The following is a 112,736-nucleotide window of genomic DNA, read 5'->3' as shown; positions in this document are numbered from 1 at the left end:
GGTCGAATCCAACAGTTGCGTTGATATAGGCCCGTAGCGCCGCGCGGCCCTCATCGGTCTCGCCCTGCAGCAGGGCCTGCACCGCCTCCTGAAACAGCGCCCGGCGAAAGGCGGGCTCGCGCTCCGCCCGCGCCCGCACCGTGTCGCGAAAATTCCGGGTCAGTGGCATGGGCGTCATCCTTCACTGCGCTTGCGTTTCTTGTAATCGCGCCAGCGGCGCAGCGCGGCCTCGATGTCGTTCTGCTGCCTCCGCTTGGTCCCCCCGCCAAGCAGAATGACCAGCACCTTGCCGTCCCATCCGAAGTAAACGCGATAGCCAGGTCCGCGATTGATCTTCAGTTCGGCAGCGCCTTCGCCGATCGGCTTGACGTTCGACGTATTGCCCTCGGCGAGCCGCTCGATCGCGACCGTCACGCTCGCCGCGGCCTGTGTGTCGAGATCGTCGAACCAGCGGCGGAAGGGGCTGCTTCCTTCCGAAACGTATTCCTCAATCCGTATCATTTGGTATCATATATGTTACTATAATGCAAGCCGACTCTGGCCGCGAGCAGCGTTGAAATCCTGCCACGGGTCCGGCCGCTCCAGCGTGCCGACCCCCGGATCGGAGCGAGTCTTGGCTTGTCCGAGGCAGCAACGGGTCAAGGTCTCATGCGGGCGTCTCGCCCGTGACACGTTTGGACAGCGTTGCTGCCTCAATATCCATCCCCTCTCTATTGCACCTGTTGCAATTCAAAAAAGCCTTCGCGCAAAGGGGAACCGGATGCGCTAGGTTGCATTTCTAGACGTACGGCACACTTGCGATGTCAAGTCGACCCTCACAACAACGAAGGACGCGACCATGCCAAGAGTGAAGCAAGCTTCGAAGCACGCGCGCACAACCAAAGCCGTCGCCGCAACGGCACTCGGTACAGCCGGACTGGGACTTTCGCTGGGCGGCAGCGCATCCGCGAACACGATGCCCACTGCTGATTTTCCGCCGTCTCACAACATCCCGCCCGATCAGCGCTTCGTTCTTGGCGAAGAGGAAATGGCCGACGTCAGTCTCGCCACGTTCTATCTCTCCGATAAGGAAATCGCTCGCAGCGACATGATGCAGCTCGCCGTCGTTGTTGTTCGCCGGGGTTGCGGTGGTTGCCGTGGCTGCCGCGCTTGCCGTGGCTGTGCTGTGCGTGGCTGCGGTGGTTGCGGTGGCTGCGGGGTCGGCGGCTGCTGCGCACGCTGGGGACGCTGCCGCATATGCTAGGTTCCGCGACCTAGCGGATGAACGATAAAACCTGACGAACTGCCGCGCGGGCATCTCCGCCCGCCGGTCGGCGGTTTTTTTCCGCGTCGCTGATCGGCAGTGTTTGGCAAATCCTGAAAAGGTCCCGCCGCTCCACCATCGGCCAACCCCGCTGTTTTTTTACGGCTGGGTCTTCTCCGTCTTGCGCGGGCAGCGATAGAGCTTCAGCACATTGGAGATGTTCTCGGAAATCTCGTTGCCGGTGCTGTCGCAGCAGATGATGATGTTGCGCATGGTAGTGCTCTCCAATGCTACCTTAGCGAGCATAGCAGAACTTTGGGGGTTGTTGGGCAAGTCTTGAGCTAGACTGTCTGTCAGTGCGCGGTGACGTGGAGGACTTGAGCCGTGCCGCGCTAGCTTGCTCGAAATTGTCGCTACATTCCGTGCCCGCCGTCTGTCCGACCGAGTGAACGAAGCTGCTACCTTCCTCGCAGCGGCTTTCCTACTTTCATCTGAAGATCGTGCAGATCTTCAAGTAGATCAGGCGGCAAGCCCCGGATGGCCGGTAGCAATATGGCGTGTACTACTGTCATCACACGTTCGGCTGCCGTCCTGAATCTCTTGAGTCGTTGAAACTCGGCCGGGTTTAGCGCTGCTACGCTGTCAAATCTCTTGATCCGTTCAAGAACTTCTGGATGAGTATCGAGAATGCCTTCCTCGGTCGAACCAAGAGCCTGTTCGGTCTCTCTAAGCGTTCTTAGGGCGAGCAATAGCACGATGCCTCCAGCCCCCGAAGACAGATACGGATTTTGGATCCAATGGCCAGACGCTTCTAGCGCAGTACCGATGCGCAGTGCGAATTGATCAGCTTCAAACTCTTCATTACTTGAATCCGCATCAAGGTCCTTCCCGTGCCGGTGATGATGATGGCCGTACTCATGGGCGACCACGAATATCTCCATCGCACAGGCGATGTCCTCGAAGGCTATGATTTCGTCGGGGGTCGACGGTTTGTACTGGGTGAGCACATGCGTTCCGGTCATCGCAAAGGAGAGGTAGATTCTGAGCCAATATTGAACGAGCCCCGGAGCGCGGCACAAGGTCGTGCATGCGCTTTTCAGATCGAACTCTTCGCCATCCCAACCAAAGGGGTCCGCGCGTACCGTTCGAAGAAATGCGCGAGCAATCAGGCCGCAAAACCGAAAAAGAAATGCACTTACTGTGACGATGCTCTCTTCTGTCATAATCACATTTATCTTAGCAGCCGTCGCCCAAGCGCGCGGCTCGACGCCGCGCGCTATTTTGGCGTGAGAGTTCAGTTTGAGATAATCCATCGCAGCTTCAACCTCGTTGCATAGCCTATCAAGATGCAACTCAACGGAGGGATTCACGCCAGGGCTCGTTACAGAAGCGGTGGCTTGCTGCATTCGACCCCGTTCTGTTACAAGTCGAATGGTATCTTCGCTCCATCCGGAGTCTCGAAGGCCCTTTGCCATTCGCGCTTCGTCTTCCGCGGAATCGTGCTCTGGATCCATCAAGGCGGCGCCTTCTTCGTTCGCCAGATTGGCAAATACTTGCTCCCAAAGTTGCTTGGCGGAATCGTTGTCCTTTTTCGATGTCATCTCTGTCGTTAAGCCTTAGGAGCCAAATCTGATAACGTAGTGGATCTTGAGCTAACTCGCAGTGTAGCTCGTGATGTTCGCTGCTTTTGGTTCTTCGTCCAGGACGAATGTTACGCTGTATCGTGCGCGCGTTATGCCTACGTACAGTTTTGAGGCGGATCCTGAAACGTAGGAAGAGTCCCCAGTGGAGAGCCACCTTTTCCCAAGTTGATGTGGAAAAATAAGAACGCGGTCAAATGATAGTCCCTTGGACTCGCCGAAGTTAAGCGCGTCGTATCCGGAACAGTCAGTCTTGACGTCGAGTCGCAAAACTTGAGGGCGATACTTTTTCATATATTCGTCAACTTCGCGGGAGTGGATGTAAAAAACTCCATCGTGCCCTGTATCCGACAGATTGTGAGAAATTGTCCTTGGGTCGTCCGGAAAAAGGTTGTCCGCAAAAGCGGCGATGCTTTGATTGCAGCGATAGGTGTCTAGTTCATTGGTGACTTCACAAAGTCCCGCCGTATTCCATTCTTGGAACTTCTTCTTGATCTTGGTGCCGACATATCCACGATTTCGCGCGGAATTGTTGGTTCGGAAAGTTGATTGCCGATGATCGCCGACTAAGGTCACTCGTATCTTTGAGCGGAGGATTAATTCTACTAAGTCAAGATCGTAGCCAGCGAGATCTTGAACCTCGTCGATGTAGATTCGATCGAAGCGCTGCTCTAATCGTCGTACTACGGCCCCTTGCGATGCGTTGTCGCATGCGCAGATGAACTGAGCGATTTTGTCGGAATATATGAGCTTGTCCGAATCAAAGTAGAAGCGTTCAGTGTTTGATTGTTTAGCAAAACGGTCCGATCGTTGTTGACTCCAATGAATTCCCTTAATGCGCCATTGTATTAATGCAGATTGATAAGGGCGCGCTAACTCTCGCAAGAGGAATGAGTACCAAGACCACACTTCGGTATGCGGTGGGATCGATCGATTAATAGTATAGAGTTTGCCTGCAATCTCCTGAACGTTATTCTGAGTGTAAGTCACAAGCGCGGATCGCTCGGCCGATCGTTCCAAGGCTCGCTGTACGATTCTTGTCGTCTTCCCCCCGCCGGCCGCGGCAATTATGACTTCGCTCATGAGCTAATATACGGCATTGGAAATGTAATCAGGTACTGTCCAACTAAGTTGAGTCTCAAAGAATTTTAGTGCGCATTCTGTTTTGTGGTCCGACATGTATTTTAGGAGTTCATCATCGGTATCAAAAGACTTTTCGAGAATGGCATTTACAAGTTCGCGACCGTTGCTCCGCAATAGTTGCGGCTCTAGCGTCGCAAAATCTTCGTCTCGGTCGTATTCTATGTCGATAGTGCGATGATTGAGGTAGTCTTTGTATTTACGTTCTAGCTTTTCGACGTCGCCGTCGTTGTCTGTGACGACGTCAACGTCGATGCTGAGAATGTCGGCGATCTCCAAGAAACGCTTAAAGGCGAGCGAGCTTACAGAGATCACGTCGATACCCATCTCTAGAGGCATTTTCCCGAAGCTCATCAAGTATGCTTTTTGCACAATTAGTTCATCGGATGGGCCCTCAACCAGAACAGCTCGTTTCGAAAGAATGAGTCTGAGAGTGTCGTAGCCCGGAAGCTTCATGAAATAATCGTATGTCTCTTTTTGAAGGGCCCGTAGTGTGGTCGCATTGCCTGCGCGAAACATCAAAACTGAATCGACGCCGAGTTTGTTAAGTACAAAGCTGCTATGGGTCGTGATGATGAGTTGCCGGTTGTTGAGGCGATCTGAGATGTGTTTAAGGAGCACGCTCAAATTGGAGAATGCCAGATGATTCTCTATTTCCTCGATCAGGAAGAGGTGCGACTCTGCCGACGTTTCCATCGCTAGCTTAATCTTGACGCTGTTTTGCTCGCCCTTCCCAACAAGGGTCATGGGGATGTCGTCTAGATGTGGGATTACATTGACTTCCCAACCGGCGCGCGACGATGTATCCAGCGAGATCGACAAGGATTTGTTGGAAACAACGTCTTTCTTCTTGTCGAGTGCCTTGTTGATCTCTCTGACCTTCTCCTCGGCAAGAAACTTATCCTTCAAAAGTCGATATGAAAGTGCCAAGTCGACTTGATCTTTTTTGCTAAGGCCGTCTTTGATCAAGTCGAGGACGTAGCGGCTGGCAGCCGCGTTATTTCTGATTGTGCTCGCATCGATAAAGCTAGGCTTTATCGGTATTGAGCGCGATGTGACCTCATTGTCTGCGAAGTCGCGCCATCGGACTACATAGTATTCTATCGGGATGGTTTTTATGAGCGTTGGGTCAGCAACGTAAACACCATATTCGCTCCGATACTCTTCGTTGAACTCAATCGAGAGCTTCACGCCTGGAGTATCCTCCTTTAGCGAGTTGTTTTGTCCCTTTAGTCTTGCGAGCGCGGAATCGTTTGCAAAATACAACTCAACTAGAATGCTAGGCGGCGGTGCTGGAGCCTTGCTGCTGAGGGATCTGACGTAATTCGAAACAGTGGCAGAGTTAAACAGATGAGGATGCAATTCCGCTTGGATATGCCGCCCGTTCAATTGGCCACTTAGCGCGAGATATATGGCCTCTAGAAAGGTTGATTTGCCGCATTCGTTGTCGCCAACAATAATATTCAGGTGCTTGTTCAGCAGAACAGTTGTTGCGGGCAAGCAGCGATAATTTCGAATCACGACCTTCGAGATATTCACGACGAATGCTCCCCAGCCTTCTGTCGATTCGGATTTGCGTGCAACTAATGGTAGCAGTTTCGCTCGAAGTTAACCAACAACAAGGCTTAAAACAAAAACGGCCGGGTCTTTCGACCCGGCCGCTCCAAACTCTGATCCGCCGATGTAGCTAAGTCTCAGCTCGCCTTCTTCACGAACACCGGCTTGCCGACCTTCTTCTCGATGGCGCGCTTCAGATCCAGCGCACGGGGGGAGAGCAGGTCGGCCTTGGCCTTGATCAGGTAGGCGTCGAGGCCGCCATTGTGGTCGACGCTCTTGAGCGCATTGGTCGAGACGCGCAGGCGCACGTTGCGGGCGAGCGCGTCCGAGATGAAGGTGACGTTGACCAGGTTCGGCAGGAAGCGCCGCTTGGTCTTGATGTTCGAGTGGCTCACCTTGTGGCCCACCTGGGGGCCCTTGGCCGTCAGTTCGCAGCGCCGGGACATCTGAAAATCCTCTTCCATCCCCGCCATAGGCAAGCGCATCTCGCGGCTGCGCGGGGGTCCAAAATCGCGTCCATTTCCAGGAACTGCGGTCGTATAGGGGGAGATGGCCATCCGGTCAAGGTTTTTGGGCGGCATGGCGCCCGTTCCGGCCTGCCCAAGCCCCTTGTTTTGACGCGTTTTCTTCACCCGAGCCGGAATCCGCCGGGGATCTGAGGCCAGGGCAGGCGGTGCTTGCCAAACGCTGACGTCCGAACCGCGGAATTGGGCCGGTTTCCAGCTACTTAAGGGATCATATAAAGGGCGTAATCCCCGCCGACACCTTGGCTTTCGTTAAGGGGCTAAGGCCTTGGCCTTCCGCAAAGCGGCGAAAGGCGATGCGAGGTCTGATGATTGCGTGGTTTTCGCTGATGCTGCGCGTTGTTTGCCGGATATTTCTGCCTAAATGAACATCCAATCGCGCCGATCCCGGGATAAGCCATTCGTGACTGCCAAACGCGCCGTTTCGCCGCTCGCAAGGCTCGGTTTCAGCCTGTGCGCCATCGCGTTCGCTGCACTGGCGCCGCAGGCGGCGTCCGCGCAGGGTCGGCTGGATGCGCAATATGAGGCGACACTGGCGGGCATCCCGGTCGGCAAGGGCGCCTGGACCATCGAAATCGGCGACGACACGTTTTCGGCCGCAGCCCAGGGCGGCACCGCCGGGCTGTTGAAAGCGTTTTCCGGCGGCACGGGTTCCGGCGCCAGCCAGGGCCGCGTCGTGGGCGGCGCGCTGGTCGCGAATGCCTATACCGCCACGACAACCACGCAGAAGAAGTCCGAAACCATCCGGCTCCTGCTGGCCAACGGCAATGTGAAGGAGTTTTCGATCGATCCGGCTCCGCCGGTCGATCCGGACCGGGTCGTCGTAACCGATGCGCACCGCAAGGGCGTGCTGGATCCCATGACGGGCTCGATGCTGCGCGTGGCCGGCAATGGCGAGGTGCTGTCGCCCGAATCCTGCCGTACCGGTGCGGGGATTTTTGACGGACGGATGCGCTACGACCTCAAGCTCGATTACAAGCGCATGGAAACGGTGAAGGCCGAGCGCGGCTATCACGGGCCGGCGCTGGTCTGCGCCGTCTACTTCACGCCGGTTGCGGGCTACATCCCCGATCGCCCCGTGATCAAATATCTCGCCACCGAACGCCGGATCGAGATCGCCTTCGTGCCGATCGCGGGAACCCGCGTTTTGGTTCCATTCCGCATGACGATACCGACGCCATTCGGGCTGGCGATGCTGGAGGCGACGTCGTTCGTGACGACTGCGATGCCGCCAAGGGTGGCGAAGACGAATTGAAGTTTCGGGCGGCGCTCCGCTGTCGTCCCTGCGAACGCAGGGACCCATACGCCGCGGCCCTGCAGATTGAGGGACTCGGAGTTGCCACATGCGCCAACCAATGAGCGCCTGCGGTTATGGGTCCCTGCGTTCGCAGGGACGACGAGATAGCGGAATCCGCCTTGACTCTTACCCACTTCTGATTCGACTCCGGCCTTTAAGGATTTCACCCCAAGACCGCCGCTTGTGGAGCACTCGCAAACTTGATCTAGTGTTGTTCGGAGCGCTTCAGCGCGAGATGTTGCGGTGAACGTATCGGGTTTGGCAGGAGTCAGCGATTCGGGCGCGTTTCGTTCCAGACTCGTTCCAGACCTTAAGCCGCGACCGCATCGCCGTCGCAAAGTGAAACAGATTCGGCCGATTTGACGCCGTGCGACCAGAAAGGCTTCGCTCCTCGCAAAGAAGGTACCCTCATGGTGAGGAGGCGCGATAGCGCCGTCTCGAACCATGAAGCTCCACTGGTGCCATTCATCCTTCGAGACGCCGCTAACGCGGCTCCTCAGGATGAGGTCTGGCACCTGCGATTCGAGCGACGGCATTTAAAAAAGAAACACCTGCAACACATGGCTTTCTCACCCTCCACGTTCGCGAACGATCGCGCGCCCGGCGCCGGCGTCACCGCCGTGCTCGGGCCGACCAACACCGGCAAGACCCATCTCGCCATCGAGCGGATGCTGGGGCATTCGTCGGGCGTGATCGGCCTGCCGCTGCGGCTGCTCGCGCGCGAGGTCTACAACAAGATCGCGGATCGCGCGGGCGCAGACAGCGTCGCGCTCGTCACGGGTGAAGAGAAGATCAAGCCGAAGAACCCGCGCTACTGGGTCTCGACCGTCGAGGCGATGCCGCGGGATCTCGACGTGAGTTTCCTGGCCGTCGACGAAATCCAGATCGCGGCCGATCTCGAGCGCGGGCATGTGTTCACCGACCGCATCCTGCATCGCCGCGGCCGCGACGAGACGCTGCTGCTGGGGGCTGCGACCATGCGTCCCATCATCGAGCGGCTCTTGCCCGGCGCGTCCATCATCACACGGCCTCGGCTGTCGCAGCTCGAATTCGCCGGCGACCGCAAGATCACGCGCCAGCCGCGCCGCACCGCGATCGTCGCGTTCTCGGCCGATGAAGTCTACGCCATCGCCGAACTGATCCGCCGCCAGCACGGCGGCGCTGCTGTTGTATTGGGCTCGCTCAGCCCGCGCACACGCAATGCGCAGGTCGCCATGTTCCAGAACGGCGACGTCGATTATCTCGTCGCCACCGATGCCGTCGGCATGGGGCTCAACCTCGACGTCGATCACGTGGCCTTTGCATCGGATCGCAAATACGACGGCTATCAGTTCCGCAGGCTCAATCCGTCCGAGTTCGCGCAGATCGCGGGCCGCGCGGGGCGCGCCACGCGCAACGGTACTTTCGGCACCACCGGGCGCTGTGCGCCGTTCGAGCCGGAACTGGTGAACGCGCTGCAGAACCACACCTTTGACAGCGTCAAAATGCTGCAGTGGCGCAATTCGAAGCTGGATTTTTCCTCGCTCGGCGCGCTGCAGGTGTCGCTGGCGCTGTCGCCGGGGCATGAGGCCTTGACCCGCGCGCCGATTGCCGAGGATCAGCGCGTGCTCGATCACGCCGCCCGCGACGGCGAGGTGAGGGACATGGCCCACGGCGCGGCAGCGGTGGAACGGCTGTGGGACGCCTGCCAGATCCCGGACTACCGGCGTCTCGCGCCCGCGGCCCACGCCGAGCTCGTGACCACGCTTTATGCATTCCTGATGAAGAAGGGCCGCATACCGGACGCATGGTTCGCCGCCCAGGTCGACCAGGCCGACCGCGTGACCGGCGATATCGACACGCTGTCGGGCCGGATCGCGCAAATCCGCACCTGGACCTTCGTCGCCAACCGCCCGGACTGGCTGTATGACCCCGATCACTGGCAGGGGATCGCCCGGGAGGTCGAAAATAAATTATCCGATGCGCTGCATGAACGCCTAACGGAGCGTTTCGTTGACCGGCGGACCAGTGTATTGATGCGCCGCCTGCGGGAGAACTCAGTTTTGAATACGGAAATTGGCAAGACCGGCGAAGTGATTGTGGAAGGCCACGCGATCGGCCGGCTCGATGGGTTTACCTTTGCACCCGATGCGGCGGAAGCCGGCTCGGATGCGAAAGCGTTGCAGGCGGCAGCGCAGCAGGTGCTCGCCAGCGAGATCGACGCGCGCGCCACCAAGCTTGCCGCAGCGCCCGACGACCAGTTCGTGCTGACGTCAGACGGCACCATTCGCTGGACCGGCGACGCCGTGGCAAAGCTCGTCGCGGCCGACGATGCGCTGCATCCGCGATTGCGCATCATTGCCGACGATCGCCTCTCCGGCGCGCCGCGCGAGGCCGTGCAGGCGCGGCTCGATCTATGGCTGAAGACGCATATCGAGAAGCTGCTGGGGCCGCTGTTCGGGCTCTCCAAGGCCGAGGACATCACCGGCATCGGGCGCGGCATCGCGTTCCAGCTGGTGGAAGCGCTCGGCGTGCTGGAGCGCGCAAAGATTTCCGCCGAGATGAAGGATCTCGACCAGGCCTCGCGCGCGACGCTGCGCAAATACGGTGTGCGGTTCGGCGCCTATCACATCTATTTCCCCGGGCTGCTGAAGCCCGCCGCGCGCGCGCTGGCTTCGCTGCTGTGGGCCGAGAAGCAGGACAATGTCGACATGTCCGCGCTGTCGGGCGCGCAGCATCTGGCGAGCTCGGGCCGCACATCGTTTCCGGTCGACAAGGCATTGCCCCGCGACGCCTATCGCCTGCTCGGTTACCGCCAGTGCGGCGAACGCGCGGTGCGCGTCGATATTCTGGAGCGGCTCGCGGATCTCATTCGTCCAGCGCTGGCGTGGCGCGAGTCTTCGCCCGGCGAAAAGCCGACCGGCGCATTCGACGGCCGCGGGTTTGTGGTGACGCAGGCGATGACCTCGCTCACTGGATCCGCCGGCGAAGACTTCGCATCGATCCTGCGCGCGCTCGGCTACCGCATGGACAAGCGCGCGCCGCTGCCGCCGAAGCCCGCGCCTGAGGTCGTTGTGGAGACGCCGTCCACTGAGACGCCGCCGGTGGAAGCCAGCGCCGAAGCAACGTCCGAGACGCCGGTGGAAGAAGTCGCCACCGACCTGCCGATGTCGGGCGATCCCGCGCCATCAGCATCGCTGCTGCCCAGCGTCACGCCGATACCCGTCGCAAGCGAAGAGCCTGCAGCTGTGGTCGAGGCCGCGGTCGTCGAGACCATGCCGGCGGAAGCCGCGATTCTGGACACGCCCCCGGAACAGCAGGTGTCGGAAGCGACGAGCGCCACGGAAGCTGCGGCTGAGCCCGCAACTGCGAGCGCAGCGCCTGTTGAATCCGAAGCGCCGGCGGAAGCCGCTGAGGCCAAATCCGCTGAAGCAGCGCCCGAAGCGAAATCCGAGACGCCGGCCGAGCCTGTACTCGTCGAGGTCTGGCGGCCCGGCGGTCGTTCCGAAGAACGCCGTCCGCATCACGACCGCAACCGCCAGCGCCATCACGCCCGCCCGGCCGAAGGCGCGGCAGCCGCAACTGGCGGCGAAGGTGCCGACGGCGCGCCACGCGAGCAGCGCCATCGCCGTGGCCGCCGTAATGACTTCCGCAAAGGCCGCGAGGGCGCACCGGCGGATGCTGTGGCTACTCCGGCGGCTGCTGCTGAGGGCGCACCGGCGGCTGAAGCGCGTCAGGGCCGTCCGCCCCGCGAGCGTTTTGAAGGCAAGGGCCGCGATAACGACAACCGCCGCGACAAGTTCGATCGCAACAAGGGCGACCGCAACAAGGGTGGTGGTGGTCGCGACAAGGGCGAGCGCGGCGGCCGCGATTTCGGCGGCCGCGACAAGGGCGGCCGCGACAAGCGCGACAGTGGCCCCTCGCACCGTCAGTGGGCGACCAGCGCGGCGCCGCGCGAGCGCGACCGTCCGGTCGATCCCAATTCGCCATTTGCAAAACTGGCGGCGCTGAAAGAACAGCTCGCCGCCAATCGCAAGGAATAACGAGCAGGTCGTTGGAGCGGCAGCGTCTCGACAAGTGGCTGTGGCACGCGCGGGTGGTGAAGGCCCGCACATCCGCTGCCGCGCTCGTCGAGGCCGGCCACGTCCGTATCAATGGCGTGCGCGAAAAGGCGCCGGGACACGCGGTGAAGGTCGGCGACGTCCTGACGATCGCGCTCGATCGCACCGTGCGCGTTCTCAAGGTGACCGGATTTTGCGAACGGCGCGGCGATGCTGCGGCGGCGCGCGTGCTCTACGATGATTTGCAGAATCGCAAAGAGTGATTAAGTGCACAGAGCAGGCGGCGAGGCCTGAAAACGGCGGTTTGAAGCACGCCGCTTCCCTTGCGGCAGCGCACCGCATGCGCTACGCAAACCCCGGAAAACTGATCCGTTTCGGAGCCTTGTTCGGAGCCCTGGATGACTTACGTCGTCACTGAAGCCTGCATCAAATGCAAATATACCGACTGCGTAGAGGTCTGCCCCGTCGACTGCTTCTACGAGGGCGAGAACATGCTGGTCATCCATCCCGACGAATGCATCGACTGCGGCGTCTGCGAACCTGAATGTCCCGCCGACGCCATCAAGCCGGATACCGAGCCCGGCCTGGAGAAGTGGCTCGAGGTCAACACCGAGTACGCCAAGAGCTGGCCCAACATCACCCAGAAGAAGGACATGCCGGCGGACGCGAAAGAATTCGAGGGTGTGGAAGGCAAGTTCGAGAAATATTTTTCCAAGGAACCCGGCAGCGGCGATTAGGCTGTGGATAAGTTAAGGGCTCGTTGAGCCTGTTTTCGGCCCCAAACTGAACCGAACCAGCTTGGGGGATTTAACCCTGTTAACGGACTTATGGCGGATACGGCCCCGTAAAGGCCCGGAACCCGGCGTAAATCATTGATTTTTGCGGAAAATGTGCTATATTGGGCACATTACAAGCCGATCCTGGCCATGCGTAGCTTGTGGCCCCGGTGGGTTCCCGTAAAACATCGAACAGGGGCGTGGCAGTTCCGCGCGCAGGCTGTGTCACAGAAAACGCGTAAAAAGAGTGCTTCCAAGACGACGAAAAAAGCCGCTCCGGCCAGCCGCAGCGCAACCAAAGGCCGTGCCAAGGCGACCGTAAAGGTCGCCAGGAAGGTTGCGGCCACAAAGTCCTCAAAGAACAAAAGAAGCGCAATGCCAGAAAAGACTGCCAAGACTGCCGCGAAAGCGACGGGTTCGAAGTCCCCTGCGTCGAAAGTTGCTGCCAAGGCTCCCGTGAAGACCCCTGTGAAGGCTGCGCCCCCGAAGGCTGCTGTTGTTGCGCCGAAGGCTCCCGCCAAGCCGGTCGCCGCGGCGCCGCGCGTCGAAGAGCCGAAGAAGGTCGTGACCCAGCGTCAGGGCTTCAAGGCGAACGAATTCGTGGTCTATCCCGCCCACGGCGTCGGCCAGATCCTGGCCATCGAGGAGCAGGAGATCGCGGGCGCCAAGCTCGAGCTGTTCGTGATCAATTTCATGAAGGACAAGATGACGCTCCGCGTGCCGACCGCCAAGGTCGCCAATGTCGGCATGCGCAAGCTGTCCGAGCCGGCGCTGGTCAAGAAAGCGCTGGAGACGCTCAAGGGCCGCGCGCGCGTCAAGCGCACCATGTGGTCGCGCCGGGCGCAGGAATACGAAGCCAAGATCAATTCGGGCGACATCGTCGCGATCGCCGAAGTGGTCCGCGACCTCTACCGTTCGGAATCGCAGCCCGAGCAGTCCTACAGCGAACGCCAGCTCTATGAAGCGGCGCTCGATCGCCTGTCGCGTGAAATCGCAGTCGTCCAGCATTCGACGGAGACCGAAGCGGTCAAGGAAATCGAGAGCCAGCTCGCCAAGAGCCCGCGCCGCGGCGCCAAGACCGAGGCGACCGGAGCTGACGGCGAAGCCGACGAGGCCGATGTCGAAGCCGATGGCGACGACGCTGCCGTGGCCGACGAAGCCGCCTGAAAGGATCCCAATTCCAGGGATTGAAACGAAAAGCCCGGTCGAGAGACCGGGCTTTTTGTTTGGGCTGCGCCAGTTTCCTGTTCCGGCGCCGCCTCCCTTCTCCCTGCACCAGACAACACGGTCGAACGCATTGCGGCGACAGGAGCGCCCACGGTTAACCGCCTGTTAACCATATCCGCTCAGCATCCGGCCTTACAAAGAGTCGCCAAAAGGCGGTCTTCATCGTTCATCCGGGGGCTTGCGGGGGCTCCAAGGAGTAACGCCATGTCGTTACCTGATGCACGACCCCAGGCAAATCTGCTCTCCGAGTTCGCCCTGGCTACGCTCAGCGCATTCGGTTTGGGCTTGCCGATTGCCATCACGATCATCTGGATCTGTTCCTGATCTCGGTGTGGCTTGACGCGGTCGGGCGGCGAAACAGCTCGCCTGCACACGCAATGATAGATTGTTGCCGCCTTACCTCAACCCGTCAGGTCGCCGTCCGCCCGGAATGTGGCCAAATTTTCGGCCATTTGTGACCAAATTTGAGGACGAGGCTTCTGTCCACATCTAATTGAACCGCAGGGGTGTTCAATGAAGACGCAAATTCTGCTGGTTTTTTTCGCCGCTTGTATCGCTGCCCTCATGCCGACTGGCGAGGCAAATGCGAAGGCCATGGAATGCAGTGTTGCTCGGCCATCGAGTGCGCAAGGCTATTGGTCCTGGCGCCTGATCGATGGACGAAAATGCTGGTACGCCGGCAAGACCCAGATCTCGAAATCACTGTTGCAGTGGCCCGCGAAGGCGTCGGTGCAAGCGAAGGCCGATCCGAAGCCCGTGCGGGTAACCGTCGTCCCGGTGACAGTCGTTCCGGTCGCCACGGAAAAGCGCAGCGATCCGCTCGACGCGCAAGCGCGGCTGCTTGAATACGCCAACAGTTTCGAGGCGCGGTGGCGCGCGCGGGCGATCACCGACTAGTGCCAAGTTAGGCCCGTTGGATTTGGGATCCTTCGGGCCAAGGCGCGACCGCACTTGTTGAGGAAATCCGGTGCGGGAAAATCCACGGTTGCAGGTACAGGGGAGGCAACACGTCTTGCCTTGCTGTGAACCTGCCAGGAGGCTCGCCAGAAGGTCCGCTATGCGCTACTCCCACACCGGTCCAGCTAGCGCACTGCTACCACGAAGAAAGCCCGCCTCGCCGCCTCGATCATACGACGAGGCTGGTCTCCCATGGATTGCTTTCGATCAGATCTCTATTTCAAGCGCGGTATTGGCGCGGACCCATTCCGCCTGACCCGCCTTAAGTCGTTTGGCTTGCCATTCCATGCTGATCGGATCGGCCGCGATAGCCGCCATAGTACGCCCATAAGCTTCAAAGCTATCGAACCGGGCCACAAATACGAGGTTGCCGACCTCTCCACTCACGACAGACCAGTAACTAACCTCGCCTCCATGCTTTCTCCAAAGGGCCGCGGCCTCCTTGGAAAGCTGCATGATTGTCTCAAGGTTGCTTCCAGGCTTTGGTTTGGAATCGTATTGGACCACAACTGCAGGCATGTGCTCCTCCTCCTTTGACGTGGTGAAAAACGAATGATCCGTCCAACGCCAACTTCCAGTCTCCGGCGGCCTGGCCTCGAATCCAGAATTGAAATGCGCGCCGCTATAATCTCAGCCGGCTTCCGGGCTTAAAAACAAATGCAGTTATGAATTGACGAACTTCGCTGCGCGCGCGGATGAGCCAATCCTATGTCTGCGCGCGCCCGCTGTGGAGCCAGAAATGTTTCGATAGCGCATGAACCTTCTGGATAGAGGCCAGACTAAGCGGATGCGGCAGAGAAAGCGTGCACTACAAACCGACGCGAACACGGTCGGAGTGCCGATCCATCTCAAGGCAATGCCGACAGTTTCGAGGCGCGGTGGCGCGCGCGGGCGATCACCGACTAGACTCGCTCACGAAGCCTCAGGAAAGTAAGCTGGCGGATGCGTGTGGCCGGCGGGCCTTGTCCGCGCCCTTCGATGGGGCCGTCGGAGACCATCCCAGATGGCGTTTTGAGGGCCTCGACGTGGAGGCCAGCCAGATTTTCGACCTCTTATGACCAGAATAAAAAGCGATGTTGCTTCCCGCGCTCAACCAACCGCAGGGGAAGTGACCGATGAAGATGCAGGTTCGGCCTGTCTTTTTCTTTGCTGTTTGCATTGCTGCGCTCGTACCGATTGGCATGCTGGCCGCGCAGGCCAAAGCGCCGATCAGGGTATGCAGTGCTTCGGCGGCAAAGGCGCAAGGGCATTGGTCCTGGCGCCTGATCGACGGACGAAAATGCTGGTACGCCGGCAAGACGATGATCTCGAAATCATTGCTGAAGTGGCCTGCAGCGGCGCCCGCGCAAGCCAAGGCCGCCGCGCCACCCGTCAACGTCGCCACGGAGAAACGTAGCGGCCCCATGAATGCACAGGCGCGGATGCTCGACGACGATAGTTTCGAGTCGCGGTGGCGTGCACGTGTGAGTAGCGAGTAGTTGAAGTCGGAGCGAGCTTGATGTTCGCTTCCCTTCTCCCATCGAAGCCGGATGTATCCGTCTTCGATCAATTTGATGCCCAACTCGGGTGAACCCGAGCTGGGTGGGAGAAGGTGCCTTCGCGATAGCGAAGATGGATGAGGGGGGTGCCTCGGCGGAGACAGACCCCTCACCCGTCTCGCATAAGCTTTCACTCATTCGATCCAACCTCTGCCACAAGGGGAGCGGGGAAGAAGAGCGGCTTCATTTACTGATTTCGATTTAGCCCGCCGCCTCAATCCACCACGATCTTCACGCGATCCCTTGGCTTGACCTGCGCGTGCTGGTCGAGGCCGTTGAGGATACGGAAGCGCTCGGCGGGGCGGTCGATGCCAGCCATGCGGTGGGCGAGCGAGTCCACGGTATCGCCGGGCTGCGCGGTGATGACTTTGATGCGCAAGGGACGTGCGGCCTGGATTTCTTCCAGCGTCAGGCGGCGGAACGAGTTGACGGTCTCGCGCGCATTGCGCTCGCTCTCGGTGTTGCGCTGCTTGGCGGCGAAGATGAAGCGGTAGACGTCGCTGCCGTAGCGCAGCGCAAAGACCTTGAACTGCCATTGATCGCCGTTCGCGGACGCCGAAGCTACCGGGAAGCCGTTGATCATGAGGTCTTCGGTCGAGCCCTTGTCGACGCCTTCCATCCAGCCGGAATTGAGATAATCGGCAAGCGACTGTTCGGCCGGCACGCGCACCACGTCGAAGCGCATCGCCTGCGTGCCGCCCTCACGCACGCCGATCACGGCCTGCGCGGTGTTGTCCAGCGTGAACGTATCGGGGGCCTGGAAGGTGAAGCCGAGTTTTGGATGCAGGAAGCGCCGGCCGCGCACGAAGCCTTCGCTGGGATCTTCGCCATAGACGATGTTGTCGATCGCGGCGAGATAGGTCTCGCGGTCGCGCTCGGCGCTCTGCGGCGAGGTGTATTGCCGGGCGCTGGCCTGCGCATTCTGCACGCGTTCGGGCGTCGCCGGGTGCGAAGACAGGAAATCCTGCGCGCGGGGATCGAGCGAGGTCTTGCCGGCCTTCATGGCCGCATTGCGCTCCATCGCGGCGAGGAAGCGCGCCGCGCCATAGGGGTCGAAATGGGCACGGGCCGCAATGCCGACGCCGATGCCGTCGGCTTCGAATTCCTGTGCGCGCGAGAAGCTCGCCATCGTCAGTTTGGTTTTCGCCAGCGCCAGCGCCGTCAGATCGGGGTCGTTGCTCATGTCGGTGACGACACGGGTCACGACCGCAGCCTGCCGCGCCTGGTCTTCCCGGATCGAGGCGTGCTTTGCGATGACATGCGCCATCTCGTGGCTCAGCACCGACGACAATTCGGAGGTGTCGCTGGCGAGCGCCACCAGGCCGCGCGTTACATAGAGCTGGCCGGTCGGCAGCGCGAAGGCGTTGACGGCGCCCGAATTGAGGATGGTCACCCGGTAGGCCTGCTCGGGACGGTCGGAAGCCGCCACCAGCCGGTCGACCGTCTTGCCGATCAGGGTCGCGAGTTTCGGATCGTCATAGGCGCCGCCATAAGAGGCGAGAATGCGCTCATGCTCGCGCTCGCTGGCCGGCGTCTGCGCGACGGTGCGGCTCGGCTTCGGCGTCGGGACGACCGGTGCTGCGGTCTCGAGTTTTCCCAAATTTCCACAGGCCGAAACCATCAGCGCGACGCACAGCAGCGCCGGCGCAGCCAGATGGCGGCAGCCCGTGTTTATTTCGCGCCGTTCTGCACGATGCGTCAAATCAGCCACTGAGACCCACGATCCGATCAGGATCGTCGATCTCATCCCTTTTTCGCGTCCAATCCAAATGAAAACCGGTGCCCAGTCTTCGAATCAAGCGCTATTTCCCGCCCAGCACCTCAATTTGCCCCACCCGGAACAGTTCGATCCGTGGTCCACCCCGCGACGAGACAACGCCGCGGACACGAATCCTTCGATTTTCGAGCGACTTAGGTCCAAGGCCGGCGCTCTCGAACGCCGGTATGATGCGCCTTGAAATAGTCGCAGCAAAGTCCCGTGTCCAGTTCCGCCCGAAATTCAGGTACGTGATTGCCCCCGCCTGCCGGACCGACAGAACTTTGCCCTCGATTACCGTAAACTGCCCAATCGCGGACAGAATATCGCCCGGACTTTCCGTGTTTTTTATGGCCGTGGCTTCAGCCCAAATGCCCAATTTGGCATCGCGCGCCGCGCCCTCGGCGGCGGCCAGCGCTGTAGCGCAATTTTTTTCGGATATATCGGCTGATACCAGCGCCTCGCCGCGGCGCAGCAGTTCGCTTTGCACCGAGTGTTCCGAGCCGGCCACGAACACAAAGACGCCTTGGCGGCCGTAGCGGTCCGGCGTGTCGTCGTCGCCGTGCAGCGTCACGTCGCGGCCGCCGGCGATGGCGGACAATGCGGCGCGGTTCCGCACCTTGTCGGTTCCAGCCTGCTCGATCCCAACGAGGCGGACTTCGCGGCCGTCATCGAGACGAAAGCTGCGCCCATCGATCACGGCGGCGACACGGCCTTCGCCCTGCGGCTCGAGCGCGCAATCGGCGGCGTCGGCCGGTCCGACGGATGCCAGCACGAGAAATGACACGGCGCATGCCGGGAGCGAAGCGCTGCCACGCAATGCCGGACGGGTCATAGCGCTGCTCTCTACCCCGCTTGTTCCTGTATGCTCGACCATCAACGGCATTGCTACCTGAGATTGCCACGCAGGGGAAGACAATGGAAGTCAACGGCATCGCGCATATTTTTCTCACCGCATCGAATTACGAACGGTCACGCGATTTTTATCGCAAGCTGTTGCCGTTTCTCGGACTGACGCCGGTGATCGACACCGAGACGGCCTACTACTGCGTCGGCGGCCGCACCGCAGTCGGCATCAGCGCGCCGTCCGCCGAGCATGAAGGCGCGACATTCGAGCAGAAGCGTGTCGGCTTGCATCATCTCTGCTTCCGCGCCCGCGAGCGCGCCGACGTCGACGAACTGCACGGTTTTCTCCAGACGCTCGGCGCCAAGGTGATCCGCGCGCCGCGCGAGGATCAGTGGGCGCCGGGATATTATTCGATCCTGTTCGAAGATCCCGATGGCATCCGGCTGGAGCTCAACCATGTGCCGGGGAAGGGGCTGTTGGCTTAGGTCACGCGCCACGGAGCGAAGCGATGCCCATGATGTCTCTGCAAAGTAATTGATGGGTATCGCTGCGCTCCACTCATCCTGCGCGCTGGTTGTGCAACGCTGCCTGATGCAAACCGCGCGTGCATCAAAATCCAGTTGTTGTCATCCCGTCATGCGCTGCTTGGTAGCGAGCACTGTAGCCGAACACCGCTTTCGCATGAAATAGAAAGCTAATTGCTGCATCCAGGCATGCCATCCCGGGGATATTGGGATAGGTTGTTGCCGTGGCTCAACATTCGGCCTGCTGTCAACCACACATCCGGTGGAGACGATGCAGCAGATTCCAGATTGGCTCGGGAAGCTTGGGCTTGGACAATACGCGCTGCGTTTTGCCGAGAACGGGATTGATCTTGGTGTCCTTCCCGAACTGACGGACCAGGACTTTGACAGGCTCGGTGTCCTGCTCGGCCATCGCCGCAAAATGCTGCGTGCGATCGCCGAACTCAATCAAGGCGAACTGCTCGCCGAGCCGGCGCTTCAGCATGATGCCGAGCGACGCCACCTCACCGTCATGTTCTGCGATCTGGTAGGCTCGACTGCGCTCTCGGCTCGCCTTGATCCCGAGGACATGTGGGAGGTGATCCGCGCCTATCGGGCCGCCTGCGCGAAAGTGATTGCCACTTACGACGGCAGTCTCGCGAGGTTTGTGGGCGACGGGATACTCGCTTATTTCGGCTATCCCCGCGCACACGAGGATGACGCGGAGCGCGCGGTGCGAGCGGGGCTCGACATCATCGCCGCAGTAGGACCGCTCGAAACGCGCGCGGAACGGGTCGAGGTGCGGATCGCGATCGCAACCGGGCTGGTGGTGGTTGGCGAGCTCATCAGCGGAGGCGCGTCAGAGCATCAGGCAATGGTCGGCGACGCACCGAACATCGCGGCCCGGCTCCAGAGCCTGGCGGAGCCGGGGGCGGTCGTCGTTGCTGCTTCGACGCGCGAGCTGCTTGGCGATCTATTCACTTTTCGCAACCTCGGCCTTCGCGAGGTCAAGGGCATCGCCGATCCCATCGCGGTCTGGGCGGTCGAAGGTGGAGCTGCATCGGAGAACCGCTTCGAGGCGGTGCGCACCGCCCGCTCGATGGGCTTTGTCGGCCGCAAGGCAGAGATCGAATTCGCGCTGTTGCGCCAGCAACTGGCGTGGCAGGGCCAGGGCCAAATGGTGCTGATTTCCGGTGAGGCCGGGATCGGCAAATCGCGCATCGTGGCAACGCTCTCCGAGAGCCTCGCGCTGGGGACGCACCGCCGGATACGGTATCAGTGCTCGCCCTACCACACCAACAGTGCGCTTCATCCCTTTGTCGCCCAGCTCGAGCGCGCTGCCGGCATCGGGTCACAAGATACATCCGAGCAAAAGCTCGACAAGCTTGAGGCAATGCTTGCGCTTGGAACGGACCAAGTGGCCAACGCGACGCCGCTCATTGCCGCGCTGCTTTCGATTCCCACTGGCGAGCGCTATCCGACGCTCGGCCTCAGTCCAGTGCAGCAGCGGCGACAGACATTTGCTGCCCTTCTCGACCAGCTTGAGGGTTTGGCACGGCAGCAACCTGTGTTGATTGTCTGCGAGGACATGCATTGGGCCGATGCCACGACGCTTGAGCTGTTCGATCTTACGGTCGACCGGATCAGAGGATTGCCGATACTCGTGCTCATGACCTTCCGGCCCGAGTTCGAGCCGCCCTGGGTGGGTCTCGCCAATGTCAGCCTGCTGCGGCTCGATCGGCTTGACCGTCAGGACACGCGCGCCCTGATCGAGCAGGTGACTGTCGGCCGAAAGCTGCCGGGCGAAATGATGACGCAGATCATCGACAAGACGGATGGCATCCCGCTGTTCGTGGAAGAACTGACCAAGATGGTGCTGGAGTCGGGGTTGCTGGTGGAAGATGTCGGGCGCTATCGTCTCGATAGTCCGCTGCCGCCGCTCGCCATTCCCGCGACGCTGCAGGACTCGCTGATGGCGCGGCTTGATCGGCTGGCTCCCGTCAAGGAGGTGGCGCAGATCGGCGCTGCCATCGGCCGCGACTTCTCATACGCGCTGCTGCAATCCGTGGCGGGACGCGATGCCCTTACGCTGAGCGCTGCGCTGGTGCAACTCGAAGAGGCCGAACTGCTGGTGCGCCACGGGGCGCCGCCGGATGCGACCTACAGCTTCAAGCACGCGCTCGTTCAGGAGGCGGCGTACGAGAGCCTGCTCAAGAGCCGGCGACAACTGCTGCATCAGCACATCGGCGACGTCCTGCGCGACAAGTTTCCGGTCATCGCCGAGACCGAGCCGGAAGTCCTGGCATTCCATTTCACTGAAGCGGGGTTGAACGGAACAGCACTGGAATGGTGGCGCAAGGCCGGCCAGCAGGCATTGAGGCGCTCGGCCTACACTGAAGCCATCGCACATCTCGGCAAGGCGGTTGCCATTGCGGACGCGTTGCCGGTCGGGTCGGGCCGAACCATGGACCGGCTGCAGCTTCAAATCGCCTATGGCCGCGCGCTCCGCGGCAGCCTTGGCCACAGCGCCCCCGAAACGGTGGCCGCATGGAAGCGCGCCCGACGATTCGCTGCTGACATCAACGATCCGGTCGAACTGGCGCCGATCCATTCGGGCCTGTTCAATGCCTGCCTGACCCACGGCGAGATCGCGCCGATGCGGGAGTTGACGGAGGCCATCATGGGCGTTGCCAGGCAGCGACCGGAATCGCCGGTCGCTGCAGTCGTGGCACACTGGACAACCGGAGTAACCTGCTGGTTCGGCGGTGAGTACCTGAGCGCGCGACGGCATCTCGAGCGCGCGCTTGCGATCTATGAGGCTGAGCCTGATCCGGCGACCTTCAAGGCGTCGGCGCTGGACCTGCCTTTCGTCATCATGCGGTTTCTTGCTCTGGTGCTTTGGCCGCTCGGCGGGATTGATCGATCGCGCCGGCTTGCCGCCGACGCGGCGCGTGCGACCGGAGATAAGCCGGCGCTCTCTCAAGCCAATGCGCTCGTTCACAAAGCGGTCTTCGATGGACTATGCGGGGGCAAGCTGCAGGAAACCGAGACGATACTGGCGCTCGGTCTCGCGCGCGAGCATACGATGCCGTTGTATGTCGCCGCCGGCAGCTACCTGAACGGCCTCGCAAGGTGGCGCGCCGGCGACCGGATGGGTGGCTTAACGGAAATGCAGCGGGGCTGGACACTACTGCACGAGAACGACTGCTACCTCTGCGAACCATTTTGGGGGATGCAGGTTGCCGCGGCGAACGCGGAGGCCGGGCAGTTTGAGGCTGGCCTGGAAATCTTGCGGGAGTTGATCTCCTCGACAGAACAATCCGGCCAGCACTGGCTCGATGCCGAACTCCACCGCAGCCGGGGTGAGCTTTTGCTGCGCCTTGGCCCACCGAACGTTTCCATGGCCGAAGACGCCTTTCGCGCGGCTCTGGTAATCGCCCGCACCCAGCAGGCGAAGACTTTTGAGCTGCGCAGTGCAATTGGACTTGCGCGCCTCTATTGTGCAGATGGGCGAGCCGAGGCAATTCCCGAGCTGCTCGCACCGGTTCTTGTTGATTTCGACACGGTGCGAGATCTGCCCGAAATCGAGGAAGCGGAAGCCTTGCTCAAGCAGGCGCAGGCCTTTGGCGATGGCTCCGTCGCGCCGGTGCGCAGGATGGGTTGAGCGACTCGTCCGCCGTAGCTCAACGAGCGAAGGCGGAAGCGATACCCATCCTACGCAGCGCGGTCGCGCCAGTCATTCCGTTCAACGGAAAACGCGGCCGTGTCGTCAACGCCTTGCCGCTATGGATGCCATGCGGCATGATCGCGCCGAGCAAAATTCGAAGCCGCAGGCAATGCGGCATCAGACGAGGGAGGGCCTTTCGTGAAGAGAGCAATCACAGGCATTTTCGCCGCTGCGCTGGCGATGTCGGCGAGTGCGGCATTGGCGCAGAGCAAGCCGCCGCTCAAGCTTGGCGGCATTCTCGACATGTCGAGCCTGTATGCCGATATCACCGGGCCGGGTTCAGAGACTGCCGCGAAAATGGCGGTCGAGGATTTTGGTGGCGAAGTGCTTGGCCGCAAGGTCGAGATCATCGCGGCCGATCACCAGAACAAGGCCGACCTTTCCGCCAACATCGCCCGCGACATGCTGGACAATCAGGGCGTGGAGATGCTTTTTGACGTCGCGGCGTCCGCCACCGCGCTCGCCGCCGGCGAGATTGCGAAGGCGCGCAACAAGATCGTGATATTCAACGGCCCCGGCTCGATCCGGCTCAGCAATGAGGCGTGCGGCCCTTATACGGTCCATTATGTGTTCGACACCTTTGGCCAGGCCAATGTGACTGGCCTGGCCGCCGTCAAGCAGGGCCTCGATAGCTGGTACTTCCTGACCGCCGACTACGCCTTCGGCCAGGATCTCGAAAAGGACACCAGCAATGTGGTGCTGAAGTCCGGTGGCAAGGTGCTGGGCAACGTGCGTCATCCGCTCAACACGTCGGATTTCTCCTCGTTCCTGCTGCAGGCGCAGGCTTCGAAGGCCAAGGTAATCGGGCTGGCAAACGCCGGCGGCGATACCGTCAACGCCATCAAGCAGGCGGCCGAGTTCGGATTGATGAAGGGCGGCCAGAAAGTCGCGCCGCTGCTCGCCTTCGTCACCGATATCGACAGCATCGGTCTGGAAACCGCGCAGGGCCTGCTGCTTTCGGAAGCCTTCTATTGGGACCTCAACGACGACACCCGCGCTTTCTCGAAGCGGTTCATGGAGCGCATCAAGCGGGTGCCTACTTCAGCGCAGGCCGGCGTCTATTCTTCCGTGACGCACTACCTGAAAGCCGTGAAGGCTGCCGGGACCACCGATTCCGCCGCCGTCATGAAGATCATGAAGGAAACCCCTGTAAACGACATGTTCGCGAAGAACGGCAAGATCCGCGAGGACGGCCGCATGGTGCATGACATGTATTTGTTCGAGGTGAAGAAGCCGTCGGAGTCCAAGGCGCGCTGGGATTACTACAAACTGCTGACGACGATCCCTGGCAACGAGGCGTTCCAGTCGCTGGAAGTCTCGCGCTGTCCGCTGGTGAAGAAGTAGAGCGTGCCTTCGTAGGGTGGGCAAAGCGCAACGTGCCCACCATTCCAGCGGCAAAGTTGGTGGGCACGGCGCAAGCGCGCCTTTGCCCGCCCTACGGTTCTTCTCGTATTGACGCATTCAACCAACAACAAATGAAAGCACGACACATGAGCGCAAACGAAATGGTTCTCCAGAAGCTCGACTCCGGCTTGCTCACCATCACCATGAACCGCCCCGACCGGCGCAACGCGCTCAATCCGGACATGACGCGCGGGCTGGTGGAAGCGGCGCGGCGGGCGGCGGAGGATCACGAGGTGCGCGCGGTGCTCCTGAAGGGCGCCGGCGGCACGTTCTGCGTCGGCGGTGACGTCAAATCGATGGCCGAGGGCAGGGCGCCGCTCGGCTTCGAGGCCAAGATGGCCAATCTGCGCCGCGGCATGGAAGTGTCGCGCATCCTGCACCAGATGCCGAAGCCCGTGGTGGCGCAGGTCGATGGAGCCGCTGCCGGCGCCGGACTTTCGATCGCGCTGTCCTGCGACCTGCGCGTCGCCAGCGCCTCCTGCAAGATCACCACCGCTTTTGCCAAGGTGGGATTATCGGGCGATTACGGCGGCACCTATTTCCTGACCCAGATGCTCGGAGCTGCGAAAGCGCGCGAACTTTATCTGACCTCGCCGGTGCTGAGCGCGACGGAAGCTTACAATCTCGGCATGGTGACAAAAGTGGTGCCGGACGCCGACATCGACGCCGAGGCGCACGATCTCGCGATGTCGCTGGCGCAGGGGCCGTCGGTGACGCTGGGCTACATCAAGCGCAATATCAACAACGCCGAGACGATGTCGCTGGAAGCCTGCTTCGACGCCGAAGCGATCCATCATTCGCGCTCGGGCGACACCGCCGACCACAAGGAAGCGGCAAAAGCCTTTGTCGAGAAGCGCAAGCCCGCGTTTCAGGGCCATTGAGATGGCTGAGTATCTGAGGCTGCGGCAGATCTGCCTGGTGGCGCCGCATCTCGCGCCAGTGATCTCGGATATTTCAGAAATCATGGGGCTCGATGTCTGTTACCGCGACGGAAATGTCGCCAAATACGGCCTGGAGAATGCGCTGCTGCCGGTGGATACGATCCTGCTGGAAGTGGTGGCGCCGTTCCAGCCGGGTACCGCGGCGGGGCGGTTCCTCGACAAGACCGGCGGCCGCGGCGGCTACATGGCGATCTTCTGCTGCGACGATCCCGACGCGCGCGGCAAGCATGCCAACGGGATCGGCGTGCGCACGGCCAACGTGATCACGCACGCGCCCTATCACGGCGTGCAACTGCACCCGCGCGATTGCCGCGCGGCGTTCATCGAGTTCAACCACACCGAAGGCAGCGACGATGTGCTGGGACCCTATCCGCCGGCGGGGCCGGACTGGCAGAGGGCGATCCGGAAGGACGTGACGCTGGCGCTGACGGGGGTCGAAATGCAAAGCCCGGACCCGCAAGGACTGGCCGAGCACTGGGGGAAGATCACTGGGGTTGCCGTCAGCAAGGGGGCGAGCGGCGAGCCTGAACTGAAACTGCCCAATGCCAGTTTTCGCTTCGTCAATGGCACGAGCGATCTGATGAGCGGACTGACGTTCAAGGTCGCCGATATCGCGACCGTGCGCGATGCGGCCAAGGCGAAGGGCTGCAAGATGTCGGGGGATGCGTTCGATCTTTGCGGGGTGACGTTTCGGCTGGTGGCGTGAGGCCGTAGGGTGGGCAAAGCGAAGCGTGCCCACCATGCATCTCAGAGTGCGAACGAGATGGTGGGCACGCTGCGCTTTGCCCACCCTACGAAGTGACGTTCGTCGCGCTTCTTACCGCCCCTTGAAATTCGCCACCCTCCGTTCCGCCGTCGCCTTGACGCCTTCCTTGAAATCCTCCGTCGCGCGGAGTTTGGTCTGCTCGGCGAGTTCGTGGTTGGTGGCGGCCATGACGCGGTCGGCGAGGCCGGCGCGCATGGTGGCACGGGTGGAGATCAGGCCGAGCGGCGAGCATTCGGCGATCTCTGCGGCGAGTTTCATGGCCTCAGTGCGCACCTGATCCTGCGGCACGCAGAGATTGGCGAGGCCCATCCTTGTCGCTTCCTCGCCGGTGACGCGGCGGCTGGTGTAGAAGATCAATTCCGCATTGTTCTTGCCGACCAGTTCAGGAAGCGTCGCCGTCAGGCCGAAGCCGGGATGAAAACCGAGCTTGGTGAAATTGGCGGCAAAGCGCGCCTCGGGGCAGGTGACGCGGAAGTCGGCGGAGACCGCAAGTCCTAGCCCACCCCCGATGGCGGCACCGTGGATGGCGGCGACGACCGGCTTCTTGTTGCGGAAGATGCGCACGGCCTGAACGTAGAGATGGTTGATCGGCAAATTGGCAGCCGGATCCTTTTGCGCGCTGGCCTCCTGCTCCTGCCGCTTCGGATCGGAGAAGTCGGCGCCGGCGCAGAACGCCTTGCCTTGCGCTGCGAGCACCGAGGCGCGGATTTCGATGTCGTTGTCGAACTCTTCCAGCGCGTCCGCGATCTGGTTGATCAACGAGACGTCGAAGAAGTTCAAGGGCGGTTTGCGGATTTCGATCAGGCCGACATGGCCGTGCTTCTCGACGCCGATATCAGTGTACTTGGTCATGAGGTTTCCTCTTTGAATTAGCGCAGACCAGGCCGCGCGCCTAGCGCAAGCCGAGCCCGCGGGCGATGATGCCGCGCAGTACTTCGGTGGTGCCGCCCTGGATCGTCAGCTTGGGCGCGGTCTTGATCGCGAATGACAGTTGATGTTCCAGCGTCTCGCGGTTGGTGGCGGTTTCCTCGACGAAGGCGGCGAGCTCGCGCACGCGGTGCGGCAGTTGCTGTTCCCACACCGTGCCGATGTCCTTCACGATGGAAGCTTCCACCACCGGCTCCTTGCCGGCCTGCAGCATGCCCGCGACCGAGACCGACATGCGCCGCATGGCGTGCACCTGCGCCACCAGCCGGCCGATGCCTTCGGCGCTGCGGGTATCCGGGTTGCTGCCGACGGCGCGGACCAGTTCGGTCAGCACATAATAGGTTTCGAGGAAGCGTTCGGGGCCGCTTCGCTCATACGCGAGCTCCGAGGTCGCCTGCTTCCAGGCGCCGTCGATTTCGCCGAGCACATGGTCGTCGGGAACGAAGAAGTCGGTGAACACAACCTCGTTGAATTCATATTGCCCGGTGATCTGGCCGATCGGGTTCACCTGGATGCCCGGCTGCTTCATCTTGACCAGAAATTGCGTCAGGCCGTGGCGGCGGTTCTCTTTGGTGGGCGGCGACGTCCGGAAGATCGCGATCATGTAGTCGGCGATATGGGCCGAGGAGGTCCAGATCTTGGTGCCGTTGATCAGATAGCCGCCGTCGGTCTTGGTCGCGCGGGTCTTTGCCGCGAACAGATCGGAACCGGAATTCGGCTCGCTCATGCCGATCGCAAAACACACCTCGCCGCGGCAGATGCGCGGCAGGATGTCCATCTTGATATTCTCAGGCGCGTATTTGAGCAGCACCGGGCCGCTCTGGCGGTCGGCGACGAAGAAGCGCCGCGTCGGTGCGTTGGCCACCCGCATTTCCTCGGTCACCACATAGCGCTCGAGGAACGAGCGCTCGTGGCCGCCATATTTCTTCGGCCAGGTCATGCCGAGCCAGCCGCGCGCGCCCACTTTGCGGGAAAATTCCGGCACGTCGGTGTCTTCGCGGTTCGGCTTGTGCGGATCGAAGGTGCCGGCGGCGATTTCTTCCGCAAGGAAGGCGCGCACTTCCTTGCGCAATTCTTCGCATTTCGGCGGAAGACGGATCGGATCGAAACGGAGGGCTGCGGTCATTGTGACTCTCTAATGCAGGCAGATCGGTGTTGATGTCAGCGCGAGGCCACCAACGGCCACAATTCATCGGCGCCGCGGTTGCATACGAGCTTGCCGAGCTCGACCGCCCAATAGCTTTCGGAACCGAAATCGTCGCGCCAGGCCAGCGCGCGCAGCGAATAGCGATGCAGGATGTGCTCGATGGTGAAGCCGATCGCGCCATGCACCTGGTGGGCAATGGCACCGCCTTTCTCTGCGGCTTCCGCGCAGCGGATCTTTGCCGCCACCGCTTCGAGGAACACTTCGTCGTTGAAGGTGGTGGCATTGGCGATGGCGTCGGCGGCCGAGGTGGCCGCGGCCAATGCCGCCGCCGACTCGCCGGCGAGCCGCGCCAGATTGTGCTGCACCGCCTGGAATTTCGAAATCTTCTTCTCGAACGCGACGCGCTCGTTGGAATAGCGCACGGAAATTTCCAGCATCGATTCCAGCGCGCCCGCGATCTGCAGACTGCGCGCGACGCCGCCCATCAGCATCAGCCGGGTCTGGTCGAAGCCTTTGGGCGCGGGCTTGATCGTGAGCGGCTGCACCTTGTCCAGCGTCACGGTGTCCGACTGGTCGCCGCCGAGCCCGAGCCCGGTCTCGATCCGGCACTTGCCGGCATCGACCAGCGCGATGGAGACGCTGCCCTTCGCATCGCTTGCGAGGACCGCGAAGTGCTTTGCCGCCTTGGCAAACGGCACGCCGCGCGCCTTGCCCGACAGGCTGCCATCGGCATTGACAGTGATCCGGTCCTTCGGACTCGCGGGCACCACCGTCATCTCGCCATCGGGCGAAGCGATCCTGGCTTGCGCCAGCAGCCAGCCTGCCAGCATGGTCTCCGCCAGCGGCACCGCGACCGCAAAGCGTCCGGCCGCGCTCAACACGCTGAAACCTTCGGCGAGAGAGGCGCCCGACCCGCCGCAATCTTCGTCCACCCAGGACAAAGGCAGGCCGGCTTCGGTCAGCGCCTGCCACAGCGGCGCTTTCCACGCGCCTTTATCATCGCGATTGATGGTTTGGGCGTCGGCGAGATCGGCGAAGATTTTCTCCGCGGTCTCGGCAACGATGTTGTCACTCTCCGCCACAGCGTTCCCCGAAATTGATTGGCACCGGCCCGGCGCGTGGTGCCAGGGCCTCGGGTGCGGTCTTTTCTTGCGCTTTATGATGAGCAAAAGCCATAGCTGTGACAAGCGCTGTCCGCAGGGCGGCATGAGGCGGTGGCATGAAGGTCATCAGGCAAAGAATAAATTCCGCATAGTGGAACGACCGCGGATTTGCACGCCATTGATCGCGGGATATGCTAGCGGTGAAGCCTGTCCACGGGCGGTTCGAAACCCAGCCAAAAGCAACAAGAGGAAATGCGGATGTCGAAGGATGGTTTGTGCGCGATAGTCACCGGTTCTGCCTCCGGCCTCGGGGCCGCCACCGCCACCATTCTGGCGAAGGGCGGCGCGCGCATCGTCGTCAACTATTCCAACAGCAAGGCGGAAGCTGAAGCCACCGCCGATCTCTGCCGCAGCGCCGGCGCCGAAGTCGTGGTGGTGCAGGGCGACGTATCGCGCGATGAGGACTGCAAGAAGATCGCGGCCGCCGCGGCGGCATGGGGCCGTCTCGACGTGCTGGTCAACAATGCCGGCACCACCAAGCATGTGGCACATCATGATCTCGACGGGCTTTCGGCTGAGGATTTTCAGCGCATCTACGCCGTCAACACGATCGGCCCGTTCCAGATGATCCGCGCCGCACGCGCGCAACTCGAGGCCGGCGCGAAAGCGTCCGGCCTGCCATCTGCGGTGGTCAACATATCGTCGGTCGCCGGCATTTCCGGCGGCGGCTCGTCGGTCGCCTATGCCGCGAGCAAGGGCGCGCTCAACACCATGACGCAGTCGCTGGCGCGCGCGCTGGCGCCCTTGATCCGCGTCAACACCGTGTGCCCCGGCTATATCGATACGCCCTGGTTCACCAAGGGTCGCGGCGAGGCCGGCGCCAAGGCGGTGCGCGACGCCGTGGTGGCGAAGGTGCCGCTGAAGGTCGCCTCAACCGCCGAAGACATCGCGCAATTGGTGTGCTTCCTCGCGTCGCCCGCGTCGAGCAACATGACCGGCGAGTTCGTCCGCATGGATGCGGGGATGCATCTGGTTTTGTGAGGCAAGGGTCTAAAGCGTGATTGCGAGATCGTATGGTGGGCAAAGCGTAGCGTGCCCACCATCGTCAGTCCGGAGAGAATGGTGGGCACGGCGCAAGCGCGCCTTTGCCCACCCTACGCGTTCTTACCTGTTGCCCGGATCGGATATCACCCGGCTGGCCACCAGCCGGTTCCAGATGAACAGCACCACCAGTGCGCCGATGGTGGCGGTGATGAAGCCGGCGCCCTGGTCGGGGCTGTAATGGCCAATAGCCTGGCCGATCCAGGTCGCCAGAAACGCGCCGGCGATGCCGAGCACCGTGGTCAGGATGAAACCGGCCGGATTGTTCGGTCCGGGCGAGAGCATCCGCGCGATGATGCCGGCGACGAAGCCGACGACGATGATCCAGATAATGCCGCTCATGGCTTTCCCTCTCCGATGCGTCGATGATGAAGCAGAGCGGCGCGGACTGCGCGCCGCTTAAACGGCTCAAATCCGGCCGGACAATTCGTTCTCGTCCGGCAATCGTCCGTCCGGCGTCAGATGATTGACGACGTCGGGCAAGAACTTGCTGAGGCCTTGCAGCAAATCGTTGCGCGAGAGGCCGCTTTGCGAGGCGAGGGACTCGATCTGGTCGGCGCCGAGCGCGCTAGAGAGATCGCCGGGCGAGACCTGCTTGTTGGGGCCGTTGCTGACCCAGGAGTCGGCCTGATCGCCAAGGCCGTTCTGTTGCAACTGCTTCATGAGGTCGCCGAGGCCGCCGCTCAGGATGCTGCCGGCCGCGCCGCCCGCGAGCAGACCGCCCAAACCGCCCTTGAGCATGTCGCTCATGCCGCCCGCGCCGCCGCCGGGCAGGCTGGCGGTCACATTGCCGGGCGCGGGAGCGGGCGTGGGGCGCGGCGCGGCGCCGGCCTGATTGCCGGTGAAATGCTTGATGCCTTTCCAGGCCAATAACGCCAGGATCGCCATCGTCATCGGTGACATACCACCGCCGCTATCGGATTGTGCGCTGGGGGTGCTCGGGCCGCGTGGGCCATTCTGCATGCCGTTGAGTACGTCGAGTAAACCCATGGTCGTCTCCTCCGCGTAGCCCCCCGCGTGAAACATAACGGTGGCGTATGACGGTTACAAGGAGCGGGCGGCCGGCGCCTGAAGTAGGCTGGGTCCGCGCGCTCTGCTAATTAAAGCCCGTTGCAACGCGGAAGGTGGCAAATGGTTTCGGGCCAAACGATCGGTATTGCAGGGGCGGGCAGCATTGGCTGCTTCGTCGGCGGCATGCTGGCGGCCGGCGGCCGCCGCGTTGCGCTGCTGGCGCGTCCGCGCGTGATCGCTGAAATCGAAGCCCATGGCTTGCGGCCGACCAGTTTTGAAGGTCTTGACCAAACCGTCCCGCGCGAGCGGTTCGCATTGTCGGAAAATCCTCACCTTTTTGAGAACGCCGGCATCGTGCTCGTTACGGTCAAGAGCGCGGATACCGCCGCCATGGCCGACATCATCGCCAGGCACGCACCATCGGATGCCGTGATCGTCAGCCTGCAGAACGGCGTCGGCAATGCCGCCGTCCTCCGCCACCGGCTACCGGGGCGGCGCGTGCTCGGCGGCATGGTGCCGTTCAACGTGATCGCGCTCGGCGAGGGGCGGTTTCATCGCGCGACCTCAGGCGACATCATCATCGAGCAGGACGAGGCGCGCACCGCAGAGAAACTGTCGGTGCCGGGCCTGAAGATGCTGCCGACCGACAACATCCACGGCGTGCAATGGGGCAAGCTTCTGCTCAATCTCAACAACGCGCTCAATGCGCTGGCCGATTTGCCGCTGCGCCGGCAGCTTGCGCAACGGCCATGGCGGCGGTTGTTCGCCGATCAGGTCGCCGAGGGACTGGCGGCGATCCGCGCCGATGGCATCAGGCCGATCTCGCCGACGCCGATCCCGTTCGGTTGGTTGCCACCGCTGCTGCGCTTGCCGGACCCGATCTTCGAAGCGTTGCTGGGGCGGACGATGAAGATCGATCCGGAGGCACGGTCGTCGATGTGGGAAGATCTGAAGCACGGCCGGCGCACCGAGATCGATTATCTGCAAGGCGTCATCACCGAAATCGCCGAGCGGCGCGGGCTGGAGGCGCCGCTGTCGCGCCGGATCGTTGAACTGATCCGGCAGGCCGAGCGTGACGCCAGGGGCTCGCCGGGCCTGACGCCGGAGCAGGTTCGCGCGGCGAATTGATTTGCCTTGAAATGGCGCCGGTCTGGTACGAGTTTCGTTCAGGTGAGCCGATGGGAGAAGCGATATGAAGCGAACGCGCCTCGCGACGTTAGCGATTGCCGTCCTGGCCGGCTGCGCGTCGCTCGCGCCTGCCCATGCCGTGCCGCCGACCGCGACGCCGTCGCCGGGCTATGACGCGCGGCTGCAGGAGCAGCGGGCGGCCCAGCGTGCGGTGGCAGCGCCGGTCGTCAAGCCGCGTCGCGTCAAGAAGCCGCGCGCGCATTGAGGCGACGCCGCCACGTGAGTACGCCTACCACGTCGTCCCTGCGAACGCAGGGACCCATACCGCGTGATCTATCGATGAAGCGTGGTGACTGACGCTCTCCGTCAGTCAACCAGGGCTGTGGGCTACCGAAGCGAAGCCGTCGTGCCGCGTGCCTCTCCACAACGGCCGCGGCGTATGGGTCCCTGCGTTCGCAGGGACGACACAAAATGTCTAGCCCTTCTTCTGCTTGGCCGCCTGCTGCTGTTGCTGCTGCTGTGGGTTGAGCAGCCTTTTGAGCTCGTTGACTTTCTCTGAAAGCCGCGGCCATTCACACGAGAATTGGTCCCTGGCGCATTGGGCAGCCTTGATGCGCGCCGCCTGTTTGATCGGACTTGCCACCGGCACCGGCACTTTTTCGGTTTCAGCCGGTGGAGGAGGGATCTGTTCGGTGCGCAGCGAGACCTGCTGCCATCCCAGCGTCGGCGGCGGCTCCGGCTGTTGCTGCTTGGCCGCCAGCGCCGCGGCGACGTTGCTGCGCCGCTCGCGCTCGAGGTAGGCGGTATATTGCTCGTCGATTCTCTTCTGTTCTTCCGGCGTCGGGTTGGGGCCTGCGATGTCGAAGGTCCGGTCCTGCATGAAGTCGTAATAGGTGTAGCCACCGCCGGGCTTGCGGCGGCCAGCGAATTTCGCGTTGCATTCGGCGAGCTTCGCCGTCTTTTCTTCCTTGGTCTTCGCTCTCTCGGCAACATCGGCGCAGGATTCGAAATCGACAGGCGCGCTGCGCCACCACTGCGCGTCGCAACGCACCGGGGCCAGCACGATGAGGCCTCCGATGGTGGCAATAGCAAATGAAGAAGCACGTGAGGCGATCACGGACGGGACACTCCAGTCGAATTCTCAGGAACAGTGATTGAGTCGATTGTCATCATTTTGGCAGCGCTGTCACGCCGAAATTGCACGATTTTCCCGCTGTCGTTGTGACTCTATCCGGTGGATGTGACCGATGGAACACAGTGCTATGTCGTTGAAAATTATTCAGTAAATTCAACGTCAAGGCGCGCGGCGTACGCGATGCTGTCAGGATCGGTCGTGCACCATCTGAAGGCGAACGGATAAGCACGCCACATTGTGGCAATAATCAGTCGGTTCCGCGCGCGCGGGCCAACGTGCGCGACGCCGTTTCATGGAACCTTGCGCGATAGAGCCTGGCAAATTCGCCCATGTGATGGAAGCCGTTGGCGCGGGCGCACGACGTCACGGTGATGGCGTCGGACCCCCTCACGAGCTGTGCGCGGGCCGACCAAAGCTGCTTGAGACGCAGATAGCGATGCAGGCTCATGCCGCGAACGCTCGCCACTGCCGTACCTAGGGTTCTGACCGACACGCCGCATTGTTCGGCGAGTTCGGCGCTGTAGATCGCCGAGGCGGCATGAAAGGCGACATAGTCGTCGATCCTGCGAACGAGTTGGCAATAGCTCCTGCTGGCAAGCCGGCCCGCCAATTCCGGTGCCCTGCTGCGGCGGAACATCTCGTCGATGGCGAGAAGCAGGTCTTCCTGAAAGGCAAGCGCCGAGCGCGGCTCCTGCAACAGATCGGGTCTGGCGGAAGCCGCCTGCAGAATCCCTGTCGTGACGGTTCTGACCGTCGCCAGAGTGTCGGCGTCCGGCGTGAACGGGCACAGTTCGTCCGGTGTATCGAACCATTCCCGGTCCTGCAGGCCGGCTCCAAGGGTGACGATCGCATGCAGCGATCCACGGGGTTCGACGAACTGCAAATCCAGATTGCCGCGCATGCCGATAAAAGCCGGACGGTTCACGGACATGCCGTTGACGGACACCTCGTAATTGTCCTCGATCTGGAAGATGACGACGCCATGCGCCGCGCGATAGCTGACATCGACAATGCGGGGAAACGAGGTGAGCACGGTGATCTGGCAGAAGGGCAGCTGCACCATCGCGCGCGCGGTATGGAAATTCGCGAGGTTTAAGGGGACGCTGCGCGCATCGGCGACAAACTCGACCGGGCGGAAGGCGTCGATGTCGGAAAATTGCGTGATCGAAAGCGCCGGTGAGGGCGACAGGTTCTGAAACAGCATCTCGATGTGACCGGCGGTGTGAATCGTCGAATCCAGTCTTTAACGTCGAATGGTCTGGTTAACTTCGTGTTAACAAGTGTGGCCGGTGGGAGGTGCGGTTGCAGGCCGCCTGCGTGAGCAAGGCCGCGCGTTCGATACCGAGAACGAACAAAAACTACCGAGGAATTCGAAGGACTTAGCTGGCGGCGAAGCGGTTGCTTCGGGTGCGGACAACGTGTTGCAAATCCATTATAGCTGCTCATGCGGAATGCTATTTGTTTTGCGGCAACGGAAAACTTCATGGTGTTGTGCCACGCGGTGACCCCGAACTACCGGTTTAGCGTGCAACTTAACTCGCCGCGCGCCGGCTGCCGACGTTGTGCCGGCGGGCGGAGTGGCAGAACAAGCGCAAGGGGAAACAGCCTGCATGAGCATTACCACGGCGATGACGAGCGTGCCGAAGCCCGCACCCGACCTGATCGAGGCATTCAGGGGCGCACCGACCTCTGTGATCAGCGACAACCTTGCCCGGCTGCCGGGCGCCGTAGGCCTGCGGCCGTTCCATCGCGGCAGCAAGCTGGTGGGTGTCGCGTTCACCGTACGCACGCGGCCGGGCGACAATCTTGCGATCCATCGGGCGCTCGAACTGGTCGGGCCGGGTGACGTGATCGTGGTCGATGGCGGCGGCGACGAGACGCGGGCGCTGGTTGGCGAGATCATGAAGACTATCGCCGAATATCGCGGCGCCGCCGGCTATGTGATCGACGGCGCCATCCGCGACGTCGCGGCTTTCGCTGCGTCCGACTTTCCCTGCTTTGCCCGCACGGCGATCCACCGCGGGCCCTACAAGAGCGGACCGGGCGAAATCAACGTGCCGGTTTCGATCGGCGGCACGGTGATCTCGCCGGGCGATATCGTGGTCGGCGACGAGGACGGCGTGGTGTCGTTTCCCGCCTCGATCGCAGCCACCGTGCTGGAGGCGGTCCGCGCCCAGATCGCGCGCGAGGAAGATACGATGACCGCGATACGCGAAGGCCGCTACCAGGGCAGCTACGGCAAATCCTGATCGATGCGCGAAGGCGCCAGGGGAAAACGTCAAGGAAAAACGTCAGGGAGAAACCATGAGTCAGAAGGACGAATTTCACAATCTCGACAATCCGCATGACGGGCTGCTTCGCGAACTTGCGTCCGGAGTCACGACACGAATTTTCTCCGGCGAGCACGCGATGCTGTCGGTGGTGACGCTGGCGCCACACGCGCAAGGCACCCTGCATCATCACCCCGAGGAACAATGGGGCGTGCTGCTCGATGGCTCGGCCATCCGGGTTCAGGGCGATGAGGAAATTCCGGTCAGGAAGGGCGATTTCTGGCGCACGCCGGGAAATGTGCCGCACACGATGCGGGCTGGACCGGAAGGGGCGCGCGTGCTTGACATCTTCAGTCCGCCGCGGCCCGAGTACAAAAAAGCCGGGTCCGGCTTCGGCACTTAGAAGAAGTCTGCGAACAAAAACAAAAAAGCGCAGTCACAATCGGGAGGAGACACTTGGTGAAGATTACCAGACGCAATCTGCTTGCGGCATCGGCCGCGTTCGCGGTCACGCCGGCGCTGGCGCAGCCGGCAAAGAACATGACGCTGGTGGTGCCGTTCCCGCCGGGAGGCTCCACCGACGCGCTGGCGCGGCTTTTGCAGTCCCACCTGCAGACGAAGCTCGGCCGGACCGTGCTGGTGGAAAACAAGTCGGGTGCTGCGGGCTCGCTCGGCGCCATACAGGTCGCCAAGAGCGCGCCTGACGGCGCGACGTACCTGGTGACCTTCGACTCGCACGCGGTCATCCCCTCGATTCTCGAAAAGCCGGGACTGGATGTCGAGAAAGACCTGGTGCCGGTGTTCCTGGTCGGCACCGCGCCTTACGTCGTCGCCGCGAATGCCGAGCGGCCGTACAAGAATTTTGCCGACGTGGTCGCGGCCTGCAAGGCAAATCCCGGCGCGGTGAAATATGCTTCCGTTGGCATCGGCACGCTCGGCCATCTCGCGATGACGGTGCTCGGCAAGAAGGCCGGTGTTGAGATCACGCATGTGCCCTACCGCGGCGGCGGTCCGGCGATGAACGACGTGCTCGGCGGGCATGTCGACATGATCGTCGGATCGGCGGCGCTGATCACGGCGCAACTCGGCACCAACATGCTGCGTCCCATCCTGCAAATGGGTCGCGAGCGGATGCACGTGCTCAAGGATACGCAGACCGCGATCGAGGCAGGCTATCCCGATTTCGAGACGCTGGCCTGGTGGGGCGTTTTCGCGCCCAAGGACACGCCGCCCGATGTCATCGCCAGCATGGCGAAATCGGTGAAGGAAATTTTGAGCGAGCCGGCGGTAGCGACGCAATTGCAGGAGACGCAGCAGATGACGCTGCTGCTCGCCGACGGCAAGGAGTTTTCGACGTTCTTCGCCAAGCAGGTCAGCATCTGGGGCCAGGTCGTGCGCGAGAACAACATCAAGGCATAGGGCCGCGAGACCCGTTCGGCGCTCGCAACCACGCGCCGGGGCTGAAATGATTTCCGATACCGCAAAGCCCGCCAAGGACGCGAAGTCCTTGGCGGCTTCTTCAGTTTATCGTGGCGTGGAAGGTGCCGCAGGCGCGGGCGCTGTCGGCGATGCCGGTGTCGCCGGACGTGTAGTCGAGCCTACCGTCGTGCCGGGAGCGGCGTTGTCGGCCACCCGGGGTCCGCTCCATGGCGCCCACATGAACAAAAGTGCAAAGACGATGACGGCAGCAATGGCCCCAACAGCTGCGCCGCTGATACCACTCCCGCGGCGATCCAGGTCCTCACGCATTGTTTTCTCCTCGATATATTGCCCAAAGGGCAAGCCGCCCGGACCTGGATGGTTCCTTTAGGCGCGGGTGTGAGGGAGGAGCCGAAAATGTTCGGCTGCGCTGTCGTGAATGAGGCTGCTCACCCAAAAGATGCACCGACGGAAAACGGCCTCAGTGCGGCGGGCGCCGAGGCCGTCATTCCAATCGCTTTCGATCACGGGGGGATGAGACCGGAAGCCATGAATTGACTCCACACCAAGCGAATGGTTCCTGTGCGCTTCAACAAGATCGAAATGGGTGGAGCCGGCCACAACGAAAAACGATGGACGCAGCATCCGCTGCGCCCGTCCGAACGCGTCGGCCCATTCGGTGAGATCACCAGTCGCCGGCATTCGGAGCCCGAATTGGGATGCTTCCGCGCCCCCCCGGGGCTCCGCGGAGGGCTGGCGATGCCGGCCTTGCTTTGCTATGAACGTCCAAGTACCCGCCTACCCAGCGGGTCCGCGGTCCCGTAGCTCAGCCGGATAGAGCGACGGTTTCCTAAACCGTAGGTCGCATGTTCGAGTCATGCCGGGATCGCCAGTCTTTCAATCCTCTACAGTCCAGCGAGTGCCGGCCCTAACCGGGCTCCGGATAGATTTGCAAAAACGCCATCGTTGTGTCGCGCGCCCGTCGCGCGATCTCGGCGGCGCTCGGGCGATCGGCCACCTGAAGCAGCAGGCCGGTCATCAGGTCGCCCCAGAGCAGGCCCAGAAACTTTTCGGTCATCGTGTCGGGATCGCCAACGAGAAGCCCGGCTGATTTGGCGTTGGCCATGATCGCTCGCAATGCATCGCGGGTCGGCTTGCGGGCGATCGTGTCAAGCGCTTGCGCCAACTTTGGGGCGTGCACGGTTTCGGATATGGCCAGCCGGAACACCGCGACGACGACCGGATCGGTCGTTTCCGTCAGAAGCCTTGTTCCAAAAGCCGTAAGCACTTCGGTCAGGATTTTTCTGTCGCGCAGTTCGGGGAGATCGGCCGGTGCTTTCAAGCGCTGGGCGCGTTCGGTGATGCAGGCGACGAGCATCGCTTCCTTGTTGCCGAACAGCGCGTAAAGCTCGCGTTTCGAAACGCGCGCGCGCGTCGCAATCTCCAGCGTGCTGGTCTGCGCATAGCCGCCCTCCATGAACGCCGAAAGGGCCGCGCCGAGGATCCGCTTCCGGGCCTCGGTCCCGCCGGTTTCTTCCTCGCGCGCTTTCATTCTTGGACTCATCGTCTGATTTTTCCACTTGACTTGGTACCAAGTAGTACCATATTTCGATTTATTCGGTACCGGATCGTACCAAGCTGAACTCCGATGTAAAGGATACTCGTCATGACGAAACCAATCCTCGTGACCTCAGCAGCCGGCGGCAACCAGGGCAGAACCGGCCGACATGTCTCCCAGCTGCTGCTTGAACGCGGCGCCCGCGTCCGCGCTTTCGTGCGCCAGAGCGACGAACGCGCCGATCGCCTGAAATCGCTCGGCGCCGAAATCTTTGTCGGCGACTTCCTCGACGTCCACTCCGTCGAACAGGCCGCCAAGGATGTCTCGGCGATTTACTTTGCCTATCCGGTCCAGGACGGACTGGCAGACGCCACGGCCGCGATGGCGTTTGCCGCGCGCAAGCATGGTGTTTCGCGGTTGGTCAATCTCGTGATGTATCAGTCATCGATCGACGCGCCGACGCCCCGCATGCGGCAGAACTATCTGTCGGAACAGGTGTTCGAGTGGGCGGGCGTCGGTCCGGTCCATCTTCGGGCCACCGTGTTTTACGAGAACGTGGCGCGTCTGGTCGGTGCGAGCCTGCCCGCGGGCGGCGCCATCCGCCTGCCGCTTGGCAATGAAAGCACCATTCTGCCGTTGATCTCGGCCGAAGACGTCGCGCGGATCGCTGTCGGGCTGCTCACGAGCCCCGGGCTGACCGCGGGCGCCGCCTATCCCGTCATCGGAAGTACCGTTTCCATCATGGAAATCGTGGGGGCTTTTGCGCGCGTCCTCGACAGGGACATCCACTACGAGGAGATCACCGACGAGCAGTGGCGGAGCGAGGTCCTCGCGCGTGGCTGGAATGCGCATGCGGTCGAACATCTGTCCTCGCTCTGGAAGTCGCTGCGGGCGGCCAGCCTTTCGGCGGAGGCCGCGCGCTTCGCCGTGACGGACACGATCGAAAAAATCGGCGGCGCCAAACCGAAGACGTTCGAACAGTTCGTTTGCGAGCAGCAGTCGGAACTGGCGGCGCAGCCGGCGGCTGCGCGGACGCAGGCCTAGCGGGGAGACGAGATCATGAACAGACGCCAGCTATTGGGCGCGGCATTGGCGCCGCTCGCATTGCGCGTTGCGCCGGACGCACTCTCATCAACGGCATTCGCGGCAGCTTCGGAACGAGATGGAACAATGAGCAAGACAACGCAACGCATCATCGAATGCAACGGGCTCCGCATCAACATCGCCGAGCAGGGCGAGGGGCCGCTGGTGCTGCTGGTGCACGGTTTTCCGGAATCCTGGTTCTCGTGGCGGCACCAGATCGACGCGCTTGCTGCCGCCGGCTTCCGTGTTGTCGCCCCCGACATGCGCGGCTACGGCAGAAGTGACGCGCCAGAGGCGATCGACCAATACACGATCCTGCATCTCGTCGGCGACATGGTCGGCATCCTTGATGCGCTGGGTGCGGCGACCGCCGTCATCGTCGGACATGATTGGGGCGCCAGCGTCGCCTGGCAGGCAGCGCTGATGCGGCCGGACCGCTTCAGGGCGGTGGCAGCGCTCAGCGTGCCATTCCGGCCGCGCGGCAAGGCGCCGCCGACAAGCCTGATGCCCCGCACCGAGAATGCGCAATTCTATCAGCTCTATTTCCAGGAGGAGGGGCCAGCGGAAGCGGAACTGGGGCGCGATCCGCGCGCGACCATTCGCAACATGCTGTTTGGGGCGTCCGGCGATGGCGTGGCCGCGGCCCGCGCGGCCGCAGCGGACGGCGGGCCCGCGCCAAACCTCGGCATGGTGCCGAAGGGCGGCGGATTCCTGCAGGGACCCGGCGCACCCAAAACCCTGCCGTCCTGGCTGGAAGAAAGCGACATCGACTTTTACGGCGAGGAGTTTCGGCGCAGCGGCTTCCGCGGCGCGCTCAACTACTACCGCAACCTCGATCGCAACTGGGAAATCACGGGCGCCACGGCAGGTCTGCAGGTGACGGTGCCGGCACTCTACATCGCGGGCGATCGCGATTTTGTAGTGTCCTTCCCCGGCACGGACCAGTTGCTCGCAAACCTGAAGGCCTTGGTTCCCGGCTTGCGCAAGATCCAGATGCTCTCCGGTTGCGGTCACTGGACCCAGCAGGAGCGGCCGAACGAAGTCAGCGCCGCGCTCGTCGAATTCATGCAAGCCCTGCCGAGCCGCTCATGACAACGCTGACATCCCACCCATTCGCGTCGCCGGGGCATCAAGCGGCGAAGGTCAAACAGATGGCGATGCTCGACGGCCCGGTGCTGCCAGCGCTCCTGAAACTCGCGTTGCCGACCGTCGTGGTGCTGGTCGTGCAAACGCTTGTCGGGGTGGCGGAGACCTATTTCGTCAGTTTCCTGGGGACGGAGCGCCGTTCTACGGAATATCGGGGCTCGGGATGCTGTTGTATTTCGCGGGTCAGGGGGCAGGCCGCGTGATGTGGCCTGTTCTTGGCGGAACGGTTCGACTGTTGATCGCGGCCGGCATCGGCTGGATCATTGTCGTCGATCTCAGCGGAGGGTTGCGGGAGCTCTTCATGGCAGGCGCCGCCGGCTCGATCGTTTCCGCTGTCATTGTCGCAGGCGCGCTTTGGCTCCGCGGTTGGGGCCCGGCTGGGCAGGTTTCGAAATAGTTTTCGGCATGCGGCGGCTACAATGGCCGCCGCGTCCAACGATGGATTACGCCGGCTTGCGGCGAAGCCGGCCTTTCATCTTGAGGCCGTCGCGCATGTTGAGGCCGAGCAGGGCGATATTCGTGGCGCCCGCAGCGAGTTCGAGAGCCTGCGCGATATGGAAGCCAGTATCGAACTCGCCAGCGCTCGCCTTGGATGCGAGGAACAACGCCGAGGGTATCAGGATCAACATGCCGTTGGCTGCAATCAGCGGCATGCGCCTGGTCTTCGTACCGATGATCCCGCCGCGGCGCTTCCCCGCCAGCGTAAAGCCCGAGCCGCCCGCCGCCATCAGCGCCGGGATAAGCACCAGAAAACCCCACGGGATCGTCGTCTTGACGATGGTGACCGTCGCCTCCGACGCAAACAGCTCTGCTGACGCTGTCGAGAGCCAGAAGGTCGCGATCGTAAGCAGCGCGAGCGCGCCGGCCAGTGGATGAATTGTTTTGATCATGGCTATGCGACGCAGACGCCTGAAACCGCGACCTTCTGGAACAGATGCGGGGAAGCGACCGCCGAGGATGGGTAGGCCGACATTTTCGCCCTGAATTCCGGATGCATGAACGCGCTACGGAAGTCGGCAGTGGACTCCCATACCGCGCAGTTCAGGTAAGTCGGGCTTTCCCCGATCGCGCGATGAAGCTGGGTCGAGATGAAGCCCGGCTGCCTTTTCATGAACTGCGCGTCGTCCTGCCAGGCCTGGAGGAAGATCTGCTCGTCGGCCTTGTCGAGCATGAAGACGTTCACCAGCACGACGGAGCTGGCCTCGATGGCGATCTGGCGTTCGATCGGAAATGCGGGGTCAAGTGGACGCATGGAGGGCATGACGACTTCCCTTCAATATGATCATATGGTGTCAATTGGGTATGATCGAGACATATCAAATTGACATCATAATGTCAATATAGTTTTGTGGTAACAAATGAAGCACGCCAAGCGAACCCGGGCCGGTGACGCCCTGACAGGCCTCATCCTCGACCTGTTCAGGCTGAACAACCTGCTTTTGACGGCAGGCGACCGGCTGGTCGCGGGGCTCGGGCTGACGAGCGCCCGCTGGCAGATCCTGGGCGCCATCGTCGCCGCCGAACGCTCGCAGCCGGTCGCATGGCTTGCCCGCGACCTCGGTGCCAACCGGCAGAACGTGCAGCGGATCGTCAATGATCTGGAAAAAGAAGGGCTGGTGTCATTCGAGACCAACCCGCATCACCGCCGGGCGCAGCTCGTGGTGCTGACCGATAAGGGAAGGCAGACCTACGACGCCGCCTTGCGCCTGCAGGGTCCCTGGGTCAACGGTCTTTCCGATGACGTCACGATCAAGGACATCGAAACGGCCCATGGCGTCATCCTGGCGCTGCGCCAGAAGCTGGATGGCAACGAAGCGGTGGAGGCGCGCGGCTAACCCGCCTCTCACGCTCCCTTGTCCAGCAGCACCTTGAACTCCGCCCGCGCGCGTTGCGCTTCGCGTTTGGCGGTCTCGGAGGCTTCGCCGAGGCCGAAATAGCCGTGGATGAGGCCGAGGCCGTCGTAATAGCTGGTCGGCACGCCGGCGGCGGCGAGCGCGTCGGCGTAGGCCTTGCCCTCGTCGCGGAGCGGATCGAACCAGGCGGTCGCGATGATCGCAGGCGCAAGGCCGGTGAGATTCTTGGCGCGGAGCGGCGAGACGCGCCAGTCGGTGCCGTGCGCGCTGTCTGCGAGGTAATGGCCGCAAAACCATTCCATGGTGGCGCGGGTGAGGAAATAGCCTTCCGCGTTCTCTGCGCGCGAGGGAAAGCGCGCGTTCTCCTTGGCGTCGGCGAAATTTCCGGCGACCTCGGTGACGGGATAGACCAGTAATTGCGCCGCCAGTGCTATGCCGGCGTCGCGGCAGGCGATCGCGGTGGTGGCCGCCAGATTTCCGCCGGCGCTGTCACCGGCTACCCCGACGCGCCGTTCGTCGCCGCCGAATTCGGCGATGCGGGCGATGATGTCCCTGGTGGCCGCAAAGGCATCCTCGAACGCGCCGGGAAACCGCACTTCGGGCGGGCGGCGATAATCGACCGAGACGACGACCGCGCCAGTCTCGATCGCAAGCCAGCGCGCCTGCCGGTCATGGGTGTCGAGATCGCCGGCGACCCAGCCGCCGCCGTGGAAGAACACCACCGTCGGCGACTTTTCGCTCGAGTTCCGATAGGCCCGCGCGCCGAGAAACCCGGCGGCGCCTTTCACTTTGATGTCCTCCGCGCTCATCACCGGCGGCGGCGGAACCGCCGCGCGCGAGGCCGCCAGCGCGCGCAGCGCATCGCGCGCGCTCTGCGGCGTCATCGTCGTGGTATCGCGCAGCGGCAGCAGCGGAATGATCTCTGCGACGACGGGATCGAGCGGTGTAACCATGCGCGGTGCCTCATTCCGGAACAGGACGGCAGCATAGGTAACGGGCGCGGCCGCCGCAATCGCGCCATTTTGCAGGGCAGGCCGGCCGATTTCCTTCGATTGATTATGAGTCCTGCAAGCAGATGCGCGGGGCCCCGTTGATAGAATCGTGCTCCGTTTACTTCTCGTTATCCGTAAACGGGCGTGCGCGGGGAACGGGCCGGCGTGCGGCTCATTACTCCTTATTCATTCCAGAGGGAGTGGAGCGATGGATCAATTCGCTGGAATCGATCGGGCCCTCGACGAAACGCTGGTGCAACTCGGTGGGATGGTGCTGAGGCTGTCCAGCCCGGAAGTGACGCGGACGCCCGAAGAGCTGCATGCGCTGGCGTGCTCGGTCAACCAATATTCGGTGTGTGCGGCACGCTCGGGCGATCCGCGCGTGCACCAGCTCAAGGTCGAACTGGAACAGACGATCAAGCCGCATCTGCGGCTGGTCGCCAGCCGGTAAAGCGCGCCGCCTGATCCATCTGCGACGCGAGGCGCGCCGGACAAAGCGGCGGCCGGGCCTTCCGGAGCGAAGACGCATTTCGCGCTTTTGCCCGGCCGTCGCGATGTGCGCGCATGACCTCAGAGTGTCTTGAGGTATTCGATCAGCGCCTTTCGATCGTCCACCGACAGGGCCGGCCCGATGACGCCCGGGATTTCCTTGTCCTTGCTGAAATCTTTCCTGAATTCGTGGCCCCGGTTCGAGTTGCCGCGAATGGAAGTCTTGAATTGGAAACCATTGGTGATCGGGTCGGTCTTGTAACCGAGCTTCACGGGGTCGTATTCGCGGTTGCCGAGATAGAATGTCGGCGGTCTTTTCTCGGGATCCCCAAGCAGATCCTCGATGGTCGGCACCGAACCGTTGTGCAGATAGGGCGGCGTCGCCCAGATGCCGTTCAGCGGACGGACCTTGTAGGCAAGCTCACCCCGCAGTTCGTTCGGCATATATCCGTCGATCCGCTTCCGCTCCGCGGGGCCAACGGGCGGTTTCTTCTGGTCGAAGACGTAGTCGACGGTTTTCTCTACCAGTTCGCCCAGTGCGAACGCGAAGCTGCTGCTCTTGATCCCGAGATTTTCGGGCACTGCGACCGTTCGGGCCAGCATGTCTGCCGCCTGCGCGGGATCGGTTCCGATATGCGAGATCGGAATATTTTCGACCTTGAGGATCGCTTCGCCGGCCTGGTTCTTGGTCCACCAGTCCTTGTTGTTGAAATCGTAGAACGCCTCGCTCGTGATCGGCGGCCGGTGACAGCCCTCGCAATGGGTCTTGTAGAGTTCGGCGCCCTTGTCGGCCAGCTTCTGGTCGATCGGCGGCAGAATGTCGTCCGGCCATTTCGGAGATTTCAGGCCTGAGAATTTGTCCTTCGCGTTCGGCGGCTTGTCGCCCTTGATCATCTGCTCCATGTCGTCGAGCGACTTCACATCGACGCTCGATTTGTACAGACCCTTTGACGGGTCGGTCAGATTGAGTTCCGACGATACGCCGAGCGATTCGCCGGCGTTGCGCACCATCGGCTGCATGATGGAGCCGTTATACTGCACCCAGTCGAACCATGGCGTGTTCCAGATCCGGGGGTAATGCACCGGCGCGGAGGAGCCGGCGTAGTTTTCCGGCTTCTTCAGGTCGATCGAAAACACCTGGTTGCCGATCCGGTTGAGCGCGTCGAGCCGTCCGTAACCTTCCTGGATGCTTTGGGAGGCGACGCGCTCTTCCAGGTTCTTGACCTGCTTGTACTGATTGAGAACCTGGTCGAGCTGGCTCTTCAGCGTTTCGCGGTCGTCGACGGTGGAGTCCGGCCCGAGAATGCGCTCGGCGAAGCGATCGAACCGGCCGGGCCAGTAGCGGGTCAGCGCAAGCGAGATGCCCATGCCCTGTTTCATTGCGAAGAGATCGGTGAGCGCCGGTCCGCCGTCGATGACGACGGCGGTGTCCTTGTAGGTGAAGCTGCCGGTGTGGCAGGCCGCGCAGGTCAGGCCGACAGCGGTCATCGCCTGCTTGGTTCGCGGGTTGCGCCAAACCGCGCCCGTCGAATCGAGCATCGGGGTGCCTTTCGCGAACCCGATCGGAAGCGTCTCCTTGCCGGGGATGATAGTGTCCGGGATGAAGCCATAGCGGTCGAGATAGGCAGTGTCGCTGAAGAGACCGACGTTGGTGAAGGGCAGCCACGAAATCGTCGGCTGCTCCAGCGCCATCAACCACTCATAGGGGAAGCCGAAGGTCCGGGTGCCCTGGTCGGCGTGATAGAACCAGCTCAGTTTGTTCTTGGCGATGCCCTGGTCGAGCCAAACGGTTTTCTTCGGCGTGGGACGCTCCACGAGCTTGACGTGAAGATCCTGCCAGAGCTTGGCGATATCGTCCTTGAATTCGCTGTAGGCGATGCCGACGATCACCAGCGCGATCACAATTGTCGCAATCCTCTTGCCACGCATGGCTGCCCCTTTTCAAAACCGCGTCGGTTGCGCGCAATAACCGTCTGTTATCAAAAAACGCCGGAAGGCGAATCATCCTCGGCGTGCGGTTGAGTATGATACCATCTTATAGTGGCGCTAAAAGACCTGTCGATAAATCCGATTTCCCGAACCAGGAAGTTTCCGGCCGGTTTGGCTTTCGTCAGGCTGTTTCCGGTATAGAGTCCCAATCGTGCAGTTGGATATCGGTCAGATCACATGAAGGCTGCCGAGGCGCAATCGATCCGAATCGAGACCGGCCCCGATGAAGCGGTCTCCGCCCTGCTGATCCAGCCGTCGCAAGCTCGCGCGTGTTACGTGTTCGCGCATGGAGCCGGTGCAGGCATGACCCATGCGTCGATGGAGACGGTTGCGGCCGGCCTCGCCGAGCGCGACATTGCGACGCTGCGCTATCAATTTCCCTATATGGAAAAAGGCAGCAAGCGGCCCGATGCGCCCAAGGTCGCTCACGCCGCGGTGCGAGCGGCGGCGGCGGAAGCCGGGCGACGCTGCCCCGCGGTGCCGCTGATCGCGGGCGGCCGATCGTTCGGCGGGCGAATGACGTCGCAGGCACAGGCGCTTTCACCTTTGGCCGGCGTTCGCGGGCTCGCGTTTCTCGGCTTTCCCCTGCATCCGGCCGGAAAGCCTTCCATCGATCGTGCGAAGCATCTCGCCGATGTCAAAATTCCGATGCTGTTTTTGCAGGGCACGCGCGATGCGTTGGCAGAACTGAGTCTGCTTGAGCCCGTCGCGAAAGGCCTGGGATCGCGCGCGACGTTGCAATTGCTGGATGGCGCCGATCATTCCTTTCATGTGCTGAAGAGTTCGGGGCGGAATGATCGCGAGGTAATGGCTGAGGCGCTGGATGCGTTTGCTGCGTGGGTGAAGGAGGTCGTCGGTTAAGTATTCCGACGTCGTCCCTGCCAACGCAGGGACCCATACGCCGCGGCGGTCATTGTGAATCGCTGTGGTAATCACCCTGCCCAAACAACTATCTCCTGTGGTTATGGGTCCCGGCTCGCGCTTCGCTTGGCCGGGACGACGGATGGAGTTGCGCGGCGCTCGATACCCACTACGATGCGGCCATGACAAGAATCCTGATCGTCAATCCGAACACGACCGCCTCGATGACCGAAACGATCGGCGCCGCTGCGCGCGCCGTCGCCGCGCCCGGCACTGAAATATCCGCCGTCACGTCGTCGATGGGGCCGGTCTCGATCGAGGGCTATTATGACGAGGCGTTCGCCGTGCCCGGCCTGATCCACGCACTAGTGAATGCGCCGGACGCCGATGCGGCAATCGTCGCCTGTTTCGACGATACCGGGCTCGACGCCGCCCGGACCGCTGCGCGCTTTCCGGTGGTTGGTATCTGCGAAGCCGCGCTGGTGACGGCGGGCCAGATCGCAAAACGCATCGCTGTCGTCACCACGCTGCCGCGATCGATCGTGCCGCTGGAGGAACTGGTGCGCCGCTATGGCTTTGCGGAGAGGGCGCAGGTCACCGCCTGCGACGTCGCGGTGCTCGATCTCGACAAGCCCGGCTCGGGTGCGGAGGCAAAACTGGAAGCCGAGATTTCTCGCGCGCTCGACAAAGGCGCGGAGGCGATTGTGCTGGGGTGTGCGGGCATGGCCGATCTCGCGGCCAAGTTGTCGCAAAAGTTCGGCGTGCCTGTCGTCGATGGCGTGGCGGCCGCGGTGAAGCAGGCCGAGGCGCTGGCCGGCCTGAAGCTCACGACGTCGCGGCGCGGTTCCTACGCGTCACCGGGCGTGAAGAAATACGTAGGCATGCTGGCGCCGTTCGCGCCAAAGACCTCAGATTAGGGTCTGAACTCATTTGTCCGGAAGTGTCTCGGTTTGAAATTGCCGTATGATGTGCAATCCTTTTTTCCTTGTCGGGAGGGAGAACCATGGATCGCACGCCGCCGCCAGTGTCGCTCGCCGCCGCGCTCGCTCTGCCACGAACACCAGGGAGATCGTCCGAAGTGTTCGTTGACGGTGATCTTGAGGTCAGATTCGCCGCTCGCCCCACCAACGGACCGCAGGTCCCGCATCAGCGCGATGAACTCTATTTCGTCGCCTCCGGAAGCGGCCATTATCGAGTCGAGGAAACGGTAACCGCAGTTGGTCCGGGCGACGTGCTGTTCTGTGCCGCGCATGTTGCCCATGGTTTCGAGAATATTTCGGAGGATTTTTCCGTGTGGGTCCTGTTTTACGGCCAGCAAAAGTAGCGGCACTCGATTTCAAGCTGATTCGTTACCATTACTGCTTCCGCCGCGCGTTTTCTTCATGCGAACCGGCATCCATTCGCTCGAAAACGTTACTGTTGGGGCGCGCCGTAGATCTTGTCGCGCAGCCGCCGCATGCCTGTCAGCCAGCGGTCGCGGCTGGAGGCCTTGCGTTGCATGTATTCGGCGACCTGCGGGTGCGACAAAATGAGAAAGCGTTCTTGCTCCATCGCTTCCATCACCATGCGCGCCACTTCCGGCGGCTGCAGCACGCCGTCGACCCTTGCCGCGCTGGGGCCCGGCGTCGTCATGCCTGTCTGCACCGACTGCGGGCAGAGCACGGAGACGCGGATGCCGCGGTCGCCATATTGAATGGCGAGATGCTCGGCGAGCGCGACCGCCGCATTTTTCGTCACGCCGTAAGGCATCGAGTTCAGCGACGCCAGCAGGCCTGCCGCGGAAGCGGTGTTGAGGAGATAGCCGGAGCCGCGCGCGAGCATGCCCGGCACCAGGGCGCGCGCCGCGAACACATGGCTCATGACATGGACGCGCCAACTCACGTCCCAATCGGCGTCGGAGGCGGTCTCCTGTCCCTTGCGCGACAGGCCGGCGTTGGAAAAGAACACGTCGACCGGTCCATACTTGTCTTCGGCAGCGGCGATCAGCGCCTTGATGTCTTCCTCCAGCCCGACGTCGGCCGTGATCGGCAATCCGTCGATGTCGCCGGCGACCTTCGCCAGTCTGTCGCGCGAGGTCTTGAGGTCGGCTATGACGACGCCGCGCGCCCCGGCCGCCGCATAGGCGCGCGCCACCGCTTCGCCGATGCCGCTCGCGGCTCCCGTGACGACGCAGACCTTGCCTTTGACGTGCATGTTCGGTTCCCGCCTGTTTCTTTTTCTTGAGCGTGTTCGAGAGTGATACGACCTCCGCCGCGCGGTCAATGCCGGTTTGCACCGGCGATCAATTTTTTGCAGGCACGGTGCGCGCCGCTGGTATCAGCTTCACCAGCGTGCGATGACGGCCGCACGGGACAAAGGATCGGGAGAATTGAAGGATGCTCGAAGTGCGGAATGAACAGGCCGTGACGGCACCGCTTGCAAACAAGCCGGAGTGGACGAGCGAGGCGGCATGGTCGCTCTACCGGATGCCGTTCAACGACCTGTTGTTCGAGGCGCAATCCATTCACCGCCGGCATTTCGATCCCAACCGCGTGCAGCTCAGCAAGCTGCTCAATATCAAGACCGGCGGCTGCCCGGAAGATTGCGGCTATTGCAGCCAGTCCTCGCATTATTCGACGGGGCTTGCCGCCTCGAAGCTGATGGAGGTCGAAAAGGTCGTCGCCAAGGCACGCAAAGCCAAGGCCGGCGGTGCAACGCGCTACTGCATGGGCGCGGCGTGGCGCAATCCGAAGCCGAGAGACATGGATGCCATCGTTGAAATGATCGGCGCGGTGAAAGGGCTCGGGCTCGAAACCTGCATGACGCTGGGCATGCTGGACCGCGATCAGTCGGACCGCCTCGGCGCGGCCGGGCTCGACTACTACAACCACAATATCGATACGTCGGCGCGCTATTACCCGCAGGTGACCTCGACGCGCACATTTGCCGATCGTCTCGACACGCTGGAGAATGTCCGGCAATCCGGCATGAAAGTGTGTTGCGGCGGCATTCTCGGCATGGGCGAGGAGGAAGCCGACCGCGTCGAAATGCTGGTCACGCTTGCGAACCTTGCCGAGCCGCCGGAAAGCGTTCCGATCAACATGCTGATCCCGATCGCCGGCACGCCGCTCGCGCAGGCCGCGCCGATCGCGCCCATCGAGTTTGTCCGGGTCGTTGCGCTGGCGCGCATCATGATGCCGAAATCATATGTCCGCCTGTCGGCGGGCCGCTCGGCGATGACCGATGAAATGCAGGCGCTGTGCTTCTTTGCAGGGGCGAATTCGATCTTCGTCGGCGACACCTTGCTGACGGCCGGTAATCCGGAGGACGAGGCCGACCGAAAGCTGTTCCAGCGGCTGGGATTGCAGGCGCTCTGACCGGGTTTGGAACAACCCGGCCTTCAGCCTTGATAGAGCCCCTTGTCGCGCGCCAGACGGGTGGCGAGCGCCGCCATCATGTCGAGCATCGGCGTCGAAAGTCCGGCCGCGCGTGCGAACGCGGCAGGCGCGCGCACCAGCACGTCGATCTCCATGGCGCGGCCGAGTTCGTAATCCTGCAGGATTGAAGGCTTGTGGTCCGGCGCGGGGCCGGAGCGCGTGACGCGCTTGACCTCGGGAAAACAGCTTTGTGCGATGCTGTTGGCTTCGTCGAGCAGGCGCGGCACGATGTCGGCGAGATCAGGATTGTCGCGCACGGCGCGCGCGGTCTGCCCGGTCAACAGGCACAGCACCGACATCGACATGTTGGTCAGGAGCTTTGACCAGATCGTCTCCCGGATCTGCGTGACCTCGGGCGAATCGATCGAAGCTTCGGTCAGCGCCGCTCGCAGCCGCGCGACCCGCTCGCTGGCGCGGTCGTCGCATTCGCCGATCAGGAGCCGGTTGCGCTCGGGCGAAAGATTCGCGGCGACGCCGGGGGCGACGACTTCGTTGGACGAAAACACCACGCCGCCGACGATAAGGGCTTTCGGGACGGCGGCACGCAGGCGTCCGCCGGGATCGAGGAAGGCCAGATCCGGCACCGGCGGATGCCCCGGCGAGAGCCCGATATCGTACCACCAGGGAACGCCGTTCTGCGCGAACACCACGGCGGTATCCTTGGCCAGCAGCGGCTGCAGCCCGCCCGCGAGGCTGGAGAGGCCGGTTGCCTTCAGCGTGCAGATGACGGCGTCCTGCCGGCCCAGCGCGGCGGGATCGCTCGATGCGCGCACCTTCGCCTTGAACTCGCCATTTCCAACACGCAGCGTCAGCCCGCCCGCTTTCACGGCATCCAGATGCGCACCCCGCATCACGCAGGAGACGTCATGTCCCGCCAGTGCGAGCCGCACCGCAAAATGGCTGCCGACGGCGCCCGCACCGAAAACGCAAATTCGCATGGGTCGAGAAATCCTGCTGGGAGGAAGGCCGTTTGCTAGTTTTCACAAGCCGTGATCGGGCGCAACAGGCCCGCCGCACAGGGCGGGTTGCGGACAGCGCGGCCTTGGCGGCGTCTGGAACTTCGCCGTTCAGTCAACGTTCATCCGTGTGCCGTCAAGCTCGCGGCATAACGACAATGGGACGTGCGACCATGAAGGGACGTACCATGTCAAAGATCACACTGGGAATTGCCGCGATTGTCTTCGCAACGGTGCTGTCCGTGGCGGACTTTGCCATCGCGAGAGGCGGTGGTGGTCATGGAGGCGGTCACGGTGGTGGCGGTCATGGAGGCGGCCGAGGCGGTGGTCATCACGGTGGTGGGCATCATGGTGGCGGCGGTCACCATTTCGGCGGCCGGCATCATGGCGGCGGCCATTTTCACGGCAGGGCGGCGCATTTCCGTTCGTTCTCCGGACATCGTTCATTCTCCGCACGCCGTTCGTTCTCAGCCCCCCGTTCGTTCTCCGCGCAACGCGCGAATTTTGCTGGGACCGGCCGGGCGCTGAACTCGCGCGCACTCGCCCGCAGCTATCGTCACACCGCAGCCCTGCATCGTCCCGCGGTGCGGGCCAGCGTGACCGCGGGTGCGGCGCTCGCAGGGTGGCAATATGGACGGTCCAGAGGCGGCGGCTGGTGGCGGCACGGCAATGGCGGCTACGGCTGGGTCGGACCGCTGTTCTGGCCGTTCGCCTATTTCGACATCTACGACTATGCGCTGTGGGGTCCGCGTGTCGGCGCCCCGTTCTGGTACTACGGCTACGACGACATCTATGCCGGCATGTTCGGGCCCTATGACTATCAGGGTCTTGCGGGCTACCTGCCGCCGCGCGGTTCGCCCGGCGCCGGGCCGGACCGGCTGGCGCTGTTCTGCGGCGAGGACAGCCGCGAAATCGCAGGGCTCCCGATCGACCTGATCGCACAGGCGATCGAGCCGACTGAGCCGCAACGCGCGGCCCTCGACGATCTTGCCAATGCATCGGTGACATCGGCGCAGAAGATCAAGGCGGCGTGCCCGACCACCGTTGCGTTGACGGCGTCCGGCCGGCTTGCGTCGATGCAGCAACGCATCGAGGCGATGATATCAGGTGTCGCGACCGTGCAGCCGGCGCTGGACAAGCTGTACGGCCTGCTGACCGACGAGCAGAAAGCGCGGATGAATGCCGTCGCCGAAGACCAGGAAAGGAAAACCGAGCGGCGCCGTAACCGGTCGGTTGCGCAGCCCTGCGACGTTACCCAATCGTCGGCCTTGCAATGGCCGGCCGAGGAAATCGAGGCGCGGCTGCATCCGACAGAGGCGCAACGCAGCGGCTTGACCGCCCTGCAGAACGCCAGCGCAAAGGCGGCGGACATGCTGGCTACATCGTGCCGGATCGACGAAACGGCCACACCGTCGGCGCGGCTCGCCGCCGTCGGCAAGCGGCTCGACGTCATGCTGCAGTCGGTCAAGCTCGTGCGCACCGCGCTCGATGATTTCTATGCGACGTTGAGCGACGAGCAGAAGGCCCAGTTCGAGGCGATCGGCCCAAGGCGGACCTCCCTGGCCGACAGGGTAGATATGATGCAGCGACGCGGCCGCCGATAGATCGGCGGCGGTGACAATGACTGCGATCCCGGCCTATTGTCCGGCACAACAAGATGCCGAACAAAAGGGGCCGCCGAATGACTGCCAATCCGGTTTTGTGGGATCTCGACGCGCGCGGCGTCGCCACGGTGACATTGAACCGTCCCGAGGTGAACAATGCCTATGACGCCGGGCTCATCAACGGCGTGCTCGCGGCGATGAATGAACTCGGCAGCAAGCCCAGTCTCCGCGTCGTGGTCCTCAAGGGGAACGGCAAGCATTTCCAGGCCGGCGCCGATTTGAAATGGATCAACGGCGTGCGGCCAAAATCGGCGGATGAAAACGAAAAGGTATCGCGCGCGACGTTCGAGGCCGTGCAGCGGCTGAATACGCTGCCGATCCCGACGGTGGCGCTGGTGCAGGGCGGCTGCTTCGGCGGCGGCACCGGCGTGATCTCGGCCTGCGACATCGTCGTTGCCGCCGACAACGCGCTGTTCTCGATCACCGAAGTGCGCTGGGGCCTGACCGCCGCGATCATCATCCCGCAACTCTGCGACGCCATCGGCATCCGCCAGGTCCGTCGCTACGCGCTGACCGGCGAGCGGTTTGGCGCGGAGGAGGCGCGGCGAATTGGGCTGGTGCATGAGGTGGTGCCGCTGGCCGAGCTGGAGGCTGCGGGAGCAAAAGTGGTGGAGCAACTGATCGGCAACGGCCCGGAAGCGCTGGCTGAAACCAAGGCGCTCGCGATGGAAAGCTCATTCGGCGGAATGGGCGTGGACGACGAAGCCTATGCGCGGCTGGTGAAGATGCATTCGGACAGGCGCCAAACCAGGGAGGCGTCGGAGGGGCTGGCGTCGTTTGCGGAGAAGCGGGCTGCGAACTGGGGCGCAACCGCATAGGCGTTGGGCTCTGCCACGCTCGATGATGTTTTTTGCAGGAGTATCGAATTTGCCATCGAAACGTATTGCCATTGCCGGGCTGGGGGAAATCGGCAAAACCGTGGCGCGCAAACTGGTGCAGGGGTTACCAGGCCTCGCGCTCGCGGCGATCACGACGAGGGATCAAGCGAAAGCGCAGGCCTGGCTGGATCGCGAAGGCATCGCCTGTCCGCTGGTTTCGCTCGATGAACTGCCCGCTCACGCCGACCTCGTTGTCGAATGCGCGCCGGCGGCGATCCTCGATCAGATCTGCCGGCCGATGCTGAGCGCCGGCAAGCAGGTCATGGTCCTGAGCGCCAGCGCGCTGTTGCCCCGTCCCGATTTGGTCGATCTCGCCCGCGCGCATGGCGGTCAGATCATCGTGCCGACCGGCGCCTTGATCGGTTTCGATGCGGTTTCAGCTGCCGCCGAAGGCACCATCAACAAGGTAGAGATGGTGACACGCAAGCCGCCCGGAGGTCTCGCCGGCGCGCCCTATCTTGTCGAGAACGGGATTTCGATGGAGGGCCTGAAATCCGCTCTCTGCGTTTTCAAGGGCTCGGCGCGGGAAGCCGCCGCGGCCTTTCCCGCCAACGTCAATGTCGTGGCGGCGTTGTCGCTCGCAGGCATCGGTCCCGATCGCACGACGATCGAAATCTGGGCCGATCCGGCGGTGACGCGGAACTGTCATCAGATCAGGGTCGATTCTGACTCGGCCTCGTTCACGATGGGAATCGAAAACATCCCGTCGGAAAATCCGAAGACGGGCCGCATCACCGCGCTCTCGGTGATCGCGGCGCTGCGCAAGCTGACTTCGCCGCTGCAGGTCGGAACCTGAATCCCCGCGGCCGCAATAGCTAAAATCCCCTGTCCGGGGCATTATCGCCCGCCCACCATCCGGGAATGTCACCTTGCCTGCCAAAACCATTGAAGAACCCGCGCGCCAGATTCCGCTGTACGGCGAATACGAAGTCGCCGTCCTTGGTGGCGGTCCTGCCGGCATTGCCGCGGCGGTGGCTGCGGCGCGGGCCGGGCGGCGTACGCTGTTGATCGAGCGCTACGGCTTTCTCGGCGGCATGGGTACGGCCGCAGGCGTGACGAATTTCTGCGGGCTGCACGCCAATGTTCATGGCGAGATGCACCGGGTGGTGCAGGGCATCGCCTCCGATCTGCTCGCGCGGATCGACCGGCTCGATGGGCTCAACACGCCGCATCTGATCCTCGGCAAGATCTTTGCGCAGGCCTACGACACGGCGGCCTACAAGATTGCGGCGGATGATTTGCTCGCCGCCCACAAGGTCGACATCCTCTTTCATGCGCTCGGCGCTGGCGTCGTGATGCAGGATGACAAGCGCATCAACGTGCTGATGGTGGAAACCAAGGCGGGCCGCCAGGCGGTGCGCGCCGGCATCTTCATCGACTGCTCGGGCGATGGCGACCTCGCGGCCTGGGCGGGGGCGCCCTTTGAAGTCGGCGACAATGCCGGCAGCATGCTCTATCCCTCGATGATGTTCCGCCTCAACGGCATCGATCCCGAAAAGGCCGGCGACGCCTGGCGGACGATCCCGGCGCTGATGGAAAAGGCGGAGGCTGCGGGTACGCATCGATTTCCACGCAAGACCGCGATCGTCCGGCCGCAGCGCTCGGCGATCGAATGGCGGGTGAACTTTACCCAGCTCGCGCGCAAGGACGGCACGGCCATCAGCGGGATCGAGCCCGACGACCTCACGCGCGGCGAGATCGACGGCCGGCGGCAGGCGGTGCAAGCGTTCGAATTCCTGCGCACGGTGCCAGGATTTGAAAAGTCCTACATCGTCGACCTGCCGCCGCAACTAGGCATCCGCGAGACGCGGCGCGTGATCGGCGGCTACATGCTTTCCGGCGAGGATGTGCTCGGCTGCGCCTCGTTCGACGATTCCATCGGCGTCAATGGCTGGCCGATGGAACAGCATGTCGCGGGAGATGTGACCTTCACATTTCCGCCGATCCCGGAATCCCGCGGCTTCAACGAATTGCCGTATCGCATGCTGGTGCCCGAGGGCATAGACAATCTCCTGATGGCCGGGCGCTGCGCCTCGATGACCCATGACGGCCAGTCGGCGGCGCGGGTGTCCGGCGCCTGCTTTGCGATGGGGGAGGCGGCAGGCGCCGCGGCGGCGCTGGCGCTGTCGGGCAATACGATTCCACGCGACATTGCGGTTGAAAAGTTGCAACAAGGCCTGAAACAACAGGGCGCGTTCATCGGGCGGGACCAGAAGGTGCCCGAAGGGTTGTAGAGCGATGCGCTGCAGAGGGATGAAATATGCTACGTCGTCCCTGTGAACGCAGGGACCCACACGCCGCGCCTTTCGTTGGGCGCTTGGGCAGACGGCTTTTGCTATTACAAAGTCCTGTGGTTATGGGTCCCTGCGTTCGCAGGGACGACGATGTAGACAGGCTACGACAAGAAAAGGCGGAGGAGACGGGATGAGGAAGTTTGCACGGCTCGCGCTGGCGGGCCTGTTGGCGATATCAGCAGGCGGGATCGCGCGGGCCGATGATGCGCAAAAGGCAAAAATCGGCGTGCTCCGTCTGTCGTCGTCGGCGCCGGTGTTCATCGCGCAGGACAAGGGCTATTTCCGCGAAGCAGGCCTCGATATCGAATTGAAATTCTTCGACGCGGCGCAGCCGATCGCGGTGGCGACGACGTCGGGCGACGTCGATTTCGGCATCACCGCGTTCACCGCCGGGCTTTACAATCTCGCCGGCAAGGGCACGCTGAAGGTGATCGGTGGTATGAGCCGCGAGAAGGCGGGCTATCCCTTGATCGGCTACTTCGCCAGCAACAATGCCTATGCGGCCGGCATGAAGACGCCGAAGGATCTGGCGGGCAAGCGCATCGCGGTCACCCAAGTGGGTTCCAGCTTTCATTATTCGCTGGGGCTGCTCGCCGACAAATACGGCTTCAAGCTCGCGGACGTAAAGGTGCTGCCGCTGCAGTCGCTGTCGAATGCCGCGGCCGCGCTCAAGGGCGAAACCGTCGATGCCGCGCTGCTGCCGATCTCGACCGCGCGGTCGCTGGTGGATTCCGGTGGCGCCAAATTCCTCGGCTGGGTCGGCGATGAGACGCCGTGGCAGTTAGGGGCGGTGTTCGCCTCGCCGAAGACGCTGACCAACCAAGCAGCGGTCACGAAGCTGCTCGCTGCATTGGTGCGCGCCGACCGCGAATATCACGACGTGATCCTGGCTTCCGTGAAGGACGGCAGGGCCGAAATCAACGACAAGACGAAGCCGCTGCTCGAAATCATCGCCAAGTACACCAATTTGCCGGTGGAGCAGGTGGTCGGCAATTGCGCCTATATCGATCCCAACGGCAAGCTCGACGTCAAGAACGTCGACAACCAGATCGCGTGGCTGCAGGAGCAGGGCTTTGTCGACAAGGGATTTACGGCAGACGCGATCATCGCGAAGGAATATGTGAAGGCGGATTGAGGGTGAGGCGTGCCAGAGCCGTCATTGCGAGCGGAGCGAAGCAATCCATGCCTCGGCACCCGCTTCGCGTTTGTCGCAGGCAATGACGAGCCCGGTATTGAACTAGGAACCACATGGACCTGATCGCCGACCATATCAGCCACCGCTTCGGCGGGCTCGACGTGCTCGACCACGTGTCGTTCACGGTTGCCTCGGGCGAGGTGGTCGCGATCGTGGGGCCCTCCGGTTGCGGCAAGAGCACGCTGTTGTCGATCCTTGGCGGGCTGCTGCGCCCGAGCGAGGGAGGGGCAGAGCTGCGCGGCGCGGCGCCCGCCGACAGCCTCAATCCGTTGACCTTCGTGTTCCAGGATTTTGCGCTGCTGCCGTGGTGCACGGTGGAAGCGAATGTCGAGTTTCCGCTTGCTCATACCGCGCTCGACGCCGCCACGCGCCGCGCCGTCGTCGATGACGCGCTGCGTCGGACGGGCCTTTCGGATTTCCGCAGCGCCTATCCGAAACAATTGTCGGGGGGCATGCGCCAGCGCGTCGGTATTGCGCGGGCGCTCGCGGTGCGGCCAGCGATCCTTTTGATGGACGAGCCATTGTCGGCGCTGGATTCGCAGACCCGCGAATTGCTGATAGAAGACTTTATTCGTTTGCTCGCGGACGGGGCGATGGGCGCGGTCTATGTCACGCATAATCTGGAAGAAGCGGTGCGGCTCGCCGATCGCATCGTGGTGCTGTCGCGCCGGCCGGGGCGCGTCAGGGAGATCGTCGAAATCCCGATGACGCGCGCCGAGCGCGGTGCGATCGATGCGCGCGGCAAGTTGCTGGCGCTGCAGAACGATCTGTGGTCGCTGATCCGCGAGGAGGCGATCGATGCCGAGCGCGAGGTGCAGCATGCTTGAGCGCGCGCCCTCGCAGGATAAGCCGCGAGACGAGAGCACGCGGCGGTCGGTCGCTTTCCGCGGCGCGGGTTTTGTGCCGGGCGGGGGGCGCACTTCCGGCTGGATCGCGCTCGCGCTTGTGATCGCGCTGTGGCAACTCGCCGGCAGCGCCGGTCTCGTCAACCCGCTGTTCCTGCCGGCGCCGTCGGCAATCGCGGTCGCGATCTACAAGCTCGCGATGTCGGGCGCGCTCTGGCAGCATGTTTCGGCTTCGGTCGTTCGGATCGGCAGCGGCTGGGTGCTCGGCACCGTGGCCGGCGTAGTCGTCGGTTTTGCGATCGGGCTGTCGACGCTGGCGCGCGGCGTCGGCATCACCTTCATCTCCGCGCTGTTTCCGATTCCGAAAATCGCGCTGCTGCCGCTGTTGATCCTGTGGCTCGGAATCGGTGAGGAGCCGAAGATCGCGACCATTGCACTCGGCGTGTTCTTCTCAACCGCGATCTCGGTCTATAGCGGCGTCGATGCGGTGCCGCGCAATTTGATCCGGATGGCGCAGAGCTTTAATGTGCCGTTCCATGCCATCGTGCGCCGCGTGATCTGGCCGGGCGCGCTGCCATCGATCCTGGCGGGTTTTCGCATCACGGCGTCGGTGGCGCTGCTGCTGGTGGTAAGCGCGGAAATGATCGGCGCCCAGTTCGGCATCGGCGCGTTCGTGCTGCAGGCCGGTAATTTGATGCAGACCGATCAGCTATTGGCCGGTGTCGTGATCCTGTCGCTGTTCGGGCTGGCGGTAGGGAAGGCGATCAACGTGCTGGAAACGCGGTTGCTGCATTGGCGGTGAGGCTTGATTGTAGGGTGGGCAAAGCGAAGCGTGCCCACCACCTGTGCCCTCCACAAGAATGGTGGGCACGTCGCTAACGCTCCTTTGCCCACCCTACGAGTCAGCTGTCGTCCCTGCGAACGCAGGGACCCATACCGCGTGATTTGTCGATAGGGCAATGTGGCCGACGCCTTCCGTACAACGAAGGCCGGTGGTTATGGGTCCCTGCGTTCGCAGGGACGACGATAGACCATTCGCGACAATCACCTCACGCGTTGCCGCGGTCCTCGCGGAACAAATCGAGCTTCTGCTGCACCGGACGGTCGGAGAACGAGAACAGCACCGAATCGGTCTCGGCTTCGTGCGTGACCCAGTGCCAGCTCGGCACCACGAACAGGTCGCGCGCGCCCCACTCAAAGGTCTGGTCGCCGATCCGGGTGCGGCCCTTGCCTTCGATCGCGGCGAACACGGTGGCGTCGGTCGCACGGTAGCGCGCGGTCTTGAAGCCTTTCGGTAGTAGCTGGATGAAGGTGCCGATCGTTGGCATCGCGAAATCGCCGGTCTCGGGATTGGAGAACTTCAGCTTGAGCCCGTGGCAGGCATCCCATTCGTCGCGCGTCTTGGCCCGCTCCAGCGCCTCGCGGGTGTAGCTATAGGGATAGTTGAAGATCGGCGAGGTCTTGGATTTGCGCTTCGCGTCGACCGGCAGCAGGTTGTGACCGTAGCGCGCAAAGCTGTCGCCGGCGGGTTTTGAGATCTTCTGCTGGTCCTCGTTCGATCCTTCGGCAAAGGACGCATCGAAGAACTGCACCATCGGGATGTCGAGCCCGTCGAGCCAGAACATCGGCTCATTTGTTTCGTTGGAATGGTCGTGCCAGGTCATCGACGGCGTGATGACGAAATCGCCGGGCTCCATCGCGGTGCGCTCGCCGTCGACGGTGGTATGGGCACCCTTGCCTTCGAGCACGAAGCGCAGTGCCGACTGGCTGTGCCGATGCGCGGGGGCGACGTCGCCGGGGACAACCATCTGCACGCCGGCAAACAGCGATGTCGTGACCTTCGACTGGCCGCGCAGGCCGGGATTCTCCAGCACCAGCACCCGCCGCTCGGCTTCCTTGGCGGTGATCAGTCGGCCGGCTTCGGTCATGTAATCGCGGATCGAATCGAACTTCCACAGATGCGGCCGGCAGGCGCTTCGCGGCTCCGGCGTGACGAGATCGCCCAGCACGTTCCACAGCGCGGAAAGATTTTCGCCGTCGATCTTCTTGTAGAACGCCTCGCGTTCCGGCGTCTTCTGCACGGCTTCCATGGCAAGCCTCCCGTCGTTCTTATTGGATCGATTGACAGTATGCTTACAATATGGATACGTCAATGTGGTAAACCCGAACAAGCCAGAAGAATCAGGGAGGTTCCGATGAAGCTGCATGGCTATTTCCGCAGCAGCGCGGCGTACCGGGTCAGGATCGCGCTGAACCTCAAGGGGTTGTCGCCCGATCACCTGTCGCATCACCTTCGCAAGGGCGAACAGTGCGCCCCCGCCTATCTCGCGATCAATCCGCAGGGGCTGGTGCCGACGCTGGAGGGTGACGACGGGACCGTGCTGACCCAGTCGCTCGCGATCATCGAATGGCTGGACGAGACCCGTCCCAATCCACCGTTGCTGCCAAAGGATCCGCTGCGCCGTGCCAAGGTGCGCGCGTTCGCCATGGCGCTGGCCTGCGATACGCACCCCGTGCAAAATCTCAAGGTTCTGGCGCGTTTGCGCCAGCTCGGTCTGCCCGAAGAGAAAGTGACGGAATGGGCGGCCTGGGCCAACCGTGAGGGATTGTCCGCCTGCGAAACGCTGGTCGCGCGCGAGGCCGGCCCGTTCTGCTTCGGCGACAAGCCCACCCTTGCCGACCTTTGCCTGGTCCCGCAGCTTGGCAATGCGCGGCGCTTTGGCGTCGATGTTTCGGCCTATCCGCGCCTGCTGAAGGCCGAGGCCGCGGCCAGGGAAATGAAGGCGTTCACGGATGCCGCGCCGGACAAGCAAGCCGATGCCGAGTAAGCCATCCCCCATCACGATGGACGCGGTCTACACCGCGCCCGGCTACCTGTTCCGCCGGATGCAGCAGATCGCGGTCTCGATCTTTGTCGAGGAATGCAGCGCGTTCGACCTGACGCCGGTGCAGTATGCGGCGCTGGTGGCGATCCACACCCATCCCGGCATCGACGCCACCCGGCTGTCGGCGGTCATCGCGTTCGACCGCTCCACGCTCGGCAACGTGATCGAGCGGCTGGAGAGCAAGGCGCTGATCGAGCGCAAGCCGTCGCGGGAGGACAAGCGCGTCAAGCTGCTCCATCTGACCAAATCGGGTGCAGCCGTGCTGCGCGACATCATGTCCTCGGTGGAGCGCGCGCAGTTGCGGATGCTGCAGCCCTTGAAGCCCGCCGACCGCAAGACCCTGCTGGCGCTGCTGACGCAACTCGTCGATCTCAACAACGAAGCCTCGCGCGTGCCGTTGCGCGCCGAAGACGCGCTGGAGCATCTGGGGAAAGCGGGATGAGGAGCCAGCCGTCATTGCGAGCGAAGCGAAGCAATCCATAGCGCGGCAAGCGGAGGAATGGATTGCTTCGCTGCGCTCGCAATGACGGTGTAGCTACATCTTCATCAACGCCTGACGGTCGATCTTGCCGGTACCGGTCTTCGGCAGCTCCTCGATGAAGCTGATTTCGCGCGGATACTTGTAGGGCAGCAGTTTCGCTTTCACGTAATCCTGCAACGTCTTGGTCGCGTCTGACGTATCGAACTCGCGCTTGTTCATGACCACCACCGCCTTCAGCGTCATGCGTCTGTCAGGCAGCTCTGCAGCGAAGACGGCGCATTCCCTGATGTCGGGATGCTCGGCGAGGCAGAGCTCGACTTCCAGCGGGTAGACCCATTGGCCGGATATCTTGATCAGGTCGTCGGCGCGGCCGCGGAAGAAATGGAAGCCGTCGGCATCGCGCAGAAAACGGTCGCCGGTGTAGATCCAGCCCGCCTCACGGATGGTCTCCGCCGACTTGTCCGGCCGGTTCCAGTACAGCGGCGTGTTTGAATCGCCACGCACCCACAAAATGCCTTCCTCGTTGTCGCCGACCTCGCGGCCGTCCTTGTCCTTCAACAGGATTTCGTAGCCGGGAACGCGCAGGCCCGCCGCGCCGAGCTTTTTCTTTCCGGGGCGGTTGGACAGATAGATGTGCAGCGCTTCGGTGGAGCCGAGGCCCTCGATGATCTCCAGCCCCGTCAGCGTCTTCCAGCCATTGAAGACTTCCGCCGACAGCACTTCGGCTGCCGACAGCGCCATCCGCAGCGAGGAAAAATCGGCGGCTGAAGCGCCATCGGCCTTGGTCAGCGAGGTATAGAGCGTCGGCAATCCGAAGAACACGGATGGACGAAATTTTTCGATCGCCTCGAAGATGGTCGCGGGCTTCGGCTGGCCGGGCAGCAGCAGCGTCGCCGCGCCGACCGAGAACGGGAAGGTGATGGCGTTGCCGAAGCCGTAGGCAAAGAAAATCTTCGGTACCGAGAAGCAGACGTCATCGGGGCCAAGCTCGAGCACGCTGCGTGCGAAGGCCTGCTCGCTATAGGCCATGTCGTGCTGCAGATGCACGATGCCCTTGGGGCGTCCGGTCGAGCCGGATGAATACATCCAGAACGCCATCTCGTCGCGTTGGGTGTCGGCTTCCGGCAGATCGGTGGCGAAGCCTTGCAGCCACTTCTCCGCAATGAGGGCGTTCGGCACGGCGTGTTCGCCCGCTGCGCCATTGACCACGATCAGGGTCTGCAGCGGCGTGTCCTTGCAGGCCATCGCATTGAACCGCGACGTGAACTCGGCCTCCGCGACCGCGACCGCTGCGCCGGCGTCCGAGAGGTAGAACTGCAGCAAATCCGGCGGCGTCAACGTGTTGATCAATAGCGGCACAAAACCTGACCGCACCGCGCCAAAAAACGCCGCCGGGTAGGCCGGCGTGTCGTCGAGGAACATCAGGATGCGGTCGCCGCGCTTCAGGCCCAGCGACTGAAAGCCATGGCCCCATTGCGAGGCCTCGGCGCACAGCTCTGCGTAAGTGCGCGTGCCGCCGGGGCCGGTCAGCGCCAGCCGGTCGCCGCGGCCGTGCCCGAGATTATCGAACAGGATCCGGCTGGCGTTATAGCTTTCCGGAATCGCAAAGCCGATCTCGCGTGCGCCCGGATTGTCGCGGGGAACCATGTCGGAAATTGCTGACGTCATGCCTGGCTCCCGATGTTCTTTTCCGCCTCGTAACGCGCCATGAATTCGGGCGACATCGCGCGCAGCCGCGCGTCGGCGATCCGCCCCGAGCGGGTGATGTAGCTGTAGGCAAAATCCATCAGGTCGAGCTTCATGTGTTCGCCGAAGTGTTCGTACCAGTCGGCACTGGTGCGCGCCGCGGTCACGAGCTTCTGCACGATTGGCTTGCGTTCGGCCTGGTAGCGGGCGAGGGCAGCGGGAATTTCCGTCTCCGCCTCCAGCGCCTTGGTCAGCGCGATGGCGTCTTCGATGGCGAGCCGGGTGCCCGAGCCGATCGAGAAATGCGCCGAATGCAGCGCGTCGCCGATCAGCACCATGTTGCCGTGCGACCAGTTCTCGTTCCAGATCCAGGGAAAATTGCGCCACACCGATTTGTTCGACACCAGCGGACGGCCGTCGAGCGTATCGGCAAAGATCCCCTCGCAGATCGCCTGCGACTGCTCGATGGTCTTGTGCTCGAAGCCGTAAGCCTGCCAGGTCGTCGCGTCGCATTCGACCAGGAACGTGCTCATCGAAGGCGAATAGCGATAGTGATGCGCGTTGAACGACCCCAAATCGGTTTTCACGAAAGTCTGCGACAGCGTGGCAAAGCGCTTGGCCGTGCCATACCAGGCGAACTTGTTGGTCGAGTGCGAAACCGAGGCGCCGAATTCCTTCTCAAAGCCGCGGCGCACCAGCGAGTTCAGCCCGTCGGCGGCAACGATCAGGTCGTATCCCTCAAGTTCGTCCAATGACTGGATCGTGGTGTTGTATCGCGCCGTGATTCCCGCCGCGCGCACGCGCTGCTGCAGGATGGTCAAGAGTTCGAGCCGACCGATCGAGGAGAAGCCGATGCCGTCGATCTCGACGCTCTCCCCACGCAGATTGAGCGTGATGTTCTTCCAGCTCTCCATCCGCGGCGTGATGGCGTCCACCGTCTCGGGATCGTCGGCGCGCAGAAATTCCAGCGCCTGTTCGGAGAACACCACGCCAAACCCCCAGGTCGCGCCCTCGGGGTTCTGCTCGAACAGGTCGATCTGCGCGTCCGGATGACGCCGCTTCCAGAGATAGGCGAAGTAGAGACCGCCGGGGCCTCCACCGATGACGGCGATGCGCACGTCTTCCTCCCAATCGACAGTATACTTACTAATTTGGAGTGGAGACTAATCTGCGCCGGAAATTTGCGCTACAGAAAAATGATCAGGGAACGAAGAAGCGTCCGGTCCCGACCCGCGTCAGAATCAGGCGCAAATGGCCTGTTTCAGCCCCGCTGGTTCTGTCCGCGAACGGTTGTCCGCTCTGCGGCAGCTTCGCCTGGCCCTCAGGTGCAGCGGCGAACCCTCACGCCGTTCACCACCACGGTCCTGCACACCACCGCGACAGGTTTGCGGACGACGACCGCGCCGCGGGCGCCTGCGCAGCCGGCCCGAACGACGCCACGGGCGCAAACGACCGCGTTGGCTTCGGTTGTTTCGAGCGTCATGGTGGCGGAAAAGGACAGCGCGGCGGCTGCGATCAGCAGGAAGGGACGCATGTTGGTCTCCCGGACTGGTACTGGTTGATGTTCAGGTCTTGAAAGTCTTTTTCTTGAAAGTTTCTTCGCGAAGGTTCTGCGAATGCCTGTCGCGGCGTGCGCGCACGCCGATCTCGTTTCGGTTGCCGGCCGGTATGCACGCCGGCCGTCCCCTCATTTTTTCTCGGCGGCCGCCAGGACCTTCTTGCAGGCCGGCGTGATCTTGTCGGTCTCCTTGGCGAGACAGGCGATGATGCGCCCACCGCCCGGGGCAACGCCTTTGCAATATTTCTCGTAGTCGCCCATGCAGGCGCTGCGCTGTTCGGCGGTCAGCTCCTGCGCGAAAGCGGCCTGCGACACGCAGAGGACGGTGGTGGCGGCCAGGATGGTGCGTAGCATCGTTTTCTCCCTTCGTTGAGGCGGCGGATCGTTGAGGCGGGTATCGGCGGATCGAAACGGCCGGCCTTCTTGCTTCTTGATCGCGGACCCGCTGTAGTGAAGCTCCTATTTATTGTCGCAGGAAAAACCCAGGGAAAGTCCAAGGAAAATCTTATGTCGCAGGTCAGGGCCAGATGGCTGTCGTTCTATTCCGAACATGTCGAGCCGGTCTCCAAGGAAATATTTTCTCACGTCGAGAAGATGATCATCGGGACGTTGATCGTTTCGGCCGGCGCGCATGTCTCGAGCACTGAACAATGGATCGAACTGTTTGGTTATCTGCGCCATGGCCTCATCGGCCGCGGCGTCATGTTGTTCGGCGTCATTCTCCTGCTGCTGAATTTCCTCGACGGCCTCTACAAGCTCGCCAGGCTCAATTGGCATATTGCGTACCAAATCCTGATGACGATCGTTTATGTCGCGCTATCGGTACGGCTCATTCAGCTCATCCTCGCCTTCCGCGGCGAGTGACCGGCGGTCCCCGGATCAATGAAGGACCGCCGCAGGCGTTGCGATTATCGCGCCGCGAACTGAGACAGCACGTCCTTGCAGGCCGGCGAGAGCTGGGCGGCATTGGTTGCCAGGCACTGCACGATCCGGCCGCCGCCAGGCTGCACGCCGCCGCAAATCGAGCGGACGTCGGCGCCGCAGGCCGATCGTAGCACGAGCAGTTCTTCACGCGGCCGCATTGGCCGCAGCACGATCACGGTCGGTGCCGCCGGAGCAGCGGCTGCCGCCGCTCCCGCTGCGGCCGGAGCCGCGCCTGCCGCCGGTGCAGCCGCGGTCGCGCCGCCGCCGCTGGCGGCGGAGACGGCTTTCTCGCAACCGGCCGAGAGTTTTGCCTTGTTTTTTTCCAGGCATTGCAGCGCCGGAGCGCCGCCGGTCGGCACGCCCGCGCAGACCTTTGGATAATCGGAGCGGCACGCGCTGCGGATCGCGGAAATCTGGGCGCTGGTCGGCTGTCCCGCAGGCGCAGCGGCGGCGGCCTTTGGCTCGGCGGATTTAGACGGCGCTGCCGTTGCAGCCGCGGGAGCAGCGGCTTTCGGTGCGGCGGTGTCGGCCGGCTTGGCAGTCGCGGCTGCCGGCGCTTCTACCGCGCGCACGGCACTCTGGCAGCTCGATGACAGGCTCGACATGTTCTTCTGCAGACATTGCAGCGAGGCCTCGCCGCCCGGCGGCACGCTGGAGCAATGCGCCATATAGTCGGAGCGGCACTGGGATTTGATGGCGTCGCGTTGCGCCTGGCTCGGCGCTTGCGCCAACGCGGGTGCTGCGGTTGCAAGAATCGCGGCGACCGAAAGCCACGGCGCAAGCTTCGTCGCACGTTTCAACGTGTTGATCATTTGAATAAATCCTTTTTCCGTTGCAGGAAGCCGCCGCTTCGATCGCTATAAAATTTCGCAGCAAAAAATTCTAACGGCCCGCATCATTTTCGCTTTCGGGTTTCACTGCAAGCGGATTGTTGCTATTTTCATGGGGTAGCGCCGCACGTATTTTTCTGAATAGAAAATTTTCTGAACAAACCGATTGAGGCAGGAAAAATGAAGTCCATGCGTTCGCCAGCACACCCTTGTCTGCACCGCACAATCGGACAGGGAGGCGCTTCGATCCGGCGCGCGGCGTTCGCCGTTGCCGCCATGGGCATCTTAAGTGCCTGCGAACAAAATACTTTTGTTCAGCCTCCGCCGGCGAAAGTCGATGTGGCGGTGCCGGTGCAGCGGTCTTTCACGCGCTATCTGGAGGCGACCGGCAATACGGCAGCGATCAAGAATGTCGATCTGGTTGCGCGCGTGCAGGGCTTTCTGCAATCGATCAATTATAAAGACGGCGCCTTCGTGAAGGAGGGTACGTCGCTGTTCACGATCGAACCTGATACTTACAAACTGAAGCTCGAACAGGCGCGAGGCCGCGGAGAGCGGCGCACAGGCGTCGGTGCGACAGGCCGAGGCGGACTTCAAGCGCCAACAGGAATTGGTCCAGCGGCAGGCCGTTTCCCAGGCCACGCTGGATACTTCGACGTCGACCCGTGACAATGCGCAAGCAAACCTGCTGCAGGCCCAGGTCAATACCAAGATCGCGGCGGTCAATTACGGTTACACCAATGTGACCGCGCCGTTCGACGGCGTCGTCAGCGCGCATCTTGTCTCCATTGGCGAACTCGTCGGTGCGTCATCGCCGACGCAGCTTGCCACCATCGTGGCGCTCGACCCGATCTGGGTGAATTTCAACGTCAACGAACAGGAGGTGCTGCGGATCCGTACGGAGGCCCGCCGGCGCGGGATGACGGTGGACGACCTCAGGCAATTGCCCATCGAGGTCGGGCTGCAGACCGAGACCGGCTTTCCGCACAAGGGCAGGCTCGACTATGCCGCCGTGACGCTCAACCAGTCGACGGGCACGCTGCCGGTGCGTGGCGTGCTGCCCAATGCCGACCGCGCGTTGCTGCCGGGATTCTTTGTCCGCGTCCGCGTCCCGATCGATCAGGAGCAGAACGGGCTGTTCGTTCCGGATGTGGCTCTCGGGAGTGACCAGGCCGGACGCTATCTGCTGGTCGTGAACGGCGAAAATATCGTCGAACAGCGCAAGGTGCGGGTCGGGCCGCTGGAAGGCGAATTACGCGTCATCGAGGAAGGCCTGAAGGCCGACGACCGGGTCATCACCGCCGGGCTGTTGCGCGCGATTCCCGGCCAGAAGGTCGATCCGCAACTAAGGAAGATCGAAGCGCAGTCGGCTGTGGCCAAGTAGGAGCCGGGCCATGATTTCGAAATATTTCATCGAGCGGCCCGTTCTTTCCAACGTCATCGCGATCCTGATGATCCTGATCGGCGGCGTCTGCCTGTTTCGCCTTGCCGTCGCGCAGTATCCCAACGTCGTACCACCGACGGTGCAGGTCACCACGCGTTATCCCGGCGCCAGCGCGAAAACCGTGATCGATACGGTGGCGCTGCCGATCGAGCAGCAGGTCAACGGCGTCGAGGACATGCTCTATATGCAGTCCTACAGCGGCGCCGACGGCACCTATACGTTGACGGTCACGTTCAAGATCGGTACCGACCTGAACTTCGCGCAGGTGCTGGTGCAAAACCGGGTGTCGAGCGCGCTTTCGCAACTGCCGCAATCGGTGCAGAGTCAGGGCGTCACGGTGCAGAAACGATCGACGGCGATTCTGCTGTTCGTGACGCTGACCTCGCCGAAAGCGACCTATGACAGCCTGTTCCTGAGCAACTACGCCACCATCAACATCCGCGATGAGCTGTCGCGTCTGCCCGGCGTCGGCAACGTCACCGTGTTCGGCGCTGGCCAATATTCGATGCGGGTCTGGCTCGATCCGAACAAGCTGTACGCACGCAACCTGATGCCGCAGGATGTTATTAACGCGATCCAGCAGCAGAGCCAGCAGGTCACCGCAGGCCAGGTCGGCGCGCCGCCGACGCCCGCAGGGCAGGCGTTCCAGTATACGCTGAACGTCAGTGGACGGCTGACTGACACCAGCGAGTTCGCGAACGTGATCGTCAAGACCGGCGCCAGCGGCGACGTCACGCGCGTGCGCGATGTCGGCTGGGTCGAGCTTGGCGCCCAGACCTACAGCCAGGTGTTCTCGCTCAACAACAAGCCGGCCACCGGCATCGGCGTGTTCCAGTCGCCCGGCGCCAACGCGCTCGAGGTCCAGCAGGCCGTCGAGAAGAAGATGCAGGAGCTGGCGAAGTCGTTCCCGCAGGACGTGACCTTCGACACGCCGTTCGACACGACGAAATTCGTCTCGGAATCGATCAATGAGGTCTACAAGACGCTGATCGAGGCGGGTCTGCTCGTTCTCGTCGTGATCCTGATCTTCCTGCAGGACTGGCGCGCGATGCTGGTGCCCGCGACCACGGTGCCGGTGACGATCATCGGCGCCTTTGCGGCGATGGCGGCGCTCGGCTTCACCGTCAATATCTCGACCCTGTTTGCGATCGTGCTCGCGATCGGCATCGTGGTCGATGACGCCATCGTGGTGGTCGAAGGCGCCGCCCACAATATCGAGAAGGGCATGTCAGGCCACGATGCCGCGATCAGCGCGATGGACGCGCTGTTCGCGCCGATCGTCGGCATCACGCTGGTGCTGGTCTCGGTGTTCCTGCCCTCGGCGTTTCTGCCGGGATTGACCGGGCAAATGTACGCCCAGTTCGCGCTGGTGATTGCCGCTACCGCACTGCTCAGCGCCGTCAACGCGGCGACGTTGAAGCCGACGCAGTGCGCGCTGTGGCTGCGTCGACCGGTGCCGCCGGAGCAGCGCAACTTTTTCTATCGCGGCTTCAATGCCGTCTATAATCGCGTCGAGGCCTGGTATAGCCGGCTGATCAGCCGTCTGGTCGCGCACAGCAATGTCTCCGTCATCTGCGCGCTGATCCTGATCGGCATCGCCGGCTACGGCCTGTCGCGGGTGCCGACCGGCTTCATTCCGATCGAGGATCAGGGCTATCTCTTGGTCGCCGTCCAATTGCCCGACGGTGCGGCGCTTGAGCGAACCCAGCGTGTGCTGACCCAGGTCAGCGAGATAACCGGCAAGGCCCCGGGCGTCGATCAGGTCATCACCATTGCCGGCATCTCCGCGCTCGACAATTCTTCCAGCCTCGCCAATGCGGGCGTCGCCTATCTGATCCTGAAAGAGTGGAGTGCGCGCGGCAAGGGCGAGGATTTGCGATCGCTGTTCGTCGGATTGAACGAGAAGCTTTCCGTGATCGAGGAGGCGCGGATCCTGGTGGTCCCGCCACCGCCGATCCAGGGTATCGGTAATGCCGCGGGCTTTGCGATGCAGGTCCAGCTCCGCGACGGTAATTCCGACTTCAGCAAGTTGCAGGCGATCACCAGCGCGATCGTCGCCAATGCGTCGACACAAAGCGCGCTGCAGCGGGTGAGTTCGCCGTTCCGCTCGATGGTGCCGCAGTTCGACATCGAGGTGGACCGAATCAAGACCCAGACGCTGCATGTCACGACCGATCAGATCTTCTCGACGCTGTCGTCCTACATGGGTTCGACCTTCGTCAACCAGTTCAACAAGTTCGGCCGCACCTTCCAGGTCTATGCGCAGGCGGACGCGCAATTCCGCCTGACGCCGCGTGATATCCAGAACATGATGGTGCGCAACAGCAATGGCGACATGATTCCGCTCGGCACGGTGGCCAAGATCACGCCGGCGATCGGCCCGTCGCTGATCAGCCTGTACAATCTGTATCCTGCCGCGACCGTCATCGGCCTGCCGGCCGCCGGCTACAGTTCCGGCCAGTCGATGCAGCTGATGGAAGAGATTGCCGCGAAGACCTTGCCGCCGGGCACGGGTTTTGAATGGACGGCGATGTCGTACCAGGAGAAGGTCGTCGGCGGTCAGATCTACTGGGCGTTCGGCCTGGCCTTGCTGCTCGTCTATCTCGTGCTGGCCGGGCAATATGAAAGCTGGCTCGCGCCGATCTCGGTCATTCTCGCGGTGCCGCTGTCGCTGCTCGGGCCGATGGCGGTGCTGACGGGATTGCGGATCGAGAACAATCTCTACACCCAGATCGGCATTATCCTCCTGATCGCGCTGTCGGCCAAGAACGCCATCCTGATCGTCGAGGTGGCGCTGGAATTGCACGTGCGCGAGCGCAAGCCGCTGCTGGAATCCGCGGTTGAGGCGGCGCGCGCCCGGTTCCGGCCGATCCTGATGACGTCGTTCGCCTTCATCCTCGGCGTCGTGCCGCTGGTGCTCGCCACCGGCGCGGGCGCCAATGCACGGAAGTCGATCGGCATCACGGTGTTCTCGGGCATGCTCGCCTCGACCTGCCTCGCCGTGCTGTTCGTGCCGACGTTCTTTGTCGTGGTGCAGCGGTTCGAGAACTGGCTCAAGGAGCGGAAGGTGAAGAAGGCCGGGACGCAGGCGGCGCCTGTTGCGACGCGCTAGACCGTAGGGTGGGCAAAGGCGCGCTTGCGCCGTGCCCACCATCCATCCACATCGTTTTCCTCAATGGTGGGCACGCTTCGCTTTGCCCACCCTACGGACTACGGATTGCAGCCTACACCCTCACCATCCGCTTGCCGCGGTTTTCGCCGGCGAGCAGGCCGATCAGCGCTTTCGGCGTGTTCTCGATCCCGTCGATCACGTCCTCCTGCACCTTCAATTTGCCCGAGGCGACCCAGGACTGCAGGTCGGCCAGCGCCGCAGCGCTCTGGTCCATGTAATCCATCACGATGAAGCCCTGCATGACGAGGCGCTTCACCACGATCAGGCCGGGCACGCCGCGCGGGCCATGGGCGGACGGCACGCCGTCATATTGCGAGATCGCGCCGCAGCAGGCGATGCGGCCGCGGTTGTTCATCAGCGCAAGGCAGGCTTCGAGAATGTCGCCGCCGACATTGTCGAAATAGACGTCGATGCCCTTCGGCGCCGCCGCCCGCAGTGCCTTGAAGGTGGCGCCGTCCTTGTAATCGACCGCGGCGTCGAAGCCGAGTTCGGAAGTCAGCCAGTGGCACTTGTCCTTGCCGCCGGCGATGCCGATCACGTTGCAGCCCTTGATCTTCGCGATCTGTCCGACGATCGACCCGACCGAACCGGCCGCGGCGGACACCACGACGGTCTCCCCGGCCATCGGCTTGCCGACCTGCAGCAGGCCGAAATAGGCGGTGAGGCCGGCGATGCCGTAGACGCTGAGCAGATGCGTCATCGGTTCCATCCGCGGCATCTTGGTGAGGTGCTTGGCTGGCACCGCAGCATAATCCTGCCAGCCGGTGTCGCCGAATACGATGTCGCCCGGCGCGAGGCCCGAGGCTTTCGAGGCGACGACCTCCGCAATACCGCCACCGGCCATCACGGTATTGGCCTCGACGGCGGCGCGATAGGTCGCGCCGTGCATCCACGCCCGGTTGGCGGCATCGAGCGAGATATAGCGTGCCTTCACCAGCACCTCGCCGTCCTTCGGCTCAGGCACCTTCCCGTTGACCATCTTGAAGTGTTCAGGCCCGAGCTTGCCGGTCGGCTTTTCCACCAGCAGGATCTGGCGATTGACGGTGTCGTTCATGGCGTATCTCCCTTTGGCTTGATCGTTCTTGGTGCAGTTGACTGTGCATGAAGCGATCAACTGCACAGATTGTGCGCTGCGGGGACGCTAATGGCCGCGCGCGCATTTCACAACCGGAACATTCTGGCAAGCGTGCAAAACGCCGCAAGCTTGTTGCGTCCCCATTTAAATCTGCCAAACTTGCGGTTGCCGGAAATACGGGGGATGCGAGAATGTCCAGCAGGTTTACGCAGTACATCCTGATCGCGATGGCGCTTGGCATCGTGATGGGTACCATCGTTTTCAATTATATGCCCGACAGCCGGGTGGAAATCGCGGCCGACGTAAACCTGATCGCCATGCTGTTCCTGCGCCTGATCAAGATGATCATCGCGCCGCTGGTGTTCGCCACGCTCGTCGGCGGCATCGCGCATATGGGCTCCGGCTCCAAGCTCGGCCGCGTGTTCGCCAAGACGATGGGCTGGTTCGTCAGCGCTTCCTTTGTCTCGCTGTTGCTTGGCCTGGTGATGGTCAATCTGCTGCAGCCCGGCGCCAACTTTCCCGGCACGCTGCCGGACAAGGCGCAGTCCACCGGCCTGCCGGTCTCGGCGTTCTCGATCGAAAAGTTCCTGACCCATCTGATCCCGACCTCGATCGCAGACGCGATGGCGCAGAACGAAATCCTGCAGATCGTGGTATTCGCGGTGTTCTTCGCGGTCGCGCTAGGCGCACTGCCGGAGCGCGCCAAGGCGATCATGGGGCTGATCGACGATCTCGCCCACATCATGCTCAAGGTGACTGGGTATGTGATGCTGTTCGCACCGATCGCGGTGTGGGCGGCGATCATGGCCACCGTGTCGAAGAACGGCCTCGGCGTGCTGTGGAAGCTGATCGTGTTCATGGGCGGCTTCTATCTCTCGCTCATGATCCTGTGGGGCATCCTGATCGTGGTCGGTTTCATCGTGATCGGGCCGCGATACAGCCATTTGCTGCGATTGATTCGTGAGCCGCTGATGATCGCGTTCTCGACCGCGTCGTCGGAGGCCGCCTATCCCAAGACGCTGGAAGGCCTCAACCGCTTCGGCGCCTCGTCGCGGATTTCGGCCTTCGTGCTGCCGCTTGGCTACTCGTTCAACCTCGACGGCACGATGATGTATTGCACCTTCGCCAGTGTCTTCATCGCGCAGACTTACATGATCGACATGCCGCTCGGCACACAGCTTGCGATGCTGGCAACGCTGATGATCACCTCGAAGGGCGTCGCCGGCGTGCCGCGCGCTTCGCTGGTGGTGATCGCCTCGACGCTCAGCCAGTTCGGCATTCCCGAGGCCGGCCTGTTGATGATCATGGGCATCGATACCTTCCTCGACATGGGACGCAGCGCCACCAACGTGATCGGCAACTCGCTGGCGACCGCCGTGGTGGCGAAATGGGAAGGCGAGCTGAAGCCCGAGCATGAGCTTGGGCCCGATGACGTCGTGCCCACCGATGCCGTTCCGGGTGACCCCCTGCCGGCACATTGAGGGGAGAGATGCATGCATCCGTTCCCGAACAGGTGGATCGGGGCAGGCGGCCTACTGCTGGCCTCCTGCCTGCTGGCGACGTCGGCGCCGGCGCAAACCGCGAGCGAAGGGCTTAGCCCGACGCTGGCCAACATCAAGCGAACGCATGTCGTGCGTCTCGGTTATCGCGAGAGCTCGCCGCCGTTCTCGTTCCTGGACCATTCCAACCGGCCGATCGGCTACAGCCTCGAACTGTGCGAGGCGATCGTCGAGGAGATCGGCATCGAGGTCGACGACGCCAACCTCAAGGTCGAATACGTCAAGGTGACCTCGGATGACCGTATTCCGGCGGTGGTGGACAACAAGATCGATCTCGAATGCGGCTCGACCACGGCCAATGCGGAACGCGCCAGGCTGGTGGCGTTCTCGCCGCTGATGTTCGTGGCCGGCACCAAGCTGATGGTGCCGAAGGCGTCCACCATCTCGGCGCCGACCGATCTCAAGGGTAAAACCGTGGTGGTGACGAAAGGCACCACCAACGAGCAGGCGATGCACGCGATCGACAAGAAGTTTTCGCTCGGCCTGAACATCGTGACGTCGCCCGACCACGAGCAGTCCTATCAAATGCTGGTGGACGGCAAGGCCGACGCGTTTGCGACCGACGACATTCTGCTTTACGGCTTGATCGCGCGGCACAAGGCACAGGGCCAATTCAAGGTCACCGGCGAGTATTTGTCCTACGATCCCTACGGCATCATGTTCCGCAAGGGGGAGCCGCAGTTGAAGGCCGTGGTCGAGCGCACGTTCCAGAAACTGGGTTCGGGCCGCGACCTGATTCCGCTCTACAACAAATGGTTCGTCGCGCGGCTGCCGACCGGCGAGAAGCTCGGCGTCGCGATCTCGCCGCAACTCGAAGAAGCCTTCAAGGTGCTCGACGACAAGCACGGAAGCAATTAGCAGTCCGGTGCCGTAGGGTGGGCAGAGGAGCGAAAGCGACGTGCCCACCACCCGTCAGCGAGCAAGCAGCCAGATGGTGGGGACGCTCCGCTTTGCCTGTCCTACGATCCTGAATGTGCGTCGCGCAGCAATAGGTCAGAAGAACTTCAAATCCTCTGCACGCCCGCCCTTTGCGACAGTCGCATATTCGATCGCCAGAAACAGACCGCCAGCCACATAGATTCTTCGCCGCTTCGCCTTGGCCAATTCCTGCGCGATGTGGACCGCGCTTTCGATCGTCGCGGCCACGCGAATATCCGCCGCGGGATTCGCGCGCGCGGCTGCGGCGGCGATGCCGTGTGCGTCCGCTCCCTTGTGATAGGCCGCTGTGCAGATGATCGTGTCGAAGGAGGGCGCCAGCGCGTCGACGATTTCGTCCGCCTTCTTGTCGCCTGAGACGCCGGTGACGAGAATCCAATCATTGGCGCCGTGGATCGCCAGCAGGCTTGCCAGTGATTGCCGGATGCCGTCGGGGGTGTGACCGACGTCGATTACGGTGAGCGGATCCTGCTGGATGACCTCGAGGCGGCCGGGCCAGCGCGCCTCGCGCAAGCCGGCGCGTATCGCAGTCTCGACCCGGTCCGGAGCCCTGCGCGGCTGCTCGCGCTGCAGCCACACCAGAAAGAGCGTGACGGCAATGGCTGAATTGTTGAACTGGAAGGCACCGGGCAGGTTCACTTCGAGGCGGCGAAAATCGTGATATCCGAACTGGAAATCGAAGTGCTGGCCGGACGCCGCCGTCACCTCGTTGTCGATACGGATATCATCTCGGATGAACAGCGGCGTGCAGCCGCGCCCGCGATTGTATTCCACGAGATGCGGCCGCAGGCCCCGGCAGTTCTCGCCATAAACGATCGTGCCGCCGGCAGCGCAGGCGTCGCTCTTGTCGGATGCGATCAGCTCCAGCGTGTTTCCGAGCAATTTGACATGCTCGTAATCGACCGAGGTGACGCAAGTCTCGTGCGCGCCGACGAGGCGGACCGGATCGTAGCGGCCGCCAATCCCGGCCTCGAACACGGCGAAGTCGCATCCGCTCTCCTGGAAGTGCAGGCAGGCCAGCCCAAACAGCGCTTCGAAAGCGCCGAATTTCTCGCCCATCCGCTTCGAGACGGTTTCGACGGCAGCTTCGACCTGTAGTTTCAGCCGAGCGAGCGCGTCGTCGCCGATCTCGACGCCATCGAGCTGAATCCGTTCGTTGAAGCGCAGAAGATGTGGGGAGGTGAAGAGGCCGGTCCGCAGGCCATAGGCGCGGCCGATGCCGGCACACATCGCCGCCGTGCTGCCCTTGCCGTTCGAGCCGGTCACCACCACCGAGATGCGCTGCAGTCGCGCGCGATCGATTCCGAGCGCTTCCAGCAACGCCGCCATGCGCGCAAGGCAGATGCCGTCGCCGTATTTCGGCAGGTCGAACATTACAGCAGCCCCATCGCGGCGAAGCTGTGATGCCAGATCTTCAGAATCAGGTCGCCGCGATTGGAATCTTCCAGCAGCCGGATCGACGGGTTGGAATTGACCTCGATGATCTCGTTTGCATCCGGCTTGCCGCCGATATCGACGAACATGTCGATCGCCGCGACGCGAAGTCCGATCGCGCGCGCGGCCTGCCGCGCCTGGGTGATGGCCTTTTCGGATGGCGCATCCGCCAGTACCATCGTGCCTCCCGCACTCAGATTCATGCGCCCGGGAATCTCCCGCCGTTCGCCCGTTGAAGGTATGGCGTCCAGGGATGGATCGCGGTCCGGCAGCGAAGCAGGCGACAAGCCCCGCGCTCGCAGGGCGTCGTTATGAACGGCGAGCAGTTCACGAACGGTGTGCACGCCGTCGCCCGCGACGGACGGCGGGTATTTTCGCGCGCAATAGAGCACGTCGTCGTCGAGCAGGAATACGCGATACTCTGTCCCTTCCACGATCGGCTGGATCAGCACCGCGTCGTAATACTTCACGACGTCGTCGAGATGCCGAACCAGCGCGGCTTCGCTATGAACGGCTTGCGCGAAATCGCCGCGCGACCCCGTGAGCGGCTTGACGAAGGCTGCTCCGCCCAATCGCCTGAAACAGTCGAAGGCATCGCTGCGCTCGTGTCCGGCGGGGCGATGTGCGCGGTGGCGGTCGTGCAGGAAGAAGTATTCACCGGCAAGCGAGGGCACGCCGGCCTCGCGCAGGATGCTGCTTGCAAAATGCTTGTCGGACGCCAGCGTCGAAGCGGTCGCGCTGTTCTGCGGATACCAGGAGCATCGGCCAGCGCCGAAATGCAACAGCCTGTCGCGTGAGGCGACGCTGAACAGCAGTCCGGATCCGCTGTCGTGATCGCGAAAATGGAGCCCGAATTCGGCGCAGGCGAATTCGGCATAGACCGACTGGTCCGGATAAAAGCCCGGTTTTCCCGTTCGAAACTCTGCTGGGCTTCGCATGCGATCTCTTTTGAAACGTTCTTAATTTGACGTGGTCATTTATTGCCAGATCGATGCCGAATTCAGCAAGTTAATTGCGCGAGAAAGCATTAACGAAGCGAATCGAACCTTTTTGCAAATTAGACCGACAGCCATTCCGAGTTATCGATTGTGCTGTAGGTCATATTGACTATGTCTGTGCCGTGCGCAAATGAAGCGACAAATCGCGGGTAATTTCGCTGATTTTTGGCGCTTCGAGGCCCGAAAACCGAAACGTTCTACATCGAGACGTCAGGGAAAACGAAAACACATGAGCGCGTTCTATAGAGAGAAAGTCCTTTCCGTCCGCCACTGGACCGATACGCTTTTCAGCTTCCGGGCGACCCGCGATTCCGGTTTCCGTTTCGAGAATGGCCAGTTTGCGATGATCGGCCTCGAGGTCGAGGGCCGGCCGCTGCTGCGGGCCTACAGCATGGCGAGCGCCAATCACGAGGAAGAGCTCGAGTTCTTCTCCATCAAGGTTGCGGACGGACCGCTGACCTCGAAGCTGCAGAAGATCCGCGAGGGCGACGAGATCCTGGTCGGCCGCAAGGCGACCGGCACGCTGATCACCGACAATCTGATTCCGGGCAAGCGCCTGCTGCTGCTGTCGACCGGCACCGGTCTCGCGCCGTTTGCGAGCCTGATCAAGGACCCCGACGTCTATGAGCGGTTCGAGACCATCGTGCTCGTTCACGGCTGCCGTCAGGTTTCCGAACTGGCCTATGGCGAAGAGCTGGTCGCCAAGCTGCGCGACGACGAACTGTTCGGGCCGTTGCTGTCGGAGAAACTGCTGTATTATCCGACCGTGACCCGCGAGCCGTTCCGTAACCGCGGCCGCATCACCGACCTGATCTCTTCCGAGCAGTTGTTCAACGACATTCACCAGGCGCCGCTCAATATCGAGACCGACCGCGTCATGATGTGCGGCAGCCCGGGGATGCTGGAAGAGCTGAAGGTGATGTTCGAATCCGGCGGCTTCCTCGAAGGCAGCGGCAACAAGCCCGGCCATTTCGTGATCGAGAAGGCATTCGTCGAGCGTTGAGACGATCGAACCTTCATCCTTTGTCGTCCCTGCGCCCCGTGCGCAATTGCGCACCAGGCAGGGACGACGTGGCCCGAGATCCTCGCTCGCGTCCAGTAGCCCACCCCACGCCCCCGCTGCTATAATGACCCCCGCACGTCGCGCGGCCCGTTGCCGACGCGGCGATGAGGGAGTGTGCGGGTGTCGGTACGCGACGAGATTGGTCCGTCGAAAACTGCCTTGGTGTTTGCGGGCGGCGGCAGCTTCGGCGCCATCCAGGTGGGCATGCTGCATTCGCTCGCCGCCCACGGCGTCGCCGCGGATATGGTGGTCGGCTCCAGCGTTGGCGCCCTGAACGGCGCGTTCTATGCCGGCGATCCCACGCTCGGCGGCGTGCAGCGGCTCGCCGAAATCTGGCGCGGCTTGACGCGACACGACGTCTTTCCGATGAGCTGGCGGACGGTGCTGGGCTTCCTGTGGCACCGCGATTTCCTGATCTCCCATGACGGCATCCGCAAGCTGATCGAGGATCACATCCCCTATCGCAATCTGGAGGAGGCGAAGCTGCCGGTGCACATCGTCACCACCGACATCGTCTCCGGCGACAGCGTGGTGTTGTCGGAAGGCTCCACCGCGGAGGCGATCGTTGCGTCCACCGCGATCCCCGGCGCGTTCTCGCCGATCCGCTACAAGGATCGATATCTTGCCGACGGCGCGATCTCCAGCAACACGCCGATACGGGTCGCCGTGAAGAAGGGCGCCAGGCGCCTGATCATTCTGCCGACCGGGCACGCCTGCGCGAACCAGGCGCCGCCGGTCGGGGCGGTCGCCAACGCGCTGCATGCGCTGACGCTCCTGATCGCGCGGCAACTGGTCAACGAACTCGAAGCGCTGGCGCCCGATATCGAGTATTTCGTGGTGCCGCCGCTGTGCCCGCTGGTGGGCTCACCCTACGATTTCTCGCGAACCGCCGATCATATCGACCGCGCCATTCTCTCCACCGACGCCTGGCTGGCCCAGCACGGCCTGCAGCAGGGCAAGATTCCACACGAGATGCGGCTGCACGGCCACTGAGCAGCCGATACGCTATTACGCTGCACTGCAAAAGGCGGTCGTGATCGGTTGATGACAGGGACGGGCGGACAGGCAAATAATTTTTCTGTCCGTGGTCACATCCGCGATTGTGCGCCCGTATATCGTATGGCGCTTGCTCCATTGGTTGGACTAAGCTGCGGGCTGGCAAGAATAATAATTGGCTGAGGATCCCATGGACACGCTGCTGCTTCCGTTCTCGCCGCGCTACATCGTTCTCACGATTTGCGCTGTCGTCACAGCCTTGCTGACCGGCATCGGGATTTTCGACCATAACCCTAAGGCGTGGGAAATCCTGCTGATTCCGATCGTGATCTTCGGCGCCCTCACATTTCTCGGCCTTCGCGATCTCACCCAGAAGAACCACGCCGTTTTACGTAACTATCCGATCTCGGCGCATATTCGTTTCCTGCTCGAGGAAATTCGCCCGGAGATGCGGCAATACTTCTTCGAGAGCGAGAAGGACGGCATGCCGTTTTCCCGCGACACCCGCGCCTTGGTCTATCAGCGCGCCAAGATGGTGCTCGACAAGCGGCCGTTTGGCACCCAGGAGGACGTCTATCGCGACGGTTATGAATGGATGCACCATTCGATGCTGCCGAAGCCCCCTCGTGCCGTCGATCAATTTCGCGTCACCATCGGTGGTCCTGACTGCACCAAGCCGTACTCGGCCTCGGTCTTCAACATCTCCGCGATGAGTTTTGGGGCGCTCAGCCCCAACGCGGTGCGGGCGCTTAACACCGGTGCCAAGAAGGGCGGCTTCGCGCATGACACCGGCGAGGGGGGTGTCAGTCCGTATCATCGCGAAAACGGCGGCGACATCATCTGGGAGATCGGCTCGGGCTATTTCGGCTGCCGCAACCGCGATGGCTCGTTCAACCCGGAGGAATTTGCCCGCGTCGCCAGCGACGATCAGATCAAGATGGTCGAACTCAAGATCAGCCAGGGCGCCAAGCCCGGACATGGCGGCGTGCTGCCGGCGGCCAAGGTGTCGGAAGAGATCTCCAAAATCCGGGGCGTCGCCATGGGCGAGGATTGCATTTCGCCGGCCACCCACCGCGCGTTTTCGACGCCGCTGGAAATGATGGCCTTCATCGGCGAGATGCGGCGGCTGTCCGGCGGCAAGCCCGCCGGGTTCAAGCTGTGCGTCGGTCATCCCTGGGAATTCCTGGCGATCTGCAAGGCGATGCTGCAGACCGGGATATATCCTGATTTCATCGTGGTCGACGGCAACGAAGGTGGCACCGGTGCTGCGCCGCTGGAATTCATGGATCATCTGGGCATGCCGATGCGGGAGGGCGTCAATTTCGTCCATAACGCACTGATCGGCATCAATGCGCGCGACCGCATCAAGATCGGCGCCGCCGGCAAGATTGCGACCGCGTTCGACATGGCACGCGCCATGTCAATCGGCGCCGACTGGTGCAATTCGGCGCGCGGCTTCATGTTCGCGCTCGGTTGCATCCAGTCGCTGAGCTGCCATACCGATCGATGCCCGACCGGCGTGACCACCCAGGACCCGCTCCGCGCCCGCGCGCTGGTGGTGCCGCTCAAGGCCGAGCGGGTCTATTGCTACCATCACGCCACCCTGCACGCCCTGTCCGAACTTCTCGCTGCAGCCGGGCTCGAACATCCGCAGCAATTACGGCCGATCCACTTCTCGCAGCGATCCTCCACGAACGACACATTGACGTTCGCGAAACTCTATCCGTCGCTGCGTCCGGGCGAGTTGATCGACGGCACCCAGGATCCGCGCTTCCGCGACGATTGGGCGATGGCGCGCGCGGATTCGTTCCAGCCGGCGTGATGAAAATGTTCGCCGTTTTCCCACGCTCTCTTGCATCTGGCCGGGAGGGCTTTCTGGTAGGGTTGTTCTGGCGCAGTCTCTCCGTCGCGCCGGTATGGAACCCGCAAGAAAGCGACAATGCTGTACTTCGAACTCGGGATCGTGACGATCCTGATTGTCACCAACGGCCTGCTTTCGATGTCGGAGCTGGCGATCGTGTCGTCGCGGCCGGCACGGCTGGCGGCACTGGCTGAAAAAAACGTCAAGGGTTCCCGCCGCGCGCTGGCGCTGGCATCCGATCCTGGAAAATTTCTTTCGACGGTGCAGATCGGCATTACGCTGATCGGCGTGCTGTCGGGCGCGTTTTCCGGCGCCACGCTCGGCCTGCGGCTGACCAGCCTGCTGACCGCGGCCGGATGGTCGCAGGGCCTGGCCGACGCCATCGGCGTCAGTGCTGTCGTGACCGTGATCACCTACGCGTCGCTCGTCATCGGCGAACTTGTCCCCAAGCAGATTGCCTTGCGCGATCCTGAATCGGTGGCGGTGCGCGTCGCGCCCTACATGATGATGCTTGCGAAGATTTCGTCACCTGTCGTCTGGCTTCTCGATCGATCGGGCAAGGCGTTGTTGTGGCTGCTCGGTCACCGCGGCTCGGCCGGGGAGAAAGTCAGCGAGGATGAAATCCGCACCCTGGTAGTCGAAGCCGAGAATGCCGGCGTGCTCGAACCCGGGGAAAAGGAAATGATTGCGGGCGTCATGCGCCTCGGTGATCTTCCCGTCGGTGCCGTCATGACACCGCGTCGCGAGGTAAGCATGATCAATCTGGCCGACAGCCCGCAAGCCATCCGATCCGCGCTGGCTGCCAGTAACCATTCCCAATTTGTGGTTTTCGATCCCGCCGCCGATGCCGCGGTCGGGATCGTCAAGGCCAAGGACATGCTGGACTGCTATCTCTCGGAGCAGACGCCTGACATCGCCAAGCTGGTCCGGCCGGCGCCGGTCATTCCGGAATTTCTCGATGCGCGGGATGTCGTCGCCATCCTGCGCGATTCCACCGTCCATATCGGGCTGGTCCACGATGAATATGGCGCGTTCCAGGGCGTGGTGACCAGTGCGGATATCCTGGAATCGATCGTCGGCGGTTTCCACACGGAGGAGGGGCCGCCGGAAGCGGCGGCCGTCCGGCGCGACGACGGGTCGTATTTGATCTCGGGGTGGATGTCCGCCGTCGAGTTTGCTTCGCTGCTCCGGTTCGAGCTGCCGGTGTCCCGTCACTACCAGACGGTGGCAGGTTTTCTGCTCAGCCAGTTCGGCCGGATACCTGACGTCGGCGATCGCATCGAGGTAGAGGGTTGGCGCTTCGAGATCGTCGATCTCGATGGCCGGCGCATCGACAAGCTGCTGGCCATGAAAATCAGTGACGCTTCGGCACAGGCAGGCACGTGACGCCGGTGCAGATTGCGGCAATTGTGGGGGCATCAGTTCCGGTTCACGCATCCGCGATGGTTCGGCGGTTGTGCGATTTCGCTCAATTATCTATACATGCGCCCATGAACGCCCTTCGCAGGAAGCCGGGGCTGGCCGGGTTCCGGTCGCGCTGGTTGGCTCTATTCTGTATCGCGCTGACGCTGTCGTTTGGCGCGAGCGCGGCCGCGTCCGCCAGCGAGAGCGCGCATCATGAGGTCGAAGTCGCGCAAGCCGCATCGCCTGCTACGACGATTATCTGCCTCGGTAACGACCGTTCCTGCGGACTGCCCGATCACGACGAGAATAATGTCGTGCCGCATCTTCACACGGCCGATATCGGATCGGTTGGATTGCCCGCAGTCCAGGCGCAGGCCACGATCCAGCAATTGAAGGCGGAAAGCGTCCCACTGCCGGCAAGCCTTTCTGTCGAGGGGTTGAAGCAGCCCACCCCTGAACGTCCCCCAAGAACCACCTGCATTTAAAGCCGCAGGCGCTTTTCGCGCCCTGCGAATGGATACGAAACGGCGTCCATGCGCCGCGTCGGTCGTCGGCATATCCGCCGCCGCCCGCGCCGCGCGAGCTTTCCGCAGGAATGATCTAAATGTCTATATCAACGAAGTTATCAGCCCTTGGCTTGGGGCTGGGCCTGGCGTTTGCGCAGCCAGTCTGGGCAGCGCCTGAAAGCCCGCCCGCCGGCAGCCGCGAAGGCCTCATCAAACTGTCACCAGCGCAAATCGCTGCCTTGCGCATCGAGGTGGCCCCGGTCGGACCGGGCAATCTCCTGCGCACTGTGCGCGTCCCGGGCAACGTGATGATGGACCCCGACCGGATCGGTCATGTGCCGGCCAAGGTGATCGGCACCGTGGTCGAGTTGCGCAAACGCCTCGGCGATGTCGTTCAGAAGGGCGAGGTCGTCGCCTACCTGGAAAGCCGTGAGGTCGCCGACGCCAAGAGCGAATTCCTGACGGCGGGCGCCAATCTCGAACTGCAAACCACCCTGTTCGAGCGCGAGCGGTCGCTGTTCGAGAAGAAGATATCCGCCGAGCAGCAATTCCTCCGTGCCGAGAACGCATTTTCCCTGTCGAAGTTGCGGCACGATCTGGCGCGCCAGAAACTCTCGGCGCTGGATGTCGACGAGGCGGAGATCGCCGAGCTTCCGAAACAGCCGGTCGCGAACCTGCGGCGCTATGCGCTGCGCTCGCCGATATCAGGCCGGGTGATCGAACGGCGGGTCGATCTCGGCGCGCCGGTCGGCGGCGATCAGCAGGAGAAGGAGATTTATGTCGTCGCCGACCTGTCGTCGGTCTGGGTCGAACTCGTCGCGTCGGCGCCGGACCTTGTGCTTCTGAAGGAGGGCGATGGCATCACGATCGAGGACTCCGCGCGCGCCAAGGCCACCGGCAAGACCATCTTCATCAGTCCGATGGTGAGCAAAGAGACAAGGACGACGCGGGTTATCGTCTCGCTCGACAATGCGGACGGCCGATGGCGTCCGGGGTCTTTTGTCGGTGCAAGCATTCCCGTCGACCGGCGCGCTGTCTCGTTGCTGCTGCCGAGAAGTTCGGTTCAGACCGTCGAAGGAAAGCTGACGGCATTCGTGCAGGTGCCGGAGGGGTTTGAGGCGCGTGCGGTGCAGGCGGGAGCCATGACCGAGGATGCGGTCGAGGTGCTCGGCGGCCTCAAGCCGGGCGAGATTGTCGCCGTCCTCAACACGTTTGTCCTTAAGTCCGATCTCGGAAAAGCAAAGGCGGACGAGTGATGATCGAGAAAATCCTCGACCTTTCGGTCCGTCACCGCTGGTTCATCGTGCTGTTGACCGCGGTCGCCTGCGCGCTTGGCGTCTGGTCACTCAACAAGCTGCCGATCGATGCGGTGCCTGACGTGACAAACAACCAGGTGCAGATCAATGCCATCGCACCGGCGCTGACGCCGGTCGAGATGGAAAAGCAGATCACGTTCCAGATCGAAAACATCCTGGCCGGCACCCCGACCCTCGAATACACGCGCTCGTTCTCCCGCAACGGCTTTGCCCAGGTGACGGCGGTGTTCCGCGACAAGACCAGCATTTACTTCGCGCGGCAGCAGGTGAATGAGCGTCTGCAGGAGATCCGGCAATCGCTTCCGCCCGAGGCCGAGGTCAAGCTCGGTCCGATCTCGACGGGGCTGGGCGAAGTGTATTGGTGGGCGGTCGAATACCAGAAGCCGCCAAAGGATACGCCGGTCGCCGATGGCAAGCCGGGTTGGCAGAGCGACGGCAGCTATCTCACGCCGGAAGGCCGGCATCTGCGCAACGATTTCGAGCGCGCGGTCTACCTGCGCACGGTGCAGGACTGGATTATCCGCCCGCAGATGCGCAGCGTGCCGGGTGTCGCTGGCGCCGATGCGATCGGCGGCTATGTCAAGCAGTATCAGATCGCGCCGGATCCGGCCAAGTCGATCGCCTATGGCATCTCGTTCGCCGACATCGTCAAGGCGGTGGAGGCCAACAATGTCAGCCGGGGCGCGAATTATGTCGAGCGCAACGGCGAGAATTATGTCGTGCGCGCCGCCGGGCGGATCGAGGATATCTCCGAGATCGGCGAGATCGTCGTCGCCACCCGCGGCGACACGCCGTTGCGGGTGAAGGACCTGGCCGAGGTTTCGATCGGGCGTGAACTGCGGACCGGCAGCGCCAGCCTCGACGGGCACGAGGCCGTGCTCGGTACCGCGCTGATGCTGGTCGGCGGCAACAGCCGGACGGTGTCCGCCGCCGCCGCTGCAAAGATCGAAGCGATCAACAAGGCGCTGCCGCCCGGGATCGTCGCAAAGACCCTGCTCAACCGGACGCAACTGGTCGACGCCACCATCACCACGGTGGCCAAGAACCTGTCGGAGGGCGCGCTTCTCGTCGTCGTCATCCTGTTCGCCCTGCTCGGCAACTTTCGCGCGGCTCTGATCACCGCACTGGTGATACCAGCCGCGATGCTGTTGACGGTCACCGGCATGCTGCAGGCCAAAGTCAGCGCCAACCTGATGAGTCTCGGCGCGATCGACTTCGGCCTGATCGTCGACGGCGCGGTGATCATCACCGAGAACTGCCTCCGGCACCTGGCCAACCGGCAGCATCAGCTCGGACGCCAGCTCGATCTTCCGGAGCGGCTGGAGACGGTGCGGCTCGCGGCAAAGGAGATGGTTGCGCCGTCCGTCTACGGGCAGGCGGTGATCATGCTGGTCTACATCCCGCTGCTGACGTTTTCCGGCGTCGAAGGCAAGATGTTCGAGCCGATGGCGCTGACCGTCATCATCGCCTTGCTGTCGGCGTTCGTGCTGTCGCTGACATTCGTTCCGGCAATGATTGCGATCGCCGTCACCGGGCGCGTGCAGGAGAAGCCGAACCGGCTGGTTCGCGGGCTTGCCGATCTTTACCGGTCGGCGCTGACGCGGTCGTTGAAGGTGCCGGGCCTCGTGCTGGGTGTCGGCGCTGCGGCCTTTGCGCTGAGCGTCTTGGTATTCCTGTCGCTTGGACAGGAGTTCAACCCGACGCTCGACGAAAAAAACCTCGTGATCGAGGCGCGGCGGATTCCCAGCACGTCGCTGGCGCAATCGCAGGCCATGCAGCTCGATCTCGAACAGGCAGTCTCGAAATTTCGTGAAGTGGCATTCGTGTTTTCTCGCGTCGGGACGCCCGACATCGCCGCCGATCCGATGCCGCCGAACGCTGCCGATACCTACGTCATCCTGAAGCCGCAGGAGGAATGGCCCGATCCGTCGCTGACAAAGGCCGAATTGATCGAACGCATGGAGCCTGAATTGCAAAAACTGGTGGGCACCAGTTTCAGCTTCTCCCAGCCGATCCAGATGCGCTTCAACGAGCTGATCGCCGGTGTTCGCGAGGATATCGCGGTCAAGATATTCGGCGACGAGTTCGAGCCGATGCTGAAATCCGCCAACGAAGTAGCTGGCGTGTTGCGGGGCATTCATGGCGCCCAGGACGTCAGGGTCGAGCAGGTGACGGGACTGCCGTTCGTCGAAATCGGCATCGACAAGAAGGAGATATCGCGGCGGGGTTTGAGCATTGCCGCCGTTCAGGACGTGATCGGTACCGCGATCGGCGGGCGGGAGGCCGGGCTGGTGTTCGAGGGCGACCGCCGCTTCCAGATCGTGGTCCGGCTTCCGGATGCGCTTCGCGCCAATGCCGACGTGATATCAGGGCTTCCGGTGCCGCTTCCAGGCGAGGGCGGCGCACCGCCGCGCATGACGATTCCGTTGCGCGACGTGGCGTCGCTGGCATTCACGGAGGGGCCCAACCAGGTCAGCCGCGAAAACGGAAAGCGCCGCGTCGTGGTGACGGCGAATGTGCGCGGCCGGGACATCGGCTCGGTGGTGCGCGAAGCTCAGGAGAAGATTTCGCAAGGCGTGAAGCTTCCGTCCGGATACTGGATCACCTGGGGAGGGCAGTTCGAGAACCTCACCTCGGCGCGAGAGCGCCTGACCATCGTGGTGCCGGCCTGCTTTGTGATGATCTTTCTGATTCTGTTTGCGGCGCTGGGCTCCGCGCGCGACGCGCTGCTGGTTTTCAGCGCGGTGCCGCTCGCGCTGTCGGGAGGCGTCGTGGCGCTCTGGCTGCGCGGCATGCCGTTCTCGGTCTCGGCCGCGGTGGGCTTCATCGCGCTGTCCGGCGTCGCCGTGCTCAACGGGCTGGTGATGCTGACCTTCATCAAGCAGCTCATCGAGCGCGGCCAGCCTCCGCGGGAGGCGATCATCGAGGGCGCGGTCACCAGGCTGAGACCGGTTGTCATGACGGCGCTGGTGGCATCCGTGGGCTTCATCCCGATGGCGCTCGCCACCGGTACCGGAGCGGAGGTTCAGAAGCCGCTGGCGACGGTTGTGATCGGCGGGTTGATCACCGCGACGTTCCTGACCCTGTTCGTGCTGCCGGCGCTCTATCGTCTGGTCGGCGCGAAAGCGAAAGGCGCGGGGCCGGGAACATCAGCCGTGTCAGAGATTGATGCCGAACCTGGCGAGCACCCAGGCGATCAAGAACTAAGGAATCGCCGTCACCGCGCGGCTGCCGGATCGTGAGACTAGAACTCTCCGTGCAGCCTCCCGGAGAACACATGGACCGGGCCGCGGTCGGCATTGTAAGCGGGATTGGTGACGAACTGGTAGTCCGCCGTCACTGTGATCGCCTTGGTCACCGAATAGGCGTAGTAGGTCTCGAGGATGCGCTCCTTGCGGTAATTGAGTTGCCCGTCGCCGATCAGGGGGCCAAGGCCGCCGGCGGCGATGAAGTCGCGGTGGTCGCGCGACAGTGCGTTGATGGCGCCGCCGATGCCGATCACGTCGTCGGGCCTGCCCCATTTGGTGCCCTTGATCGACACGCCCCCTGACAGGGAAGCGTCGATATCGGTGAACGACATGATCTCGGTCTTGCCGTTGTTCCAGCTCCAGCGGCCGAACAGGCCAATGTCATCCGTGACCGACTGTTCGACGTTGAAGACGTAACCGTATTTGGGGCGGCCCGTGCGCGTCAGCGCAATGTCGAGATTGAGCGCCGGATCGTTCAGCGTGTCGCGATAGCTGCCGGAATTGGCGCTGCTCACCCAGCCGATGGTGCGCAGCTTGCCCGGCCGTGAGAACAGCGAATAGCGCGTCTCCAGTTCTGCCACATACTGGCCGCGGCGGAAGACCTGCGTGTCGAAATTGTTGGAGTTGGATACCGCGCCGATCAGGAAATAGCCGCCGCGCAGTGCCCAGTTCTTCTGGTTGAGTTCAGCGGTCATGCCGTAGGTGAGCCCGAGCTTGTCGGCGGCATAGTCGAAGGCGCCGGGCGCCCAGATCGACCAGTTGATGAAATCCTTGCGGGTGTCCTTGGCGTAGGCGTTGCCGTCAAAGATATCGCCGACCGAGAACTTGCCGGCCTGCAGCGTCAGCCTGTTGACGTCGACCTTGCCTGGAAGCTGTAGCTGCCCGCTGGCAAGCTCCTCCTGCTCGCCGCCGAACCCGAAGGTCTGGCGCACATACAGCCGCGAGGTGTTGTAGTGCGGGTAGGGGAAGTTAGACTTCTGCGCCTCGCCACTGGAAAATCCGGCGAGGCCGACGGTGTCGCTCAGGCCAAAGCCCTGCAGCAGTTCGGGGTTGTAGTAAACCTCGCCGCCTTCCCAGAGCCTTGCGTTCAGATAAAGGCTGTTGCTCCAGGTGGCCTGATACTGCCGCGCCGGGGTCAGGCTGTTGGTGCCGGTATAGGGCGCGCGGAATGCCGGATAGCCCTGTCCCAGATAGGTGCTCTGGCCGTGGATTTCCCAGCGGTCGGATTCGGGATCGGTCAGGTCCGTCTTCGGTGACCAGCTTTTCGATCCGGGCCAATCGACCTTGCGGTTGAGGCCGATGCGGATCTGCTGGAAGTCGAACGTTGAATTGTACTGCGCTCCCGACGGGAAGCGGACATCTGCTTTGCCGAACTGGGCATAGAGATATTCAAGCTTCGCGCTCCAGTGCGGCGCGAAAGCGTATTCCAGTCCAGCGCCCGCTGCCCAACCGGGGCGGACATTGATATGCTTCTCTTCGACGTCGACGCCGGTGGGCGTATTGAGAAACCGTTCGCCGGTCCATGCGAAGCCACCGGTGGCGTAGGCCAGCCAAGGCCCGCTGGTATAGCCAACGCGGCCGCGCACGGTGCCAAAATAGTCCCAGCGCTCTTCGAGGTCAGAGCGCGCCGTCGCGAACTTGGCGACAACGTGGTTGGACGGCATATAGTTCGGAAAGGTCAGATCGGCTTCGACGCCGAGCAACAGGCCTGAGGAGAGGCGATAATTATATCCGGCCTGCACGCCGCCGATCAGGCCGCTGACTACGCTGTTGGTCGTGGCGAAGGCAGGGTCGGTCAGCGTCGCGAACGACGAGCCGCGGTGATAGCCGGTATGCCCGCCGATGTAGAAGCCGCTCCAGTCGAACGCCGGGCGAAGATGGGGTGCCTTGAGCGGCATGTCGGCCGCCATGGCCGGGCTGCCGAGCGTCAGCGCGCCGAACGCGGCGCCGGCCAACGCATGTTCGAGGGATCGGCGCTTGCGGTTCACAGTGCGGACATTCCCGATGCGACCCATGTTGTCGCTGCCCGCCATCACGGCAGATTCGAATGCCCGCCGCCACCCAACAAATGAAGTCATCAACCCCGTCGCCCCCGATCGGATTCCATGCGGCTTCCCCGGTCAGCGCCAGACCGGGATCATTCCGCCATTTACGCCTCGATCCTTATTGCAAGTAATTCGCAATAGCAAGAAGGGCGCCGACGATAGCGGTTGGATGGCACCGTTGCGTGACGTGGCTGCAACACGTCATCGCTGCCGCGGCTACCGTTCGGACAGATCGCTGACGGGCGTTCGGGGACATCGCGGACACCTCGCGACGGGCCGGCCCTGGCGGCCGGGCCTGCACCCTTCAAAAAGGTGACCCGCCCGGCGGGACAACCGGGCGGGTCGGGTTCAGCACGGAGGTGGATGAGGCGTCCGTGCTGGACGCAAATCCACGAGAAGCGTTTTCGAGCGAAGTGGTCTTCCGGATCGTGAAGAAAACGCGTCAAACAAGACGAAGCGTTTTCAAGTCTGAAGTGGCTTGCTTGAAGAGAACGCTTCTCAAACAGAAACCAAGTCAGCCGCAGAAATCAGTAACCGCAGGTACGGACGCGGCCGACGTAATTGCCGAAAGCGTCGAACTGGCGGACCCAGCCGCAGCGGCGATAGCCGTCGTAGTAGTAACCGTCGTTGCTGGCGGCGATGGCGGTGCCGACAATCGCGGCGCCGACGAGGCCGGCTCCGATGCCCCAGCCGAGCGGCTTGGCCTGCGCCTGGGTGGTGGTGGATGCGATCGTGCCGGTTACGGCAAGGGTGGCGAGAGCGAGAGCGGCGAACTTGGTCTTGATCGACATGGAAGTCTCCATCCTGCGTTAGGCGGCCATTGTGGAGTTGGACGGAGCGTGCTAGAAAGCGGTTCGAAAACGCGCCTGGAAATATGGTTTCGTCATTTATTTCTTATATATTACAAGTAGTTAGCTCAATTCTTCGGCCGGCGACGAAACAATTCCGGATCGAATTTGTCGACGTCATCGAGCAATTCGCAGAACGCGCGCGCGCCGTGATCGAGAAGTTGTTCGCCTTTCTCCGCGGAGGCGTTGGTGGCGTCGCCGACCGCGCCGCTTTCATGCAGGTCCTGCGCCTGCCACGCGAAGGGGACCGGCCGATGCGCCGAGAGCCAACGAAATTTCTGCTCCATCGCGATGCTGGAGGACTGAAAATCGGCGATCGCCTCTCGCCGCACTGTGTGGGGATAGCGCGCCAGCATGATCGACGTCTCGACAGCGCCGCCATGAATGCCGTGACGGATTTCTTCCGCGGAAAACAGTCCATCCGGCGCACCGAAGCGCGACCAGCTCGTGGTGACCACGAGAAGCCCGTGATGCGCGCGCAGATCCTGCGCCACCAGCGACATCGCCGCGCTGTTGCCGCCATGGCTGGTCACGATCACCAGCTTGCGGATGCCGGCTTGCGCGACACGCTCGCCGATCGCCATCCACTCCTTCAGCGCAACATCGGTCGGCAGCGTCAGCGTTCCCGGATAGTCGATATGTTCGGTGGAAATGCCGACCGGCTGCAACGGCAGAAAGGTGACGGGAAGTGCTGCAGGCAACAGTTCGCGCACCCGCGCCAGATAGGCCTCGCCGATCAGGACGTCGGTTTCCAGCGGCAGATGCGGCCCGTGCTGTTCGGTCGCCGCCAGCGGCAGCACCGCGATCCAGCGCGCAGCGTCGGCCTTGGCATCGGCGTTGGCGATATCCGGCCAGTGGATCTCGGTCCAGTCGCGGGGCGGAACGGTTGCAGCCATCGAGCGAAGCGTTTCTTTGGATGAATTTGCAGGGTAGTTTGCTAGATATTCCGGGGACGTGATCCACGTCCGCCGCCTCCCATCATGGGCCAGAACGATCGACGGAGTCCAACCATGAACCCGGCCTTTTTGACGCGAGCGTTAACCGCAGGTCTTTTGACGCTGGTGACGGGGCTGATGCCGGCGCGCGCGGAAACCCTCGACAAGGTGTCGTTCGGAACCAACTGGGTCGCGGAGGCCGAACATGGCGGCTTCTTCCAGGCGGTTGCCGACGGCACCTACAACAAATACGGCCTCGACGTCACCATCGTGCCGGGAGGCCCCAACACCAACAACCGCATCCTCTTGACCGTCGGCAAGCTCGACTTCTTCATGAGCGCCAACACGCTGCAATCGTTCGACGCGGTCGCCAACAACGTGCCGCTGGTCGCGGTCGCCGCCATCTTCCAGAAGGATCCGCAGGTTTTCCTGACCCATCCGGAAGCCAAAATTACAAAACTCGAAGAGCTCAAGCCGCTGACGCTGCTGGTGTCCAAGGAAGGCGTTGCGAGTTACTTCCAATGGCTGAAGTCCGAATACGGGTTCAGCGAGAGCAAGGTGAAACCCTACACCTTCAATTCGCAGCCCTTCATCGTGAACAAGCAGAGCGCGATGCAGGGCTATGTCACCTCCGAACCGTACGCCGTCGAGAAGGCAGCCGGCTTCAAGCCGGGCGTGATCCTGCTCGCCGATCACGGCTTCAACGCCTATTCGACCCTGATCGAGACCCGCCGCGAGATCGTCGACAAGAAGCCCGACCTGGTGCAGCGTTTCGTCGATGCTTCCGCGATCGGCTGGTACAATTATCTCTACGGCGACAATTCGGCCGGCAACGCCATGATCAAGAAGATAAACCCGGAAATGACCGACGAACTGCTCGGCTATTCCGTCGCCAAGATGAAGGAATACGGCATCGTCGATTCCGGCGACACCTTGCGCGACGGCATCGGCGCCATGAACGACGCGCGCGTTGCGAGCTTCTTCGACAAGATGATGCGGGCCGGCGTGGTTCGCCGCGATATCGATTTCCGCCAGGCCTACACCTTGCGCTTCGTCAACAAGGGCGTCGGCCTCGATCTGCGGCCGAAGAACTGACGCGAGATGGCCGAGCCTGCGTTGTCCGAGACGGATCTCGATGTGACCGGCCTTGCGGTGCGTCTGCGCGCCGTTACCAAAGTCTATGACAACGGCGTGACCGCGCTCGGGCCGCTCGATCTCGATGTCGCCGAAGGCGAATTCGTCTCATTGCTTGGGCCTTCCGGCTGTGGAAAATCGACCGCGCTGCGGCTGATTGCGGGACTCAGCGTACCGAGTGAAGGCACGGTGATCGTTTCCCATCGCGCCAACAGGGCGAATGGGCGGCATCCCATCGGCTTTGTGTTTCAGGAGCCGACCTTGATGCCGTGGGCAAGCGTGCGCGAAAACGTTCGCCTGCCGCTGAAGCTTTCGCATGCGCCGCCGGCCGAGGCCGACAGCCGCATCGAGGAGGCACTGGCGCAGGTCGGCCTATCCGAATTTGCCGATGCCTACCCCCGCGAACTATCCGGCGGCATGAAGATGCGGGTCTCATTGGCGCGCGCGCTCGTCACCGACCCGGATATTCTGCTGCTAGACGAGCCGTTCGCGGCGCTCGACGAGATCACGCGCTTTCGGCTCAACAACGATCTGCTTGATCTGTGGCGCAAGCTGCACAAGACCGTCATCTTCGTCACCCATTCGGTATTCGAGTCGGTCTACCTGTCGCAGCGGGTGACCGTGATGACGGCGCGGCCGGGCCGCTTGGCAAGCGCGTTTCGCATCGCCACCGTGGAGCCGCGCGGGGAGGAATTTCGTACCTCGGCCGAATATGCCGCCTATTGCCGCGAGGTCTCCAGCGCGCTCGCGCCGTCCTATTCCGGGCAGCGCAGCGCGTGAGCTCCTTCCAGAATATCGGCCGGATGCTGCTGCCAGTCGTTGTGCTGGCGGCGGGCCTTGGCTTGTGGGAACTCGTGGTGCGCGTCAACGACATCCAGCCCTACGTGCTGCCGAGCCCTTATCTCGTGTTTCAGACGCTGGTCGGCGACTGGCCGGTGCTGTCGGAATCGCTCGGTGTGACCCTGCTCACCACGCTGGAAGGCTTCATCGCCGCGGCCGTCGGCGGCGTCGCGCTGGCGCTGTTGTTCAATCAGTCGAAATGGCTGGAATATTCGCTGTTTCCCTATGCGGTGATCCTGCAGGTCACGCCGGTGATCGCAATTGCGCCGTTATTGCTGATCTATCTGCCGCAGCAGACAGCAGTCATCGTCTGCGCCTGGATCGTCGGTTTCTTTCCGGTCCTGTCCAACACCACGCTCGGGCTGAATTCGGTGGACCGCAATCTGGCCGGGCTGTTTCAGCTCTACGGCGCGTCACGGCTGCAGACGCTGCGGTACCTGAAATTGCCGGCGGCGCTGCCCTATATCCTCGGCGGCCTGCGGATCGCGGGCGGCCTGTCGCTGATCGGGGCCGTGGTCGCCGAAATCGCGGCGGGCACCGCGGGCGCGGGGTCGGGGCTGGCCTTCCGGATCGCCGAGTCCGGCTATCGCCTCAACATTCCCCGAATGTTCGCGGCGTTGCTGTTGCTGTCCGTCGCCGGGATTGTCATCTATGGGCTGCTGGCGCTAGTTTCGCATCTGGTACTTCGGCGCTGGCATGAGAGCGCGCTTGGAAAGGAAAATTGATGGCTGCCGCGAATGTTTCGTCCGAAAAGATCGATCTCCTGATCTACGGGCCAGTCAGGCCTATACTGGAAAACGGCTTTTCGGACCAGTTCGTCCTGCATATGGCGGAGAGCCGCGCCGACCTCGAACGGTTGACGCCCGAGACGATAGCGAAGATCCGCGGCATGGCGGTGACCTATCACATGGTGTCGGCCGATGCGAAGGCGCTGTCGCATTTCCCCAAGCTCGAAATGATCGCGAGCTTCGGTGTCGGTTACGACCATGTCGATTGCGCCTATGCGCGTGAGCACAATATCGTCGTCACCAACACGCCCGACGTGCTGACGGAAGAAGTCGCCGACGTCGCGATGGGGCTTCTGATTTCGACCCTGCGCGAGTTCGTCAAGGCCGACCGTTATCTGCGCTCCGGCCTTTGGCAGACCCAGAACTATCCCTTGAGCGTCGGCTCGCTGCGCGACCGCAAGGTCGGGATCGTCGGCATGGGCCGCATCGGGCAGGCGATCGGACGCCGGCTCGAGGCTTCGCTGGTGCCGGTGTCCTATCACTCGCGCAATCCGTCGTCGGCCGTGTCCTACAAGCACTACCCTGATCTGATGGAAATGGCGAAGGCGGTGGACACGCTGATCGTGATCGTGCCCGGCGGCGCCTCGACCGCAAAGATGATCAATGCCGACGTGCTGAAGGCGCTCGGCCCGCGCGGCGTGCTGATCAACGTCGCGCGCGGCTCCGTCGTCGACGAACCGGCGCTGGTGGCGGCGCTGAAATCCGGCACCATTCTCGCGGCCGGGCTCGACGTGTTCGCCAACGAGCCGAACGTGCCGGACGAGTTGAAGGCCATGCAAAATGTCGTGCTGTTGCCACATATTGGCTCAGCTTCGGTGGTAACGCGCAATGCGATGGATCAGCTTGTCGTCGACAATCTGAAAGACTGGTTTGCCGGAAAGGCGCCGCTGACGCCGGTTCCGGAAACCCCGGTGAAGGGGCGCTGATGTTGTCCGGGCGCTTAGGCATCACGGTGGCAGCGCTGACGGCGCTGCTCGCGCTTGCACCGCAGGTCGCGGCGCAGGATGCCTCGACCCTGAAAAAGGACATGATCGGGCAGTGGGAGCTTGCCACTACCGAGCGCAGCAAGACCTGCGTCGTCACGCTGAAGGGCGATACGACGCCGCAGGGGCTCAAGCTCGAGCTTGAGCCCGGCTGTGCCGCGGCGCTGCCGTTCACCAAGGAAATCACGGCCTGGAATATCAAGGGGCTGGATATCGTGCGGATGCAGGACGCCGCAGGCCAACCGGTGATCGACTTCACCGAAGTCGAGAGCGGCATCTTCGAAGGCTTGCGGACCGGTGAGGGCGTCTACATCCTGCAGAACCTCGCTGCTGCCCGCTCGCTCGCCAAGTCGATGGACCAGATGATCGGTGACTGGTCGATGGTTCGCGGCAACGGCCAGACGATCTGCGGCCTGACGCTGACCAACACCGAGGCGACGGGCGACAATTTCCAGGTGTTCCTGAAGCCGAAATGCGATCCGGCGGTTGCAGCTTTCGCGCCGAACCAGTGGCGCCTCGATCACGGCCGGATGCTGCTGCTGTCGGCCAAGGGCGACACCTGGCAGTTCGAGGCCGATGACAATGCGCAGTGGCGGCGGGTGCCTGACGCGGCAGATCCCCTGATCATGATGCGCGGACAGTAGCTTCCGACTTCAGCGGCCGATTACTCCTGCGACCTGAGACGCCACATGCTCGGCGAGCATGTGGTAGCCTTCCGGCGTCAGATGCTGGCCGTCGGGCTGATGCGGCAATCCCCTGAACGTGCCGTTGGCGATCATGATCACCGGGATGCCCCGGGCCCTCAGCCGGCTCTGAATTTCCGATGTTCGGTCCGGCGAGCCCTTGCGCCGGTCGTTGCCGCCGGGCTGCAGGATGACGGCGCTGGTCCCGTTCGGCACAACGCGATCAAGGCGCTGCAACATGCCTTCCGTGGTGTCGCCGTTGATGCCGGCGTTGACGACACGGACGTTGGCTCCCTTTGTCCGCAATATCGCCTCGAGTTGTGCGGGATAGGCCTGGTTGCGCGCGACCCCCTTGCCATAGGTGTTGCTGGCGCCAAGCGCGACGATGGTGGCGGCGCCGGCGGGCGCGGATGTGAAAATGAAGATGGCAGCCAGGATCGACAGGAAACCCGGGACGCCAAATCGGCCGCTGCGCGATTTCATGCTTGCCCCCAATGAGCACTGATTCCGGGAGCCTACAGCGTCGGCAGCCCCGGTTGCAATCATCCGGCCGGCCGGTTTCCGGCAAGTGGCCCGCGGAAATATTTCCGGCGCGCCTGTCGATCCGGCGGCTTCCCGTTCGTCGTCTCCCATAGCGAGCCGGTTTTGCGGGCGATCACCGCCGCAACTCGCCTCAACGGGAGTTTTTCGATGCGCTTCATGTATATCGTTACCTCGCCTCAGTCCGACAAAGGCCCGACGCCTGCGCTGGCGGAGGCGATGGGCAAGCTCGCCGACCGCGAGATCAAGGCCGGCCGCATGCTCGATATGGGCGGCTTGATGCCGATTGCGATGGCCGGCGCGCAGGTCAGGATAACGAACAGCAAGCTCGGTGTGATCGATGGGCCATTCGTCGAGACCAAGGAGCTGATCGGCGGCTACGCGATCTTTGAACTCCGGGACATGGAAGAGGCGGTGGCCGCCGCGAGGGAGTTCATGCAGTTGCACCTCGAGCACATGCCGGGTTGGGAAGGCACCTGTGAAGTTCGCATGCTTGCGACACCGGGCGTGGACGGTGCATGCGAAGTTGACGTGCACGCCCACGCCTGATGCGAACGTCCGGCAGATGCAGTCGGCGGCGATGACGGCCGCCGACGTCCATCGTACCATTCTGGCGGTCTGGCGCATCGAGCAGCCGCGCCTGATCACGGGCCTGTCCCGGATGTTGCGCGATGTGACGCTGGCCGAAGACTTCACGCAGGAAGCCCTGGTGGCGGCGCTCGAACATTGGCCTGCCACCGGCGTGCCGGACCGGCCCGCCGCGTGGCTGATGGCCACCGCCAAGCGCCGCGCGCTCGATGACCTGCGCCGCCGCCGCATGCTCGCCCTCAAGCACGAAATGCTGATACGCGACCTCGAGCAGGAGCAGCAGGCGATGCCCGATCCGGACGCCGGGCTGGACGACGAGTTCGGCGACGAACTGCTGCGGCTGATCTTCACCGCCTGCCATCCGCGCCTGTCGCGTGAGGCACGCGCGGCTCTCGCACTCCGGATGATCTGCGGCCTGACGACGGAGGAGATCGCGCGCGCTTTCCTGCAGCCGGAGGCGACCATTGCCCAGCGCATCGTGCGCGCGAAGCGGACGCTGTCGGAATCCGGGCTCGCCTACGAAACGCCGCGCCGCGAGGAGCTCTCGGAACGGCTCGCCTCGGTACTGGAGGTCGTTTACCTCATTTTCAACGAGGGCTACACGGCCGCCCGCGGCGACGAATGGCTGCGACCGCAGCTCTGCAACGATGCGCTGCGCATGGGCCGGGTGCTGACGCGCGTCGCGCCGCAGGAAGCCGAAGCCCACGGCCTGCTCGCGCTGATGGAGCTGAACGCCTCGCGCATCGCCGCGCGCACCGACCGAGCCGGCGATCCGATTCTCCTGATGGACCAGAACCGGATGCTGTGGGACCGGCTTCAGATCCGCCGCGGGTTATCGGCGCTGGCGCGGGCGTATGAATTGGGCGGCGGGCAGGGATTTTACGGGCTGCAGGCGGCGATCGTCGCCTGTCACGCCAGAGCCGCCACGCCTGACGACACGGAGTGGCCGCGAATCGCAAAGCTCTATGCCGAACTCGCGAGGTTGGTGCGTTCGCCGATCATCGAGCTCAACCGCGCGGTGGCGATCGGTATGGCCGAGGGGCCGGCGGCGGCGCTCGCGATTGTGGACGGACTGGCAGGCGAGCCCGCGCTGAAGAACTATCATCTCCTGGAAAGCGTCCGCGGCGATCTGCTTTGCAAGCTCGGCCGCTTTGCGGAAGCGCACGCCGCATTTGAGGCCGCCGCACGATTGGCGGGCAACCGACGCGAACATGATCTGCTGCAACGGCGCGTTGTCGAAGCGGCCCGACGCAGCGAAATCGCGCGTTGATTTCTGAATGAGCGGCGCATCTTGCGCACGCCATGATTGCTGGATCCGCAGCAAGAAGCCCGTGTTTTTGCGCTTCGTAGAACTACTGAATCTCGAATGCTCATTCCGAACACAGTGATTAACCATTGGCGATTATCGTCACGCCAACATTTGCGGAATTGCCTATCGCCCTCGTGCCGTATTTTTCAAGCGGCCATCGGCACATCATTCGAGGATGCTGCATGTCGGGATTCTTCCCTCGTCGATCGACCCTGCTCGCAACGGCCGTTGCTGCGGCCGGCTTTGGCGCGATCGGCTTTGCCAGCATCGGCCTCGGCGCGGTCATCGTCGGCGAAACCCGGCGCATCGATCTCGGTGCGAAGGCTGCGCCCGGAATCGATGCGATGAAGGCGCAGTACAAGCGGCCGGCGACGATCCCGTTCCCGAAGGAAAATCCCTACACGCCGGAAAAGGCCGCACTCGGCAAGAAACTCTATTTCGATACGCGGCTGTCGGTGACGTCGGCGCAATCCTGCGCGAGCTGTCACAGCCCGGGGTTCGGTTGGGGCGACGGTCTGGCGGTCGGTGTCGGTCACGGCATGGCGAAGCTCGGCCGCCACTCGCCGACCATCGTCAACGCCGCGTGGGGCGCGATCTTCATGTGGGACGGCCGGCTGGCGACCCTCGAAGAGCAGGCGCTCGGTCCGATCCAGGCCGCCGGTGAGATGAACATGCCGCTCGAGCAATTGATGGAACGGCTCACTTCCATCGGCGAATACAAGCCGCTGTTCCTCGCGGCCTTTCCCGACGAAGGGATGAGCACCAAGACGCTCGCCAAGGCCATCGCGACCTACGAACGTACCGTGGTCTCCGAGCGTGCGCCCTTCGATTCATGGATCGAGGGAAATGAGAAGGCGATTTCCGAGGAAGCCAAGCGCGGCTTTGCGATCTTCAACGGCAAGGCGCTCTGTTCCGCCTGCCATGAGGGCTGGAACTTCACCAACGACGGCTTTCAGGACATCGGGCTGCCGAGCAAGGACGTCGGCCGCGGAGAATTCATGCCGGGCGTGGTCAAGATGCAGCACGCCTTCAAGACCCCTGGCTTGCGCGAAATCGCGCGCCGAAGTCCCTTTATGCACGATGGATCGCTCGCCACGCTGGAAGCGGTGGTTGAACATTACGATCGAGGCGGTGTCGACCGGCCGAGCCGTTCCGACCTGATGAAGCCGCTCGGCCTCACGGCCCAGGAAAAATCCGATCTGGTCACCTTCATGAAAACCCTGACCAGCAACCTCAGTCCGACCGCCGTGCCGGTTCTCCCTCGCTGATCCCAGCCCTACCGATCCAAGGATATCCCATGCACAAGACCATTCTGTTCGCTCTCGTCATTCTCTCCGGCCTGTCGGCCGGCGCGCTCGCTGCCAACCAGGTGATCCATCAGCAGGGCCGGGTGTTCTCCTCCGAGAGTGTAACCATCAAGAAGGGCGACGCGCTCACCTTCGTGAACGACGACAGCATTCCCCACAACATCATGTCGGGCACCAAGGGCAGCGAATTCAATCTCGGCTCGCAGGCGCCCGGCACGTCGACGGATGTGACCTTCAAGGAAACGGGCGACGTGCAGGTGATCTGCGCCATCCATCCGCGGATGAAAATGATGGTGAAGGTTACGGACTAGTCGCGCCAGAGAGTGTCGCCGGAGATTTGTGATGTCGATTCGCTACAAGATTTTCGGCGCCTTCAGCGTTGTCATCCTGCTCGCCTGCGGGCTCGCATACTACGGTATTCGAGGTATCTCCACCGCGGGTGATCAGGTGGTGCGTCTCTATGACGGCCCCCTGATGGGAATCAACCATGCGCGTTCGGCGCATGCCGGGTTGAACGAGGCGCGCCTCGTCATGCAGCGCAGCCTGACCGACGGGGCGACGACCGAAGCCGTTGCCCGGTTTGAAAAGCTGGTTCGCGGCATTTCCGAAGATCTCAGCGTGGTCCGGGACAGGGTGCAGAGCGCAACCGTCAAGACAGCCCGGGAGAAGGCTGAAGCCAGCCTCCGCGGCTGGTCGGGCGCCGGACTGAAGATCCTCAAGCCGATGCCGGGCGGCCTGACCGAGATCCCCACGACCTTCTCGCTGACGCAGCAGGGCGATGAGGCCGCCGCGGCGCTCGACGATCTCGTGGAACTGGTGGCGGCCTATGGCTTCGACTTCCGGACCGAGGCGGAAGCATCGGTCGCCGCAGCACGCACCGCCCTGCTCGGGATCGCGATCGGTACCGCACTCGTCGGATTCATCATCGCAATGGCCTTTTCCTATTCGCTCAGCAAGCCGATCTCGGCTGCAGTGCGCGTCGCCGAGCGCGTGGCAGCCGGCAATTTTGCGGATGACATTGCAGTCCGGCGCCGTGACGAACTCGGCCGCCTTCTGAAGTCGCTCGCCGTCATGCAAGCGAGCCTTAAGGCCCGCGCCGACCAGGAACTCGCGGTGATGTCGTCAAAGGACCAGACCCATGCGCAACAGGTCACCCGGCGGCAGCGCATCGAGGCGGAGATAGAAGCCTTCCGTTCCACTTTCACCGCCGCTCTCGCCAACACCGACCGGATGACGGGCGAATTGACGAGCACCGCGCAAACCCTTTCCTCGATCGCGCACGCCGCCGGCAAGCAATCTGTCGAAACGGCTTCCACCGCCGGCCAAACCTCGGCCAACGTTCAGACCGTGGCTACTGCTGCGAGCCAGCTCGGCGATTCCGTGCAGGCGATCAAGACGCAGGTCAATGACGCCACGACGATCGTGCAGCGCGCCTCCGGCATGGCCGGGACGGCCAACGAGACGATTCGTGCCCTCGCCAGCTCCACGCAGCACATCGATGAGGTGGTGGGCTTCATCCGCAACATCGCCGGTCAGACCAATTTGCTGGCGCTCAACGCCACGATCGAAGCCGCGCGCGCCGGTGAGGCCGGTCGCGGATTTGCCGTGGTCGCGTCGGAAGTCAAGGCGCTCGCCACTCAGACCGCCAAGGCGACCGAGGACATTTCTTCCCAGATTGCCGAGGTGCAATCGGCGACGAAGCAGGCGGTCGACAACGTCGGCGCCATTGCTTCGATCATGGATGAGATCGACCGCTTCACCGCGACGATTGCCGACGCCGTCAGCCAGCAAAATGCAGCGGCGAACGAAATATCGCGGAGTATCGGGCACGCCGCCGCCGGAACGGAAAGCGTCGCCCGGAGCATTGCGGGGACGGCCACCGCGACCGAGAACACCAATCGTTCCGCCGACCTCGTGCTGTCGACCGCGCGCGACCTGTCGGATCAGGCCGCAGATCTGCGCGCGTCCGTCGATCGTTTCCTCTCGAACGTGGCGGCGTGAGCCGGGTGCCGCCGGTCCGGCGTCCGCCTGAACTCAGATGAAGCGGAACTGCTGCCGTTCGCGCTTGGCGAGTTTCGGGATCGCCTGACCGACGATGATGTTCTTGAAGTGGTCGGTCTGCTGATGATCGGCAAACGCAGCCTCGCCCGCGAACACTTCATAGAAGAAGAATTCCCGCGGCTTTGCGACGTTCTGGTGAATCTGAAACTCCTTCACGCCGGGCTCGCGTTGCGCCTGCGGGAGAAAATCTTTCAGAAGTGCGGCGACCGCGCCTTCCTCTCCGGAATTGACCTCCCAGAATGCGGTGACGATCAGGTGCTGGTTTGCATTGTCGGTAGTTGCCATGATGCTCTCCTGTGAAGCCGGCGCCGGTTTCGATTCCGGTCGGCGACTGGAGGTCATCATGCGCGGTTTCGTGACAAGAATGCTTCGATGAAAGCCGAATTGTGATATCCGCCTCCCTGCGATCGACATCGGTCCGTCGACACTATCTAAATCAGCCGCCTATCACGCGAAGTGAGCTCGCTCTATTTGACAGGATCTTGTCGAAGTAATATCGGGCGAATGCCACCTCCTCCCGGAACGGTCGGATAATTACTTCCGCGCTCAGGTTTGGTTCTCCTTCCTGATTTCGGACCTCCGCCGGACGATCGTCCAGATCCAGGCCGCCGCGGCGAGCACCAGGGCGGCATAAGGAGCCCAGGCTTGCGGCTCTCCCATCGTGCTGAGGGTTATGCCGCTCAGGAGGCACCAGAGAACGGGGATCGGCAGCAACACTGGCAAAAGCCTGCCGCGAGCAAGAAGCAGAACGCCGAGCGTCGCGATAACAGTCGGATCCGGCGCAATGCCGAAGACCTCGGACGAGGCCCAGTCGCGTCCCTGCAGCGGCGCAAGCAACGGCTGTCCGGCGAGTGCGAAGGCGAGAATGAGATACCCTATCCAGTAGGCAAGCCCGCGCCGGCCGAAGGCGAGGCCATCGCGCAGCGACACGATGAGAAGCAGCGCGCCTTCAACGGCGAAAGCCGGTGCGACATAGGCGACCGCCCAGTTGATGGTCGCGTAACGGTTCCACAGGAAGGACCACCCGACGAAGACCCAAAGGATCGCGAGGATGAGGGCGAGCCAGCGGGCTCCGGTTCGCGGCCGCCACGCGATGAGCAGAATGATGAGGACGCCGGCGGCCAGCGTCAGCAGGTGCAGGGGCCAGAGCGCAGCATTGTGCAATTCGAACATGCGCCAATAGACGCGCGGGGAAAACAGCAGGAAATCCTCCGCCCGGTAGGTCCACCACTCCGACATCAAAGCGCCTTCACGTGGGCCGAGATGCGCTCCCGCATGGCCGGATCAAGCATGGGGCTGGCGGCGGCCGAGAGGTTTTCACGCACGTGGTCGGCGCGGGTGGTCGCTGGAATTGCGACGGTGACGGCCGGGTGAGAGAGGATGAATTTCAGCATGAGCTGCGCCCAACTCGAGGCGCCGAGTTCGGCGGTCCATTCAGGCAGCGGCTTGCCCTGGAGCCGCTGGGTTAGCGCGCCTTGCCGGAACGGCCGGTTGACGATCACGGCAATTCCGCGCTCGGACGCCAGTGGCAGCAGCCGCACCTCCGCCTCGCGATCGACGACATTGTAGGAGAACTGCACGAAATCGATCGGCTCGTTCCGCATGATCTGTTCGAGAAGATCATGACGGCGGCCTTCGGACGTTGTGATGCCGACGTAACGCACCGTGCCCGCCGCCTTCATCTGGAAAAGCGTCTGCAGATGCGGCTTCCAGGTGAGCAGATTGTGAACCTGAACGAGGTCGAACTTCGGCACTCCCCAGAAGCGACGCGATTGCTCGATCTGCGCCGGACCTCCCGCTGCCGATGATGTCCAGACTTTCTCTGCCGAAAATAGCGCGGAGGGTCGTGCGAGCTTTTGAAGGCCGTAGCCGATCACCGGCTGCGACGAGCCATACATGGGGGAGGAGTCGATCAAGCGGCCGCCCGCCTCGAAGAAGGCGGCCATGACACCGGCGCATTCGTCCCTGAGCACCGGATCATCGCCGACGTTGAAGGTGATCCAAGTCCCTAGCCCGACGATCGGTATCTCCTCGCGGGTTGAGGGTATCGGGCGACGCGCGGGCAGGGTTTGCTGGGCATGCAGCGAGGTTGGCAAGAGTGTCGCGGCGGCCGTCGCCGCCAGGGAAGCCTGCACGAACATTCGGCGTGTCGTCCGCATCCGATCCTCCATCACCGCGGCGAGCAAACCCTCGCGCAATAAACGCGCAGAGTATTGGAACGCCACCGCTAGCCTCGTAATTCGAAATTGCCGATGAAGGCACTGGACTAAATATGCAGTCGCGGGCCGCCCTCAATCTGCGATGGACAGTTGATATCGCTGGATGAGCTTCAGTCCCCTCAAACTTGCGTGACCGTTCTTGCCGACGATGATGTGGTGGTGGCGGATAGTTCGAGCGCGCGCTTGATCACCTCGCGCGGATGGACCGGCGTGTGGCCTCGTTCAGCTCGGCCCAGTTTTTTCCTCCGTGAGCGCCGCAACGAGCATCGGTAGCCGGCCCAGGACGTTGGCCATCAGCGCGTGGTTGTGATAGTCGCGCGACTCCACAATCTTGCCGTGGCGCACCCTCGAAACCTGGATGTTCGATACCCGAAACACACGGCCTGTCGTGGTGACCAGCCCGTCGTAGTCCCACTCTGCAACGACAACCTCCGGGTCGGTGGTCTGACGGACAACCATCTTGCGGATCTGCAGCTTCAGCGGTGCGGTCGCGAAATTCGCGAAGTGCTTTCGGATCGCTTCATGGCCATCAAGCCGGGTGGGCGCAGGCAAGGCGAAAGGATATTCGACGACCGCTTGCTCGCTATACAGCTTGTGAAGGTCTTGCCAGTTCTGATCGGCAATACCCTGCATGACGGCCTCGACGACCTCTTGTGGGCTGGCGGGATGAGACATCGGAACCTCCTGCATCGGTCGCCCCGGAGTAGCCACCGGGGCTGAAGTCTAAATCAGCCGCATTCCCTTCAAACTCACATGCCCGTTCTTGCCGACGATGATGTGGTCGTGGACGGAAATGCCGAGCGGGGTGGCGATCTGGACGATCGCCTTGGTCATCTGGATATCGGCCTGCGACGGCGTCGGATCGCCGGAGGGATGGTTGTGCACCAGGACCAGCGCGGTCGCCGACAGTTCGAGCGCGCGCTTGATCACTTCACGCGGATAGACCGGCGTGTGGTCGATGGTGCCGGTCTGCTGGATTTCGTCTGCGATCAACTGGTTGCGCTTGTCGAGGAACAGCAGTCGAAACTGCTCCTTGTCGGCGAATGCCATGCCGCTCCGGCAGTACTCGATCACGTCGTTCCAGGAAGACAGCGCAATCTTGCGCTTGATCTCGCCCTTTGCCACCCGGCTCGCGGCGGCTGCGAGCAGTTTGATCTGGTTGATCGAGGCCTCGCCGATGCCGTCGACCTCGCGCAGGCGCGCCACCGGCGCGTGAATGACTTCGGCGAACGAGCCGAATTCTTTCAACAGCGCTTTTGCCAGCGGCTTGGTGTCGCGCCGGGGCAAAGCGGGAAACAGCGCCATCTCCAGCAATTCATAATCGCTGAGTGCATCGGGCCCGGCGCCGTAAAATCGCTCGCGCAACCGCTCGCGATGGCCGTGATAATGCGGCGTTTCAGTGGGTTGATCCGGGGGAGTGCTGGTCTTGGCTGGCATCGCCGTAACCATGCCGTCCCGGCAAGCTTTTGCAACTCTAAAGTGCGGGAGCATCTGACGAAAAAGGCGCCGCGGCGGTCAGCGGGAGATGATACGCCGGCCGGTCAGAAACGGATTCCGGCGGGTCGATGCTCCGCCGAGAATCTCAGGCCGGAACGGTATTCAACACCTCCCACAATTTCATCGGCGCTCCGCCCCAATGCCAGAATGAGTAGCCTTGATAATTCCGGGCGTTGCACAGCCGGATGAATTCGCGGGCGCGCTCGGCGCAGGCCGACGCCGACGCGCAGCCGCCCTCAGACGTCCCGATGAAGCCCGCGCCGACGGGGACGAACGGAATCGTCAAATGCGCATTGCCTCTCTCCGCGCGGTCGACGCGGTTGGTCACGCTGGGACTGGCGCCATAATAGGTTTGCGGGAAGTTGATATGCGCCTTCCTGGCGATCTCGTTGAATTTCGGCAGCCAGCCGTCGATATTTTGCGGAATGTCGTTGCTGGATATTCCAAGCGGCTTTTCGAGCCTGTCGGCAATTTGCCGCATCGCCGCGCCGTAAGCCTTCGCTTCCGAAAGGCCGCCATGAAAGTACGCGCTCGTTCCCTCCGCATCCATGATCATGCCGTCGAGTTCGAACTCGTCGGCGAGATCGCCCAGCAGCTTCGCCTCTTTCTTCGCAACGGCCGCCGTCGCGCAATGGGGCACCTGCCAGCCCCAAATCTCGATATCATTATCATGCGCCAGACGGATCAGTTCCTTGAAGTCGGGCGCCACACTTGCTCCCACATTCGCATAACGCGAGGTTCCGTCCGCGACTTTCACCCACAGCGCTGAAAGGCTGGCTCGCTTGGCCTTGGCGATCATCTCTGCCGGACTGCCTTCCGCGGCCACGACTTCACGAAGCTTCCAGATATACATGCTGCGTTGGCCCACGCTTCGTCCTTTCCCTTATGACGGCTTCAAGTCGTCCAGCGGCTGCTTCGCGTTTCGGCGTCTCAGCACATGCCGGGCACTTGCAGGCATGGCTCGCGGCCGGGACGGTCTGCGCGAAACGCCTCGATGAAGCGGCCTTCCTTCTGGGTCACGAAGACGGTTCTGCCGTCCGGACCGCCAAAGGTGAGGTTGGTTGGCTGCTTTCCGCTCACGGGCACCTCGCGCTGCAGTGATCCATCGGCGCCGATGATGGCGATTTTACCGGCCGACAACCGCGCGAGATAAATCCGGCCGTCGACGTCGGTGCGCAGGCCGTCGACCTCGAAATCCGCGAAACTCCTGACCAGTCGCGGGTCGAGCAGCTTGCTGCCGTCGAGGCGATAGGCCCAGACCTGCCGCGAATTCGACTCGCTGACGTAAAGCGTCGCGCCGTCCGGGCTCAGGTCGATCCCGTTGGTCACGCCGAGGCGCCTTGTGCTGGACATCACTTCGCCCCGACCCTTGCCGTCGGCGCCGCGGCTGATGCGCCAGATCTGGCCGCCCGCGGGCGATGCAAATCGCGGGTCGCTGGCATAGAGCGTGCCGTCCGCCGCGATTGCGAGGTCGTTCGGCTGATTGAACCGATCGGAATGAAAGTAGAGGTGCGGCGTGGTCTCGCCGCGTTCGATGACCCAGATAGTGTGCTTCTTGAAATCGGCGACGTACATCCGCCCCTGCCGGTCGAAACGAATGCCGTTGCCGATGCTGCCAGCAGGAAGCGACGTGAAGAGCTGGGACTGCGAGGCGCCGGCCGCCAGTCTGCCGATACTGCCGCTCTGTTGAAAGTTGACAACGTAGAGGTTGCCCGATGCGTCGACCGCGGGACCTTCGATGCCGGCAGTGTACTCGCCCTGCGGCGTGATCCTCCTGCTGACGAACAGGGTGTCCTCGGCCGCGGCGTTCCGGCCTGCGAGGAAAACGGCAAACGCGATGAAAGCAGCCGCGACAAGTGCCGCGCGAAAGCCCCGCCCTCCCGTCGCCATCGTCAGCTCCTGCGCGGGAGGCGTAGGCTCCGGCCCGACTACGTCGCAGCCAGCGGCTTCTCGCCATTGCGCTGCGACAGCGTGAAGATTTCGACGCCGGTCGCAGTCACGCCGACCGAATGCTCGAACTGCGCCGACAGCGAGCGGTCGCGCGTCACCGCGGTCCAGCCGTCGGACAGGATTTTTACATGCGGCTTGCCGAGATTGATCATCGGCTCGATGGTGAAGAACATGCCGGGCTTCAGCATCACGCCTTCGCCGGGCCGGCCGATATGGATGATGTTCGGCTCGTCGTGGAACATGCGCCCGAGCCCGTGGCCGCAGAAATCGCGCACCACGCTCATGCCCTGCGGCTCGACGAAGCTCTGGATGGCGTGGCCGATATCGCCGGTGGTGGCGCCGGGCTTCACGGCGGCGATGCCGCGCATCATGGCATCATAGGTGACCTCGATCAGCCGCTCCGCCTTGCGGGCGATCGGGCCGATCACATACATGCGGCTGGAATCGCCGTACCAGCCATCGACGATGAAGGTGACGTCGATATTGACGATGTCGCCTTCCTTCAGCCCGCGGTCCCCGGGCATGCCGTGGCAGACCACGTGATTGATCGAGGTGCAGGTCGAGTAACGGTAACCGCGATACATCAGCGTCGCCGGATAGGCGCCATGGCTGAAGGCGAAGTCGCGGACGAATTCGTCGATCACAGATGTCGGCACGCCCGCCTTGACGATGTCGGTGAGCTCGTCGAGGCACTTTGCGACCAGCGCGCCCGCCTTGCGCATGCCGGCGAATCCGCTCGCGCCATGCAGTTTGATCTGGCCGGTTTTTCGCAAGGAGGTATCTGACGCTTCAATATAGCTCATGGGCGGTCATGCTTCGAAGGAACGGTTTTGGGCTGATTTGATAGCCTAATTTAATGATCGGGACGCTCAGTGCAAGTCAAGTTAGGCTATGGGGCGGCTTTAAAGTACCCGCATCCATAGCGTTTTCAAGCGAAGCGGCGACCGGTTCGCGTCGAGAAAACGCGTCAAAACGAGAATCTGGCGCCCTGTTCCGATTCAATCGGAGCGGGGCTCTAGCCGGAAACCTCTACCACCTGTTCAACCGGCAGCGCCCCGCCGCGGACGCGGATTTCGCGGACCGGATAGGGAACACGGATTCCCTCGCGCTTGAAGGCGTCCCACAGCGCCAGCATGACGTCGCTCTTCACATTGTCCATGCCATCAGGGTCGGCGATCCAGAAGGTCAGGGAGAACTTCATGCCGGCCTCGGCGAATTCGGTCAGGATGCAATTCGGCGGCTTGTTCTTGATGGCGCGCGGGGCGGCCGCGGCGATCTCGATCGCCAGCTTGCAGACGAGGCGGGGATCGGCGTCGTAATTGGTGCTGAACAGCACCTTCACCAGCGTATTCTTGTCGGTATAGGTCCAGTTCACGACCTTCTGCGTCACCAGATCCTCGTTCGGGATCAGGAACTCGCGGCCGTCGCCGGCGGCAACCGAGATGTAGCGCGTCTTCATCGCGCTGATCCGGCCCGAGCTGTCGCCAATGGTGACGAGGTCGCCGGGCTTCACCGATTTGTCCGCCAGCAGGATGATGCCCGAGATGAAATTGGCGACGATCTTCTGCAGGCCGAGGCCGATGCCGACGCCGGCCGCGCCGGTGAAGACCGCAAGCGCCGAAAGGTTGATGCCGACGGCGCCGAGCGCGATCGCGATCGCCACCACCATCAGGCCGATGCGGATGATCTTGACCAGCAGCACCTGGATCGACGGCGTCAGGTCGGTGGCGCGGGTAATCCGGCTTTCGATGAAGTTGCTGGCGATGTTGGTCAGCCACAGCGCCGCGATCAGCAGCGCGCCGGCCTTGATCAGCAGCAGCGGCGTCAGCCGCAGACCCCCGATATCGACCGCAAACGAGTCGAGCGTTTCCGCTGCCGGATCGAGCTGGCCGAGGATGCTCAGCGCCGCGACGAACCATGCCGTTATCGACACCAGCTTGACGATAAAGGCGTTGCGGATCACCGAGGTGATGAGCCGGATTACGAGCCAGGCCAGCGCCAGCTTGGCGGCGACCATCAGGAGGTAGCTGCGGCTCGGCCACGTCAGATGGTACATCGTGATGCGTTCGGCGATCACCAGGATCGCGAATATCGCGGTCGACGCGCTTGCGACCAGCACGCGGACGAAATGCCGCAGCGGCAACGGCCAGCGCATCGCCAGCGAGGTCATGTCGACCCGTGCGCGGATCGCGGTATCCGCCATATAGGCAATGCCGGCGGCGGTCAGGATCAGCCCGAACTGTAGATAAAACCATGGCGAGGCGATCTCTGCTCCGACCGATCGCGCGGTCGATTGCAGAAACTCGATGATCTCTTTCGGGGCCATGTCCATCGCAAAAGTCTCGTCAGGCGCAGCAAAGGCAAGTGTGATTCGAACAGAGCGCAGATTTCCACAAACGGGGCGGGCGGACCATCGGTACATGGGCCGGCGAAGGCAATTAGGCCCTTAAAACCGGGCACTTTGCCGCTAACGCAGAAATGGGTTGGCGTTCAACTGTGGCAACGATAAGGATGCAATTGCAAGTATTTATAACGATTGCGGAGGTTCATGGCTTCTCTCGACTCGGTCAGCATCGCCATCTTTCTGGGCGCCATTCTTGTCATGGCCGGCATCCTGTCGAGCCTGCTCGCGCTGCGCTTCGGGGCGCCGCTGCTGTTGGTGTTCCTCCTGATCGGCATGCTGGCGGGCGATGCCGGGCCGGGCCAGCTCAATTTCAATGACGTCCGCACCACCTATCTGGTGGGGTCGGTGGCGCTGGCGCTGATCCTGTTCGACGGCGGCCTGCGGACCAAGTTTCAAAGCATCCGTATCGTGCTGGCGCCGTCGATGGTGCTGGCGACGGTCGGTGTACTGGTGACCGCGGTGGTTGCCGCGCCGGCCGCCAAATATGCGCTCGATCTGAGCTGGACCGAGGCGCTGCTGGTTGGCGCCGTGGTGGCGTCGACCGATGCCGCGGCGGTGTTCCTGCTCGTTCACACGCAGGGCCTGCGCCTGCGCCCCCGTGTCGGCGCAACCCTGGAAGCCGAATCCGGCACTAACGATCCGTTCGCGATCTTTCTCACCCTGATGCTGGTCGAATTCATTTCGCTCGGTGAAAGCTCGCCGTGGCATGTCGTGATGGAGCTCGCGCGCGAAGGCCTGCTCGGCGCCATCATCGGCGTGATCGGCGGCCGTCTGGTGGTGGTGGCGCTCAATCGCATGGCGCTGCCGCAAGGCTTGCATGCGCCCTTTGTCACCACCGCCGCCCTGGTGATCTTCGGCGTGTCGCAGATCTTGCACGCTTCCGGATTTCTCGCGGTCTATCTCGCCGGCATCGTCGTCGGCAACCGGCCGACGCGCGCGCATAATTCGGTGGTGACGTTTCTCGACGCCGCGACCTGGCTGGCGCAGATCGTGATGTTCGTTCTCTTGGGCCTGCTGGCCTCGCCGCAGCGATTGCTGGACAGCGTAGGCCCCTCTGTAATCGTGGCGCTGGTGCTGATGCTGGTGGCGCGGCCGCTCGCGGTGCTGCTGTGCCTGGCCCCGTTCCGGTTCAACTGGCGGGAAAAGGTCTTCATCGCCTGGACCGGCCTGCGCGGGGCGGTCGCGATCTTTCTGGCGTCGATCCCGATGCTGGTCGGGTTGTCGAAAGCCTATCTCTATTTCGATGTCGCCCTGGTCGTGGTCGTCATCTCGCTGCTTCTGCAAGGCTGGACGCTGGGGCCGGCGGCGCGGTGGCTGCACGTGGCGCTGCCGCGTGTCGACCGTGGTCCGCGGCGCGTCGAACTCGATCTGCCGGGCCAGCTCGAACAGCAACTGGTCGGCTATCCCGTCCGCTCGAAGAGTTTGTATTTCCGGCGCGGCCTGCTTCCATCCTGGTCGAAGCCGACGCTGGTGATCCGCGAAGAACGCATTCTGTCGCCCGTCGAGGCCGACCCGGTCGTGCCGGGTGATTACGTTTACCTGCTGGCGCCGCCGGAAAAGGCCGAGGCGCTGGATCGGTTCTTCGTCGACATGCCGCCGAGCTCGGCGCCCGATCCGCATCTGCTTGGGGACTTCATGGTATCGGGCGAGCACACCCTCGGCGAACTGGCCGCGATCTACGGCGTATCGGCCGAAGAGGAGCAGGCGAAGCTGACGCTGGCGGATTATTTCGACATTCATCTCGACCATGCGCCCAAGGAAGGCGCCGAGCTGGCGCTGGATCCCATCGTGCTGGTCGCACGCAGCATCAGCGGCGGCCGTGTCAGCGTGGTCGGCCTGCGACTGCCCGAGGATGAGGAAGCGGCCGTGCCCCTGACGCGCCGGCAGAAGTTCAGGCGCAAGCTGGCCGATGTCTGGTCGTCGGTGGCGGGGGTCTAGGGGCCGCGGCCTGCGCAGGTGTGATGCAATTTCCGCTGTTGAGGAATGAGCGAACTGTCACTAGCCTCCCGGCAAAGGCCGCGTGACGGCCGCCCGGTGGAAACGCAGGAGACACGACAATGTCCGCCCCCCTCGACGACCAACTCGGCTTTGCGCCCGACTACGATTCCCCGGTCCCCTATATGCAGCGGACCCGCGAGTATTACACCGCGATCGGCTACACCACGCCCTACCGCTGGGCGCATTATGTCGATGCGCCGTTCCAGCCGCTGAAGAAGGCGCTCGCGAAATCGCGCGTTACGATCATTACCACTGCTGCGAAGTATGATCCCACCAAGGGCGATCAGGGTCCTGGAGCCGCCTACAACGGCAGCGCCAAGTTCTATCAGGTCTATGACGGCGACACCGCCAAGCAGCACGATTTGCGGATCTCGCACATCGGCTACGATCGCAAGCACACCACGGCCACCGACAACGGCACCTGGTTTCCGTTAGCCTTGCTTCTGAAAGCCGCCGCCGCGGGGCGGATCGGCGAGGTCGCGCCGCGCTTCTTCGGTGCGCCGACCAACCGCAGCCACCGCGTCACCATCGATGTCGATGCGCCGGATATTCTCGCCCGCTGTCAGGCCGACAAGGTCGATGTCGCCATCATCGTCCCGAACTGCCCGGTCTGCCACCAGACCTCGGCCTTGGTGGCGCGCCATCTCGAGGCCAACGGCATTGCGACCGTCGTGATGGGCTGCGCCAAGGATATCGTCGAGCACGCCGCCGCGCCGCGCTTTTTGTTCTCGGATTTCCCGCTCGGCAATTCCGCCGGCAAGCCGCAGGACGTGGAGTCGCAGGCGCTGACGCTCGAACTGGCGCTGCGTCTCCTGGAGTCCGCGCCGGGCGCCCGTACCACGATGCAGTCGCCGCTGCGCTGGAGCGAGGATGCCTCCTGGAAGCTCG

The 112,736-nt window shown here is 62.8% G+C and carries 107 protein-coding genes, 1 tRNA gene and 2 pseudogenes (2 of these 110 cut by a window edge); 64 read left to right on the top strand and 46 right to left on the bottom strand.

The features are described from left to right. The 7 genes and pseudogenes from ACVWVY_RS04200 to rpmB all read right to left on the bottom strand — a co-directional run. Positions 1-169, bottom strand: partial view of a transcriptional regulator gene (locus ACVWVY_RS04200; protein WP_456625195.1) — the 5' portion only. The gene continues 158 nt to the left of window position 1, outside the view; the window shows 169 of its 327 coding nt (coding positions 1-169); it begins with the start codon at positions 167-169; its stop codon lies off the left edge, out of view. A gap of 5 nt (positions 170-174) precedes the next feature. Then, a complete protein-coding gene (locus tag ACVWVY_RS04195; protein WP_456625194.1) occupies positions 175-501 on the bottom strand; it encodes a type II toxin-antitoxin system RelE/ParE family toxin in 327 nt (108 codons plus the stop codon). Positions 502-1,405: 904 nt separating this feature from the next. Beyond that, positions 1,406-1,516 (bottom strand): annotated as a pseudogene (locus ACVWVY_RS04190) (phospholipase effector Tle1 domain-containing protein); the annotation flags it as partial. Between the two features lie 185 nt (positions 1,517-1,701). Continuing rightward, the gene (locus ACVWVY_RS04185; protein WP_456625193.1) at positions 1,702-2,844 is read right to left on the bottom strand and encodes a hypothetical protein; all 1,143 of its coding nucleotides are present in this window, start codon (positions 2,842-2,844) and stop codon (positions 1,702-1,704) included. Between the two features lie 51 nt (positions 2,845-2,895). Further along, positions 2,896-3,966 carry a UvrD-helicase domain-containing protein gene (locus tag ACVWVY_RS04180; RefSeq protein ID WP_456625192.1) on the bottom strand — a complete coding sequence of 357 codons (1,071 nt, stop codon included), beginning with the start codon at positions 3,964-3,966 and terminating at the stop codon, positions 2,896-2,898. 3 nt (positions 3,967-3,969) lie between these two features. Continuing rightward, a complete protein-coding gene (locus tag ACVWVY_RS04175; RefSeq protein ID WP_456625191.1) occupies positions 3,970-5,562 on the bottom strand; it encodes an ATP-dependent nuclease in 1,593 nt (530 codons plus the stop codon). 155 nt (positions 5,563-5,717) lie between these two features. Then, a complete protein-coding gene (rpmB, locus tag ACVWVY_RS04170) occupies positions 5,718-6,026 on the bottom strand; it encodes a 50S ribosomal protein L28 (protein WP_456625190.1) in 309 nt (102 codons plus the stop codon). Positions 6,027-6,468: 442 nt separating this feature from the next. Between rpmB and ACVWVY_RS04165 the strand changes: the two genes are divergently transcribed. The 6 genes from ACVWVY_RS04165 (at position 6,469) to ACVWVY_RS04140 (ending at position 14,341) form a co-directional block, all read left to right on the top strand. Beyond that, a complete protein-coding gene (locus ACVWVY_RS04165) occupies positions 6,469-7,359 on the top strand; it encodes a DUF3108 domain-containing protein (RefSeq protein WP_456625189.1) in 891 nt (296 codons plus the stop codon). A 602-nt stretch (positions 7,360-7,961) separates the two neighbouring features. Next, the gene (locus ACVWVY_RS04160; protein WP_456625188.1) at positions 7,962-11,423 is read left to right on the top strand and encodes a helicase-related protein; all 3,462 of its coding nucleotides are present in this window, start codon (positions 7,962-7,964) and stop codon (positions 11,421-11,423) included. 11 nt (positions 11,424-11,434) lie between these two features. Then, positions 11,435-11,704, top strand: coding sequence for an RNA-binding S4 domain-containing protein (locus ACVWVY_RS04155; protein ID WP_456625187.1), 270 nt, complete (start codon positions 11,435-11,437; stop codon positions 11,702-11,704). Positions 11,705-11,839: 135 nt separating this feature from the next. Beyond that, a complete protein-coding gene (gene fdxA / locus ACVWVY_RS04150; RefSeq protein WP_456625186.1) occupies positions 11,840-12,178 on the top strand; it encodes a ferredoxin FdxA in 339 nt (112 codons plus the stop codon). Positions 12,179-12,592: 414 nt separating this feature from the next. Beyond that, entirely contained in the window at positions 12,593-13,384 is a 792-nt protein-coding gene (locus tag ACVWVY_RS04145; RefSeq protein WP_456625185.1) for a CarD family transcriptional regulator, read from the top strand. 573 nt (positions 13,385-13,957) lie between these two features. Further along, complete coding sequence (locus tag ACVWVY_RS04140; protein ID WP_456625184.1) at positions 13,958-14,341, top strand: hypothetical protein; 384 nt, start codon at positions 13,958-13,960, stop codon at positions 14,339-14,341. 267 nt (positions 14,342-14,608) lie between these two features. Here ACVWVY_RS04140 and ACVWVY_RS04135 read toward each other — a convergent pair whose 3' ends face one another. Beyond that, positions 14,609-14,920: a hypothetical protein gene (locus ACVWVY_RS04135; RefSeq protein WP_456625183.1), complete on the bottom strand. Its 312-nt coding sequence runs from the start codon at positions 14,918-14,920 to the stop codon at positions 14,609-14,611. Positions 14,921-15,516: 596 nt separating this feature from the next. Between ACVWVY_RS04135 and ACVWVY_RS04130 the strand changes: the two genes are divergently transcribed. Next, positions 15,517-15,879, top strand: coding sequence for a hypothetical protein (locus tag ACVWVY_RS04130; RefSeq protein WP_456625182.1), 363 nt, complete (start codon positions 15,517-15,519; stop codon positions 15,877-15,879). A 274-nt stretch (positions 15,880-16,153) separates the two neighbouring features. Here the strand turns inward: ACVWVY_RS04130 and ACVWVY_RS04125 are convergent, their stop codons facing one another. Both ACVWVY_RS04125 and ACVWVY_RS04120 read right to left on the bottom strand, forming a co-directional pair. After that, positions 16,154-17,560: a M48 family metalloprotease gene (locus ACVWVY_RS04125; RefSeq protein WP_456632095.1), complete on the bottom strand. Its 1,407-nt coding sequence runs from the start codon at positions 17,558-17,560 to the stop codon at positions 16,154-16,156. A gap of 181 nt (positions 17,561-17,741) precedes the next feature. After that, entirely contained in the window at positions 17,742-18,269 is a 528-nt protein-coding gene (locus ACVWVY_RS04120) for a thermonuclease family protein (protein ID WP_456625181.1), read from the bottom strand. Here ACVWVY_RS04120 and ACVWVY_RS04115 point away from each other — a divergent pair. From ACVWVY_RS04115 to ACVWVY_RS04090, 6 genes are all read left to right on the top strand, one after another. Then, positions 18,258-18,479 carry a hypothetical protein gene (locus ACVWVY_RS04115; protein ID WP_456625180.1) on the top strand — a complete coding sequence of 74 codons (222 nt, stop codon included), beginning with the start codon at positions 18,258-18,260 and terminating at the stop codon, positions 18,477-18,479. The genes ACVWVY_RS04120 and ACVWVY_RS04115 overlap by 12 nt on opposite strands. Positions 18,480-18,613: 134 nt before the next feature. Then, positions 18,614-19,027 (top strand): VOC family protein, encoded by a 414-nt coding sequence (locus ACVWVY_RS04110; protein ID WP_456625179.1) that lies wholly within the window; start codon positions 18,614-18,616, stop codon positions 19,025-19,027. A 310-nt stretch (positions 19,028-19,337) separates the two neighbouring features. After that, on the top strand, positions 19,338-22,709 hold the full coding sequence (locus ACVWVY_RS04105) for an adenylate/guanylate cyclase domain-containing protein (RefSeq protein WP_456625178.1): 3,372 nt from the start codon (positions 19,338-19,340) through the stop codon (positions 22,707-22,709). A 243-nt stretch (positions 22,710-22,952) separates the two neighbouring features. Next, positions 22,953-24,116: an ABC transporter substrate-binding protein gene (locus ACVWVY_RS04100; RefSeq protein WP_456632094.1), complete on the top strand. Its 1,164-nt coding sequence runs from the start codon at positions 22,953-22,955 to the stop codon at positions 24,114-24,116. Between the two features lie 146 nt (positions 24,117-24,262). Further along, a complete protein-coding gene (locus ACVWVY_RS04095; protein WP_456625177.1) occupies positions 24,263-25,057 on the top strand; it encodes an enoyl-CoA hydratase in 795 nt (264 codons plus the stop codon). 1 nt (position 25,058) lies between these two features. Beyond that, complete coding sequence (locus ACVWVY_RS04090; protein ID WP_456625176.1) at positions 25,059-25,823, top strand: hypothetical protein; 765 nt, start codon at positions 25,059-25,061, stop codon at positions 25,821-25,823. A 111-nt stretch (positions 25,824-25,934) separates the two neighbouring features. On the opposite strand, the gene ACVWVY_RS04085 is transcribed toward ACVWVY_RS04090, so the two are convergent. The 3 genes from ACVWVY_RS04085 to ACVWVY_RS04075 are packed head-to-tail and all read right to left on the bottom strand — an operon-like array spanning position 25,935 to position 29,039. Next, positions 25,935-26,735 (bottom strand): enoyl-CoA hydratase/isomerase family protein, encoded by an 801-nt coding sequence (locus ACVWVY_RS04085; protein WP_456625175.1) that lies wholly within the window; start codon positions 26,733-26,735, stop codon positions 25,935-25,937. 40 nt (positions 26,736-26,775) lie between these two features. Next, positions 26,776-27,936, bottom strand: a complete 1,161-nt coding sequence (locus ACVWVY_RS04080; RefSeq protein WP_456625174.1) for an acyl-CoA dehydrogenase family protein — start codon at positions 27,934-27,936, stop codon at positions 26,776-26,778. A 35-nt stretch (positions 27,937-27,971) separates the two neighbouring features. After that, complete coding sequence (locus ACVWVY_RS04075; RefSeq protein WP_456625173.1) at positions 27,972-29,039, bottom strand: acyl-CoA dehydrogenase family protein; 1,068 nt, start codon at positions 29,037-29,039, stop codon at positions 27,972-27,974. Between the two features lie 279 nt (positions 29,040-29,318). Between ACVWVY_RS04075 and ACVWVY_RS04070 the strand changes: the two genes are divergently transcribed. Further along, the gene (locus tag ACVWVY_RS04070) at positions 29,319-30,101 is read left to right on the top strand and encodes an SDR family NAD(P)-dependent oxidoreductase (RefSeq protein WP_456625172.1); all 783 of its coding nucleotides are present in this window, start codon (positions 29,319-29,321) and stop codon (positions 30,099-30,101) included. 123 nt (positions 30,102-30,224) lie between these two features. On the opposite strand, the gene ACVWVY_RS04065 is transcribed toward ACVWVY_RS04070, so the two are convergent. Beyond that, positions 30,225-30,503 (bottom strand): GlsB/YeaQ/YmgE family stress response membrane protein, encoded by a 279-nt coding sequence (locus ACVWVY_RS04065; RefSeq protein WP_456625171.1) that lies wholly within the window; start codon positions 30,501-30,503, stop codon positions 30,225-30,227. 66 nt (positions 30,504-30,569) lie between these two features. Continuing rightward, positions 30,570-31,151 (bottom strand): YidB family protein, encoded by a 582-nt coding sequence (locus tag ACVWVY_RS04060; protein WP_456625170.1) that lies wholly within the window; start codon positions 31,149-31,151, stop codon positions 30,570-30,572. Positions 31,152-31,292: 141 nt separating this feature from the next. Between ACVWVY_RS04060 and ACVWVY_RS04055 the strand changes: the two genes are divergently transcribed. Beyond that, positions 31,293-32,300 (top strand): 2-dehydropantoate 2-reductase, encoded by a 1,008-nt coding sequence (locus ACVWVY_RS04055; RefSeq protein WP_456625169.1) that lies wholly within the window; start codon positions 31,293-31,295, stop codon positions 32,298-32,300. A gap of 64 nt (positions 32,301-32,364) precedes the next feature. Then, positions 32,365-32,565, top strand: a complete 201-nt coding sequence (locus ACVWVY_RS04050; protein WP_456625168.1) for a hypothetical protein — start codon at positions 32,365-32,367, stop codon at positions 32,563-32,565. 210 nt (positions 32,566-32,775) lie between these two features. Here the strand turns inward: ACVWVY_RS04050 and ACVWVY_RS04045 are convergent, their stop codons facing one another. Together ACVWVY_RS04045 and ACVWVY_RS04040 are read right to left on the bottom strand one after the other, a co-directional pair. After that, a complete protein-coding gene (locus tag ACVWVY_RS04045; RefSeq protein WP_456625167.1) occupies positions 32,776-33,417 on the bottom strand; it encodes a hypothetical protein in 642 nt (213 codons plus the stop codon). Between the two features lie 265 nt (positions 33,418-33,682). Further along, complete coding sequence (locus ACVWVY_RS04040) at positions 33,683-34,639, bottom strand: helix-turn-helix domain-containing protein (RefSeq protein WP_456625166.1); 957 nt, start codon at positions 34,637-34,639, stop codon at positions 33,683-33,685. 406 nt (positions 34,640-35,045) lie between these two features. Between ACVWVY_RS04040 and ACVWVY_RS04035 the strand changes: the two genes are divergently transcribed. From ACVWVY_RS04035 to ACVWVY_RS04020, 4 genes are all read left to right on the top strand, one after another. Then, positions 35,046-35,684 (top strand): RraA family protein, encoded by a 639-nt coding sequence (locus ACVWVY_RS04035; RefSeq protein ID WP_456625165.1) that lies wholly within the window; start codon positions 35,046-35,048, stop codon positions 35,682-35,684. A gap of 55 nt (positions 35,685-35,739) precedes the next feature. Beyond that, on the top strand, positions 35,740-36,108 hold the full coding sequence (locus ACVWVY_RS04030) for a cupin domain-containing protein (protein ID WP_456625164.1): 369 nt from the start codon (positions 35,740-35,742) through the stop codon (positions 36,106-36,108). A 56-nt stretch (positions 36,109-36,164) separates the two neighbouring features. After that, positions 36,165-37,124, top strand: coding sequence for a Bug family tripartite tricarboxylate transporter substrate binding protein (locus tag ACVWVY_RS04025; protein ID WP_456625163.1), 960 nt, complete (start codon positions 36,165-36,167; stop codon positions 37,122-37,124). Positions 37,125-37,939: 815 nt separating this feature from the next. After that, positions 37,940-38,016: transfer RNA gene (locus ACVWVY_RS04020), tRNA-Arg, on the top strand. 36 nt (positions 38,017-38,052) lie between these two features. On the opposite strand, the gene ACVWVY_RS04015 is transcribed toward ACVWVY_RS04020, so the two are convergent. Next, the gene (locus tag ACVWVY_RS04015) at positions 38,053-38,676 is read right to left on the bottom strand and encodes a TetR/AcrR family transcriptional regulator C-terminal domain-containing protein (RefSeq protein WP_456625162.1); all 624 of its coding nucleotides are present in this window, start codon (positions 38,674-38,676) and stop codon (positions 38,053-38,055) included. 114 nt (positions 38,677-38,790) lie between these two features. On the opposite strand from ACVWVY_RS04015, the gene ACVWVY_RS04010 reads away from it, so the two are divergent. The 4 genes from ACVWVY_RS04010 to ACVWVY_RS03995 all read left to right on the top strand — a co-directional run bounded on the left by ACVWVY_RS04010 (position 38,791) and on the right by ACVWVY_RS03995 (position 41,308). Beyond that, entirely contained in the window at positions 38,791-39,726 is a 936-nt protein-coding gene (locus ACVWVY_RS04010) for an NmrA family NAD(P)-binding protein (protein WP_456625161.1), read from the top strand. A gap of 126 nt (positions 39,727-39,852) precedes the next feature. Further along, a complete protein-coding gene (locus tag ACVWVY_RS04005) occupies positions 39,853-40,857 on the top strand; it encodes an alpha/beta fold hydrolase (RefSeq protein WP_456625160.1) in 1,005 nt (334 codons plus the stop codon). Then, positions 40,854-41,114 carry a hypothetical protein gene (locus tag ACVWVY_RS04000; protein ID WP_456625159.1) on the top strand — a complete coding sequence of 87 codons (261 nt, stop codon included), beginning with the start codon at positions 40,854-40,856 and terminating at the stop codon, positions 41,112-41,114. The genes ACVWVY_RS04005 and ACVWVY_RS04000 overlap by 4 nt, the downstream gene beginning before the upstream one ends. Beyond that, complete coding sequence (locus tag ACVWVY_RS03995; RefSeq protein WP_456625158.1) at positions 41,114-41,308, top strand: hypothetical protein; 195 nt, start codon at positions 41,114-41,116, stop codon at positions 41,306-41,308. The genes ACVWVY_RS04000 and ACVWVY_RS03995 overlap by 1 nt, the downstream gene beginning before the upstream one ends. Before the next feature lie 46 nt (positions 41,309-41,354). Here ACVWVY_RS03995 and ACVWVY_RS03990 read toward each other — a convergent pair whose 3' ends face one another. Then, the gene (locus tag ACVWVY_RS03990) at positions 41,355-41,801 is read right to left on the bottom strand and encodes a hypothetical protein (RefSeq protein WP_456625157.1); all 447 of its coding nucleotides are present in this window, start codon (positions 41,799-41,801) and stop codon (positions 41,355-41,357) included. A gap of 2 nt (positions 41,802-41,803) precedes the next feature. After that, the gene (locus tag ACVWVY_RS03985) at positions 41,804-42,172 is read right to left on the bottom strand and encodes an antibiotic biosynthesis monooxygenase family protein (protein ID WP_456625156.1); all 369 of its coding nucleotides are present in this window, start codon (positions 42,170-42,172) and stop codon (positions 41,804-41,806) included. A 97-nt stretch (positions 42,173-42,269) separates the two neighbouring features. On the opposite strand from ACVWVY_RS03985, the gene ACVWVY_RS03980 reads away from it, so the two are divergent. Beyond that, positions 42,270-42,746 carry a MarR family winged helix-turn-helix transcriptional regulator gene (locus ACVWVY_RS03980; RefSeq protein ID WP_456625155.1) on the top strand — a complete coding sequence of 159 codons (477 nt, stop codon included), beginning with the start codon at positions 42,270-42,272 and terminating at the stop codon, positions 42,744-42,746. An 8-nt stretch (positions 42,747-42,754) separates the two neighbouring features. Here ACVWVY_RS03980 and ACVWVY_RS03975 read toward each other — a convergent pair whose 3' ends face one another. Continuing rightward, a complete protein-coding gene (locus ACVWVY_RS03975; RefSeq protein ID WP_456625154.1) occupies positions 42,755-43,717 on the bottom strand; it encodes an alpha/beta hydrolase in 963 nt (320 codons plus the stop codon). A 247-nt stretch (positions 43,718-43,964) separates the two neighbouring features. On the opposite strand from ACVWVY_RS03975, the gene ACVWVY_RS03970 reads away from it, so the two are divergent. Continuing rightward, positions 43,965-44,207 (top strand): hypothetical protein, encoded by a 243-nt coding sequence (locus ACVWVY_RS03970; RefSeq protein ID WP_456625153.1) that lies wholly within the window; start codon positions 43,965-43,967, stop codon positions 44,205-44,207. Between the two features lie 119 nt (positions 44,208-44,326). On the opposite strand, the gene ACVWVY_RS03965 is transcribed toward ACVWVY_RS03970, so the two are convergent. Beyond that, positions 44,327-46,174: a di-heme-cytochrome C peroxidase gene (locus ACVWVY_RS03965; RefSeq protein ID WP_456625152.1), complete on the bottom strand. Its 1,848-nt coding sequence runs from the start codon at positions 46,172-46,174 to the stop codon at positions 44,327-44,329. A gap of 237 nt (positions 46,175-46,411) precedes the next feature. On the opposite strand from ACVWVY_RS03965, the gene ACVWVY_RS03960 reads away from it, so the two are divergent. From ACVWVY_RS03960 to ACVWVY_RS03950, 3 genes are all read left to right on the top strand, one after another. Then, positions 46,412-47,095: an alpha/beta hydrolase family protein gene (locus ACVWVY_RS03960; protein ID WP_456625151.1), complete on the top strand. Its 684-nt coding sequence runs from the start codon at positions 46,412-46,414 to the stop codon at positions 47,093-47,095. A gap of 182 nt (positions 47,096-47,277) precedes the next feature. Then, positions 47,278-48,012, top strand: a complete 735-nt coding sequence (locus tag ACVWVY_RS03955; RefSeq protein WP_456625150.1) for an aspartate/glutamate racemase family protein — start codon at positions 47,278-47,280, stop codon at positions 48,010-48,012. 86 nt (positions 48,013-48,098) lie between these two features. Continuing rightward, positions 48,099-48,419: a cupin domain-containing protein gene (locus ACVWVY_RS03950; protein ID WP_456625149.1), complete on the top strand. Its 321-nt coding sequence runs from the start codon at positions 48,099-48,101 to the stop codon at positions 48,417-48,419. A gap of 89 nt (positions 48,420-48,508) precedes the next feature. Here the strand turns inward: ACVWVY_RS03950 and ACVWVY_RS03945 are convergent, their stop codons facing one another. Continuing rightward, on the bottom strand, positions 48,509-49,288 hold the full coding sequence (locus ACVWVY_RS03945) for an SDR family oxidoreductase (RefSeq protein ID WP_456625148.1): 780 nt from the start codon (positions 49,286-49,288) through the stop codon (positions 48,509-48,511). Positions 49,289-49,470: 182 nt separating this feature from the next. Between ACVWVY_RS03945 and bioB the strand changes: the two genes are divergently transcribed. Continuing rightward, positions 49,471-50,451, top strand: a complete 981-nt coding sequence (gene bioB / locus ACVWVY_RS03940) for a biotin synthase BioB (protein WP_456625147.1) — start codon at positions 49,471-49,473, stop codon at positions 50,449-50,451. A 23-nt stretch (positions 50,452-50,474) separates the two neighbouring features. On the opposite strand, the gene ACVWVY_RS03935 is transcribed toward bioB, so the two are convergent. Continuing rightward, positions 50,475-51,449 carry a ketopantoate reductase family protein gene (locus ACVWVY_RS03935; protein WP_456625146.1) on the bottom strand — a complete coding sequence of 325 codons (975 nt, stop codon included), beginning with the start codon at positions 51,447-51,449 and terminating at the stop codon, positions 50,475-50,477. 297 nt (positions 51,450-51,746) lie between these two features. Between ACVWVY_RS03935 and ACVWVY_RS03930 the strand changes: the two genes are divergently transcribed. From ACVWVY_RS03930 to ACVWVY_RS03895, 8 genes are all read left to right on the top strand, one after another. Beyond that, positions 51,747-51,995, top strand: a complete 249-nt coding sequence (locus ACVWVY_RS03930; protein ID WP_456625145.1) for a hypothetical protein — start codon at positions 51,747-51,749, stop codon at positions 51,993-51,995. A gap of 68 nt (positions 51,996-52,063) precedes the next feature. Then, entirely contained in the window at positions 52,064-53,071 is a 1,008-nt protein-coding gene (locus ACVWVY_RS03925; protein ID WP_456625144.1) for a Spy/CpxP family protein refolding chaperone, read from the top strand. 77 nt (positions 53,072-53,148) lie between these two features. Further along, on the top strand, positions 53,149-53,949 hold the full coding sequence (locus ACVWVY_RS03920; protein WP_456625143.1) for an enoyl-CoA hydratase-related protein: 801 nt from the start codon (positions 53,149-53,151) through the stop codon (positions 53,947-53,949). A 25-nt stretch (positions 53,950-53,974) separates the two neighbouring features. Beyond that, complete coding sequence (locus tag ACVWVY_RS03915; RefSeq protein WP_456625142.1) at positions 53,975-54,805, top strand: aspartate dehydrogenase; 831 nt, start codon at positions 53,975-53,977, stop codon at positions 54,803-54,805. Positions 54,806-54,878: 73 nt separating this feature from the next. Further along, positions 54,879-56,243: an FAD-dependent oxidoreductase gene (locus ACVWVY_RS03910; protein WP_456625141.1), complete on the top strand. Its 1,365-nt coding sequence runs from the start codon at positions 54,879-54,881 to the stop codon at positions 56,241-56,243. Between the two features lie 190 nt (positions 56,244-56,433). After that, on the top strand, positions 56,434-57,438 hold the full coding sequence (locus ACVWVY_RS03905) for an ABC transporter substrate-binding protein (protein WP_456625140.1): 1,005 nt from the start codon (positions 56,434-56,436) through the stop codon (positions 57,436-57,438). A gap of 113 nt (positions 57,439-57,551) precedes the next feature. Then, positions 57,552-58,325 carry an ABC transporter ATP-binding protein gene (locus tag ACVWVY_RS03900; RefSeq protein WP_456625139.1) on the top strand — a complete coding sequence of 258 codons (774 nt, stop codon included), beginning with the start codon at positions 57,552-57,554 and terminating at the stop codon, positions 58,323-58,325. Further along, on the top strand, positions 58,318-59,145 hold the full coding sequence (locus tag ACVWVY_RS03895) for an ABC transporter permease (protein WP_456632093.1): 828 nt from the start codon (positions 58,318-58,320) through the stop codon (positions 59,143-59,145). The genes ACVWVY_RS03900 and ACVWVY_RS03895 overlap by 8 nt, the downstream gene beginning before the upstream one ends. 247 nt (positions 59,146-59,392) lie before the next feature. Here ACVWVY_RS03895 and gtdA read toward each other — a convergent pair whose 3' ends face one another. Then, entirely contained in the window at positions 59,393-60,433 is a 1,041-nt protein-coding gene (gene gtdA / locus ACVWVY_RS03890) for a gentisate 1,2-dioxygenase (protein WP_456625138.1), read from the bottom strand. Between the two features lie 105 nt (positions 60,434-60,538). Between gtdA and maiA the strand changes: the two genes are divergently transcribed. Together maiA and ACVWVY_RS03880 are read left to right on the top strand one after the other, a co-directional pair. After that, entirely contained in the window at positions 60,539-61,171 is a 633-nt protein-coding gene (gene maiA, locus ACVWVY_RS03885; RefSeq protein ID WP_456625137.1) for a maleylacetoacetate isomerase, read from the top strand. Continuing rightward, a complete protein-coding gene (locus ACVWVY_RS03880) occupies positions 61,161-61,670 on the top strand; it encodes a MarR family winged helix-turn-helix transcriptional regulator (RefSeq protein WP_456625136.1) in 510 nt (169 codons plus the stop codon). The genes maiA and ACVWVY_RS03880 overlap by 11 nt, the downstream gene beginning before the upstream one ends. Positions 61,671-61,763: 93 nt before the next feature. On the opposite strand, the gene ACVWVY_RS03875 is transcribed toward ACVWVY_RS03880, so the two are convergent. From ACVWVY_RS03875 to ACVWVY_RS03860, 4 genes are all read right to left on the bottom strand, one after another. Beyond that, positions 61,764-63,377 carry a benzoate-CoA ligase family protein gene (locus ACVWVY_RS03875; RefSeq protein ID WP_456625135.1) on the bottom strand — a complete coding sequence of 538 codons (1,614 nt, stop codon included), beginning with the start codon at positions 63,375-63,377 and terminating at the stop codon, positions 61,764-61,766. Further along, positions 63,374-64,513 (bottom strand): FAD-dependent monooxygenase, encoded by a 1,140-nt coding sequence (locus tag ACVWVY_RS03870; protein ID WP_456625134.1) that lies wholly within the window; start codon positions 64,511-64,513, stop codon positions 63,374-63,376. The genes ACVWVY_RS03875 and ACVWVY_RS03870 overlap by 4 nt, the downstream gene beginning before the upstream one ends. A 203-nt stretch (positions 64,514-64,716) precedes the next feature. Then, positions 64,717-64,929 (bottom strand): hypothetical protein, encoded by a 213-nt coding sequence (locus ACVWVY_RS03865; RefSeq protein ID WP_456625133.1) that lies wholly within the window; start codon positions 64,927-64,929, stop codon positions 64,717-64,719. 153 nt (positions 64,930-65,082) lie between these two features. Next, positions 65,083-65,307 (bottom strand): hypothetical protein, encoded by a 225-nt coding sequence (locus ACVWVY_RS03860; RefSeq protein WP_456625132.1) that lies wholly within the window; start codon positions 65,305-65,307, stop codon positions 65,083-65,085. 153 nt (positions 65,308-65,460) lie between these two features. Between ACVWVY_RS03860 and ACVWVY_RS03855 the strand changes: the two genes are divergently transcribed. Further along, positions 65,461-65,817, top strand: coding sequence for a hypothetical protein (locus ACVWVY_RS03855; protein WP_456625131.1), 357 nt, complete (start codon positions 65,461-65,463; stop codon positions 65,815-65,817). Positions 65,818-65,861: 44 nt separating this feature from the next. Here ACVWVY_RS03855 and ACVWVY_RS03850 read toward each other — a convergent pair whose 3' ends face one another. Then, entirely contained in the window at positions 65,862-66,689 is an 828-nt protein-coding gene (locus tag ACVWVY_RS03850; RefSeq protein WP_456625130.1) for a hypothetical protein, read from the bottom strand. A gap of 294 nt (positions 66,690-66,983) precedes the next feature. On the opposite strand from ACVWVY_RS03850, the pseudogene ACVWVY_RS03845 reads away from it, so the two are divergent. Both ACVWVY_RS03845 and ACVWVY_RS03840 read left to right on the top strand, forming a co-directional pair. Next, positions 66,984-68,091 (top strand): annotated as a pseudogene (locus ACVWVY_RS03845) (efflux RND transporter periplasmic adaptor subunit). Positions 68,092-68,101: 10 nt separating this feature from the next. Beyond that, positions 68,102-71,263 (top strand): efflux RND transporter permease subunit, encoded by a 3,162-nt coding sequence (locus ACVWVY_RS03840; RefSeq protein ID WP_456625129.1) that lies wholly within the window; start codon positions 68,102-68,104, stop codon positions 71,261-71,263. Between the two features lie 112 nt (positions 71,264-71,375). On the opposite strand, the gene ACVWVY_RS03835 is transcribed toward ACVWVY_RS03840, so the two are convergent. After that, positions 71,376-72,377 carry an NADP-dependent oxidoreductase gene (locus ACVWVY_RS03835; protein ID WP_456625128.1) on the bottom strand — a complete coding sequence of 334 codons (1,002 nt, stop codon included), beginning with the start codon at positions 72,375-72,377 and terminating at the stop codon, positions 71,376-71,378. Positions 72,378-72,589: 212 nt separating this feature from the next. On the opposite strand from ACVWVY_RS03835, the gene ACVWVY_RS03830 reads away from it, so the two are divergent. Both ACVWVY_RS03830 and ACVWVY_RS03825 read left to right on the top strand, forming a co-directional pair. After that, positions 72,590-73,879, top strand: coding sequence for a dicarboxylate/amino acid:cation symporter (locus ACVWVY_RS03830; RefSeq protein WP_456625127.1), 1,290 nt, complete (start codon positions 72,590-72,592; stop codon positions 73,877-73,879). A gap of 12 nt (positions 73,880-73,891) precedes the next feature. After that, on the top strand, positions 73,892-74,815 hold the full coding sequence (locus ACVWVY_RS03825; RefSeq protein WP_456625126.1) for an amino acid ABC transporter substrate-binding protein: 924 nt from the start codon (positions 73,892-73,894) through the stop codon (positions 74,813-74,815). A gap of 135 nt (positions 74,816-74,950) precedes the next feature. Here ACVWVY_RS03825 and ACVWVY_RS03820 read toward each other — a convergent pair whose 3' ends face one another. Together ACVWVY_RS03820 and ACVWVY_RS03815 are read right to left on the bottom strand one after the other, a co-directional pair. Further along, positions 74,951-76,267 (bottom strand): bifunctional folylpolyglutamate synthase/dihydrofolate synthase, encoded by a 1,317-nt coding sequence (locus tag ACVWVY_RS03820; protein WP_456625125.1) that lies wholly within the window; start codon positions 76,265-76,267, stop codon positions 74,951-74,953. Continuing rightward, positions 76,267-77,265: a hypothetical protein gene (locus ACVWVY_RS03815; RefSeq protein WP_456625124.1), complete on the bottom strand. Its 999-nt coding sequence runs from the start codon at positions 77,263-77,265 to the stop codon at positions 76,267-76,269. Before ACVWVY_RS03815 ends, ACVWVY_RS03820 begins: the two co-directional genes overlap by 1 nt. A gap of 289 nt (positions 77,266-77,554) precedes the next feature. Between ACVWVY_RS03815 and ACVWVY_RS03810 the strand changes: the two genes are divergently transcribed. The 7 genes from ACVWVY_RS03810 (at position 77,555) to ACVWVY_RS03780 (ending at position 87,713) form a co-directional block, all read left to right on the top strand. Next, positions 77,555-78,328, top strand: coding sequence for a ferredoxin--NADP reductase (locus ACVWVY_RS03810; protein ID WP_456625123.1), 774 nt, complete (start codon positions 77,555-77,557; stop codon positions 78,326-78,328). Between the two features lie 180 nt (positions 78,329-78,508). Continuing rightward, the gene (locus ACVWVY_RS03805) at positions 78,509-79,381 is read left to right on the top strand and encodes a patatin-like phospholipase family protein (RefSeq protein ID WP_456625122.1); all 873 of its coding nucleotides are present in this window, start codon (positions 78,509-78,511) and stop codon (positions 79,379-79,381) included. Positions 79,382-79,574: 193 nt separating this feature from the next. Then, entirely contained in the window at positions 79,575-81,206 is a 1,632-nt protein-coding gene (locus tag ACVWVY_RS03800; RefSeq protein WP_456632092.1) for an FMN-binding glutamate synthase family protein, read from the top strand. A gap of 117 nt (positions 81,207-81,323) precedes the next feature. Beyond that, complete coding sequence (locus ACVWVY_RS03795; RefSeq protein WP_456625121.1) at positions 81,324-82,631, top strand: hemolysin family protein; 1,308 nt, start codon at positions 81,324-81,326, stop codon at positions 82,629-82,631. After that, complete coding sequence (locus ACVWVY_RS03790) at positions 82,628-83,134, top strand: hypothetical protein (RefSeq protein ID WP_456625120.1); 507 nt, start codon at positions 82,628-82,630, stop codon at positions 83,132-83,134. Before ACVWVY_RS03795 ends, ACVWVY_RS03790 begins: the two co-directional genes overlap by 4 nt. A gap of 119 nt (positions 83,135-83,253) precedes the next feature. Continuing rightward, positions 83,254-84,411 (top strand): efflux RND transporter periplasmic adaptor subunit, encoded by a 1,158-nt coding sequence (locus ACVWVY_RS03785; RefSeq protein ID WP_456625119.1) that lies wholly within the window; start codon positions 83,254-83,256, stop codon positions 84,409-84,411. Next, positions 84,411-87,713, top strand: coding sequence for an efflux RND transporter permease subunit (locus ACVWVY_RS03780; protein ID WP_456625118.1), 3,303 nt, complete (start codon positions 84,411-84,413; stop codon positions 87,711-87,713). Before ACVWVY_RS03785 ends, ACVWVY_RS03780 begins: the two co-directional genes overlap by 1 nt. 2 nt (positions 87,714-87,715) lie before the next feature. Here ACVWVY_RS03780 and ACVWVY_RS03775 read toward each other — a convergent pair whose 3' ends face one another. The 3 genes from ACVWVY_RS03775 to ACVWVY_RS03765 form a co-directional block, all read right to left on the bottom strand. Then, positions 87,716-89,629 carry a carbohydrate porin gene (locus ACVWVY_RS03775; RefSeq protein WP_456632091.1) on the bottom strand — a complete coding sequence of 638 codons (1,914 nt, stop codon included), beginning with the start codon at positions 89,627-89,629 and terminating at the stop codon, positions 87,716-87,718. 662 nt (positions 89,630-90,291) lie between these two features. Next, entirely contained in the window at positions 90,292-90,555 is a 264-nt protein-coding gene (locus ACVWVY_RS03770) for a hypothetical protein (protein ID WP_456625117.1), read from the bottom strand. 125 nt (positions 90,556-90,680) lie between these two features. Further along, on the bottom strand, positions 90,681-91,508 hold the full coding sequence (locus ACVWVY_RS03765) for a creatininase family protein (protein WP_456625116.1): 828 nt from the start codon (positions 91,506-91,508) through the stop codon (positions 90,681-90,683). A 114-nt stretch (positions 91,509-91,622) separates the two neighbouring features. On the opposite strand from ACVWVY_RS03765, the gene ACVWVY_RS03760 reads away from it, so the two are divergent. Genes ACVWVY_RS03760 through ACVWVY_RS03740 form a run of 5 tightly spaced genes read left to right on the top strand, consistent with a single transcriptional unit; the run spans position 91,623 to position 95,936 of the window. Further along, on the top strand, positions 91,623-92,642 hold the full coding sequence (locus ACVWVY_RS03760) for an ABC transporter substrate-binding protein (RefSeq protein WP_456625115.1): 1,020 nt from the start codon (positions 91,623-91,625) through the stop codon (positions 92,640-92,642). 6 nt (positions 92,643-92,648) lie between these two features. Continuing rightward, on the top strand, positions 92,649-93,461 hold the full coding sequence (locus ACVWVY_RS03755; protein ID WP_456625114.1) for an ABC transporter ATP-binding protein: 813 nt from the start codon (positions 92,649-92,651) through the stop codon (positions 93,459-93,461). Between the two features lie 23 nt (positions 93,462-93,484). Next, positions 93,485-94,246 (top strand): ABC transporter permease, encoded by a 762-nt coding sequence (locus ACVWVY_RS03750; protein WP_456632090.1) that lies wholly within the window; start codon positions 93,485-93,487, stop codon positions 94,244-94,246. Then, positions 94,246-95,235: a 2-hydroxyacid dehydrogenase gene (locus ACVWVY_RS03745; protein WP_456625113.1), complete on the top strand. Its 990-nt coding sequence runs from the start codon at positions 94,246-94,248 to the stop codon at positions 95,233-95,235. The genes ACVWVY_RS03750 and ACVWVY_RS03745 overlap by 1 nt, the downstream gene beginning before the upstream one ends. Further along, a complete protein-coding gene (locus ACVWVY_RS03740) occupies positions 95,235-95,936 on the top strand; it encodes an AprI/Inh family metalloprotease inhibitor (RefSeq protein ID WP_456625112.1) in 702 nt (233 codons plus the stop codon). The genes ACVWVY_RS03745 and ACVWVY_RS03740 overlap by 1 nt, the downstream gene beginning before the upstream one ends. 9 nt (positions 95,937-95,945) lie before the next feature. Here the strand turns inward: ACVWVY_RS03740 and ACVWVY_RS03735 are convergent, their stop codons facing one another. Beyond that, positions 95,946-96,458, bottom strand: coding sequence for a GDSL-type esterase/lipase family protein (locus tag ACVWVY_RS03735; RefSeq protein WP_456625111.1), 513 nt, complete (start codon positions 96,456-96,458; stop codon positions 95,946-95,948). A 207-nt stretch (positions 96,459-96,665) separates the two neighbouring features. Between ACVWVY_RS03735 and ACVWVY_RS03730 the strand changes: the two genes are divergently transcribed. The 5 genes from ACVWVY_RS03730 (at position 96,666) to ACVWVY_RS03710 (ending at position 101,720) form a co-directional block, all read left to right on the top strand. Continuing rightward, a complete protein-coding gene (locus tag ACVWVY_RS03730) occupies positions 96,666-97,064 on the top strand; it encodes a YciI family protein (RefSeq protein ID WP_456625110.1) in 399 nt (132 codons plus the stop codon). A 31-nt stretch (positions 97,065-97,095) separates the two neighbouring features. After that, a complete protein-coding gene (locus ACVWVY_RS03725; RefSeq protein WP_456632089.1) occupies positions 97,096-98,373 on the top strand; it encodes an RNA polymerase sigma factor in 1,278 nt (425 codons plus the stop codon). Positions 98,374-98,594: 221 nt separating this feature from the next. Beyond that, positions 98,595-99,680, top strand: coding sequence for a cytochrome-c peroxidase (locus tag ACVWVY_RS03720; RefSeq protein WP_456625109.1), 1,086 nt, complete (start codon positions 98,595-98,597; stop codon positions 99,678-99,680). 29 nt (positions 99,681-99,709) lie between these two features. After that, positions 99,710-100,030, top strand: coding sequence for a cupredoxin domain-containing protein (locus tag ACVWVY_RS03715; RefSeq protein ID WP_456625108.1), 321 nt, complete (start codon positions 99,710-99,712; stop codon positions 100,028-100,030). A gap of 31 nt (positions 100,031-100,061) precedes the next feature. Further along, the gene (locus ACVWVY_RS03710; protein WP_456625107.1) at positions 100,062-101,720 is read left to right on the top strand and encodes a methyl-accepting chemotaxis protein; all 1,659 of its coding nucleotides are present in this window, start codon (positions 100,062-100,064) and stop codon (positions 101,718-101,720) included. 33 nt (positions 101,721-101,753) lie between these two features. On the opposite strand, the gene ACVWVY_RS03705 is transcribed toward ACVWVY_RS03710, so the two are convergent. The 9 genes from ACVWVY_RS03705 to ACVWVY_RS03665 form a co-directional block, all read right to left on the bottom strand. After that, a complete protein-coding gene (locus tag ACVWVY_RS03705) occupies positions 101,754-102,065 on the bottom strand; it encodes a putative quinol monooxygenase (protein ID WP_456625106.1) in 312 nt (103 codons plus the stop codon). 261 nt (positions 102,066-102,326) lie between these two features. Next, positions 102,327-103,019, bottom strand: coding sequence for a DUF6064 family protein (locus tag ACVWVY_RS03700; RefSeq protein WP_456625105.1), 693 nt, complete (start codon positions 103,017-103,019; stop codon positions 102,327-102,329). Then, positions 103,019-103,939, bottom strand: a complete 921-nt coding sequence (locus tag ACVWVY_RS03695; RefSeq protein ID WP_456625104.1) for an aldo/keto reductase — start codon at positions 103,937-103,939, stop codon at positions 103,019-103,021. The genes ACVWVY_RS03700 and ACVWVY_RS03695 overlap by 1 nt, the downstream gene beginning before the upstream one ends. Positions 103,940-104,221: 282 nt before the next feature. Continuing rightward, positions 104,222-104,674, bottom strand: a complete 453-nt coding sequence (locus tag ACVWVY_RS03690; protein WP_456625103.1) for a nuclear transport factor 2 family protein — start codon at positions 104,672-104,674, stop codon at positions 104,222-104,224. A gap of 48 nt (positions 104,675-104,722) precedes the next feature. Continuing rightward, the gene (gene radC, locus ACVWVY_RS03685) at positions 104,723-105,448 is read right to left on the bottom strand and encodes a RadC family protein (RefSeq protein ID WP_456625102.1); all 726 of its coding nucleotides are present in this window, start codon (positions 105,446-105,448) and stop codon (positions 104,723-104,725) included. A gap of 133 nt (positions 105,449-105,581) precedes the next feature. Continuing rightward, positions 105,582-106,364 (bottom strand): hypothetical protein, encoded by a 783-nt coding sequence (locus ACVWVY_RS03680; RefSeq protein WP_456625101.1) that lies wholly within the window; start codon positions 106,362-106,364, stop codon positions 105,582-105,584. Positions 106,365-106,426: 62 nt separating this feature from the next. Then, positions 106,427-107,386: an SMP-30/gluconolactonase/LRE family protein gene (locus ACVWVY_RS03675; protein WP_456625100.1), complete on the bottom strand. Its 960-nt coding sequence runs from the start codon at positions 107,384-107,386 to the stop codon at positions 106,427-106,429. 38 nt (positions 107,387-107,424) lie between these two features. Next, positions 107,425-108,249, bottom strand: coding sequence for a type I methionyl aminopeptidase (map, locus tag ACVWVY_RS03670; protein ID WP_456625099.1), 825 nt, complete (start codon positions 108,247-108,249; stop codon positions 107,425-107,427). Between the two features lie 212 nt (positions 108,250-108,461). Further along, positions 108,462-109,778 (bottom strand): mechanosensitive ion channel family protein, encoded by a 1,317-nt coding sequence (locus ACVWVY_RS03665; RefSeq protein WP_456625098.1) that lies wholly within the window; start codon positions 109,776-109,778, stop codon positions 108,462-108,464. 216 nt (positions 109,779-109,994) lie between these two features. Here ACVWVY_RS03665 and ACVWVY_RS03660 point away from each other — a divergent pair, with 216 nt between their 5' ends. Beyond that, entirely contained in the window at positions 109,995-111,788 is a 1,794-nt protein-coding gene (locus ACVWVY_RS03660) for a potassium/proton antiporter (protein ID WP_456625097.1), read from the top strand. A gap of 119 nt (positions 111,789-111,907) precedes the next feature. Further along, positions 111,908-112,736: the 5' portion of a glycine reductase gene (locus tag ACVWVY_RS03655; protein ID WP_456625096.1), read on the top strand. It continues 101 nt past the right edge of the window; 829 of the gene's 930 nt are visible here — the first part of the coding sequence; its start codon is at positions 111,908-111,910; its stop codon lies off the right edge, out of view.

The organism is Bradyrhizobium sp. URHC0002 (assembly GCF_054059515.1).
Note: the sequence above shows the minus strand (reverse complement) of the source record. Positions and strands in the feature narration are given on the sequence as shown.

Bases quoted from the DNA above. Each gene is read 5' to 3' on its own strand.
- ACVWVY_RS04195 (WP_456625194.1), bottom strand. From the start codon at position 501: ATGATACGGATTGAGGAATACGTTTCGGAAGGAAGCAGCCCCTTCCGC.
- ACVWVY_RS04185 (WP_456625193.1), bottom strand. From the start codon at position 2,844: ATGACATCGAAAAAGGACAACGATTCCGCCAAGCAACTTTGGGAGCAA.
- ACVWVY_RS04180 (WP_456625192.1), bottom strand. From the start codon at position 3,966: ATGAGCGAAGTCATAATTGCCGCGGCCGGCGGGGGGAAGACGACAAGA.
- rpmB (WP_456625190.1), bottom strand. From the start codon at position 6,026: ATGTCCCGGCGCTGCGAACTGACGGCCAAGGGCCCCCAGGTGGGCCAC.
- ACVWVY_RS04165 (WP_456625189.1), top strand. From the start codon at position 6,469: ATGAACATCCAATCGCGCCGATCCCGGGATAAGCCATTCGTGACTGCC.
- ACVWVY_RS04160 (WP_456625188.1), top strand. From the start codon at position 7,962: ATGGCTTTCTCACCCTCCACGTTCGCGAACGATCGCGCGCCCGGCGCC.
- fdxA (WP_456625186.1), top strand. From the start codon at position 11,840: ATGACTTACGTCGTCACTGAAGCCTGCATCAAATGCAAATATACCGAC.
- ACVWVY_RS04145 (WP_456625185.1), top strand. From the start codon at position 12,593: ATGCCAGAAAAGACTGCCAAGACTGCCGCGAAAGCGACGGGTTCGAAG.
- ACVWVY_RS04140 (WP_456625184.1), top strand. From the start codon at position 13,958: ATGAAGACGCAAATTCTGCTGGTTTTTTTCGCCGCTTGTATCGCTGCC.
- ACVWVY_RS04135 (WP_456625183.1), bottom strand. From the start codon at position 14,920: ATGCCTGCAGTTGTGGTCCAATACGATTCCAAACCAAAGCCTGGAAGC.
- ACVWVY_RS04130 (WP_456625182.1), top strand. From the start codon at position 15,517: ATGAAGATGCAGGTTCGGCCTGTCTTTTTCTTTGCTGTTTGCATTGCT.
- ACVWVY_RS04125 (WP_456632095.1), bottom strand. From the start codon at position 17,560: ATGGTTTCGGCCTGTGGAAATTTGGGAAAACTCGAGACCGCAGCACCG.
- ACVWVY_RS04110 (WP_456625179.1), top strand. From the start codon at position 18,614: ATGGAAGTCAACGGCATCGCGCATATTTTTCTCACCGCATCGAATTAC.
- ACVWVY_RS04105 (WP_456625178.1), top strand. From the start codon at position 19,338: ATGCAGCAGATTCCAGATTGGCTCGGGAAGCTTGGGCTTGGACAATAC.
- ACVWVY_RS04100 (WP_456632094.1), top strand. From the start codon at position 22,953: ATGTCGGCGAGTGCGGCATTGGCGCAGAGCAAGCCGCCGCTCAAGCTT.
- ACVWVY_RS04095 (WP_456625177.1), top strand. From the start codon at position 24,263: ATGAGCGCAAACGAAATGGTTCTCCAGAAGCTCGACTCCGGCTTGCTC.
- ACVWVY_RS04090 (WP_456625176.1), top strand. From the start codon at position 25,059: ATGGCTGAGTATCTGAGGCTGCGGCAGATCTGCCTGGTGGCGCCGCAT.
- ACVWVY_RS04085 (WP_456625175.1), bottom strand. From the start codon at position 26,735: ATGACCAAGTACACTGATATCGGCGTCGAGAAGCACGGCCATGTCGGC.
- ACVWVY_RS04080 (WP_456625174.1), bottom strand. From the start codon at position 27,936: ATGACCGCAGCCCTCCGTTTCGATCCGATCCGTCTTCCGCCGAAATGC.
- ACVWVY_RS04070 (WP_456625172.1), top strand. From the start codon at position 29,319: ATGTCGAAGGATGGTTTGTGCGCGATAGTCACCGGTTCTGCCTCCGGC.
- ACVWVY_RS04065 (WP_456625171.1), bottom strand. From the start codon at position 30,503: ATGAGCGGCATTATCTGGATCATCGTCGTCGGCTTCGTCGCCGGCATC.
- ACVWVY_RS04060 (WP_456625170.1), bottom strand. From the start codon at position 31,151: ATGGGTTTACTCGACGTACTCAACGGCATGCAGAATGGCCCACGCGGC.
- ACVWVY_RS04055 (WP_456625169.1), top strand. From the start codon at position 31,293: ATGGTTTCGGGCCAAACGATCGGTATTGCAGGGGCGGGCAGCATTGGC.
- ACVWVY_RS04050 (WP_456625168.1), top strand. From the start codon at position 32,365: ATGAAGCGAACGCGCCTCGCGACGTTAGCGATTGCCGTCCTGGCCGGC.
- ACVWVY_RS04040 (WP_456625166.1), bottom strand. From the start codon at position 34,639: ATGCTGTTTCAGAACCTGTCGCCCTCACCGGCGCTTTCGATCACGCAA.
- ACVWVY_RS04035 (WP_456625165.1), top strand. From the start codon at position 35,046: ATGAGCATTACCACGGCGATGACGAGCGTGCCGAAGCCCGCACCCGAC.
- ACVWVY_RS04030 (WP_456625164.1), top strand. From the start codon at position 35,740: ATGAGTCAGAAGGACGAATTTCACAATCTCGACAATCCGCATGACGGG.
- ACVWVY_RS04015 (WP_456625162.1), bottom strand. From the start codon at position 38,676: ATGAAAGCGCGCGAGGAAGAAACCGGCGGGACCGAGGCCCGGAAGCGG.
- ACVWVY_RS04010 (WP_456625161.1), top strand. From the start codon at position 38,791: ATGACGAAACCAATCCTCGTGACCTCAGCAGCCGGCGGCAACCAGGGC.
- ACVWVY_RS04005 (WP_456625160.1), top strand. From the start codon at position 39,853: ATGAGCAAGACAACGCAACGCATCATCGAATGCAACGGGCTCCGCATC.
- ACVWVY_RS04000 (WP_456625159.1), top strand. From the start codon at position 40,854: ATGACAACGCTGACATCCCACCCATTCGCGTCGCCGGGGCATCAAGCG.
- ACVWVY_RS03995 (WP_456625158.1), top strand. From the start codon at position 41,114: ATGTGGCCTGTTCTTGGCGGAACGGTTCGACTGTTGATCGCGGCCGGC.
- ACVWVY_RS03990 (WP_456625157.1), bottom strand. From the start codon at position 41,801: ATGATCAAAACAATTCATCCACTGGCCGGCGCGCTCGCGCTGCTTACG.
- ACVWVY_RS03985 (WP_456625156.1), bottom strand. From the start codon at position 42,172: ATGCCCTCCATGCGTCCACTTGACCCCGCATTTCCGATCGAACGCCAG.
- ACVWVY_RS03980 (WP_456625155.1), top strand. From the start codon at position 42,270: ATGAAGCACGCCAAGCGAACCCGGGCCGGTGACGCCCTGACAGGCCTC.
- ACVWVY_RS03975 (WP_456625154.1), bottom strand. From the start codon at position 43,717: ATGGTTACACCGCTCGATCCCGTCGTCGCAGAGATCATTCCGCTGCTG.
- ACVWVY_RS03970 (WP_456625153.1), top strand. From the start codon at position 43,965: ATGGATCAATTCGCTGGAATCGATCGGGCCCTCGACGAAACGCTGGTG.
- ACVWVY_RS03965 (WP_456625152.1), bottom strand. From the start codon at position 46,174: ATGCGTGGCAAGAGGATTGCGACAATTGTGATCGCGCTGGTGATCGTC.
- ACVWVY_RS03960 (WP_456625151.1), top strand. From the start codon at position 46,412: ATGAAGGCTGCCGAGGCGCAATCGATCCGAATCGAGACCGGCCCCGAT.
- ACVWVY_RS03955 (WP_456625150.1), top strand. From the start codon at position 47,278: ATGACAAGAATCCTGATCGTCAATCCGAACACGACCGCCTCGATGACC.
- ACVWVY_RS03950 (WP_456625149.1), top strand. From the start codon at position 48,099: ATGGATCGCACGCCGCCGCCAGTGTCGCTCGCCGCCGCGCTCGCTCTG.
- ACVWVY_RS03945 (WP_456625148.1), bottom strand. From the start codon at position 49,288: ATGCACGTCAAAGGCAAGGTCTGCGTCGTCACGGGAGCCGCGAGCGGC.
- bioB (WP_456625147.1), top strand. From the start codon at position 49,471: ATGCTCGAAGTGCGGAATGAACAGGCCGTGACGGCACCGCTTGCAAAC.
- ACVWVY_RS03935 (WP_456625146.1), bottom strand. From the start codon at position 51,449: ATGCGAATTTGCGTTTTCGGTGCGGGCGCCGTCGGCAGCCATTTTGCG.
- ACVWVY_RS03930 (WP_456625145.1), top strand. From the start codon at position 51,747: ATGGAGGCGGTCACGGTGGTGGCGGTCATGGAGGCGGCCGAGGCGGTG.
- ACVWVY_RS03920 (WP_456625143.1), top strand. From the start codon at position 53,149: ATGACTGCCAATCCGGTTTTGTGGGATCTCGACGCGCGCGGCGTCGCC.
- ACVWVY_RS03915 (WP_456625142.1), top strand. From the start codon at position 53,975: ATGTTTTTTGCAGGAGTATCGAATTTGCCATCGAAACGTATTGCCATT.
- ACVWVY_RS03905 (WP_456625140.1), top strand. From the start codon at position 56,434: ATGAGGAAGTTTGCACGGCTCGCGCTGGCGGGCCTGTTGGCGATATCA.
- ACVWVY_RS03900 (WP_456625139.1), top strand. From the start codon at position 57,552: ATGGACCTGATCGCCGACCATATCAGCCACCGCTTCGGCGGGCTCGAC.
- ACVWVY_RS03895 (WP_456632093.1), top strand. From the start codon at position 58,318: ATGCTTGAGCGCGCGCCCTCGCAGGATAAGCCGCGAGACGAGAGCACG.
- gtdA (WP_456625138.1), bottom strand. From the start codon at position 60,433: ATGGAAGCCGTGCAGAAGACGCCGGAACGCGAGGCGTTCTACAAGAAG.
- maiA (WP_456625137.1), top strand. From the start codon at position 60,539: ATGAAGCTGCATGGCTATTTCCGCAGCAGCGCGGCGTACCGGGTCAGG.
- ACVWVY_RS03880 (WP_456625136.1), top strand. From the start codon at position 61,161: ATGCCGAGTAAGCCATCCCCCATCACGATGGACGCGGTCTACACCGCG.
- ACVWVY_RS03875 (WP_456625135.1), bottom strand. From the start codon at position 63,377: ATGACGTCAGCAATTTCCGACATGGTTCCCCGCGACAATCCGGGCGCA.
- ACVWVY_RS03865 (WP_456625133.1), bottom strand. From the start codon at position 64,929: ATGCGTCCCTTCCTGCTGATCGCAGCCGCCGCGCTGTCCTTTTCCGCC.
- ACVWVY_RS03860 (WP_456625132.1), bottom strand. From the start codon at position 65,307: ATGCTACGCACCATCCTGGCCGCCACCACCGTCCTCTGCGTGTCGCAG.
- ACVWVY_RS03855 (WP_456625131.1), top strand. From the start codon at position 65,461: ATGTCGCAGGTCAGGGCCAGATGGCTGTCGTTCTATTCCGAACATGTC.
- ACVWVY_RS03850 (WP_456625130.1), bottom strand. From the start codon at position 66,689: ATGATCAACACGTTGAAACGTGCGACGAAGCTTGCGCCGTGGCTTTCG.
- ACVWVY_RS03840 (WP_456625129.1), top strand. From the start codon at position 68,102: ATGATTTCGAAATATTTCATCGAGCGGCCCGTTCTTTCCAACGTCATC.
- ACVWVY_RS03835 (WP_456625128.1), bottom strand. From the start codon at position 72,377: ATGAACGACACCGTCAATCGCCAGATCCTGCTGGTGGAAAAGCCGACC.
- ACVWVY_RS03830 (WP_456625127.1), top strand. From the start codon at position 72,590: ATGTCCAGCAGGTTTACGCAGTACATCCTGATCGCGATGGCGCTTGGC.
- ACVWVY_RS03825 (WP_456625126.1), top strand. From the start codon at position 73,892: ATGCATCCGTTCCCGAACAGGTGGATCGGGGCAGGCGGCCTACTGCTG.
- ACVWVY_RS03820 (WP_456625125.1), bottom strand. From the start codon at position 76,267: ATGTTCGACCTGCCGAAATACGGCGACGGCATCTGCCTTGCGCGCATG.
- ACVWVY_RS03815 (WP_456625124.1), bottom strand. From the start codon at position 77,265: ATGCGAAGCCCAGCAGAGTTTCGAACGGGAAAACCGGGCTTTTATCCG.
- ACVWVY_RS03810 (WP_456625123.1), top strand. From the start codon at position 77,555: ATGAGCGCGTTCTATAGAGAGAAAGTCCTTTCCGTCCGCCACTGGACC.
- ACVWVY_RS03800 (WP_456632092.1), top strand. From the start codon at position 79,575: ATGGACACGCTGCTGCTTCCGTTCTCGCCGCGCTACATCGTTCTCACG.
- ACVWVY_RS03795 (WP_456625121.1), top strand. From the start codon at position 81,324: ATGCTGTACTTCGAACTCGGGATCGTGACGATCCTGATTGTCACCAAC.
- ACVWVY_RS03785 (WP_456625119.1), top strand. From the start codon at position 83,254: ATGTCTATATCAACGAAGTTATCAGCCCTTGGCTTGGGGCTGGGCCTG.
- ACVWVY_RS03780 (WP_456625118.1), top strand. From the start codon at position 84,411: ATGATCGAGAAAATCCTCGACCTTTCGGTCCGTCACCGCTGGTTCATC.
- ACVWVY_RS03775 (WP_456632091.1), bottom strand. From the start codon at position 89,629: ATGGCGGCCGACATGCCGCTCAAGGCACCCCATCTTCGCCCGGCGTTC.
- ACVWVY_RS03770 (WP_456625117.1), bottom strand. From the start codon at position 90,555: ATGTCGATCAAGACCAAGTTCGCCGCTCTCGCTCTCGCCACCCTTGCC.
- ACVWVY_RS03765 (WP_456625116.1), bottom strand. From the start codon at position 91,508: ATGGCTGCAACCGTTCCGCCCCGCGACTGGACCGAGATCCACTGGCCG.
- ACVWVY_RS03760 (WP_456625115.1), top strand. From the start codon at position 91,623: ATGAACCCGGCCTTTTTGACGCGAGCGTTAACCGCAGGTCTTTTGACG.
- ACVWVY_RS03755 (WP_456625114.1), top strand. From the start codon at position 92,649: ATGGCCGAGCCTGCGTTGTCCGAGACGGATCTCGATGTGACCGGCCTT.
- ACVWVY_RS03750 (WP_456632090.1), top strand. From the start codon at position 93,485: ATGCTGCTGCCAGTCGTTGTGCTGGCGGCGGGCCTTGGCTTGTGGGAA.
- ACVWVY_RS03745 (WP_456625113.1), top strand. From the start codon at position 94,246: ATGGCTGCCGCGAATGTTTCGTCCGAAAAGATCGATCTCCTGATCTAC.
- ACVWVY_RS03740 (WP_456625112.1), top strand. From the start codon at position 95,235: ATGTTGTCCGGGCGCTTAGGCATCACGGTGGCAGCGCTGACGGCGCTG.
- ACVWVY_RS03735 (WP_456625111.1), bottom strand. From the start codon at position 96,458: ATGAAATCGCGCAGCGGCCGATTTGGCGTCCCGGGTTTCCTGTCGATC.
- ACVWVY_RS03730 (WP_456625110.1), top strand. From the start codon at position 96,666: ATGCGCTTCATGTATATCGTTACCTCGCCTCAGTCCGACAAAGGCCCG.
- ACVWVY_RS03725 (WP_456632089.1), top strand. From the start codon at position 97,096: ATGACGGCCGCCGACGTCCATCGTACCATTCTGGCGGTCTGGCGCATC.
- ACVWVY_RS03720 (WP_456625109.1), top strand. From the start codon at position 98,595: ATGTCGGGATTCTTCCCTCGTCGATCGACCCTGCTCGCAACGGCCGTT.
- ACVWVY_RS03715 (WP_456625108.1), top strand. From the start codon at position 99,710: ATGCACAAGACCATTCTGTTCGCTCTCGTCATTCTCTCCGGCCTGTCG.
- ACVWVY_RS03710 (WP_456625107.1), top strand. From the start codon at position 100,062: ATGTCGATTCGCTACAAGATTTTCGGCGCCTTCAGCGTTGTCATCCTG.
- ACVWVY_RS03705 (WP_456625106.1), bottom strand. From the start codon at position 102,065: ATGGCAACTACCGACAATGCAAACCAGCACCTGATCGTCACCGCATTC.
- ACVWVY_RS03700 (WP_456625105.1), bottom strand. From the start codon at position 103,019: ATGTCGGAGTGGTGGACCTACCGGGCGGAGGATTTCCTGCTGTTTTCC.
- ACVWVY_RS03695 (WP_456625104.1), bottom strand. From the start codon at position 103,939: ATGCGGACGACACGCCGAATGTTCGTGCAGGCTTCCCTGGCGGCGACG.
- ACVWVY_RS03690 (WP_456625103.1), bottom strand. From the start codon at position 104,674: ATGTCTCATCCCGCCAGCCCACAAGAGGTCGTCGAGGCCGTCATGCAG.
- radC (WP_456625102.1), bottom strand. From the start codon at position 105,448: ATGGTTACGGCGATGCCAGCCAAGACCAGCACTCCCCCGGATCAACCC.
- ACVWVY_RS03675 (WP_456625100.1), bottom strand. From the start codon at position 107,386: ATGGCGACGGGAGGGCGGGGCTTTCGCGCGGCACTTGTCGCGGCTGCT.
- map (WP_456625099.1), bottom strand. From the start codon at position 108,249: ATGAGCTATATTGAAGCGTCAGATACCTCCTTGCGAAAAACCGGCCAG.
- ACVWVY_RS03665 (WP_456625098.1), bottom strand. From the start codon at position 109,778: ATGGACATGGCCCCGAAAGAGATCATCGAGTTTCTGCAATCGACCGCG.
- ACVWVY_RS03660 (WP_456625097.1), top strand. From the start codon at position 109,995: ATGGCTTCTCTCGACTCGGTCAGCATCGCCATCTTTCTGGGCGCCATT.